This window comes from Serratia sp. CY76391, assembly GCF_052166695.1.
Classification (GTDB): domain Bacteria; phylum Pseudomonadota; class Gammaproteobacteria; order Enterobacterales; family Enterobacteriaceae; genus Serratia; species Serratia nematodiphila.
This window is the reverse complement of record NZ_JBJNOJ010000008.1, coordinates 1-114660: the sequence shown is the minus strand read 5'-3', so window position 1 is coordinate 114660 and position 114660 is coordinate 1. Positions and strand designations below refer to the sequence as shown.

Below are 114660 nucleotides of genomic sequence, written 5' to 3'. Positions count from 1 at the left end.
GAGTTTTCCCCGCACCACCACCTTGCCCGGCTTGATCTCGGGGTCGGCAATACGACGGATCGCCAGATTCAACGCTTGCCAGGCGATCTCTTGCAAGTCGTGTGACACGCACGGGAAATGAAAACCGTAGATCTCGGCATGTGAAACCTCATCGATGCTGAACAACGACACGTCCTGCATCAACGGCAGCCGATGTTCGATGCAGGCTTTGATAATGCCCAGGGAGATCTGGTTATTGCAGCCAACGAAAAAGTCCGGGGCGCGGTGATTGGCCAGCCAACGGCTCGTCTCTTGCCAGGCGACATCCATAAAGAAATCGGCATACAGCACTTCAAACGACGCCACTTTCCCTTGCAGCGCCGCCTGCAGCCCTGTGACCCTGTCCCGTGCAACGTTGGAGTTCTCCGGCCCGGACACCACCACCACCCGCTGCGCTTTCTGTTCCAGCAGCCAGCGCCCCGCCTGAAGACCGCAGTCCAGGTTATCGATATACACCCCGCTGCAGTGGCGATTGTCCAGCTCACGGTCGATCAATACCACCGGGATATTCAATGTTTCCAACCGCTTTAGATAGGAAGGCTGGTACAGATGATCGTTGGAAATGACCGAGAGAATGATCGCATCGACGTTGTAGCCAATCAGTTTGTCGATGATTCTGTCTTCGCTTTCCTGAGACTCATAGGAATCGAACACCAGGGTGTCATATCCCATTTTTTGCGCTTCAAGCGTCATCAACCGCGTCAGGCCGCCAAAGAATGGGTTGGCCATATCAGGGTTGACGATGCCGATGGTTCTGCTGCTTTTCGCCCGCAGGTTGCGCGCCGCAGCATTGACCACATAACCGAGTTCGGCAGCGGTCTCCCGAATGCGGCGCAGCGTTTCCGGATGAACCTTGTCCGGCTGTGAAAATGCCCGCGACGCGGTGATTTTACTGACGTTTGCCTGTGCGGCCACGCTAGCCAGCGTCGCTTTCCGTCCTCGCCCCACCGCCAAATGCAGCTCCTTAGCTTAAAGTTATCATTTTGTACCATTAACAACATCATGACAGAACTTTCATCGTGGCGCTAATGGTTTACGCCTGCCAGCCGGTTAATCCGGGGATCGGTAAAGATATCCAGCTCGTCACGGCTCTCGGAAGAGAACTCGGACACCACCGCTCCCCGCTTTCCAGCCTGAAACCAGTGCCGGGTATTGGGCGCGATAGTGTATTGTTCGCCCGGCCGCAAGAGGATATAGCGATTGCAGGTATACCACTGCTCCGCGCCTTCCGGCACCCGGCATACCGGTTCACCGCCGGCGTCATTAAGCGTCAGGTTTTCATCGTCGACAAACAGAAACACCTCGCCCCAACGGCAGCGAAACGTCTCTTGCTTGCCGGGCGTGCCGGCAAAAGGAGGATGCAAATGCTCTGGGCAAGTCTGCTCAGGAAACAGCACCAACTCTTTCGCACAATACCGAGGTGAGTTGACATAGGTCAGCAGCTGCAGCCCTGAGACAGGATAGTCGGCCAAGCCAAACGTCGCAATTTCAATACGTTGCTGCTCTTCTTCGGTCAGAACGATGTCCGCCTCGCGCAAATATTCCAGCGTAGCGGCTATGGCACGTTGTTGTTTGTTCATCATTTCCCCTGCAAGGTAACGGTATCGATATCAGAATGCTGATATTAAAACCGTCATTACATCGGCGATTTTGTGATCTTCATCCCCATATTGAATAACAACCCACCAGCAAAATTAACTCCCATCGAGTAATTCCAACATCGATCACAGTTTAACCACCCGCTTTAGCCCACTATCGCCGCATTGAAATGATATCGTTACCATAAAAATGATTCACCAGGAGGCAATATGAAAGCATTAGTGTTGGCCAAGGCGGGGGAAATCGCTATCGAGGACGTCCAGCTTGCCGAAACGCTGGGGCCCGATGATGTGCAGATAAAAATTCATTCCGTGGGCATCTGCGGCAGTGATGTGCACTATTACCAACATGGCCGCATTGGCCCGTTCGTGGTTAACGCCCCGATGGTGCTCGGCCATGAAGCTTCTGGCGTGGTGCTCGCGACAGGTAAAAACGTCACTCACCTCAGTATCGGCGATCGCGTTTGCATGGAACCCGGTATTCCGGATCTCAACTCGGCGCAGACGCGCGCCGGCATTTACAACCTTGACCCGGCAGTGCGCTTCTGGGCGACGCCGCCGGTGCACGGCTGCCTGCGCGAAACCGTTATCCACCCTGCCGCCTTCACGTTCAAATTGCCGGACAACGTCAGTTTCGCCGAAGGCGCCATGGTGGAACCCTTAGCCATCGGCATGCAAGCAGCCACCAAAGCCGGGATCAAACCCGGCGATATCGCGCTGGTGATCGGCGCCGGGCCGATCGGCGTGGTCACCGCTCTCGCGGCGCTGGCGGGCGGCTGCTCGGACGTCATTATTTGCGACCTGTTTGACGAAAAACTCGCCGTTGCGGCCAGTTATGAGGGGCTGCACGCCGTCAATATCAAAACCGGCGACCTGGCGGGGAAAGTGGCCGCGCTCACCAGCGGCAATGGCGCCGATGTCGTGTTCGAATGCAGCGGCGCAAAACCGGCCATCGCTACGCTGGCCGAACATGCGGCGCCAGGAGCGACCGCCGTGCTGGTCGGCATGCCGATCGATGCCGCACCGATGGATATCGTCGCCGCGCAGGCCAAGGAAATCACCTTCAAGACCATTTTCCGCTACGCCAACATGTACCCGCGCACGCTGCGGCTGTTGAGCAGCGGCAAATTGCGCGTCCAGCCGTTGATAAGCCAAACCTACAAGTTCTCCGACAGCGTGGCCGCCTTCGAGCGCGCGGCGGCGGGACATGCCTCGGACATCAAAATCATGCTGGAAATGGAGTGATCCTATGGCGCTCTATGCTGGCATAGACTGCGGTACGCAAGGCACGAAAGTCGTGATTGTCGACAGCACACAGGGCGTGATCCTCGGTGAGGGCAACGCCCCTCACCGTCTCATCAGCCAAGCCAATGGCCGGCGCGAACAGGAGGCCGACTGGTGGATCGAGGCGCTGGTCATCGCTTTTCGCCAAGCCGTGACTAACGCCGGTATTGATGCCGGGGAAATTCATGCTCTGGGGGTCTCGGGCCAACAACATGGATTTGTACCGCTGGACGCAGACGGCAACGTGCTGCACAGCGTCAAGCTGTGGTGCGATACCGAAACCGCAGAGGAAAACGAACGGCTCCTGCAGCAGCTCGGCGGTGCCAACGGCTCGCTGGAAACACTCGGCCTGCGGATCGCCACCGGTTATACCGCGTCAAAAATCCTTTGGTTCAAGACACACCATCCGGCGTTGTGGGCAAAACTGCACACCGTATTGTTGCCTCATGATTATTTGAACTTCTGGCTGACCGGAGAGCGCGTAGCGGAATACGGTGACGCTTCCGGCACCGGGTTGTTCGATGTGCGCACCCGTAGCTGGAGCAAAACCGCCGTCGATCTCATCGACGACAGCGGCCGTCTGTGGCAAGCCCTGCCGCCGCTCAAAAACGCGGAGTGCTGCATCGGCACGGTGCGCCCCGCCGCGGCGGAAAAACTCGGCCTCGGCCCAACGGTGCGGGTATCGACCGGCGGCGGCGACAACATGATGGCGGCCATCGGTTCCGGCAACATCGAGGCCGGCACCCTCACCCTGAGCCTGGGCACCTCCGGCACGCTATTCGCCTGGTCTGCCGCCCCCGTCGCGGCGGAATCAGACATGATTGCCGGCTTCTGCTCCAGCACCAACGGGTGGCTGCCATTGATTTGCACCATGAATGTCACCTCGGCCACCACCGCGGTACAAACGCTGCTGGACGAAGACCTTGCCGGCTTTAACGGTTTATTGGCGCAGGCCTCACCCGGCGCAGGCGGTGTCGAGATGCTGCCGTTCTTCAATGGCGAACGCGTTCCGCCGTTGCCTCACGCGCGCGCCAGTCTGCATAACCTCGATAGCGACAATTTTACCCGCGCCAATCTCTGCCTGGCGGTGGTCGAAAGCGCCACCTATGGCCTGCGCTATGGCATCGAGCTGTTTCGCCGTCAGGGCATTGAAGCGCGCGAGATCCGCCTCACCGGCGGCGGCGCTCGCAGCGCCGCCTGGCGACAAATCGTCGCGGACGTGATGGGGTGCCCGGTGGTCTGTCTGAAAGCCAAAGAGACCGCTGCGCTGGGCGGCGCCATTCAGGCGATGTGGGCGACGACGTTGGCCGACGATCCGCTGCGGAATGCCGGCGCGTTGCTGTCCGAACTGTGCCAACGTTTCGTTGCGCTGGATGAGGCCACACGCGCACGGCCACATGCCGGCAGACGGGCGCAATACGAGACGCTTTATCAACGGTACCTGCAACGCTTGCAGCAGACTTACCCGGAGGTGCAACTGTGACGCGAGATCCCCATACGCAAGCGCCCGCCTACCTGCTGGAGGTCAGCGGCGTCAGAAAAGCCTTTGGCCCGGTCGTGGCGCTCAAGAATGCGGAGTTTTGCCTGCGGCGTGGTTCCATCCATGCCCTGTGCGGCGGCAACGGCGCGGGTAAATCCACCTTTCTCAGCATTCTGATGGGCTTTATTCAACCCGATGGCGGCGACATTTTTATCAATGGCCAACGCTGTGAATTTCATCATCCCCGGGAAGCCCTCAACGCCGGCATCGCCATCGTGCAGCAGGAACTGAGCGCGATCCCGGATCTGACGGTGGCCGAAAACATTTGGCTGGGCCGTGAGCCGAGACGCCTGGGGTTCGTCGATTTCGCCACGCTCAATCAACGCACCACCAGCCTGCTCAAGGAACTCGATTTCAAGATCGACGCCCGAGAGAAAATGCGCAACCTGAGCGTCGCCGAGCAGCAGCTGGTCGAGATCGCCAAAGCGCTGTCGCATGCCAATGCCGACATCATCATCATGGATGAACCCACCTCGGCGATTGGCGAGGAGGATGCGCAAAAAATCTTTCAGACGCTTCAGCAACTGGCGGCGAAAGGTAAAGGCATTATTTACGTCTCTCACCGTTTGTCAGAGATATTTCAAATTGCGGACAGCTACACCATTTTCCGCGACGGCGCCTATATCCATGAAGGCTATATCGCCGACATTACCCGTGAGCAGTTGATCGAACACATTATCGGCGGCGAGTACGACAGCGAGTTCGCCAAATTCAATCAGCCCGGCGAAGAGGTCTTGCTGGAGGTCAACAGCCTGTGCTGGCGCAGCAAGATAAAGGACATCAGCCTGCAGCTTAAGCACGGTGAGATCCTGGGCATCTACGGGCTGGTGGGGTCGGGCCGCAGCGAATTTCTCGATCTTATCTTCGGCATTCAGCATGCCGACAGCGGCACGATCCGCTTGGGCGACAAGACGCTTAACCGCCATTCCCCGCGAGAGGCCATCGACAGCGGCATTGCCTACGTGACGGAAGATCGCAAGGAAACCGGCCTGGTGCTGTGCCGTTCCGTCAGTGAAAACATCAATATCGCCTCTTTTGCCGGCATCAGCCGAATGGGGTTCGTCAGCGAGAAACGGGAGCAGGCGCGAACCCGCGACATGATCCAGCGCTTTAACGTTAAAACCCACGATGGCGAACAGCCCGTGGGCAACCTGAGCGGCGGCAACCAGCAAAAAGTGGTGCTGGGCCGCTGGGCGCTGCTGGATCCGGAGGTGTTGTTGCTCGACGAGCCGACGCGCGGTATCGACGTCGGCGCCAAGAAAGAGATCTATCGATTTATGTCGGAGTTCGCCTTGCAAAACAAAGGGATCATCATGGTTTCCTCCGAGCTTTCGGAAATTATCGGCATGAGCGATCGCATATTGGTGTTTCGTGACGGGCAGTTGGCCGGCGAGCTTTCGGCGGCCGATGCGACTCAGGCAGCACTGATGAAACTTGCGGTTTAACAGAGAGAGAAAAACAAATGAGCAGCGCCCACTCCTTATCACCAGGAATGTCATTTTTCACCCGCAATAAGCGCCGTATGCACAAATACGGCATTATCATCGCCTTTTTCGCGCTGTGCCTGATCGTGGCGCTGATTGGCGAATATCAGGTCGCCCAGGGGGCCTGGAGCAGCAATTATTTTCTCAGCAATGAAAACACCCTGATCGTCCTGCGCCAAGTCTCGATCAACGGCATTCTGGCGATCGGCATGACCTTCGTCATCATTACGGCCGGCGTCGATCTCTCCGTGGGCTCGGTGCTGGCGCTAAGCGGGATCGTCGCCGCCCGCTTCGCCACCAACAACAGCGGATTGGCTATCGGCGACACCGCGACCGCCGTCATGGCGCCGCTGATCGTGGCGCTGGGCATCGGGATCGTCTGCGGCCTGGTGAACGGCACCGTGTTGGCTCGCTACCGGCTGCAACCCTTTATCGTCACCATGGGCATGCTCTCTGCGGCGCGCGGTTTAACCATGTTGACCACCAACGGCAATCCGGTTTCGCAATTGAACAGCGATTTCCGCTGGTTGGGCAATGGTTATGTCGGCGGCGTTCCGGTGCCGGTCATCATCTTCATCGTGCTGTTCGCCCTCGCCTGGCTGGTGCTGAATAAAACCCTCTTCGGGCGCTACATCTACGCCGTCGGCGGCAACCCGAAAAGCGCGCGCACCTCGGGGATTAACGTCACGCGCATCAAAATACTGGTGTATACGCTGTGCGGCGCGCTGGCCGGCATCGCCGGCCTGATCCTCACCGCACGCACCGGTTCGGCGCAGACCAACGCCGGCGCAGGGTATGAGCTGGACGCCATCGCAGCGGTGGTGATCGGTGGCACCAGCATGGCCGGCGGCGTCGGTACGCTGGTCGGCACCTTCTTCGGCGTGCTGATTATCGGGGTGATGAATAACGGCCTCGATCTGCTCGGCGTGCAATCGTATTACCAACAAATTATCAAAGGCGCATTGATCGTTCTTGCCGTATTGCTCGACCCATCGCGTAAGCAACAGCGCGATTAATAACATCAGACCCAACTCTACCAGGAGAAAACCATGAATAAGACCAAGATAGCGTTGTTTGCCTCTGCCATGATGCTCGGTAGCCTGTCGGCAGCTCAGGCCGCCCCGGTAAAAATCGCGGTATTGATGTACGGCAACAAAGCCGAGTTCGTGCAATTGATGGAAAGGTTCGGCAAGGAGCACCCGGTGGTGAAAAGCGGCGAGGCCGTGCTGACCTTCTACGATGGGCGTTATGATGCCTCGGTGCAAAACGATCAGGCCGCCACCGCTATCCAGACGCGCGCCGATGCCATTATCGTCAACCCGATGGATTTTGAGGCCAATATCGATATCGTCACTAATGCCAACGAAGCCAAAATTCCGGTGGTGGTCACCAACGCGCGCCTGAACACGGACGCGATGACGTCTGAAGTAGTGTCTAATGACGAGTTGGGGGGATACCTGGAAGCCAAAGCCGTCCTGGACAAACTCGACTGCAAGAACCGAAAGGTGAACGTGGTGATTATCGAAGGCCCGAAAGGCGGCAGCGGCGAGATCCAGCGCGGCAAGGGCAATGATAAAGCGATTGCCGAGTGCGGCGCCGGTCAAGTCACGGTATTGGAGCGTAAAACGGCCAACTGGTCACGCGCGGAAGCGCAGCCGCTGATGGAAAACTGGCTGCAGAAACACCGGGGCAAAATCAACGGCGTGATTGGCCAAAACGACGAGATGGCGCTGGGCGCTATCGAGGCGATCAAAGGCGCCGGCCTGAATGTGAAGGACTTCGCGATTGCCGGCGTTGACGGCGTCTCCGACGCGATTCATGCGGTGCAGGCCGGTGAAATGGTCTCTATTCTGCAAGATGCCAAAGGCCAGATGCAGGGTTCCATCGACGTCGCGCTGCGCGCCGTGAAAGGGGAAAGCTATCAACCGCAGTCGGAGATCTGGAAGCAGTACGCCAAGGATCTGAAATGGGAGGGCGGCACGCAAAAGCATTACTACATTCCGTGGACCGTCGTTACCGCAGAGAACGCCCAGTCGCTGTTGGACGCCCGTAAATAATTTCCCCCGCCCCCTGCCTTCAGGGGGCCCCGCTGGGGCGCTTGCCTGCAAACAAAAAAAAAGCCAGCACGGAGGGGCTGGCTAAAAAGTTCTTCGAGGGAATATCTTGTGCGATAAACATACGCCTTTCGCCACACGCTTTACTAGCTATCAGTGCGATAGGCGCTGCCCGTGAAAATCAACGCCTGCATATCGGCGAACATCGTTTCCCATTCCGCCTGGCCGATATCCATCAAACCGAAATAACGCAGCATAAAAGCGCCTTCGGTGGCGAGAAACGCCAGCCGCGCGCGCTTACCCTCTTCGGTAGTCAGATCCAGCCCGGCGATGCGGCTGCGATACCATTCGCGCGTGCTTGCCAGATGCTCCGGCGTTTGAATCAGCGTCGCCATCAACCCGGCGGCCTTGGCGCTGGAGGTCTGATCCGAACTTTGGGTCGCCAGCATATGCGCCCGCACGCCGGTCTGCGGCGAAGGATCGTCGCCGGCGATCTCCGCGAACAGCGTTTCATAGGCGCTGCCCCAGCGATCGAACATGGCGTCGATCAGGGCGTCTTTGCTGCCGAAGCAATACTGCACCCCGCCCTTGGAGATCCCCATCGCTTTGGCGACGGCATCGATGGTCAAACCGGCTGCGCCCTGGGTGGCGACGATCTCTTCGGCGGTGTCCAAAACCTTGTCGCGATCGATGCTGCGTTGACGTCCCATTAAGAAACCCTTCTTTTCAATACGAACGTATGGATATATATTGTCACCAGTATACCACCCGGCGCCACCGGTGGGTTACCGGAATGGCGGCGCCTTCACGCCGCCCAATTTAACTGGATTATGACTTATGTACGCCAAGAACCGCTGGTTGATCCTGACGATGGTCGCCAGCGCCCTGTTCCTGATTGTTATCGATATGACGGTGCTCTATACCGCTCTGCCACGTTTAACCCAGGCGCTGGACGCCAGCGCCTCGCAGAAACTCTGGATCGTCAACGCTTACCCGCTGGTGGTGGCTGGCCTGCTGCCCGGTGCCGGCATGCTGAGCGACCGCATCGGCCATAAACGGCTGTTTCTCGCCGGGCTGCCGGTGTTTGCCGTCGCTTCACTGTGCGCCGCCTTCTCGCCTACCGCCGAGTGGCTGATCGCCGCGCGGGTATTCCTCGCCGTTGGCGCGGCAATGATGATGCCCGCCACGCTGTCCATCGTACGCCACGTCTTTACCGACGAACGCGAACGCGCGCTGGCGATCGGCATCTGGGCCTCGGTAGCCTCGGGTGGCGCGGCCATCGGCCCGGTGGTCGGCGGCCTGCTGCTGGAGTATTTCTGGTGGGGCTCGGTGTTCCTGATCAATGTGCCGGTGGTGTTGCTGGTTTGGCCGCTGGCGTGGAAACTGATCCCGCGCTGCGGCGGCGATAACCCGCGCCCCGCCGATATCGTCGGCTCGATACAGATCATGATAGGCCTGGTCGGCGCTATCTATGCGCTGAAAGAATTGAGCAAGCCGGCGCCTGACGTCAGCGCCTTGCTCGCGGCGACTGCGATCGGCGTGTTGTTCCTGGTGCTGTTCGTTCGTCGTCAGCAGCGCAGCGCCCACCCGATGATCGATTTCTCTCTGTTCCGCAACCGGCTGTTCGCCGGCGGCATCGGCGTGGCATTGCTGTCGATGGTGGCGCTGATCGGCGTCGAGCTGGTGCTCAGCCAACGCTTGCAGCTGGTGCTTGGCCTCAGTCCGCTGCAGGCGGCGCTGTTCATCTTGCCGATCCCGCTGGCCTCGGCGTTGGCGGGGCCGATGGCCGGTTTGCTGCTGCCGCGCTACGGCGAACGCAGCATCATCCTCGGCGGTTTCGCCCTGACCGCCTTCGGCATTGCCGCCCTCGCCCTGCTGTCTCAGAGCGGCATAGCGCCACAGCTGGTGAGCCTGGCGTTGGTGGGCTTTGGCCTCGGCGGCGTGATCACCGCCGCTTCCACCGCCATCATGCTGAACGCGCCGGAGGAGAAATCCGGCATGGCGGCATCTATCGAAGACGTCTCCTACGAGCTGGGCGGCGTGCTGGGCGTGACGTTGCTCGGCGGGCTGATGACGGCGGTTTACAGCCACACTCTGGCGCTGCCGGCGGAGCTGCCGGTCAGCGATTTAGCCTACGACAGCATCGACGAAGCGTTGCGCCTGGCGGCCGGAATGGCGGCCGATCGCGCGCAGCAGTTGACGCAGCTGGCGCGTCTGGCCTTTGATCGCGCCTTTATTTCGGTACTGATCGCCGCCGCACTGTTAATGGCGCTGGGCGCAGGTGTGGTAAAACTGGCGCTGCGCAAGTAACCGAGAAAAGCGGCTTTTTTCGCCTGCGGAACCTGCGTAAACTGATTAGGCAATTTGCTCGACGGATTTATCGTCATCGGTTTGAGCGATGGCAATGATGCCTGTTATCGTGTTTAACCCTGCGATAAATCCGGTTACTGTAACAGCTATGGAAATTGATTCTGTCTACTATCGGAACAAATAATCAGGAGAAGATTATTATGGCAACGGCAAAGAAAGCAGCGAAAACCCATATCGGCCTTGACAGTAAACAATCGGCAAAACTCGCCGAAGCGCTCAATGCGCTGTTGGCAAACTATCAGGTGCTGTATATGAACGTGCGCGGCTATCATTGGAACATTACCGGCCCGCAGTTCTTTGAACTGCACGCGAAATTCGAAGAGACATATAACGATCTGCTGACCAAGGTAGATGAGCTGGCGGAACGTATTCTGACGTTGGGCTCGCAGCCGCGTCACGCTTTCAGCGACTATCTGAAAACCGCCGACATCAAGGAACACACCAACGTGACCGATGATAAGGGCACGCTGCGCGGCCTGTTGGAAGGGTATTCAATCTTGCTGCAACAGCAGCGTGAGCTGCTGACGGTGGCGGCAGACGCCGGCGACGAAGGCACCGCGTCGTTGATGAGCGATTACATCAAAGAGCAGGAAAAACAGGTCTGGATGCTCAACGCCTATTTGGGCAAATAACTCAGACGCCATAACAAAACAGTCCCTTACGGGACTGTTTTCGTTTTACCACTCGCAGGATACCGCAAACAGCAGCGCGCGCCGATGCTGATCGTCCAGGCGGCGCCGCACCCGGATAATATGGCGATTGCTGCACGACTGGCGTTCCAGCCAGCGATGCCGCCGACGTTGGCTCTGCCGCAACATGCGCCAGCGGCCCACTTCATTTCTACTGCGTCTCATAATTCCGTCACTCGTTCGTGTAATGCCAACCGCGGGCATTATAGCCCTTTCCGCCCGCGATCCAAGCCGCCGTTATCGGCGGCACCGCGGACGCCACGCGGGCAAAAGCCGCCCTTTCAATTTCGGCAAGTGCCTTAACTTCATCATATTTATGTAACATAAGCGCCGATAAAAGGTTTCGCCTTGCCCGATCTGTGCGTACACTCATCATTGGTGGTTTGCGAACGGGATTTTTCGCCTTTATGACAACATTTTATACCGTAATCAGTTGGCTCATGGTGTTCGGCTACTGGCTGCTGATCGCCGGCGTGACGATGCGCATTTTAATGAAACGCCGTGCGGTTCCCTCTGCCATGGCCTGGCTGCTGGTTATCTATATTCTGCCGCTGTTCGGCATCGTCGCCTATTTATCGTTCGGCGAACTGCACCTGGGCAAGCGCCGTGCCGAACGCGCCAAGGCCATGTGGCCGTCGACCGCGCGCTGGCTGAAGGAATTGAAAGAGAGCCGCCGCATCTTCGCCACCGAATACAGTGAAGTCGCCGAACCGCTGTTCCAGCTGTGCAACCGCCGCCAGGGCATCGACGGCGTCAAGGGCAACCAGCTGCAGCTGCTCACCACTACCGACGACACGTTGAAAGCGCTGATCCGCGACATCGAGCTGGCGCGCCACAACATCGAAATGGTGTTCTATATCTGGCAGCCCGGCGGCCTGGTCGATCAGGTGGCCGAATCGCTGATGGCCGCCGCGCGGCGCGGCGTACACTGCCGCCTGATGCTGGACTCCGCCGGCAGCCTGCCATTTTTCCGCAGCCCCTACCCGGCGATGATGCGCAACGCAGGCATCGAAGTGGTCGAAGCGCTGAAGGTCAACCTGCTGCGCGTATTCCTGCGCCGCATGGATCTGCGCCAGCACCGCAAGGTGGTGCTGATCGACAACTACATCGCCTATACCGGCAGTATGAACATGGTCGACCCGCGCTATTTCAAGCAGGATGCGGGCGTCGGCCAATGGATCGATCTGATGGCGCGCATGGAAGGCCCGGTGGCCACTACGATGGGCATCGTCTATGCCTGCGACTGGGAGATTGAAACCGGCAAGCGCATTCTGCCGCCGCCGCCGGACGTCAACATCATGCCGTTCGAGCAGGAAAGCGGCCATACCATTCAAGTGATCGCCTCCGGCCCCGGCTTCCCCGAGGAGATGATCCACCAGGCGCTGCTGACCGCGGTTTATTCCGCGCGCGAACAGCTGATCATGACCACGCCGTACTTCGTGCCGAGCGACGATCTGCTGCACGCCATCTGCACCGCCGCTCTGCGCGGCGTTGAGGTCAGCATCATCGTGCCGCGCGACAACGATTCGATGATGGTGCGCTGGGCCAGCCGGGCGTTCTTCTCCGAGCTGCTGGAAGCCGGCGTGAAAATCTATCAGTTCGAAGGCGGCCTGTTGCACACCAAGAGCGTGCTGGTCGACGGCCAGCTCAGCCTGGTCGGCACCGTCAATCTCGATATGCGCAGCCTGTGGCTCAACTTCGAGATCACCCTGGTGATCGATGACGACGGCTTCGGCAGCGATCTGGCCTGCGTGCAGGAAGATTACATCGCCCGCTCCAAGCTGCTGAACGCCAAAGAGTGGTTGAAGCGACCATTCTGGCATCGCCTGGTCGAGCGCCTGTTCTACTTTTTCAGCCCGTTGCTGTAAAAGCCGCGGCGAGCGTGCTTTAATAGCGCCAAATCATTTGTTATCAGGATTTTTTTATGGATTTGAATAACCGCCTTACCGAAGACGAAACGCTGGAACAGGCCTACGATATCTTCCTCGAATTGGCCGGCGACAATCTGGATCCGGCGGATATTCTGCTGTTCAATCTGCAGTTTGAAGAGCGCGGTGGCGCAGAACTGTACGACCCCTCCGAAGACTGGAGCGAGCACGTGGATTACGACCTGAATCCGGACTTCTTCGCCGAAGTGGTGATCGGTCTGGCGGACAGCGACGGCGAGCCGATCAACGACGTGTTCGCCCGCGTGCTGATCTGCCGCGAGAAAGACCACAAGCTATGCCACATTCTGTGGAAAGAGTGATTCGCCGCTCATATTTCGGATAAAAAAAGCCCCGCTGAGTCAGCGGGGCTTTTTGTTGCCGGCTAGCGGCGCATTACAGCGGATCGACCTTCAGACATGAAACCGCATGACGGAAACTGCCCTCCAGCAGCGGACGCGTCTTGGCGCACTCCGGCCCGGCGATCGGGCAGCGGGTGCGGAACACGCAGCCGGACGGCGGGTTGATCGGCGAAGGCAGCTCCCCTTCCAACAGCTGGATCTGCTTTTCCTTCTCCTTGTCCGGATCCGGAATAGGCACCGCCGACATCAGCGCCTTGGTGTAAGGGTGCTGCGGATTGTGGTACACCTCGTCATAGGTGCCCAGCTCCACCGCATGGCCCAGATACATCACCAGCACGCGATCGGAAATGTGCTTCACCACCGCCAAATCGTGAGCAATAAAGATCAATGACAGCCCCATTTCACGCTGCAGCTGCTGCAACAGGTTTACCACCTGCGCCTGAATCGACACGTCCAACGCGGAAACCGGCTCGTCGCAGATCACCAGCTTCGGTTCGAGGATCAGCGCACGCGCGATGCCGATACGCTGGCATTGGCCGCCGGAGAACTCGTGCGGATAACGGTTGATCAGGTTAGGCAGCAGGCCGACCTTCAGCATCATCGCCTTGACCTTGTCCTTCACTTCCTGACGCGGCATTTTCGGGTAGTAAGTGCGCAGCGGCTCGGCGATGATTTCGCCGATGGTCATGCGCGGGTTGAGCGAAGCCAGCGGATCCTGGAAGATCATCTGGATATCGCTGCGGGTTTTGCGCCAGTCGGCGTCGTTCATGCCCAGCAGATCTTTACCCAGCCAGGCGACGCGCCCGCTGGTGGCCTTCACCAGGCCGATGATGGCGCGCGCGAAGGTGGATTTGCCGCAGCCGGATTCGCCGACCACGCCCAGGGTTTCCCCCTCGAACAGCCGCAGCGTAACGCCATCGACCGCCTTTAGGGTTTTCGGCGGCTGCCAGAACCACTGCTTGTCGTCATGAATGTCGAAGTGCACTTTCAGATCGGCCACTTCGAGCAGCACTTTCTTGTCGGTTACCGCTGTCATACCAACGCCTCCACCGGTTTAAAGCAGGCGCGCAGGCGCCCTTCCCCAAATTGCTCCAATGGCGGAGCGCTCGCGCACTGCTCCATGGCGTACGGGCAGCGCGGCTGGAACGGGCAACCTTTCGGCAGCCGCAGCAGGTTCGGCGGGTTGCCGGGAATGGTCAGCAACGCTTCGCCTTCGGCGTCGAGGCGCGGCACCGCGTTCAACAACCCGATGGAGTACGGGTGGCTCGGCTGGTAGAACACCTCGCGCGCGCTGCCGTATTCCATGGTGCGACCGGCGTACATCACCAGCACCTTGTTGCAGATGCCGGCCACCACGCCCAGATCGTGGGTGATCATGATGATGGCAGTGTTGAACTCGCGCTTGAGCTCGTTGAGCAGCGTCATGATCTGCGCCTGGACGGTCACGTCCAGCGCGGTGGTCGGTTCATCGGCGATCAGCAGCTTCGGCCGGCACAGCAGCGCCATGGCGATCATCACGCGCTGGCGCATGCCGCCGGAAAACTCATGCGGATACATGCGCATGCGCTTGCGCGCTTCCGGCATTTTCACCGCGTCGAGCATACGCACCGACTCTTCGAAGGCTTCGCTTTTGCTCATTTTCTTATGCAGCATCAGCACTTCCATCAGCTGTTCGCCAACGCGCATATACGGGTTGAGCGAGGTCATCGGGTCCTGGAAGATCATCGAGATCTCTTCGGCCCGCAGCTTGTTGAGCTGGTTTTCCGGCAGGTTGAGGATTTCGCGGCCGTTGAATTTGGCCGAGCCGCCGATGCGGCCATTGCTGGCCAGCAACCCCATCAGGGCGAACGCGGTCTGCGATTTGCCGGAGCCGGATTCACCGACGATGCCCAGCGTTTCACCGGCGCGCAGATCGAAGTTCAGATCGTTCACCGCCGTCACGTCGCCGTCCGGGGTGGAAAACGTGACGCGCAGGTCTTTCACGTCCAGCAGCGGCGACGCTTTAACGCCGACGGCGGTTTGCAGCTCAGGATGTTCAATGGTGCTCATGGTGGCACTCCTTAACGATCTTTCGGGTCGAGGGCGTCACGCAGGCCATCGCCGATGAAGTTGAAACAGAACAGAGTGACAACCAGGAAACCCGCCGGGAACAGCAGCAACCACGGTGAAACTTCCATTGAGTTGGCGCCGTCGCTGAGCAATGCGCCCCAGCTGCTCAGCGGCTCCTGCGTACCCAGCCCCAGGAAGCTGAGGAAGGATTCGAACAGGATCATGCTCGGCACCAGCAACGAGGCATACACCACCACCACGCCGAGCACGTTCGGCACGATATGCCGCAGCACGATGTTGCGCGTGGAGACGCCGCACACCAGCGCCGCTTCGATGAACTCCTTGCGCTTCAGACCGAGGGTTTGGCCGCGCACGATACGCGCCATGTCCAACCACGACACCATGCCGATCGCCACGAAGATCAGCAGGATATTCTGGCCGAAGAAAGTCACCAGCAGGATCACGAAGAACATGAACGGGAAGGAGTTGAGGATCTCCAGCAGGCGCATCATCACTGAGTCGATCTTGCCGCCCAGATAGCCGGACATCGCGCCGTACAGGGTGCCGACGATCACCGCCACCAGCGCCGCCGCCACGCCGACCATCAGCGAGATGCGCCCGCCGATCGCCACGCGCACCAGCAGATCGCGCCCGGAGGAGTCGGTGCCGAAATAGTGCCCCGATTCAACGCTGGGTGCGGCGGACATCATCGCCCAATCGGTATCGTCGTAGGCGAATTGCGACAGCATCGGTGCCAGCACCACAAACAGTGTGATCAGCGCCAGTATGAACAGGCTGCTGACCGCCGCGCGGTTGTGCATAAAACGCCGACGCGCGTCTTGCCACAGGCTGCGCCCTTCCACTTCCAGCTTCTCGCTGAAGTGTTCCAGAGCTTCGCTGTTCTTTTTAGTCAACATCATTCGCGTGCTCCAGATTAATAACGGATTTTCGGATCGATGACCGCATACAGCACATCGACGATCGCGTTGAACAGAATGGTCAGAGCGCCCACCAGAATGGTCAGGCTCAACACCAGGGAATAGTCACGGTTCAGCGCGCCGTTAACGAACAGCTGGCCGATCCCCGGCAGACCATAGATGGTTTCGATCACCATTGAACCGGTGATGATCCCGACGAACGCCGGGCCCATGTAGGACAGCACCGGCAACAGCGCCGGCTTCAGCGCGTGGCGGAAAATGATGCGACGCATCGGCAAGCCTTTGGCGCGCGCGGTGCGGATGAAGTTGGAGTGCAACACTTCAATCATCGAGCCGCGCGTGATACGGGCGATGCTGGCGATATAGGCCAGCGACAACGCCACCATCGGCAAGATGATGAACTTAGGCGCACCGCCGTTCCAGCCGCCGCCCGGCAGCCATTTCAACGTGATGGCGAAGATCAGCACCAACAGCGGCGCCACCACGAAACTGGGTATCACCACCCCGGTCATGGCGAACCCCATCACCGTATAGTCCCATTTGGTGTTCTGGTTCAGCGCGGCGATCACACCGGCGCTCACGCCCAGCACCACCGCCAGCAGAAACGCGGCCAGGCCGAGCTTGGCGGAGACCGGGAAAGAGCTGGCCACCAAATCGTTGACCGAATAATCCTTGTATTTAAAGGACGGGCCGAAGTCTCCCTGCGCAAGCTGCGCCAGATAATGACCGTACTGTTTCCAGATCGGGTCGTTCAAATGATATTTGGCTTCGATATTCGCCATGACTTCCGGCGGCAATGCGCGTTCCCCGGTAAATGGACTGCCGGGCGCCAGGCGCATCATGAAAAATGAGATGGTGATAAGGATAAATAGTGTCGGGATCGCTTCCAACAAGCGACGAAGTATAAATTTCAGCATTGCCCTAACCCTGTGCGACAGCCTGATAACGGCTTATTATTCTCAACATGGGCCGGCGGCCAGGCCGCCGGCTCTTACCGTATCAATGCTTGATGATGTACAGGTTTTTGTCGTACACGTTATCAAGCGGGTCTTTGCCGGTGTAGCCACCAACGTAAGGTTTCACCAGACGGGCGTTCACGTAGTAATACAGCGGAACGATGGCGGAATCTTTATCCAGCTGAACTTCCGCTTTCTGATACAGATCGGCGCGCTCGTCTTTGCTCTTCGCGGTCAACACGTTGGCCATCAGCTTATCGAACTCGGCGCTTTTGTAGTGCGGGGTGTTACTGCTGCTGTCGGACAGCATCATGTTCAGGAACGAACTCGGTTCGTTGTAGTCGGCGCACCAGCCGGCGCGCGCCACGTCATAGGTGCCCTGATGACGGGTATCCAGGAAGGTTTTCCACTCCTGGTTCACCAGCTTCACGTCCACGCCCAGATTTTTCTTCCAGATGGAGGCGGCGGCGATCGCCAGCTTCTTGTGCAGGTCTGACGTGTTGTACAACAGGGAGAAGGTCAGCGGTTTACCCGGGCCGTAGCCGGCTTCCGCCAGCAGTTTCTTCGCCACTTCGTTGCGTTTTTCCTGCGTCCAGCCGAACCACTCCGGCGGAGTCAGCTTGGCACCGTCGGTGTATGGCGGCGTAAAGCTGTAGGCCGGCAGATCGCCCTGGTTTTTCACCTTGTTGACGATGATGTCGCGATCCATACCCAGCTTCAGCGCTTCACGAACGCGCGCATCGGTGAACGGCGCCTTCTGGTTGTTGATTTCGTAGTAATAGGTGCACAGATAAGGATCGACGTGCACCTCTTTCGGGATCTCTTTCTTCAGCTTCTGGAACAGTTCGATCGGCATGTTGTTATAAGTCATGTCGATTTCGCCGGTGCGGTAGCGGTTAACGTCGGTCACTTCCGACGAAATAGGCAGGAACGTCACTTTATTGATGATGGTTTTGGCGTTATCCCAATATTCCGGGTTGCGTTCCAGTACGATGCGTTCGTTGACAATCCAGTCTTTCAGTTTGTAGGCGCCGTTGCTGACGTAGTTGGCCGGCAGCGTCCACTTCTCGCCGAATTTCTCCACCGCCTCTTTATAAACCGGCTTCATGGCGTAGTGCGGGGTCATTTCAACCAGATAAGGCACCGGCTCGCTCAGGGTCACCTGGAAAGTGTGGTCGTCGATAGCCTTCACGCCCAGCGTCGACTTGTCTTTTTTACCGGCGATGATGTCATCGACGTTTTCCACATGGGCGTACTGCAGGTAGCTGGCGTAAGGCGACGCGGTTTTCGGATCCACTACGCGCTGCCAGCTGTAGACGAAATCTTGCGCCGTCACCGGCTTGCCGTTGGACCATTTGGCGTCTTTGCGCAGGTGGAAGGTCCAGACTTTGAAATCCTTGTTATCCCAGCTTTCCGCGACGCCCGGCACGATGGAACCGTCCGGGCTGTTGTTCGCCAGGCCTTCCATCAGATCGCGGGTCACGTTGTTTTCCGGCACGCCCTCGATTTTATGCGGATCCAGCGACTGCACTTCGGAACCGTTGTTTTTGACGATTTCTTGCTTATCCGCCAGCTGCACCCCCGCAGGAACGTCGGCGGCGAAAGCGCCGGTGGTTGCTGTGATGCCGAGCGCGGCGATGACGCCGGCGGCAATGAGGGTTTTCTTCGTGATGTTGGTCATACTTATCGACTCCAGTTTTTATTATCACAGGCTCTTCGTGGAACCTGCGTTGCCCGTAAGCGGACTCTGTTTTCCCGCCGCCGCGGAACGAATGCGGCGGCCGGCCTTCCCTATATTCCCCAGCGCCTCGGCGTGAGGAATACCCCTTTACTGCTTGATAATGTAAAGATTTTTAACGTCGGTATAGTCCAGCGGATCTTTGCCGGTGAACCCGCCTACCGTCGGCTTAATCAACCGCGCGCTGACGCGGTAATACACCGGGATCAACGCGGAGTCTTTGTCCAGCTGCGCTTCTGCCTGCTGATAGAGCGCGGCGCGCGCGGCCTCATCCGGCGCCTTCAGGGTGGCGGCCATGATGGCGTCGAACGCCGGGCTCTTATAAAACACGGTATTGATGCTGCTGTTGGACAGCACCAGGTTCAGGAACGCGCTGGGCTCGTTGTAATCCCCGCACCAGGTGGCGCGCGCCACGTCGTATTGCCCCTGATGGCGGCTTTCCAGCGAGGTCTTCCACTCCTGATTGCGCAGCGTGACGTCGGCGCCGAGGTTCTTTTTCCACATCGACGCGGCGGCGATCGCCTGCTGTTTGTTTTGATCGGAGGTGTTGTACAGCAGCGAGAACTTCAGCGGCTTGGCGTCGCTGTAACCCGCTTCCATCAGCAGTTTCTTGGCTTCGGCGTTGCGCTGTTCCTGGCTCCAGCCGGCCCAGGCGGGCTGCGTGAAGTTGGCGCCTTCGGTGAAGGTTGGCGTGAAACTGTAGGCCGGGATCTGCCCCTGGCCCATGATCTTGTTGGCGATGATGTCGCGATCCAGCGTCATCTTCACCGCCGCACGCACCCGCGGATCGGTGAACGGTGCCCGCTGGTTATTGAGTTCGTAATAGAAAGTGCACAGATAAGGGTTAACGTGCAGTTGCTCGGGCACTTCGCGCTTCATTTTGACGTACAGGTACGGCGGAATGGCGCTGTTGGTGATGTCGATCTCGCCGCTGCGGAAGCGGTTGACGTCGCTGACTTCGGAAGCGATCGGCAGGAAGGTCGCCTGATTGATCACCGTCTGCTTGTTGTTCCAGTAGCTCGGGCTGCGCTCCAGCACAATGCGCTCGTTCACCACCCACTCTTTCAGACGGTAAGCGCCGTTGCCGACATAGTTGGCGGGCAGCGTCCATTTGTCGCCGAATTTCTCCACTACCGCGCGCTTCACCGGTTTGAGCGACGTGTGGCTCAGCATGCTGATGAAATACGGCACCGGTTCGCTCAGCGTCACCTGCAGCGTCTGGTCGTCCAGCGCCTTGACGCCGAGGGCCTGCGGAGGCTTCTTACCGGTCAGGATATCGTCGATATTGTCGACTTTGGTGTACTGCAGGTAGCTGGCATAGGGCGAGGCAATTTTCGGATCGGCCAGGCGCTGCCAGCTGTAGACGAAGTCTTGTGCGGTCACCGGGCTGCCGTCGCTCCACACCGCGCCGGGGCGCAGGTGGAAGGTCCATTGCTGATAATTCTGGTTTTCCCAGCTCGCCGCCGCTGCCGGCACCACATGTCCGTTGGCGTCGGTGCTCACCAGCCCTTCCAGCAGGTTAAGAATGATATTGCTTTCCGGTACGCCCTCGACCTTATGCGGATCCAATGAAGCCACTTCGCTGCCGTTGTTGATCACAATATTCTGCTGCTGCGCCAACTGAACGCCGGCCGGCACTTCCGCCGCCAAACTGCTATTTATGGCGCCGACGCTCAGCGCGCCGCTAATCAACAAGCTCAAAGAAGTGCACTTCAGGGTTTGCTGCATAATCGAGGCTCCTTTTCACCGACAAGCATCGCTTATCGAAGTTTGTGAAGTGTTTATAAGAATTCTAAATAAACGGATTCCAGCAAAAATCATTCCCGTTTTTATGGCGCATTTCAGTTAATTGACCACGGGAAAGTTGCTCGGAAATTAGCAGAAGCCAAATTCCATAGCCAATAAATTTTACGAAAATGTTAAGCAATTCTCTTTTATCGCACGAAGCCCGATCCGGCCCCCAAGATCGAGGACGCGTAGAAACAAAATCATCGCTATGATTTTAAAGAAAAAAAAGATGAAATCATTTCATTTGAAACCATCAACGCAATCTCATTACCGCACAAAGAAACATTCAGTTAACAATCCGGACATTCAAAGAACAAACACCTGCCTATGGTCGGTTAATCACTAATAACACCTGGATGAAAGTGAGACAAGCCCCACAGAATGATGTGATTAATTTAACAACAGCTTTACCGTTGAGCGGGGGCAAAACGCGCGGAAATGGGGGAAGAAAAGTGTCTGAAATAACGCTTAGCGTTTTTTTTGCACAGCAACATGAGATTTATGCAACATAAGAGTGCAACCGCATAAATTTCATTCATCCTGTGCACTATAATAATGCGAACCAATAAATAATTTAAACTTTAAAATTAATTTTAGCCGCGCCTAGGCGAAAGGTACGCGGCTAAACAAAGGGTATTACAACAGGCCGGGGAATATCGCCTTAATGCCGGTAACGATAAACTCGATCCCGAGCGCCATCAGCAACAGACCCATGATACGGGTGATCACGTTGATGCCGGTCTGCCCAAGCAAACGCACCAACAGCGGCGCGGCGCGGAACAACAACCAACAGCAAAAGGCGAACAAGGCGATCGCGACCGTAAAGCCGAGCAGGCTTTGCCAGTTGTGATAACGGGAACTCCACACGATGGTGGAACTGATCGCCCCCGGCCCTGCCATCAGCGGCAGTGCTAACGGCACTACGCCGATGCTCTCGCGGATTGCGCTCTCCGATTTTTCCTGTTTGTTCTGTTTGTCTTCTCCCAGCTTGCCGCTGATCATCGACATGGCGATGGTCACCACCAGAATACCGCCGGCGATGCGGAACGAATCGATGGAGATGCCGAACATCCGCAAGATCCCTTCGCCCAGGAACAGCGATGTCCACAGAATAATGGCGACCGACAGGTTGGCGGTCAGGTTGGTTTTATTGCGCCCTGCTTCCGCCTGGTAGCTGGTCATGCTGATAAACACCGGCAAGATGCCCACCGGGTTGACCAGCGCAAACAGACCGACAAAGAACTTGATAAAGCCGGAAAGATCCAACAGAGATTGGCCCACAGATGGCTCCGCGTTAAGTGCTATAAAAAGGTGTGCTGCCTATGCGCGCTAATGTAATGGAATTGCCGTGGGTAATCCATCCGGCCAGAGCAGCATTTTTGACTACCAGCAAGTTAGGCAACAAAACAAATGCCCTTTGTTAAAGTGATGTATGGCCTTTTGATTTTTTATGTTGAAAAAAGAGTCATCGATCACGGTTATTGATAACTACTCTCAACACCGTCAAGCTGAAAGGTGTCAGCTTGCACTTTTCATGATTTAGATCACAAATCAACTACCCAACAGTGGGTAAGCTCTTAGTCGTAGTCAGGGAGTAGAACAAAGTCGGTGGCAATCCAGCCGGTTCCGTTCTCTTCACTGCCTGCCCCTCCGGTTGGCGCAGGGTAAAGCTCTTTAAGCAAATCAGCAGCATGCGAAGAAATAACGCGGGAAACCCCCGGTATTCGAATCACCGTTTATTCCCGTTATGACTATACTAGTGGCTCGCACGGCTTATTTACTGAAAGAGTTTAACATTATCAGGAGAGCATTATGGCTGTAACGAATGTCGCTGAACTGAACGAGCTTGTCGCACGTGTCAAAAAAGCCCAGCGCGAATATGCCAACTTCACTCAAGAGCAAGTGGATAAAATCTTCCGCGCTGCCGCCCTCGCCGCTGCTGATGCCCGTATCCCGTTGGCCAAAATGGCCGTGGAAGAATCCGGAATGGGTATCGTCGAAGACAAAGTGATCAAAAACCACTTCGCTTCCGAGTACATATACAACGCCTATAAAGATGAAAAAACCTGTGGCATCCTGTCTGAAGATGACACTTTCGGTACCATCACCATCGCCGAACCTATCGGCCTGATTTGCGGTATCGTCCCTACCACCAACCCAACTTCTACCGCGATCTTCAAAGCGCTGATCAGCCTGAAAACCCGTAACGGCATCATATTCTCGCCGCACCCGCGTGCGAAGAATGCCACCAATAAAGCCGCCGATATCGTGCTGCAAGCCGCTATCGCCGCCGGCGCGCCAAAAGACATCATCGGTTGGATCGACCAACCTACCGTCGAGCTGTCCAACCAGCTGATGCACCACCCTGACATCAACCTGATCCTGGCCACCGGTGGCCCGGGCATGGTGAAAGCCGCCTACAGCTCCGGCAAACCGGCCATCGGCGTCGGCGCCGGTAATACGCCGGTCGTGGTAGACGAAACCGCAGACATCAAGCGCGTGGTCGCCTCTATCCTGATGTCCAAAACCTTCGACAGCGGCGTTATCTGCGCTTCCGAACAGTCGGTCATCGTCGTTGACGCTATCTATGATGCGGTACGCGAACGCTTCGCTTCCCACGGCGGCTATCTGCTGCAGGGTAAAGAACTGAAAGCGGTGCAGGACATCATCCTGAAAAACGGCGGTCTGAATGCGGCCATCGTCGGGCAATCCGCACCGAAAATCGCCGAAATGGCAGGCATCAAAGTGCCGGCCAACACCAAAGTGCTGATCGGTGAAGTGAAGCTGGTCGACGAGTCCGAACCTTTCGCACATGAAAAACTATCGCCTACCCTGGCGATGTACCGTGCCAAAGACTTCGAAGACGCCGTCGCAAAAGCCGAAAAACTGGTCGCCATGGGCGGTATCGGCCACACCTCCTGCCTGTACACCGACCAGGATAACCAAACGGCTCGCATCGCCTACTTCGGCGATAAAATGAAAACGGCTCGCATCCTGATCAACACCCCGGCTTCTCAGGGCGGTATCGGCGACCTGTACAACTTCAAACTCGCGCCTTCGCTGACGCTGGGTTGCGGTTCCTGGGGTGGCAACTCCATCTCTGAGAACGTCGGACCTAAACACCTGATCAACAAGAAAACTGTAGCGAAGCGAGCAGAAAACATGTTGTGGCACAAACTTCCGAAATCGATCTACTTCCGCCGTGGCTCGCTGCCTATCGCGCTGGAAGAAGTGGCGACCGACGGGGCGAAACGCGCCTTCATCGTGACCGACCGTTTCCTGTTCAACAACGGCTATGCTGACCAGATCACCAAGGTTCTGAAGTCTCACGGCATCGAAACCGAAGTGTTCTTCGAAGTGGAAGCCGATCCGACGCTGAGCATCGTGCGCAAAGGCGCCGAGCAGATGAACTCCTTCAAACCGGACGTCATCATCGCGCTGGGCGGCGGTTCGCCGATGGACGCCGCGAAAATCATGTGGGTGCTGTACGAACATCCTGAAACCCACTTCGAGGATCTGGCGCTGCGCTTCATGGACATCCGCAAGCGTATCTACAAATTCCCGAAAATGGGCGTGAAAGCGAAAATGATCGCCATCACCACAACTTCAGGCACCGGTTCGGAAGTCACGCCGTTCGCCGTCGTGACCGACGACGCCACCGGGCAGAAATACCCGCTGGCCGACTATGCGCTGACCCCGGACATGGCGATTGTCGACGCCAACCTGGTGATGAACATGCCGAAATCCCTGTGCGCCTTCGGTGGCCTGGATGCGGTGACCCACGCGCTGGAAGCCTACGTCTCGGTGCTGGCGAACGAATACTCCGACGGCCAGGCGCTGCAGGCGCTGAAACTGTTGAAAGAGTATCTGCCGGCCAGCTACAAAGAAGGCGCGAAAAACCCGGTTGCCCGTGAACGCGTGCACAACGCCGCCACCATCGCCGGTATCGCTTTCGCCAACGCCTTCCTCGGGGTTTGTCACTCCATGGCGCACAAACTGGGTTCGGAGTTCCACATTCCGCACGGCCTGGCCAACGCGATGCTGATTTCCAACGTCATTCGCTACAACGCGAACGACAACCCGACCAAGCAGACGGCCTTCAGCCAGTACGACCGCCCTCAGGCGCGCCGCCGCTACGCTGAAATCGCCGACCACCTCGGCCTGAGCGTACCGGGCGACCGCACCGCACAGAAAATTGAGAAACTGCTGGCCTGGCTGGACGAGCTGAAAACCGAGCTGGGCATCCCAACCTCCATCCGTGAGGCGGGTGTGCAGGAGGCGGACTTCCTGGCGAAAGTCGACAAGCTGTCGGAAGACGCGTTCGACGACCAATGCACCGGCGCCAACCCGCGCTATCCGCTGATTGCCGAACTGAAGCAAATCATGCTGGATACCTTCTACGGCCGCGAATTCAGCGAAGCAGTCGAAGAGGAAGCGGCAGCTCCGGCTGCAGCCAAAGCCGCGGTAAAGAAGCCCAAGAAATAACGGTTTCGTGAACCGATAAAAAAACCCGCCAAACGGCGGGTTTTTTATTGCGCCGGAGGCGCTGCATTTCGACTCACGCCGCCAAAACGCCTCAGCGGGCTTTGGCGGCGTTTTCTCCCCTACTCCAGGGAGTGAATCGCCTCTTTATAATGCTTACGGCAGACGGAGACATAGCTCTCGTTACCGCCAATCACCACCTGCTCACCGGCGTGCATCGCCTGGCCGTTTTCATCCAACCGCAACACCATATTGGCTTTGCGCCCGCAGTGACAGATGGTTTTCAATTCCACCAGCTTATCGGCCCAGGCCAGCAAATATTGGCTGCCGGTAAACAGCTCACCGAGAAAATCGGTACGCAGGCCGTAGCACAATACGGGAATGTCCAGTTGGTCCACCACATCGCACAATTGCTCAACCTGCGCCTTGGTCAGGAACTGGCTTTCATCCAGCAGTACACAATGCACCGGCTGCTGTTGATGCTCTTGCTGAATCATGGCGTACAGCATCGAGTCGTTGTTATAGAGCTGGGCCTGCGAGGATAAACCGATGCGCGAGCTGACCTTACCTACGCCAAAACGGTGATCGATCTCCGCAGTGAACACCAGCGTGCGCATACCACGTTCTTGATAGTTATATGAAGACTGTAGCAGCGCGGTGGACTTGCCGGCATTCATCGCAGAGTAATAAAAATAAAGTTGAGCCATGGCCCCGCAACTCCGATGGTATAAGAAATATTCAAATGTCGATTAGGACGGTAAGTGTACCATAAGCCGCCCCCCAGGCTCAGCCCAAAGCGAACGAATATTGCGTTCGCCGTAATAATGCGCTTTCAAGCGAAACATATCGTTCTGTCGGCCCGTTCTTTTTACAGCTATTTACAGGATAATGTATGCCTGTCATCACTATTAATTCTTGCTAATGGTTAACCGCGATCATTTGCCCATTAATGCATAATCACCCTTTCGCCGCGGCGGGTGCCGCAACCGCAACGGCGCGCCAGCCTATTATACACGGGGCCAATACAGGGCATTTAATCACCTCCGCTGTCCCCGACGTTTCCTGACGCAATCTTTACCTATATACCCCTATTGTTTACAATGTCTGCCTTGCCATGACGTGATTAAGCCCACAGAACCCATTGTAATATTGATATAAATTACGGCGATAACTTATCGATGAAAGCCTTGCGACACACGCCTTTTAAAGCATGCCTGCTGAAATTTTGACTTAAGTGCGACAAGGGTAATAGTTAACAGCCCTTCCTATATTAGTCGGACAGATCCGATTAACGGTTTTTTAAAAGGTAAATTTGAGTATTCAAGTCAATTTGGCTATTGCAGAAAAGAAAATAGCGCTCTATTATTATCGAGACGCCCCCCACCAATATAATTTGAGACTAGGACAATGAGCGAAGCATTAAAGATTTTGAACAACATCCGCACTCTGCGCGCCCAGGCAAGAGAATGCACACTGGAAACGCTGGAAGAAATGCTCGAGAAACTGGAAGTTGTTGTGAACGAACGTCGCGAAGAAGACAGCCAGGCTCAAGCAGAAATCGAAGAACGCACCCGTAAACTGCAGCAATACCGCGAAATGCTGATTGCTGACGGTATCGATCCGAATGAACTGCTGCAAACCATGGCTGCCAACAAGGCTGCCGGTAAAGCAAAACGCGCAGCACGTCCTGCTAAATACCAATATAAAGACGAAAACGGCGAATTGAAAACCTGGACCGGCCAAGGCCGTACTCCAGCGGTGATTAAGAAAGCTATCGAAGAGCAAGGTAAATCTCTGGACGATTTCCTGCTGTAATAGCGATTCGGCCCGTATCTGAAAGGCTCCCTGCGGGGGGCCTTTTCATTTTAAAGCTTATCGCCGCGATCCTGCCTCATCCCTTTCCTTTTAGTAAATATCCTAATTCGCATTTTGTTCCTTGCATGAGGTTCCAGCGAAAAAAAAGGGCCCTAAGGCCCCTTTGTCGCATATACCCTCGTTCAATTATTGAACCTGGTAGAATGCCTTATACCAATCAACAAAGCGCTTCACACCCTCTTCAACGCTGGTTTCCGGCTTAAAACCAATGTCACGATAAAGCTCCGCGGTATCCGCGCTGGTATCCATCACGTCGCCAGGTTGCATTGGCAGCATATTCTTGCGGGCAGTTAGCCCCAAAGCCTGCTCCAACGCCGTGATATATTCCATCAGTTTAACGGGGGTGTTATTGCCGATATTATAAACATGATACGGCGCGGAACTGGTCGCCGGCGATCCCTGTTCAACGGTCCATGACGGATCTGCCTGCGGAATAACCGCCTGCAGCCGCACAATCGCCTCGGTGATATCATCAATGTAAGTAAAGTCACGGTGCATTTCACCGTGGTTATATACATCGATACTCTCCCCCGCCAATATGGCCTTGGTAAACTTGAACAGCGCCATATCCGGACGCCCCCAGGGACCATATACGGTAAAGAAGCGTAGCCCCGTCGTCGGCAGACCGTATAAATGAGCGTAACTGTGTGACATCAGCTCATTGGCTTTTTTGGTTGCCGCATACAGTGACACAGGGTGGTCGACAGAATCTTCGGTAGCAAACGGCAACTTGCGATTGAGGCCATAAACAGAGCTGGAGGAAGCGTAAAGTAAATGCTCGACCTTATTATGACGGCAGCCTTCCAGAACGTTCAAATGACCGATCAGGTTAGCGTCCGCATAAGCCAACGGGTTGACCAGCGAATAACGCACGCCGGCTTGGGCACCCAAATGAATGACTCGTTGGAACTGATGCTCGGCGAACAATGTCGCCATGCCTTCACGATCGGCCAAATCCAACTTGATGAAGCGGAATCCCGGCTTATCCGCCAGTCTGTCCAGACGGGCCATTTTCAGGCCCACGTCATAATAGTCATTCAGGTTATCGATGCCGACAACCTGATGCCCGGCGGTCAACAAACGCTCTGCAACGTGATAACCAATAAACCCTGCGGCGCCTGTAACCAGGAATTTCATGCCCACTCCTTAAATAACCGGTTTAATCGAGGCACCGCGGCCAATCGCATAGTAGGTAAAGCCGCGATTCGCCAAACGCTCAGGATCGTACAGGTTACGTCCATCGAAGATCACCGGCTGCTTCAACGCGCCCTTGATCACATCAAAGTCCGGCGCGCGGAAATTCTGCCATTCGGTGCAGATCACCAGAGCATCGGCGCCGTGCAACGCAGCCTCTTTGGTACCCATCAGCTTCAAATCGTCGCGCTGGCCATAGATGCGCTGAACTTCGTTCATCGCTTCCGGATCGTAGGCCTGAACGGTGGCGCCGGCAGCCCACAGCTGCTCCATCAGCACACGGCTGGACGCTTCACGCATATCATCGGTATTCGGCTTGAACGCCAGCCCCCACAGTGCGAAGGTTTTGCCCTTCAAATCGCTGCCGAAATAGTCTTTGATAAAGCTGTTCAGCTTGTCTTTTTGTTGGTAGTTGACCTGCTCTACCGCCTGCAACAGCTTCGGTTGGTAACCGATCTGCTCCGCCGTGCGGATCAGCGCCTGAACATCTTTCGGGAAGCAAGAACCACCGTAGCCACAGCCAGGATAGATGAAGTGATAACCAATGCGTGAATCGGAACCGATGCCCTGACGCACTTTCTCGATGTCCGCGCCCAACATTTCCGCCAGGTTGGACATTTCGTTCATAAAGCTGATTTTGGTCGCCAGCATGCAGTTGGCGGCATATTTGGTCAGTTCCGCGCTGCGGATATCCATCATGATCATACGATCGTGATTGCGGTTAAACGGCTCGTACAGCTCGCGAATAGGCTCGATCACCTCTTTATTATCGGTGCCGATCACGATGCGCTCAGGGCGCATGCAGTCAGCCACCGCAGCGCCTTCCTTCAGGAATTCAGGGTTGGACACCACGTCGAACGGCACGTTGCTGCCGCGTTTTGCCAACGTTTCCGCCATCACCTGACGCACTTTGTCCGCCGTACCGACCGGCACGGTAGATTTGTCGATCACCACTTTGCGATCGGTCATATGCTCGGCGATGGTGCGCGCCACCGCGGTGACATATTTTAGATCGGCGGAACCGTCTTCATCCGGCGGCGTACCGACGGCGATAAACTGGATATTCCCGTGCGCCACACCCGCTTTGGCATCGGTGGTGAAATGCAGGCGCCCAGCCTCATAGTTTTGCTGTACCAGCGGCGTCAGGCCCGGTTCAAAAATCGGGATATTCCCTTTTTTCAGGTTCTCGACTTTTCGTTCGTCAACATCGATGCACATAACGTCATGGCCAACTTCAGCCAGCACGGCGGCCTGTACCAGCCCCACATAACCAATACCAAAAACTGTTACTTTCATGTGAAAATCCTAGTTTTTCAAATTAAGACGAAAGATCAAATTACTTCTTGTCAGCGGCAACAACCTGTTGCAGCCACTGAGAAAACTCTTTGCCCAGGCTGGCATGACGCATGCCGTACTCCACGAAGGCCTGCATGTAACCCAGTTTGTTACCGCAGTCATGGCTCACGCCTTTCAGGTGATACGCTTCCACCGTTTCCTGCTGCATCAGCATTTCGATGCTGTCAGTCAGCTGAATTTCATCGCCGGCGCCTGGAGGCGTTTTCGCCAACAGCGGCCAAATATCGGCGGACAACACATAACGACCGACAATCGCCAGGTTGGAAGGGGCTTTATCCGGTGATGGTTTCTCAACCACGCTGACCATCGGCGCGCTTTCGCCCGGTTGCAAATCAACGCCCTTACAGTCGGCTACGCCGTAGTTTCCGACATCCTTATGCGGCACGGGTTCAACCATGATCTGGCTGACGCCGGTGGTTTCGAAGCGCTGCAGCATTTCGTGCAGGTTGTCTTTTTTCGGATCGGCGCTGTATTCGTCGAGGATCACGTCCGGAAGCACCACCGCGACCGGTTCATCGCCCACCATCGGGTAGGCACACATAATCGCGTGCCCCAGGCCTTTGGCATTACCCTGACGAACCTGCATCACGGTAACGCCTTTCGGGCAGATCGACTGCACTTCGTCCAGCAATTGGCGCTTGACGCGTTTTTCCAGCATCGCTTCGAGTTCGAAACTGGTATCAAAATGGTTTTCGATCGAGTTCTTGGAGGAGTGGGTGACCAGCACAATCTCGTTAATCCCCGCCGCAATGCACTCATTGACGACGTATTGGATCAGAGGTTTATCAACCAGCGGCAGCATTTCTTTCGGAATGGCTTTGGTGGCCGGCAACATCCGCGTACCCAAGCCTGCAACCGGGATCACGGCTTTTCTGACTTTGCGATTTACAGCAGGCATTATTTCCTCTCTTAAAGCTAAAGCGCTCATTTTATGAGCTTGGGATCGATATAAAAAAACCTTCGGAGTATACCAGCTTATGCGCGCCGAGCATTAACCAGAACACAAATAGAAAACATTTAGGACTATTACCCGTTCGGATAATCCGGAGAATAAATAAACGGTTTAATTACAGATAAGTAAATAGCTTAAGATCGCGCCGATCGCTGCCTGCTATTCAGCGCTGAGCATCAGTCGCAATCGGCCACCGCTGCCCCATACCTGACATTGCCAGGCGGTACAACGCTGGCTGATCTGATTCATGTAGGTAGCCCCCAGCGTCCCCAGCGGCACGCCGTTGCTCAGCTGGATTTGATTGTCACCGGTATTGACGTTGGCATGCAGCCCGGCGGAAACCAGAATCAGGTTTTTATTTTCGGCGTGATAATATCCCAACAACAGAGGGAATTGACCGTCTAATTTCCCCTGCCGCAATAATTGATTAACCTGCTTTAACAATGCCGACATTTGCGGCAAACGATGCTGTTGATTAGCCAGATGGTCCTGCAGCAGCCCATTAAATAATGCGCGCAACAGCAGTGCCGCCAATACGCCATTATCGCCGGCGCGCGTGACGTCCAGGCAATAGAATGCCAGATCCTTTTCTGACAAGGCGGCGATATCCAGCACCAGACCGGGATTTTCGCCGGTGGTTAACTGCCTATAGTTGATCCGGCAATGCGCAATGGTCTGCTGTACCGGCGGCTGCAGTTGCTTAAGCAGTTTGACGGCTTCGGAAGGATTTTTGCTCAACGCATCCCAATCCTGAAACAGTTCAACCTCTTCAATCGCCTGGGAGGTGAACATATTGGGGTATAAGCACGCCAGCACCGCTTCACGCAGGCGATTGAGATCGGTCAGCGGCTTGAGCAGCACATCCTGCACGCCCAACCGCAGCACCTTGGCGATGTCCGCCATCTTGTCGGTGGCCGAGATCACCAGCACCGGGATTTGCAGCCCCTGCAAACGCAGGTGTTCAACGAATTCGATACCGCCCATTTCCGGCATCGCGAGATCGCACAGAATCAGATCCGGCTTGAAGTCATCGACGGCACTCAGCGCCTGTAAACCGTTGGTCGCCTCGCCGGTTTCAGCGCCCAGCGAGGTCAGATAACCGACCAGCACGGAACGAAAAACCTGTTCGTCCTCAACGATCAAGATGCGCTTGTGAGTGAGTGGTAATGCCATCAGCCGAGCCTCGTCCCTTTCCATAGTGTAATAGTGGCTCAAAAAGGTCACTTATGCTCGTCTGAAACAGACCAACTGCGCATTGCCAACCAAGAACCGAGAATTATCTATTTTTTATCAACGGCAACAACCGATCCAGTTGTTTTTCAACCGCCAGCAACCCCGCCTCGATCGCTTCATCGGCGCGGTGGAAATCCAGCGTCGAGATTTGCGGGCAAAAAGGCTGGATCAAGACATCCGGCGGATCGCTCGCCATTCGGTTGCGCTTCAGGCGATTCTCCAGCATTTGAATCGATGTGCTCATAATCTCCATCGCCGTCGGCGCCGTCGCCGGTTTGCGCTTGCGCATTCTGCCGACGCGTTCCCGCAGACGCCCGCGCCAGGTAGCCGCAGGCGCATCGTCCGGGCTTTCTTCCTCGATACGTATCGAGAACAGATCCTGCTGCATCAGGTGCGCGTCATGCTGCAGATCGACCGCAATGACGATATCGGCGCCCATGGCGCGGCAAAGCGACACCGGCACCGGATTGACCACCGCGCCATCCACCAGCCAATAGCCGTCGGCCCATACCGGAGCCAACAGGCCGGGCATGCTGCAGGAGGCGCGTATCGCCTGATGAATATCGCCTTCGGTCAGCCAAAGCTCACGCCCGGTACTGAGATTGGTCGTCACGGCACCGAACTTCAACGCACAATCGGCGATATCATTGATCTTCAGCAGTTGTCCGACGGCGTTAAACACCCGCTCGCCGCGCAACAGGCCGCCGCGCTGCCAGGAAAAATCCATCAGGCGAATCACGTCCCAATAGCTGAACGATCGCACCCACTGCTCCATCGCCGGCAGGCGATGGCTGGCGAACGCGGCGCCCACCAACGCGCCGACAGAGCAGCCGGCAACGATATCGACCTCAATCCCCAGCTTCTTTAACGCATTGATCACGCCGATGTGCGCCCAGCCTTTAGCCGAGCCCGCTCCCAGCGCCAGTCCGATCTTGATTTGCCGCATCGCGTCATCCTCTCGGTAAACGGTGTTCTCTGCTTTCAGGGTAGATTGTCACTGACGAATATTGTTAGGTAACATATGCGCTAAATTCATTTTCAGCCTCGTTTTCTCAGGAGTTATTTTGCCCGAATCATGCCCATGCGGCAGCGGACTGGCGTATAACGCGTGCTGCGCCCCTTTTATCAGCGGCAGTCAGCCGGCGCCGACGCCCGGCCAACTGATGCGTTCACGCTTCACCGCCTACGTGAATCATAACGTCGACTATCTGATCGCCACCTGGCACCCCGACTGCGGCGCCGAAGCGTGGCGCAATGCCATCGTCGACAGTTTTAAGAATACCGAATGGCTGGGCCTGACGATCGTGGAAGAGAAAGCCGGTCATGAGCCGGATGAAGGCTTCGTCGAATTCATCGCCCGTTTCACCGATGGCGAAAGCGGCGAGCCGCAGGCGATGCATGAGCGCTCGCGCTTCCTTCGTCGCGATCAACGTTGGTATTATATCGACGGCACCAAACCCCAGCCCGGCCGAAATGCGATGTGTCCCTGTGGCTCAGGGAAAAAATACAAGAAGTGCTGCGGGCGCTAGCCGGCCGGCGCTTCACGTTTACGCCTGCGCAGACAGGCCGTTCAGTATCAGACAGGATCCTCAAACCCATGCCACACCAAAATGTACAACGGAAAGTGTTACGCACCATCTGCCCGGACGCCAAAGGGCTGATCGCCAAGATCACCAACATCTGTTACAAGCACGAACTCAATATCGTCCAGAACAATGAGTTCGTCGATCACCGCACCGGGCGTTTCTTCATGCGCACCGAGCTGGAAGGCATTTTCAACGACAACACGCTGCTGGCCGATCTGGACAGCGCCCTGCCGGAAGGTTCGCTGCGTGAACTGCACAGCACCGGGCGCCGGCGCATCGTGGTGCTGGTCACCAAAGAGGCGCACTGCCTGGGCGATCTGTTGATGAAAAGCGCCTATGGCGGCCTCGACGTTGAGATCGCCGCCGTAATCGGCAACCACGACACGCTGCAATCGCTGGTGGAGCGTTTCGATATTCCTTTCCATCTGGTGAGCCACGAAGGCTTGACGCGCGAACAGCACGACCGCGAAATGACGGCCAAGATCGATCAATATCAGCCGGATTACGTGGTGCTGGCCAAATATATGCGCGTGCTGACCCCAGCCTTCGTGCAACATTATCCGAATCAGGTAATCAACATTCACCATTCGTTCTTGCCGGCGTTTATCGGCGCACGGCCTTATCACCAGGCCTACGAGCGCGGAGTAAAAATCATCGGCGCCACCGCCCACTACGTTAACGACAATCTCGACGAAGGCCCGATCATCATGCAGGACGTGATCCACGTCGATCACACCTATTCTGCCGAGGATATGATGCGCGCCGGCCGCGACGTGGAGAAAAACGTGCTCAGCCGCGCCCTGTATCAGGTGCTGGCGCAGCGCGTCTTCGTCTACGGCAACCGCACCGTTATTCTGTAATCGTTCAATAAATCGGTGCATTTCGTTCAGGGATGCACCGCCAAGAATAAAAAAACGGCAAACGATTCATTTTCTGCATTTCAATACTTTACACATCCGCTTCATTTGATATGATGCGCCCCGCTTACCGAGACAGCGCTCTCGCAAGCAAGGCCAGTTAAATAGCCATGTATATGGTGGGGTTCCCGAGCGGCCAAAGGGAGCAGACTGTAAATCTGCCGTCACTGACTTCGAAGGTTCGAATCCTTCCCCCACCACCATCTTCTCTTTGTTGATGAACCTGAAGCGAAAGCTGAAATATCATTAAACGCCGAGGGGGAGGATGAGAAGCTTCGACAAGGTTCGAGCCGAGCGCAGCGAGACAACGCGCTTTAGCGCGGTAATCCTAAGAAGTGCACAATAGGAATTTAGCCGATTCCTTAAAAAATCAGCAAATCCATGAATACCATGGTGGGGTTCCCGAGCGGCCAAAGGGAGCAGACTGTAAATCTGCCGTCACTGACTTCGAAGGTTCGAATCCTTCCCCCACCACCATCCCTTGCAGAAAATCCCCGAACCTAATTAAAGCACATCACTTCCATAATGCTCCGTATTGGGGAAGGATGAGAAGCTTCGACCAAGGTTCGAGTCTCACGCAGTGAGACAACGCGCTTCAGCGCGGCCCGCAGGGTGAGTCGCGCAGCGACGAATCATCCTTCCCCCACCACCATACCTTGCAAAAAATCCCCGAACCTAATTAAATAGCCCTCGTATCAATAAACTCAATTTATCGCCGCTTTCACCTTGATGTTTTATCTCCTCACTCCCAGCAGTAACTTGAACTCCGGCCGACAATTCGCTATACCACAGGCTTCTTTAGTGCAGTAAGGAACAGGTGGATGCGAAACAATATTTGCGTTTTTTGTGGCGCCAGCGAAGGCGTCAATCCCGCTTATGCCGAGCAGGCTCGTCAACTGGGACAATTGCTGGCCGCACAGGGGCGCCGTTTAATCTACGGCGGCGGCAAAAAAGGACTGATGGGGATTGTGGCGGACGCGGTGTTGGCGGCGGGCGGTGAAGCGGTCGGCATTATCCCCGAGCGCCTGGTTGAAGCGGAAACGGCGCATCGCGGCCTGACTGAATTGGAAGTGGTGCCAGACATGCATACGCGCAAAGCCCGTATGGCAGCGCTGGCGGACAGTTTTATCGCCCTGCCCGGCGGCATCGGCACGCTGGAAGAGCTGTTTGAAATCTGGACCTGGGGGCAAATCGGGTATCACAACAAACCGGTCGGCCTGCTGAACGTCAACGGATTCTACCGCCCGCTGAGCCAGTTCCTCGAGCACGTCGCCGATCAGGGCTTTATGCGTCACGACTATCTCGGCACCCTGCACATCAGCGAATCGGCACAGACGCTGCTGCAACAGTTTGACGACTATCAACCTAAAAATTACGACCGCTGGGCGAAATAAACCCGCTGCGCAGTCAGCGGTCCTGCCGCTGTCTGCGTTACATTTCCCGCCAAACTCTGCTACTATCACAGCACATTTTTCTCGTGAAAACGGCACCGCTCATGAAGTTTGTCTCTTTTAATATCAATGGACTGCGCGCGCGTCCGCATCAGCTGGCGGCAATTATCGAACAGCACCAGCCCGACGTGATCGGTCTGCAGGAAACCAAAGTTCACGATGACATGTTCCCATTGGAAGAAGTCAGCCAGCACGGCTATCACGTGTTCTATCACGGGCAAAAAGGCCATTACGGCGTGGCGCTGCTGACCAAAGCGGAGCCCCTGGCCGTGCGCCGCGGTTTCCCAACCGATGAAGAAGACGCGCAGCGTCGCATCATCATGGCCGATCTGGCTACACCACAGGGCACGCTGACGGTGATCAACGGCTACTTCCCGCAAGGTGAAAGCCGCGACCATCCGATCAAATTCCCGGCTAAAACACGCTTTTATCAGGATCTGCAAAACTACCTGGAGCAGCAGCTGTCGGCGGAATCCCCGGTGCTGATCATGGGCGACATGAATATCAGCCCGAGTGATTACGATATCGGCATCGGCGAAGACAACCGCAAACGCTGGCTGCGCACCGGCAAGTGCTCCTTCCTGCCGGAAGAGCGCGAATGGATGGATCGCCTGCTGAACTGGGGCCTGGTGGATACCTATCGCCACGCCAACCCGGGGCGCAACGACGAGTTTTCATGGTTCGACTACCGCTCCAAAGGGTTCGACGACAACCGCGGCCTGCGTATCGATCTGCTGCTGGCCAGCACCCCGCTGGCTTCGCGCTGCATCGCCACCGGCATTGATTACCAAACCCGCGGCATGGAGAAACCTTCCGACCATGCGCCGGTCTGGGCGGAATTCACGCTGTAATCCCATCCCCCCGGCGCTCGCCGGGGTTTTATTCTGTGAAGCCAATGAAAATTATCGACGTAGTAGCCGCCATTCTGGAACAAAATGGGCGTATTTTGCTGGCCCAGCGCGGCGCAGGCAGCGATCAAGCCGGCCTGTGGGAGTTTCCCGGCGGCAAGGTTGAAACCGGCGAAAGCCAGCCGGAGGCGCTGACGCGCGAGCTGGATGAAGAATTGGGGATTAGCGCCCGTATCGGCAACTATGTGGGCAGCAATCAGTGGCGGCAAGGCGAACGCATCATCCGACTGCATGCCTGGCGAGTCGCGGAGTTCTCCGGTGAACTGCAACAGCGCTGCCATTCGGCGCTGGTCTGGGTCACGCCGCAACAGGCGCAGGAATACCCCCTGGCGCCCGCTGACGTTCCACTGCTGGCGGATTATCTCGCCACGCAAGGCGAGGCGCGCTGAGTGCGGTAATAGGTTACATCGTCACTTCTTTAATCGTACCCAAATCAAGGGGTTGGTGCCGATAGTATTAGGCTCACGCACGCACTGCAGCACTTCCCCTTCGACTTTAAGCACCGCCCCCTCGGAATAGTTCTGATTCTGGTAGACGCAACAACGGCTGCAGGGCTGCGCCGGCGGCAGATTGTCGCCGCTTTTGGCCGCGCCCCAGATCTCCGGCGAAACCGGTAGCACCACGTCCACATCGCCGCGATTGGCGGCGGCCAGGCCGGAAAATATCAGGGCCGCGGCAGCCAATACACCAGTGAGTCCACGCTTCATTCACTCTTCTCCTGCGCCCTGCCGGCGCTTTTCCTGCGTTTTTTGCCTCCGCTGGAGGGCGGCGGCGGCAATCCACGAAACGCCATGCTCGCCCGGCTCTGCTTGGCCTGATAAATCAGCTCTTGCAGCGTGCCGACCAACGGCTGCATAAAGTCCTGATAGCGGCAGGATTTCTCGCTGATTTGCGTCAGCGTGGCTTCCCAGTTGGCCGTCATATCAGGGCGTGCAGCAAGATCCGGCAGCGAGTGAATCAATGCGCGCCCGGTTTCGCTGGAGTGAATATAGCGTCCCTTCTTGTACAGAAACGCCCGCTTGAACAGCAATTCGATGATCCCCGCTCGCGTCGCTTCCGTACCTAAACCATCGGTCGCCCGCAGGATTTTCTTTAGCGCTTTATCTTGTACGAACCGCGCGATGCCGGTCATGGCCGACAACAGGCTGGCGTCAGTAAACGGCCGCGGCGGCTGCGTCTGGCGCTCCACCACTTCACCGCGCTCGCACAACAGCTCATCATCTTTAGCCACCACCGGCAGCGGCGCACCTTCATTCTCCTCGTCGCGCTCCTTGCTGCCCAGCAGCGTACGCCAGCCGGCTTCCGCCAGGAATCGCGCCTTGGCGATAAATTTGCCGCCGGCGATATCCAGCTCGATCACACATTTGCGGAATACCGCATCCGGACAGAACTGCATCAGATACTGGCGCGCCACCAGCCCATACACGTTCCGCTCATCCTGCGTCAGATTAATCTTGCCGGCGCGGGCGCTGGGAATGATGGCGTGGTGCGCGTCGACCTTTTTATCGTCCCAGCAACGGTTGCGGCGATCGCTGTCGATCACCGGCTGCGGATACAGCTCGGGTTGGTGCACGCTGATGGCGTTCAGCACCGCGTGGCGGCCGGCGAAATGCTCTTCCGGCAGGTAGCGACAGTCGGAACGCGGATAGGTAATCAACTTGTGGGTTTCGTACAGCCGCTGGCAAACGTCCAGCACCTGTTGCGCGCTGAGGTTATAACGCCGGGCCGCTTCGATTTGCAGCGTGGAGAGCGAAAACGGCAGCGGCGCGGTATCCGATTCCCGTTTATCGTTATAAGACGTGACCAGCGCCGGCTGGCCCTCGATGCGCTTGACCACATGCTCCGCCAACGGCCGGTGCAGCAAACGCCCCTCTTCGTCCTGATAAGGCTCACAGGACTCACTGGGCTGCCACAGCGCCACGAAGCGTTCTTCTTTCGGCGTGACGATGTGCGCCTTGACCTCAAAGAAGTCTTTTGGCACAAAGTTTTCGATCTCTTCATCACGCCGTACCACCAATCCGAGCACCGGCGTCTGCACCCTGCCTACCGACAGCACGCCGTCGTAACCGGCGTTGCGGCCCAGCAGCGTGTAGGCGCGGGTCATATTGATGCCGTACAGCCAGTCGGCGCGCGAACGCGCCAGCGCAGACACGCACAGCGGGATGAAGTCACGGTTGTCGCGCAGGCGTTCAACCGCGCGCTCCACCGCCTGCGGGTTGAGATCGTTGATCAGACAGCGGCGCACGTTCTGGCGCTTTTCCGCCGTCAAATCCAGGTAGTCCAGCACCTCATCCACCAGCAGTTGCCCTTCGCGATCCGGGTCGCCGGCGTGAACCACTTCATCGGCTTCGAGCAGCAACTTTTTAATGGCGTTGAGCTGTTTGCTGACCGAAGGCCGCGGCTGCAACCGCCATTTTTCGGGAATTATCGGCAGGTCTGCCAACGACCAGCGCGCATAGCGGCTGTCATAGGCGTCAGGCTGGGCCTGCTCCAACAGGTGGCCGACGCACCAGGTCACCACGTCGTTGTTGCCACAGGCGATATAACCGTCGCCGCGGCGATGCGGCTTGGGCAAGACGTCGGCAATGGCGCGCGCCAAACTCGGTTTCTCGGCTATGAACAGTCGCATTAATCACCGTTTTTCTGGCTGAACGTCATCAAGAATTCTCTTACTTCTGCATAGTTCCCACGGAAGACGATCCGCTGGGCTTTCTTTTCCAACTGATAGCAATACATCGGATCGTAGTACTGCTGCAACAAGGGCGCCAACCACTCGCGGTGCGCGTCACCCTGGCCGCTGAGACGCTGTGCCCGCAACGCCGCTTCCAGCCGCTGCGTCAGCTGCTGGAAGCGCTCCAGGCCCAACCGGCGGCGAATGGCGAACAGGCCGTGATGCAGATAGTCGTCGTACTGCCGCCAGCCTTCTTCCACGCCATAGGCCTGTTCGAACTGTTCGCGCATCCCGTCGATATATTCGGCCTGCAGGCGTGCCAGGCGAATATCAAACGGATCGTCGATCACCGCCACCGGCGCCTGCTGCATGCCGTTGAACAACGGCAACGGCAGATTGTTGCTGCCGATGATCCGCCCTTCGTCTTCCAGCACCCAACGGCGGCTGCCACCATGCTGTTTTTTCAGCAATAACACAGCCAGACGATTCTCAAAATCGATCTGTGAGCTTTGCCCCGCCAGCGTTCGGCCAAAAGATGAACCGCGATGGCGCGCCGCGCCTTCCAGATCGACGCCGTCGGCCAGTTCGTTGACCAGCAACGTCTTGCCGCTGCCGGTATTGCCGCCCACCAGGGCCATCGGCAATGCCGCGCTTTGCGCCAACACGCCGAGCAGATAATTGCGCAACGCCTTATAACCGCCAGTGATACGCGGGTACTCGACGCCGGCCTCATGCAGCCATTGCTGCACCAGCTGTGAGCGCAGCCCGCCACGGAAACAGTAAATATAACCTTCGGGTCGCTGCGCACAGGCCGCCAGCCAGGCGGCGGTGCGCTGTTCGCGCAGTTTGCCGTTCACCAGGCTGTGGCCGAGCGCAATCGCCGCTTGCTGACCATGCTGCTTATAACAAGTGCCCACCGCCTGCCGCTCGCTGTCGACCATCAGCGGCAGGTTCAACGCCTGAGCGAAGGCGCCTTGCTGAAACTCGATCGGCGCACGCACGTCAATCAGCGGCACGTCCTGCAGAAAAATGTGTTGATAATCGGCGCTGTCCGGCCTGCCTTGCATCTTGGACACTACACAACCTCGATCAGCGGTTTACCTGCCTGTGCGGCATGCAGCTCACCGATAGGATTGAGCGTGATGCCGTGCTGCTCGGCAATCGCCAGCACCTGCGCCTGCGCCTCCGGCAATACCGCCAACAGCAAACCGCCGGAGGTTTGCGGATCGCACAGCAGTTGGCGCTGCAAATCGCTCATCTCGCCCACCAGATGGCCGTAGCTGTCGAAGTTGCGCCCGGTGCCGCCAGGCACACAGCCCTCGGCGATGTACGCCTCGACATCCGGCAGTTTCGGCACCCGATCGAACCAGACCGTCGCCTGCAGACCGGAGCCCTGACAAACCTCGCTCAGGTGGCCCAACAGGCCAAAGCCGGTGATGTCGGTCATCGCCGTGACGCCCGCCACTTCGGCAAAGTCGGCGCCCGGCTTGTTAAGACGGCACATCACGTCCGTCGCCAGCCCTTGATGTTCAGAGCGCAGCTTGCTTTGCTTCTCGGCGGTCGTCAGCACGCCAATGCCCAGCGGCTTGGTCAGATAGAGTTGCGCCCCGGCCTGTGCGGCGCTGTTCTTTTTCACTCGCTCGGTATTGACCACGCCAGTGACCGCCAGGCCGAAGATAGGTTCCGGCGCATCGATGGAATGGCCGCCGGCCAGCGCGATCCCCGCCTGCTGGCAGGCGAAACGCCCGCCGTCGATCACCTGCTGCGCCACCTCCGGCGGCAGTTTGGCGATTGGCCAGCCGAGAATGGCGATCGCCATGATCGGTTTGCCGCCCATGGCGTACACGTCGCTGATGGCGTTAGCGGCGGCGATACGGCCGAAATCGAACGGATCGTCGACGATCGGCATGAAGAAGTCGGTAGTGCTGATGATGCCGACGCCGTTGCCTATGTCATACACCGCCGCGTCGTCGCGGGTTTCATTGCCGACCAACAGACGCGGATCGACAAATTTTTCCCGCTCGCTGTGCAGGATGGTTTCGAGAACTTTCGGTGAGATTTTGCAGCCGCAGCCAGCGCCATGGCTGTACTGGGTTAAACGGATCGCTGGCGATGTCATAGTCCACTCCCTTCGGTAACGGCACTCAAGATAACATAGGGTAGCGCTTGCCGAGGGGATTGATAAGAGCGCACCGCGGATAAGCGAGCGGCCTGCTCAGAAACCATGCAATTTTGCGGGGTTTGGCGCATTTTCGCCGCGCCCCGTTGGAAAAAACTTAGAAATAGCTGACGAAAGGCGTGCTGTCCGGCGGCGTCACTTTGGTGGCGGCCTTCAGCTGCGGCGTGCCCAGGTAGAGGAAACCGACGATCTCATCCTGCTCGCGGCAGCCGAAGGCTTCGCGCACCAGCGCATGCTCGGTCCAGGCGCCGGTGCGCCAGATGCCGTTAAAGCCCTGCGCCAGCGCCGCCATCTGCATCGCCTGCACGGCGCAACCGGCGGAAACCACCTGCTCCCAGCGCGGCACCTTGGTTTCCTCAGTGCAATGCGCGATGACGGTGATGATCAGCGGCGCGCGGAACGGCGCCTTGGTGGCTTTTTCAATCGCCGCTTCGTCCAGCTGATCCTGCTTCGCCGCCGCCTGCAGCAGCTGGCTGAAGCGCTCGAGACCCTGATTCTCGATCATCACGAAACGCCACGGCTGCAGCGCGCCGTGATCGGGCGCACGCAGGCCCGCGTTGATGATATTTTGGCGCACTTCCCCCGCCGGCGCCGGTTCCGCCAGACGCGAAGCCGAGCGGCGATTCAATAAAAGATCCAGAGCATCCATCGTAAACTCCTGATAACAATTTTCATTCCGGCCACGTTAACATAGCTAAACGACGAGTTACAGCCTCGGCGATAGCGTCTGTGAGTCGCGATTTAAAGCTGACATTTACCCGGCCGCTCATTAGGATAGCGGAACATTCTCGACTCTTGTTGGAGAGCACATGCGCACATTGTGGCAAATTTTTGCCGGCATTTTCCGGTGGACATGGCGTCTGCTGAATTTTATCAGGGAACTGATCCTTAACCTGTTCCTGGTCTTGCTGATCCTGGTTGGGGTTGGCATCTATCTGTCCTTCCAAAGTTCCTCCACCTCGACGGCCCCGGCGCGCGGTGCGCTGTTGGTCGATTTAAGCGGCGTGGTGGTCGATCAGCCTTCGGTAAACAACCGGGTGCGGCAATGGGGCCGCGAACTGTTGGGCGCCTCCAGTAGCCGCCTGCAGGAAAACTCGCTGTTCGATGTAGTCGACAGCATCCGCAAGGCCAAAGACGACAAAAACATTACCGGCATGGTGTTGCAGTTGAATGACTTCGCCGGCGCCGATCAGCCGTCGCTGCGCTATATCGGCAAAGCGCTGCGCGAGTTCCGCGACAGCGGCAAACCGATCTTCGCCATCGGCGACAGCTACAACCAAACGCAATACTACCTGGCCAGCTACGCCAACAAGGTCTTCCTGTCGCCGCAGGGCGCGGTCGATCTGCACGGTTTCGCCACCAACAACCTGTACTACAAGTCGTTGCTGGACATGCTCAAGGTCACCACCAATATCTTCCGCGTCGGCACCTATAAATCGGCGGTCGAACCGCTGATCCGCGACGATATGTCCCCGGCGGCGCGCGAAGCGGACAGCCGTTGGATCGGCGGCCTGTGGCAGAACTACCTGGAGACCGTGGCCGCCAACCGCCAACTGACGCCGCAGCAGCTGTTCCCGGGCGCAGCCGGCGTGCTGAGCGGCCTGCAGGCGGCCGGTGGCGACACCGCCCGCTATGCGCTGGACAATAAGCTGGTGGATGAGCTGGCGTCGCGCACCGCGATCGAAAATCAGCTGGTCAAGACCTTCGGCTGGGACAAGCAGGCGAACGATTTCAACGCCATCAGCATCTACGACTATCAGCCGAAGCCGGACGCCAACCAGGGCGGCAAGATCGCCGTGGTGTTCGCCAACGGCGCCATCATGGACGGCCAGCAGACGCCGGGCAACGTCGGGGGGGACACCACCGCCGCCGAGCTGCGCCAGGCGCGTCTGGATCCGGCCGTCAAGGCCGTGGTGTTCCGCGTCAACAGCCCAGGCGGCAGCGTCAGCGCGTCCGAAGTGATCCGCTCCGAGCTGGCCGCCGTGCGCGCCGCCGGCAAACCGGTGGTGGTGTCGATGGGCGGCATGGCCGCGTCGGGCGGCTACTGGGTCTCGACGCCGGCCGACTATATCATCGCCAGCCCGAGCACGCTGACCGGTTCTATCGGCATTTTCGGCATCATCAATACCTACGAGAAAACCCTGGATACGCTGGGTGTGCACACCGACGGCGTGGCGACCTCGCCGCTGGCCGATATCGCGGTCACCAAGGCGCTGCCGCAGGAGTTCTCGCAGATGATGCAGCTGAATATCGAAAACGGGTATAAGAACTTCCTCGATCTGGTCGCCAAATCACGCAAGATGACCCCGCAGCAGGTTGACCAAATCGCACAGGGCCACGTCTGGCTCGGCAGCGACGCCAAGGCCAACGGCCTGGTCGATCAACTGGGCGATTTCGACGACGCGGTGAAGAAAGCCGCCGAGCTGGCGAAACTGCAGCAGTGGCAGCTCGACTGGTTCGTCGATACCCCAAGCCTGAGCGATATGGTGCTCAGCCAGTTTGGCGTTTCCATTCACGCCATGCTGCCGGCCGCGATTCAGGCCATGCTGCCCGCCCCGCTGGCTTCGGTCGCCAACGCGGTGAAAGAACAACCGGGCTTGTTCAATAACCTGAACGATCCGCAAAACCGTTATGCGATCTGTCTCACCTGCGGAGAAGTCCGCTAACAAATAATTCTGCAGCCCGGCCACCGCCGGGCTTTTTTTCTGCCGCCATGTCCCTATAATTCAGCCCATCTTATCTTTGTTAAAATCATAACCATGCAAAAGAAATCCATTTACGTCGCCTACACCGGCGGCACCATCGGCATGCAGCGTTCCGATCACGGCTACATTCCGGTTTCCGGCCACCTGCAGCGCCAGCTGGCGCTGATGCCCGAATTCCATCGGCCGGAGATGCCGGATTTCACCATTCATGAATACGCGCCATTGATTGACTCTTCAGACATGACGCCGGAAGACTGGCAGCACATCGCCGACGACATCAAGCAGAACTACGATCGCTACGACGGCTTCGTGATCCTGCACGGCACCGACACCATGGCGTTCACCGCCTCTGCGCTTTCCTTCATGCTGGAAAACCTGGCCAAACCGGTGATCGTCACCGGCTCGCAGATCCCGCTGGCGGAGCTGCGCTCCGATGGCCAAACCAACCTGCTCAACGCGCTGTATCTGGCGGCCAACCATCCGGTGAACGAAGTCAGCTTGTTCTTCAACAACAAGCTGTTCCGCGGCAACCGCACCACCAAAGCGCACGCCGACGGCTTCGACGCCTTCGCCTCCCCGAATTTGCCGCCGCTGCTGGAAGCCGGCATCCACATTCGCCGCCAGCAAGGCATCGACAGCCCGGCTTGCAACGGCGCGTTGCAGGTGCATGACATCACGCCGCAGCCGATCGGCGTGGTCACCATCTATCCGGGCATTTCCGGCGCGGTGGTGCGTAATTTCCTGTTGCAGCCGGTCAAGGCGCTGATCCTGCGCTCCTACGGCGTCGGTAACGCGCCGCAAAAGGCCGAACTGATCGACGAGTTGCGTGCGGCCTCTGAACGCGGCATCGTGGTGGTCAACCTGACGCAGTGCATCTCCGGGCGCGTCAATATGGAAGGCTACGCCACCGGCAACGCGCTGGCGCATGCCGGGGTGATCAGCGGTTTCGACATGACGGTGGAAGCCGCCCTGACCAAGCTGCACTATCTGTTGAGCCAGCCGCTGACGCCGGAACAAATCCGCGCCCTGATGCAGCAAGATCTGCGCGGCGAGCTGAGCATCAACGGTTAACCTACTGAACTCTGGAGCGGCGATGAAAACGGCCCTGTTGTTGATCGATCTGCAAAACGATTTCTGCCCCGGCGGCGCGCTGGCGGTCACTGAGGGCGACGCCGTCATCCCGGTCGCCAATCAGGCGATCGCCGCCTGCCTGGCACGGGGCGAGCCGGTGGTGGCCAGCCAGGACTGGCATCCCGCCAATCACCGCAGCTTTGCGGTGAACTCCCATGCGCAGGTCGGCACCCTCGGCGAGCTGGAAGGCCTGCCGCAGGTGTGGTGGCCGGTGCACTGCGTGCAAGGCAGCCACGGCGCCGATTTTCATCCTCAATTGCAGCGGCAACACATCAATGCCGTTTTTCGCAAAGGGCAGGATATGAGCATCGACAGCTACAGCGCGTTCTTCGATAACGGCCACCGTGCGCAGACCGAACTGCACGGCTGGCTGCAATCGCAGGGCGTCCGGCGGCTGGCGATCATGGGCCTGGCGACCGACTACTGCGTGAAGTTCAGCGTGCTGGATGCACTGGCTGCCGGCTATCCGACGCAGGTGATCGTCGACGGCTGCCGCGGCGTGAATCTGCAGCCGGGCGACAGTGAGCAAGCGCTGCAGGACATGGCGCGCGCCGGTGCACAGCCAGTTACCCTGTCACAGTTTCTCGCCAACTAAATCCTCTCGGGCGCCACCGGCGCCCTCTCTACGCGGCGGCGAAATTATCGACGCCGCTCACAATACCACCTTTCTTCTTCCCCAACGGCTTGTGACCGGCAGGCGCTTTTGCTGTTATGGCTGCGACGCGTTTGGCGTCAATTGGTTATACGCATCCGGGGCCCACTGAGCCCGGCTTTATTGTGCCCGCCCCTGGCGGTACGGTCGGCCTTGCCGACCACAAGGAGACAGACATGAAAATAACCCGAAAACTGCTGCCGTTGCTGGCGGCGGTGCAATTGGCTATGGCCGGCGTAAGCACGGCCCAGGCGGCCTATCTCTCCGTCGGCTACTTCAACGGCGGCGGCGACGTTACCGCCGGCCCCGGCGGTGACATCGACAAGCTGGACGTGACGCAAATCACCCATCTCAACTATTCGTTTGGCCTGATCTACAACGACGAGAAAGACGAAACCAATGCGGCGCTGAAAGACCCCGCTCGCCGCCACCAGATCTACCTGTCGCCGAAAGTCACGGCCGATCTGCAACGTCTGCCGGTGCTGCGCAAACAGAACCCCGAGCTGAAAGTGCTGTTGTCGGTCGGCGGCTGGGGTGCACGCGGTTTCTCCGGCGCCGCCGCCACCGTGGAAAACCGGGCAATTTTCATTCGCTCCGCGTTGCAGGTGATCGCACAGTACCGGCTGGATGGGATCGATCTGGACTGGGAATACCCGGTAAACGGCGCCTGGGGTTTGGTGGAAAGCCAACCGGCAGACCGCGACAACTTCACCCTGCTGCTGAAAGAGCTTCATCAGGCGCTGGGTAAAGGCAAGCTGTTAACCATCGCCGTCGGGGCCAACGTCAAAAGCCCGCAGGAATGGGTCGATGTGAAAAGTATTGCCCCTTACCTCAACTACATCAATCTGATGACCTACGATATGGCTTACGGCACGCAGTACTTCAATGCCAACCTGTACGATTCAAAGCGCTGGCCAACCGTAGCCGCCGCCGACCGCTACAGCGCCGATTCCGTGGTAAAACATTATCTGGCCACCGGGCTGAAACCGGCACAGATGAACCTGGGTATCGGTTTCTACGGCCGGGTGCCGAAACGGGCTACCGAAGCGGGCATCGACTGGGACAAGCCGGACGCCGCCAAACATCCGGTGACGCAGCCTTATTTCAGTGCGCGAGAAACCGCTCTGTTCAATGCACTGGGGCTGGATCTCAGCAAAGACACTTACTTTAAATACCGCGATATCGTCAGCAAATTGCTCAACGATCCGCAGCAGCGTTTCCGCGAGCACTGGGATGACGACGCCAAAGTGCCATACCTGACGCTGCAATCCACCGAAGGCAAACCGCTGTTCGCCATCTCCTACGAGAACCCGCGTTCGGTGGCTATCAAAGCCGAGTACATCAAAAGCCAGGGATTGGGAGGAGCGATGTTCTGGGAGTACGGCGCGGACGACAATAACCGGCTGGCGCAACAGCTGGCGGAGTCGCTGGGAATAAAAGGCGAGAAACGGTAAATCGACGGGGCGATGGCGACATCGCCCCGCTTTAGGGACAGCTTACTGCGGTTTAAGTTTGACCAGCGGCTCGGCAACAAACTGCTGCTTCAGTTCTTGCTTGCTCTTCATCACGATCTGCCCGTCGGTGCCGATGCTCATGTGCTGCGGATCGACGTTGTTCATCGACTGCCACAGCATCACCGCCTGCAGGCTGTTTTCCTTCTGCTCAGGCGTCAGCGCCACGCCGTCCGGCCACTTGCCCAGCTCAACCGCCTGCACCAGGCGCTGGTATATCTCGGGCGTCATCGCCGCAATCAGATCTTTCACGTCCATCAGAGCCCTTCTCGCTTACAGATGAATAATTAGCTGAATCGATTTTGTTGATTAAATTACCACTTAACCGGCCGTTTGGTCGCCATTTTCGCCATCGGTGAAACTCAGCGAGGCGGAGTTGACGCAGTAGCGGTCGCCAGTCGGCTGCGGGCCATCAGGGAAAACGTGCCCCAGATGCGCATCGCAGTGGCCGCAGCGGATTTCAACACGATGCATATTATGTGAATTATCATCAAGATAACGGATTGCATCGGCGGAAACCGGCTCATAAAAGCTCGGCCAGCCGCAGCCGGAATCGTATTTGGTTTCGGAATAGAACAGCGGCTGGTTACAGCACAGGCAATGGTACACGCCCTCGCGCTTGTTGTGCAGCAATTTGCCGCTGAACGGCGCTTCGGTGCCACGCTGTTGCGTCACATAACGTTGGATTTCATTCAGTTCCGTGACCGGATGACCGGGGGTTGTCTCTTTAGCCATTTGTGCTTATCTCTGAATGTGGATAATGTCAACGAAAACAATGATTAATAATAACAAAAAATTAACACCGCTGCAGGGGTTTTTGGCCTAAACTGTAGCCCATAAAGGCCACGTCACGATGATATGTGATAACGATCACACATCTTGCGTATGCTGACTTTATACTTGGCGGCTTGTCCCCATATAACGGATGAGGCCGAGCGCAAATGGACTGTGCAATAAGCGTGCAAAACCACCCTTCCGGTTTGACTTGCCGCAAGTATTGACACGATTCCGCTTGACGCTGGGTAAGGTTTTTGTAATTTTACAACCAACCTTTTATTCACTAACAAATAGCTGGTGGAATATATGACTATCAAAGTAGGTATCAACGGTTTTGGCCGTATCGGTCGCATTGTTTTCCGTGCTGCTCAAGAGCGTTCTGACATCGAGATCGTTGCAATCAACGACCTGTTGGACGCAGAGTACATGGCTTACATGCTGAAGTATGACTCTACTCACGGCCGTTTCAACGGTACGGTAGAAGTTAAAGACGGCCACCTGGTTGTTAATGGCAAAACCATCCGTGTTACCGCAGAGAAAGACCCGGCTAACCTGAAGTGGAACGAAGTGGGTGTTGATGTGGTTGCTGAAGCGACCGGTATCTTCCTGACCGACGAAACCGCGCGTAAACACATCACCGCCGGCGCTAAAAAAGTGGTTCTGACTGGCCCATCCAAAGATGCGACCCCAATGTTCGTTCGCGGCGCCAACTTTGACAAATATGCCGGCCAGGACATCGTGTCCAACGCATCTTGCACCACCAACTGCCTGGCGCCACTGGCTAAAGTCATCAACGACAACTTCGGTATCGTTGAAGGCCTGATGACCACCGTTCACGCCACCACCGCTACTCAAAAAACCGTTGATGGCCCGTCTCACAAAGACTGGCGCGGCGGCCGCGGCGCATCCCAGAACATCATCCCTTCTTCTACCGGCGCAGCGAAAGCGGTTGGCGTGGTTCTGCCAGAGCTGAAAGGCAAACTGACCGGCATGGCGTTCCGCGTACCGACCCCTAACGTGTCCGTTGTTGACCTGACCGTGCGTCTGGAAAAACCGGCTACCTACGAAGAAATCAAGAAAGCCATCAAAGACGCCGCTGAAGGCTCTATGAAAGGCGTTCTGGGCTATGTTGAAGACGACGTGGTTTCCACCGATTTCAACGGCGAAGTGCTGACTTCCGTGTTCGATGCCAAAGCCGGTATCGCACTGAACGACAACTTCGTAAAACTGGTTTCCTGGTACGACAACGAAACCGGCTACTCCAACAAGGTTCTGGATCTGATCGCTCACATCTCCAAGTAATGGCATGATGTTAAGCTGATAATGAGGGCGACATTTTTGTCGCCCTTTTTTATTTGTCTCTCCGGCAAACAATAGGTCATGAAATGAACGAGAAAATTTTCACCCTGCCCGTTTCCGAACAAATTTCTCCTTATATCAGCCAGCGGCAACTCGATGAGCTGGGCGTGGTTGTGGTGTCGCACCCGAAAGTGCGCGCGGCCGTCGCGCTGCAAGGCGCGCATTTGCTGGCCTGGCAGCCCAGCGGTGAGCAGCCGGTGATTTGGCTCAGCAACAACACGCCTTTCGCCACAGGCAAGGCCATCCGCGGTGGCGTGCCGATCTGCTGGCCGTGGTTCGGCCCGGTGGCGCAACCCTCCCACGGCTTTGCCCGCAACCAGCCCTGGAGTCTGACGGCGCACGATGAAGATGAGAACGGCGTCATCCTGACCTTTACGCTGAAAGACAATGAGCAGACCCGCAAACTGTGGCCGCACGCCTTCACGCTGATTGCTCGCTTCAAGCTGGGTGAAGAGTGCGAGATTGAGCTGGAATCGCACGGCGATTATCAAGCCACGGCGGCGCTGCACAGTTACTTCCAGGTCGGCGACATCGATCGGGTCAGCGTGGCGGGCCTGGGCGAGCCTTATATCGACAAGGTGGCGGGCGGCGCAGAGGCGCATCAGACGGGCGAAGTGACATTCATCGGCCAAACCGACCGCGTCTACACCCGCCCGGAGGCCTTCAGCCAGATCCGCGATCCGGCGCTCGCACGCACCATCGAGGTTCACCACCATCATATGAGCGACGTCATCGCCTGGAACCCCGGTGTGGAACTCTCCTGCAGCATGGGGGATATGCCGAACGACGGTTACAAGACCATGGTCTGCATCGAGACCGGGCGCGTCAGCAAACCGCTGGTCGCTGCCGGCGAGCAACCCGCCCGTTTGGGTGTCACCTTCCGCAGTCGTAAGAAGGCCTGAGGAACCGTGCGCGGAAGCGCACTACAAATGTGCAAAAGGGGCGCCGGCGCCCCTTTTTGATGCACGACATGCACGATAATTGTGCAATGCGTGATTAGAAGGTGTAGCTCACACCCGTCATCAACAAACCGGTGTAAGATTTATCCACCATCGGGCTGTCTTTCACTTCATCCGACAATTTCACATAGCGGCCGACGAAGAAGGCGTTCCAGCTTTTGTTGATCTGATAATTGGCGCTCAGCTCGAGATACGGAGCCCAGCTATCGCCAGGGGTGTAGCTGTCCAGGCCGCTGCGGCGTGATTCATTGGCGCTGACGCCGTAGTAATATTTGTTCTGGTTCTTGCTGTTCCACATCACGCCCACGCCCGGGACCAGCGTCAGCGCGTCCAGATCAAACTTGTACAGATAAGCGACATCGCCCACCAGCCCGTTGCTGTTGTTCAGCGTGTCGCCGGTGAACGTGGTACGAAGGGTGCCCCATTCCGCGTTGTGCGAATAGGCCAGGCCGGCCATCAGCGTGCCGCGACGCTTGTCGAGGCGCTTCATGCGATCGTCGTCGCTGTCGCCCGGACGGTAGCCCCATGGCGTGTAGTAACCCATGATGCTCAGCTGGTTTTCTTGATCTTTCCACAGGTAGTAACCGGCGGTCAGAGTACGGAAGTAGAAGTCGTCACCTTCATAGTCGATGACGGGCACCGGATAAACGCGGTCCTGATAGCCGCGATACGCGTCCGGACTAACCAGCGCGGCAGCACCGAGTGACCAGGTCCCCGCCTGAGCACTTTGCGCACAAACCATTGCGGAAGCGATAATTGCTAGCGTTTTGAGTTTTGAAATCTTCACTGGTTCTTTTTCCATAAATTACAGGGTTAATAGCCGCGATAGTTTATGTGAAAATTTAGTTGCGCGCCTAATCTTTACAAAGGAAAACGACCAAGATCGAATAACTTATAGCGGAATTATGAATTAATCATGGCGGAACGATGACGTTTTATCCCGCAGGCCGCGCCAGACAAGGCATTTGGCTTCCACGGTAATAACTGAGTCATTGATATGACTTAAAAAAAGCTTTTTCTGCGGCAGGAAATTTTCCGGTAAGCAAACTAAGCTTAAATCAGAAGGTGAATTTATCCTGGGCCCAGTGGCATACAGCGCAACTCGCGATAATAAGCGCACCAAGTTGGCATACGGGTTGCTGTACTCAGGCGTATTCTCATCTTTCGGGAGCCAGAACACTATCACACGCTCTCTTTAACCTGTGCTAATAACGAAAGGACGGGCATCATGAACATATTTGACCACTATCGCCAGCGCTACGAAGCTGCCAAGGACGAAGAGTTCACACTGCAGGAATTTCTTACCATTTGCCGGCAAGATCGCAGTGCCTATGCCAACGCGGCCGAACGTCTGCTGATGGCTATCGGTGAACCTGTGATGGTCGACACTGCGCTAGAATCACGCCTGTCGCGCCTGTTCTCCAACCGCGTGATCGCACGCTATCCGGCCTTCGAAGAATTCTACGGCATGGAAGAGGCCATCGAACAGATCGTCTCTTACCTGAAACACGCCGCGCAGGGCCTGGAAGAGAAGAAACAGATCCTTTACCTGCTGGGCCCGGTGGGCGGCGGTAAATCCTCGCTGGCAGAACGCCTTAAAGCGTTGATGCAGCGCGTGCCCATCTACACCCTCAGCGCCAACGGCGAACGCAGCCCGGTCAACGATCATCCGCTGTGCCTGTTCAACCCTCAGGAAGATGCCTCAATCCTGGAAAAAGAGTTCAACATCCCAAGTCGCTATCTCGGCACCATCATGTCGCCGTGGGCGGCGAAGCGCCTGCACGAGTTCGGCGGCGATATTACCAAGTTTAAAGTCGTGAAGGTGCGCCCTTCCATCCTGGAGCAGATCGCCATCGCCAAAACCGAACCGGGCGATGAGAACAACCAGGATATCTCGGCGCTGGTCGGTAAAGTGGACATCCGTAAGCTTGAGAACCACGCGCAGAACGATCCGGACGCCTACGGCTATTCCGGCGCACTGTGCCGCGCCAACCAGGGGATTATGGAATTCGTCGAGATGTTCAAAGCGCCGATCAAGGTGCTGCATCCGCTGCTGACAGCAACTCAGGAAGGCAACTACAACGGCACCGAAGGCATCTCCGCCCTGCCGTTCAGCGGCATTATTCTGGCGCACTCCAACGAATCCGAGTGGGTGACCTTCCGTAACAACAAGAACAACGAAGCGTTCCTCGACCGCGTGTACATCGTCAAGGTGCCTTACTGCCTGCGCGTGTCGGAAGAGATCAAGATTTACGACAAGCTGCTGGATCACAGCGAGCTGACTCACGCGCCCTGCGCGCCGGGCACCCTCGAAACGCTGGCGCGCTTTAGCGTGCTGTCGCGGCTGAAAGAGCCGGAAAACTCGAGCATCTACTCGAAAATGCGCGTGTATGACGGCGAAAGCCTCAAGGATACCGATCCGAAAGCCAAGTCCTATCAGGAGTACCGCGACTACGCCGGGGTTGACGAAGGCATGAACGGCCTCTCCACCCGTTTCGCCTTTAAAATCCTCTCGCGGGTATTCAACTTCGATCACGCCGAGGTGGCAGCCAACCCGGTGCACCTGTTCTATGTGCTGGAGCAGCAGATCGAACGCGAACAGTTCCCGCAGGATTTGGCCGAGAAATACCTCGAACATCTGAAAGGCTATCTGATCCCGAAATACGCCGAGTTTATCGGCAAAGAGATCCAGACCGCCTATCTGGAATCCTACTCGGAATACGGACAGAACATTTTTGACCGTTACGTGACCTACGCGGACTTCTGGATCCAGGATCAGGAGTATCGCGACCCCGACACCGGTCAGCTGTTCGACCGCGAGTCTTTGAACGCCGAACTGGAGAAAATTGAAAAACCGGCCGGTATCAGCAACCCGAAAGATTTCCGCAACGAAATCGTGAACTTCGTGCTGCGCGCTCGCGCCAACAACAACGGCCGCAATCCGAACTGGACCAGCTACGAGAAGCTGCGCACCGTGATCGAGAAGAAAATGTTCTCCAATACCGAAGAGCTGTTGCCGGTGATTTCGTTTAACGCCAAAACGTCGACGGACGAGCAGAAAAAACACGACGACTTCGTCGACCGCATGATGGAGAAAGGCTATACCCGCAAGCAGGTGCGCCTGTTGTGTGAATGGTATCTGCGGGTCAGAAAATCCTCATAACGCCTCAGGTAAGCGGCATTATCAGGGCCATGTCCACAGTCATGGACGTTGCAGCGCAGCCCAAGGAGGGGCTTACACATTGCGCTGTCGCGACCGGGACATGAAGAGTTGGCAACGTCGTTTGGGGGAAGTATGGCCTATTTCATTGACCGACGGCTGAACGGCAAAAACAAGAGCATGGTGAACCGCCAGCGCTTCTTGCGCCGTTACAAGTCGCAAATCAAACAGTCGATTGCCGAAGCCATCAACAAGCGTTCGGTCACCGACGTAGACAGCGGGGAGTCGGTCTCCATCCCCACTGACGATATCAACGAACCGATGTTTCATCAGGGGCGCGGCGGTACACGCCATCGCGTTCACCCAGGCAATGACCACTTCGTGCAGAACGATCGCGTTGAGCGGCCTCAGGGCGGCGCAGGCGGTGGCGGCGGCCAGGGCAACGCCAGCCAGGACGGTGAAGGCCAGGATGAATTCGTCTTCCAGATCTCCAAAGACGAGTACCTCGATCTTTTGTTCGAGGATCTCGCCCTGCCCAATCTGAAAAAGAATCAGTACAAGCAGTTGACCGAGTTCAAAACCCATCGTGCCGGCTATACCGCCAATGGCGTGCCGGCCAACATCAGCGTCGTGCGTTCGCTGCAGAACTCGCTGGCGCGACGTACCGCCATGACCGCTGGTAAAAGGCGCGCGTTGCACGAACTGGAAGACGCGCTGACCCAGTTGGAAAATACCGAGCCGGTGCAACTGCTGGAAGAGGAGCGGCTGCGCAAGGAAATTGCCGAACTGCGCAAGAAAATCGAAAGCGTGCCGTTTATCGACACCTTCGACCTGCGCTACAAAAACTATGAGCGCCGGCCGGAGCCCTCCAGCCAGGCGGTGATGTTCTGCCTGATGGACGTGTCCGGCTCGATGGACCAGGCGACCAAAGACATGGCCAAGCGTTTTTACATTCTGCTCTATTTGTTCCTGAGCCGAACCTATAAAAACGTCGAGGTGGTCTACATTCGCCATCACACCCAGGCGAAAGAGGTGGACGAACAGGAGTTCTTCTATTCGCAGGAAACCGGTGGCACCATCGTTTCCAGCGCGCTGAAGTTAATGAATGACGTGGTCGAAGAGCGTTATGACCCGGCGCAATGGAATATCTATGCCGCGCAAGCGTCGGACGGCGACAACTGGGCCGACGATTCACCGCTGTGTCATGAGCTGTTGGCGAAAAAGATCCTGCCGATGGTGCGTTATTACAGCTACATAGAAATCACTCGCCGCGCTCACCAAACGCTGTGGCGAGAATACGAGGATCTGCAGGCGAAATTCGACAACTTCGCCATGCAGCATATCCGCGAACCGGACGATATCTATCCGGTATTCCGCGAACTGTTCCGTAAGCAGACCGTGTGAATAACGCCGCGTGAATGTCACCACAGCCGGAAAGCACCGTTTTCCGGCTGTTTCTTTTTCGCATTATATATTTGCAAAACCCATGTTTGCTTTTTAAACAATAACAATAATAAGTCAGATTCCCCAGAACGGTCCTCTCTATTATTTGTTCTTCTGAGGTTATTCCTAAACATCCGCCGCTCACCCCCGCACGGCTTGATAGGAATATTCCCATTCAGTTATCGTTACCCCATCGCTTAAGTCTCTTCCTAAGCGAAATTTGCCTCATTTTATTTTTCTATGGCTTCTCAGCCCGCTGCGGCGGGCATTTACCTGTCAGCAGGTTAGACATCATGATCGACTACACCCTCTATGGCCTCAACAAGCACGATGTTGATGAATACCATAAGCAAATATGTTGCCTGCTCGGCAAAAACGTGCTGCTGGTGTTGACCGCCAACAAGCCGATAACCAAACAGAACCTGCTCGCCAGCCTTATCCAGGAGATAGAAAAGCAGCCCGATGATTATTTTCAGCGGCTGCATCGCGCGGCAATAGAAATGATCGGCGTTAACGGGCGCTAAGGCGATATGCGTAAGGCAGACCTCTACGCCATTATTGCCGCCGCCGTCGCGTTGATGATGCTGTTATAGCGATATCAGCGAAGGGATAATCTGCCGCAGAATGTCGAACCTTCCTGCCCCTGCTTTATTTCAAACCGGCCGCTTCGTCAATCAAACCCGCCACCTCATCGGCATGGGAAACCAGCGAGGCATGGCTGGCATTCAGCACCATCACTTTCTTGGCCTGCAGCCGCTGCGCCATGCGCCGCTGATTCTCCGGCGCTATCATGCGATCGTCGCTGGAAAGTTGATACCATGACGGCTTATGTTTCCAGGCGGGCTCGCCGATGGTGTTGCCAAAGGTATCGGCCAGCGGGGCTTTCTGCGCCACCGCCATCACCAATGCCTCGTCGGCGGTCAGATCCTGGCAAAAGCTTTCGTGAAACTTGTCGGTTTTAATCCACAGATAACCGTCGCTGTCCGGGGCCAGATTCTCGACTGCCGCAGGAGGATGCGCTTGCGTAATACCGCCGGCACTTTCACCGGCATCCGGCGCAAACGCGGCGATGTAGACCAGGCCAACCACGTTAGGCTGGTTGCCCATTTCCGTGATCACGGCACCGCCGTAAGAGTGCCCGACCAACAATACCGGTCCCGCTTGCTGCGCGACCATCTTACGCGTACGCTCCGCATCCTCAGCCAGCGACGTCAACGGCATTTCCACCGCATGAATCGCCGTATATCCCCTGCGCGACAACTCGATGATGACCTTACTCCAGTGCGCGGCGCCGCCCCAGAATCCGTGTACCAGCACGATAGTTGGTTTTGTGCTCATTGCTGACTCCTTCATCTCATAGGAAAGCGCCGCAGGCAGATGAACGCCCCCGCAAGGGGCGAGCCTGGCTGCCTTCGACGCCACGCAGTCCCCCTTTTATATAGTCAGCCTCATGGCGTTCAGCAATAGCTACGACGAGTTAACGTCCCCGATTTTCCACCGCCGCCACGGCTTATCGAAGCGGCTTACGCCGCAAGGCCGGGAAAAAAAAGGATTAAAACTAGGATTTTTACCCATACCGATCTAAAATTTCGCGCAAAAACAAAGAGAAGTAAATTTGGCTCACCGGGAAAAGGAATGAAGTTGTGAAGGAAATGATCTCCATCGTTTTTATGGCATGCCTGCTGGCGCTGCTGTTTTCGTGGCTGTTCGTCTACGGTCTTAACATTCATTAAACCCGTAACGACAACCATCCCCCTCCCTGGCGGGCAAGCGGCGCATCGCGACTGATGCGCTAAAACCGGCGCCTGAAGGGTTCACGTACCGCCAAACCCGACGCCACCTCACCTTAGCCTTGCCGTCCGCAAATACATCATTAATTTTTATGAGTCATAACCCCACTGCGTTTCCCCCTTCACCGACTCTTTAACTGCTCAGCGGAGTTCACTCCAGAAGGATGGCTTGCCTGACGCAAAATGTTACCGGTAACTATGCTGTTGATTTCTTTTGGCAATAAACATAAAGCCGCTAATAACCCTACGTTCTTTATAGAAATAAATTATGCATACTTATGGATAAAGGTTTGAATAAAGGGCCTTTGGTCATTGATTATCACCCGCCAAGCTCCTAGAATTCGCGCGTAAAAATACAACTGGGATCGGGTTTCATGTCACCGCTGTGGGTTGCAACGCAATACTGTTATTTTATTGGTCTGTTAGTTTCTATGGTTTTCACCTACCTGGTTAGCCGGGACACCGTCAAAATTCGCTGTATCAGCGCACTGACCATCGGGTTAACCTGGCCGTTGAGCCTGCCGGTGGTGTTGCTGTTTTCGCTGTTCTAACGCCCCAATGCCGCGCGCTGGCTTTTAACAGTCATATTAATGAAAAGAGGCTGACCACCGACGTCATGGTTTTTGGCGTGGGATAAAAAAGTGCCAGCGCAAGGCTGGCATGAAAACGGGAAGCAATGTGAGCAATGTCGTGCCGGATCGGGGGGCACAGAAGGAGACAACCCTTTTCCCCTCACCGGCGAATAAAATGATAATACGTCTCATTATTGAATGCAAAGTCATTTCCCCAGGCAACTTTCCCCTTTGAGAAACTATCAGCCGCGCGGCGATCGCCAGCGCTGATACAATCGCCCCGCTCCCCACACCAGCAGCCAGAGCAAAGCATTCAACCCCAACCATAGCATCAGCAAGTAGAAGAAAGTCTGATAACCGGGTATGCCCCGATCGGCCAAAAACGGGTTGAAGTGAAAAAATTTGACGATCGCGAACGGATTAAGATTGAAACGGTTGAACACGACCGCCGTCAGCAACGGTGGCAACAGCGTATAAAACGCCAGGCTGAACAGCAGCAGGATTTTTGTGCCCGAAGTGTTTTTATAATCTTTCATATCAATAAATTATATCTGTCATCACAGTGCAAAAACCGCCAGGCATTCGTACGCCAATCGACCCCGCGGGCGCAAAAGAGTTCCAGGCCAACGCGGAAATAAAGCCAATCCCGCGTTTAATTGTCATTTAGCGCTCGGGTGATATATACCCTGTGGATGTTAAATTACGATGTCGCCGCGCCGTCTTCAAGCACAGCGTTTACATGGCATCATCAGGAGGCATTAATGAAACCGGACGCACTCTCCCTGCCGCCGACCCCGAAAAAGCTCAAGGTCATCTACGGCTGGTATATTTATGTGATCTATACCCTGCTGGTTTTCAACATTTATATGGCGGTCTACAACGTCTGCGTTCGGCACCCGATCGAGGCCCCGCTGTTGTCGCTGTTTCACAGCCTGTTTCTCGCGTTGATGCTGCAGCAGGTGCTCAAGAAGAACGTCGTTTTCGCCTGGATCTTGCTGAGCTATTTTATTCTGATGCGCCTGTATTACGCCAATGTGCTGCATGTTGAGTTCACGCTGGTGAGCCGTTGCCTGGTGCTGCTGATTCTGACGCTGCTGCTGACCGGCGCCGTAGCCGTCGGGCAACTGTCCACACCGCCGCAGCGGCATGACTGGCTGGCGCGGCTGGGCTGGCGGCAATGGGGGGCGCTCACGGCGCTGGCGGCCATCCTGACGCCGCTGATTACCACCGACTATCTGGGATAAACTGGGGGCTATTTGGGAATATGAGGTTCGGAAATGTCTACGACGCGGCATATTTTGGTGTAGTTACCCGCCTTCTCACAGATCTTGTCCGTGACGAACATGCTAAGGTAGCCCAGCAACAGCAAGTAGCCGGCCATGCACAGAATAAAGATAAGCGTTCTCACCGATAGCGACCAACCTGACAAGAGTATCACGAGCATCATAACCTGAACGAGGCGCTTTAAAAGGATTTCATGTGCGTACTGGCCGCATCGGCGCACGTTCTGTAGTAACATTAAGCCACCACGCCCACCACCGGAAACGCCGATGCACCATCTGATGTTAGACATTGAAACCCTGGATATAAAACCCAGCGCCGTCATTCTGGTGGTTGCGGCGGTGTTTTTCGATCCCCGGACCGGGGAACTCGGCGCCGAATTCGAGGCCGCCGTCAGCAGCCAGAAAGATCAGCCGGGGCGAACCATCAGTCTGGACACGGTCGCCTGGTGGGCGAAACAGTCCGATGAAGCGCGCAAGCTGGCCTTCGGCGGCACCGAGAGCCTCAAGCGCGTGCTGAGCAGTCTCAGCCGTTTTATCCATATGAACAGCACCGATACGGTAAAGGTCTGGGGGAACGGTAAAGAGTTCGACTGCGCGATCCTCGAACACGCCTTCCAGCAGTTGGAAATGCCCTGCCCGTGGAAGTTTTGGGATACTCAGGACGTGCGCACGGTGATCACGCTGGCGGAACTGCATGGCTTTAACCCGAAAAAGGCTCGCCCGTTCGAAGGTATGCCGCATCGTGCGCTGGATGATGCTCGCCACCAGGCCCGTTATGTGGCCGATACCGTCTCGGCGCTCTATTATCGTCAGGGGGCGCAGCGCTGACCCGCTTTGCCCCTTTTCATTTGCCGCCAGAGTCTCTACTCTAGCCCTCTTTGTCACTCGGACGTGCCTTTTCTGTTATGCAAAAGTTTCTGTTTATGCTTCTCAGCCTGGTGCTGCTCGGCCCATTAGGCATCGATCTTTATCTGCCGACGATTCCCGCTATTGCCGTCGGTCTGGGCAGCAGCGAAGCGCTGATCCAATCCACCATATCGCTATTTATTCTGGTACTTGGCCTCGGCCAGGTCGTCGCCGGCCCGCTGGTGGATAACTATGGCCGCAAACCGGTGGCGCTGGCCGGCATTATCCTCTACATGATCGGCGCCGCGATGGCGGCGCTGGCCACCAGCCCGACAATTTTCATCGCTTCGCGTCTGCTGCAAGGAGTGGCCGTTTGCTGTACCGCCGTCGTCGCCTTCAGCGGCGTGCGCGATCGCCTGAATGGTGACGACGCCGCCCGCGCTTTCGGCTTTCTTAACGGCACGCTGAACATCATCCCGGCGCTGGCGCCGCTGCTCGGCGGCCTGCTCGCCGAAGCCTTCGGCTGGCGCGCGCCCTTCTGGTTCCTGGTCGGCTACGCGCTGCTGGTGTTGGTGCTCATCGCGCTGCGCCTGCCGGAAACTCGCCCCGCCGACACCGTGCCGGTCAAGGGGTTGCCGGTGCGTCAATACGCGCGCATCCTCAGCGAACGGCGTTTTCTCTCTTTTGCGGTGGTGAACTCCGGGGCGATGGGCATGGCGCTGACCTACGTTTCTCTGGCACCGAACGTGCTGATGGGCACCGCCGGCCTGACGCCGCTGCAATTCTCGCTGGTGTTCGGCGCCAACGGTTTCTGGATCATGCTGGTCAGCTTCTTCGCCAACCGCATCATCCACAAGGTCGGCCGCCCGGTTTGTCTGGCGACCGGCGGCATGTTGATGGGGCTGGGCTGTCTGGGCCTGCTGCTGGGCGTCATGCTGCTGCCTGCGACGGCGCAAGCGCACTGGCTGGCGTATATGCTGCCCGTCGCCAGCGCCTGCGCCGGGTTGGCATTCGTGATGGGCCCGGCCACCAGCTACGCGTTGGAACCCTACTCCAATGAGGCCGGCGTCGCGTCCGCGCTGGTCGGTTTCGTGCAGATGGCGGGCGGCGCCGCGCTGGGGCTGCTGGCGATGGCGCTGCCGCTGCAACCGAAGCTGTCGCTGGCTCTGGTGATGCTGGCGGGCTGCCTGCTGGCGCTGCACGCGCGGCGGCTCAGCAAGCAGATTAAAGGGCAGATCAGAAAAGTCGCCTGAGCCGCGGCTCAGGCTTCGATGGCGACCGGCACTCGCGCCGCTAACGCCGACAGCAGTTCATAGCCTAACGTCCCTGCCGCCGTGGCCACCTCGTCCACCGGCAGGCGTTTGCCCCACAGCTCCACCTCGGCGCCCAGTTCAACGTGCGGACAGGGCGTCAGATCCACCGCCAGCATATCCATCGATACCGTTCCCAGGGTGCGCGTCAGCACGCCGCCAACCCATACCGGCGTACCGGTCGGCGCATGACGCGGATAGCCGTCGGCATAACCGCAGGCCACCACGCCGATACGCTGCGCACCGGCGGCGCTGTAACGGCCACCGTAGCCCACGCGATCGCCAGACTTCAGCTGCTGAATGCCGATGATTTCACTGCTCAGCGTCATCGCCGGCTGCAGCCCCGTCGCCGCAACGTCATTCCAGCAACCGCTCGGCGAAGCGCCATAGAGAACGATCCCAGGACGGATCCAACTGCCGTGGGTCGAAGGGTGCCACAGCGTGGCGGCCGAGTTGGCCAGGCAGCGCGGCAGCGGTATATCGGTAGCCGCCGCCTCGATGGTGGCCATCTGCTGCGTCACGCCTTCGGGGCCGTCGGCGGTGGCGAAATGGCTCATCAGCGTAAGCTCGGCAATGTTGGCTACTGCCTGCGCCCTGCGCCACACCTCATGCAGCCGCCCGGGTGCGAACCCCAGCCGATTCATGCCACTGTTCACTTTCAGATAGACATTGAGCGGCGCGTTCAGCGTGGCGTCGGCGATCGCCGCCAGTTGCCAGTCGCTGTGCACCGCCGTCGTCAGGCGATAACGGTCAAGCAACGCCAGATCCTGCGGCTGGAAGAAGCCTTCCAACAACAGGATAGGCCCTTGCCAACCCGACTCGCGCAGCAGCACCGCTTCGGCCAGATCCAGCATGGCGAAGCCGTCGGTTTGCGCCATGCTGCGCCAAACGTGTTTGATGCCGTGGCCATAGGCGTTAGCCTTGACCACCGCCCAGACTTTGGCGCCGGGGGCGAAACGGCGCACCACCTGCAGGTTATTTTCAATCGCGCCGAGATGCATCGTGGCAGTTATGGGACGGGGCATCGCTTCTCCTTGGGGCAGCGTACGGCGGCCACGCGCGCCTGCGCGTGGCCGGGAAAGTCTATGACAGAGTCAACGATTAACGTGCGGGATGCACGTCGTTCAGCGGAACCGCGTGTTGCTGACGAAACCCGGCGCTGTAACGCGCCACCGCCAGGTCATCGGAAGGGATCGCCGGCGTAATGCCGGACATCAGATCGGACAACAACTGCCCGGAGCCACAGGCCATCGTCCAGCCCAACGTGCCATGCCCGGTATTGAGATACAGGTTCTTCAGCGAGGTGCGGCCGACAATTGGCGTGCCGTCCGGCGTCATCGGCCGCAGGCCGGTCCAGAACGTCGCCTCTTCCACTCGGCCGCCGTTCGGGTAGAGATCGCGCACAACCATTTCCAGCGTTTCGCGCCGTTTTTGCTCCAGCTGCGTATTGAAACCGACGATCTCCGCCATGCCGCCAACGCGAATGCGCTGGTCGAAGCGTGTGATGGCGATTTTATACGTCTCATCCAATACCGTAGAGAACGGCGCCGCCGCTTCGTCGGTGATAGGAATGGTCAACGAATAGCCCTTCAGCGGGTAAACCGGAATGGACACCAGGCCGCGCAGCAGCGCCGTGGAGTACGAGCCGAACGCCACCACATAGCAGTCGGCCTTGAACACTTCCTCGCCGCACTGCACGCCGGCGATCTTGTCGCCCTCCACCAGCAGACGCTCGACGCTGCGGTTGAACAGGAAGGTGACGCCCGCCTGCTCTGCCATCTTCGCCAACTGTTGCGTAAACAGCTGGCAATCGCCGGTTTCGTCGTTCGGCAACTGCAGGCCACCGGTCAGCTTGTGCGCCACCTGCGCCAATGCTGGCTCGACGCTGCCGAGCTGGCCGGCTTCCAGCAATCTGTAAGGCACGCCGGCATCTTCCAATACCGCAATGTCTTTCGCGGCGTTTTCGAACTGTTGTTGAGTGCGAAACAGCTGCAGCGTGCCGCCCTGGCGACCTTCGTACTGGATGCCGGTTTCCTGACGCAGCGCCTTGATACAATCGCGGCTGTATTCCGCCAGGCGCACCATGCGGCCTTTGTTGGTCATGTAGTGTTCGGTGTTGCAGTTTTTCAACATCTGCCACATCCAGCTCAGCTGGAAGCTGCTGCCGTCGAGGCGGATGGCCAACGGCGCATGGCGCTGGAACATCCACTTGATGGCCTTCAGCGGCACGCCCGGCGCCGCCCAGGGGGCAGCATAACCCGGTGAAATCTGCCCGGCGTTCGCCGCGCTGGTTTCCAGTGCGGGGCCTGGCTGACGATCGATCACCGTTACCTCATGCCCCGCCTTCGCCAAATACCAGGCACTGGCTACGCCCACCACTCCACTACCTAAAATTACCACTCGCATCGCTGACTCCAGCCCAAGGCTTCACAAAGCATAATCTTCTGCTTACAGGAAATTAACTCAGTGAAAAAATCCGTCCAACAACTTCGTCATCAAACGTGACAATATTCACAATTAATTTATCGTCGATGGGCCATGTATTTGCAATAGCCGTCTGCAAATAGCGATAAGATGCGGTTTAGAGGGGATTATGGCGTCATACCGCCACTGAATTGATATCAACGCTATCAATGATAGCACTCAAAAAAGGCGTGATAAGCAACATTGATTTAACAGAATATAAAAATACCAGCCAACATTTAAGCAGAATAAAAATCCAATAAAATAAAAAATACCAACATAACAAACAAAGAGAGCCTCCTCCCTCCGCAGCAGAAAAATCGCGCAAAATTTCAGCTGCCGTTAACCTTGCTTTCACTACTGGAATAAAACACCCGAGCCCATAGCCCACCCGCTTATGTTGAACGCTGCAGCACGATATGAACGTTAAAGCCAGAAGCAGCGCCTAAAGTTCACACTGTCGCTATTGTGGAGAACGCCTCATGTTCATCGCCATTTACCAGTTTTCAGTCAAACCCGGACACGAACACGCCTTTCGCCAGGCTTGGCTAGCGTTGACCCAAGGCATCTATCTGCAGCGCGGCAGCCTCGGCTCGCGCCTGCATCGGGATGTGGGCGGGCAGTTTATCGGCTATGCGCAATGGCCAAGCCGAGTCGCATGGGAAAGCGCCGGTGATATTCAGTTGGATGAACGCTACCGGCAAGCCCGGGAACGAATGCGTGCGACCTTGTTGGCAGATAAAACGCTATTTGAAATGGAAGTGACGGACGATTACCTGCAAATCAGACCGTTTGACTGAGCACAAGCCCACACAGGCGGGCTTGTGGTTGCGGGAACGAGCAGCATCAATGATGCAGCATCTCGTCCACGACTTCTTTGGTTTGCAGTTGGAATGGGTAGTAAGTCGGCCAGTTATCCATCTCTTTCAGCAACGCTTCCTGCGACGTGTTGCCCATAAAGATATGGAAATGCGCCGATTTGCGCGGGCCGATAATGTGATCGCTGAACTGCACGAATTTCGGTGCCAGGCTGCCGGCATCCTGGCACTCGAACAGATAACGCACGCCCTTTTTACCGGAAACATACGTCAGGATCTTATGCCCGGCGTACTTATACTGACAGGCGCTGGATTGGTCACCGCGGTGAAATTCCATGACACCGTTTTCAATGCCGATGGTATCCACATCGGTGGCATACCCTTTGCGGTAATACGCCTTCACTTCGGCGAAGGTCTTGCGCTTGTCCTGTGCCGCTTTCTTCTTGAACACCGGGTCAAGATCCCCATTGAGCAGATAGGGATACACGGATTGCCACACGCCCTCCCAGTCGGCCAGGTCGCGATCTTTGACGTCCTTATCGTCGAACACCCCCGCCTCCGCCTTTTTTTCCGCCTCCGTCAGCGGCTTGCCATGTGAATGATGCCCGTGGGCGCATGCCTGCCCGCTGATAAACAACGCGGCCAGCGCCACCGCCAGTTTGCCAAAATGCCTCGCCAAAATGCGCTCCTTGTCCGTTATCGAGAAAAATTAAAAGTTACAATATAACATAACAATTTTCAATCCTTGTCGTGCAACAGGCATTGTGTTGCGCCCCCCTGCCGCAGGGTTATACTCGAAGAGGAAGTGCGGTGCCGCACCGCCTTCTGCCGGGACGGGCGCCGGATTGATCGCCGTTCGCTCCTTTGCGTACCGGCATTTTTATTTCACTGATTTGCAATGGTTAATTATGACTTGAACTATGCTTGTTACAGGGTCTGCCGTTTGAGCAAGACCCGTGAATAATGAGGGTGCGCTGATGACTACTTCAACACATGAAAAGGTTAAGGATGATAAACGTCTGAGCGATGGACCGGACTGGACGTTCGAACTGCTGCAGGTGTATTTGGAGCAGATCGACCGCGTCGCCAAGCATTACCGACTCGACACCTACCCCCATCAAATCGAGGTGATCACCTCCGAGCAGATGATGGACGCCTATTCGAGCGTCGGCATGCCGATCAACTATACCCATTGGTCCTTCGGCAAGAAGTTCATCGAAACCGAACAGCGCTACAAACAGGGCCAGCAAGGGCTGGCGTATGAAATCGTCATCAACTCCAATCCCTGCATCGCCTACCTGATGGAGGAGAACACCATCACCATGCAGGCGCTGGTGATGGCGCACGCCTGCTATGGCCACAACTCGTTCTTCAAGAATAACTATCTGTTCCGCAGCTGGACCGACGCCAGCTCCATCGTCGATTATCTGCTGTTCGCCCGCCACTACATCAGCCAGTGCGAAGAGCGCTACGGCGTCGATGAAGTGGAGCGGCTGCTGGACTCTTGCCATGCGCTGATGAACTATGGGGTCGACAGGTACAAGCGCCCGCAGAAAATCTCCCTGGTGGAAGAGAAAGCGCGCCAGAAAAGCCGCGAAGAGTATCTGCAAAGCCAGGTGAATACGTTATGGAAGACCTTGCCACGCGTCGAACGCGAAGAGTCGCCGGAGCAGGCGCGCCGGTATCCGAGCGAACCGCAGGAAAATATCCTCTATTTTATTGAAAAGAATGCACCGCTGCTGGAACCCTGGCAGCGTGAGGTGTTGCGCATCGTGCGCAAAGTCAGCCAGTATTTCTACCCGCAAAAGCAGACTCAGGTGATGAACGAGGGTTGGGCCACCTTCTGGCATTACACCATCCTCAACCATCTGTACGATGAGGGCCGAGTGACCGAGCGGTTTATGCTGGAGTTTTTGCACAGCCACACCAACGTGGTGTATCAGCCGCCATACAACAGCCCGTACTATAACGGCATCAACCCTTATGCGCTGGGCTTCGCCATGTTCCAGGACATCAAGCGCATCTGCCAATCGCCGACCGAAGAAGACCGCTACTGGTTCCCGGACATCGCCGGAAAAGACTGGCTGGAGACATTGCACTTCGCCATGCGCGACTTCAAGGACGAGAGCTTTATCAGCCAGTTCCTGTCACCCAAAGTGATGCGCGATTTCCGGTTGTTCACCGTGCTGGACGACGATCGCAACAACTATCTGGAGATTGCCGCGATCCATAACGAAGCCGGGTACCGGGCGATCCGCCAGGAGCTGTCAGCGCAATACAACTTGAGCAACCATGAGCCGAACATTCAGATCTGGAACGTGGATCTGCGCGGTGACCGCTCGCTGACATTGCGCTACATCCCGCAGGAACGCGCGCCACTGGATAAGAGCCGCCGCGACGTGTTGAAGCACCTGCATCGCCTGTGGGGCTTCGACGTGATCCTCGAGCAGCAAAATGAAGACTGCAGTGTAGAGCTGCTCGATCGCTGCCCGCCGCGGCCTACGCCGCTGTAACCGCCACAACGACAAAGGGCGCCGCATGGCGCCCTTTCTTATTTCATTGACTCGCGATTAACGACGCGCTTCGGTCAGATCGCTCGGCATGGTGCCCTGCATGCTCTGCCAAATCGCTCCGCTGTCTTTACCGTAGCTGCGCACGGTATCCATCACCTGGTCGTACAATTTCTCATGGCACAGCGTGGACAGCTTGCTGTAGAAGGCCAGCGCCAGCTTGCGCGCTTCCGGATTGGAGAAGTAGTAACGGCCCACGCGGGTGTACAGCCCTTTCAGACCGTTGAAGATAAGGCCGTAGATCGGGTTGCCGGAAGCGAACGCCAGACCGCGGAAGATCTCGTAATCGAGCAGATTGAAAGCGTCCGCCTGATCTTCTACCTCGGCGGCCTTCGCCAACACTTCCTGGGCCTGCTCCGGATGATTGCGCACCGCGGCGCGAATAAAGATCGACGCGATATTGGTACGCACGGACAGCAGGTTATCGATCAGCTGAGGGACGCTTTTGTGATCGAGACGGGCCACCGTCTCAAGGATATTGAGGCCGGACGTTTCCCAAAAATTGTTCACTTTGGTCGGTTTGCCATGCTGAATGGTCAACCAGCCATCGCGGGCCAGACGTTGCAACACTTCACGTAACGTGGTGCGCGTGACGCCAATCAACTCCGAAAGCTCACGCTCCGCGGGCAAAATAGAGCCAGGGGGGAAGCGATTATTCCAAATACTCTCAATAATGTACTCTTCCGCGAAACCGGCAGGACTCTGCGCCTTTATGACCATGTGTTTGACGTTCCGTTGCGACGATAAAATCAGTAAAAGTAATCAGCTCATCATACCAGATCGTGCTGACATGACATAGCGTGAGCGAAAAACAATAAACGAAAGTGTGCATAACGTGGCAAAAAACGAGCAAAAATACCGGTCGGAGGAATTTTCTCATCGTAAAACAAGCTCAGGTTGCGCACGCCCCCACCGCATTGTTAGGGTACGTGCTACGACTGATTGAAGGATGCATAGAGCACAATGGAAACAACCCTGCGTAGCGCCCTGCTCAAAAATTTTCTGGGGCAATCTCCCGACTGGTACAAACTGACTATTCTCATTTTTCTGGCGATCAACCCCCTGGTGTTCTTTTTCGCCAGCCCGTTTATCGCGGGTTGGCTGCTGGTAGTCGAGTTCATCTTTACCCTGGCGATGGCGCTGAAATGCTACCCGCTGCTGCCGGGCGGCCTGCTGGCGCTCGAGGCCGTGGCCATCGGCATGACCAGCCCGGCGCAGGTCTCGCAGGAAATCGAACATAATCTGGACGTGTTGCTGCTGCTGATCTTTATGGTGGCCGGCATCTACTTTATGAAGCAACTGCTGCTGTTCGTGTTCACCAAGCTGCTGCTCAACATCCGCTCGAAAACGCTGCTGTCGCTGGCGTTCTGCCTGGCCGCTGCCTTTCTTTCCGCCTTCCTCGACGCGCTGACGGTCGTGGCGGTGGTGATCAGCGTGGCCACCGGCTTCTATTCCATCTATCACAACGTGACGTCGAATCGCCCCGACGGCGACATCGGCGATGACAGCGATTTTACCGGCGAAGAGCGCAAACAGACGCTGGAGCAATTCCGCGCCTTTCTGCGCAGCCTGCTGATGCACGCCGGCGTCGGCACCGCGCTCGGCGGGGTCATGACCATGGTGGGCGAGCCGCAAAACCTGATCATCGCCAAAAACGCGGGCTGGGGTTTTATCGATTTCTTCCTGCGAATGTCACCGGTCACGCTGCCGGTGTTGGTGTGCGGCCTGCTGGTTTGTTGGCTGGTAGAACGTTTTCGCCTGTTTGGCTACGGCGCGCAGCTACCGGAAGCGGTACGCGACGTGCTGAAAGAGTATGACCGCAAGGCCACTGCGGGCCGTAGCAAACAAGAACGGCTCAAACTGGTGATGCAAGCGCTGATCGGCGTTTGGCTGGTGCTGGCGCTGGCCTTCCACCTGGCTGAAGTGGGGCTGATTGGCCTGTCGGTCATCGTTCTCGCCACCTCCCTGTGCGGCGTGAACGACGAACACGCCATCGGCAAAGCGTTCCAGGAAGCGCTGCCGTTCACCGCGCTGCTGACGGTGTTTTTCACCGTGGTCGCGGTCATCATCGAGCAGCACCTGTTCAGCCCGGTGATCCAGTTTGTGCTGCGCGCCGAGCCCGCCTCTCAGCTTTCGCTGTTCTACCTGTTCAACGGCCTGCTGTCGTCGGTTTCCGACAACGTGTTCGTCGGCACGGTTTACATCAACGAGGCGCGCACCGCGCTGGAAACCGGCGCTATCGGGCTGAAGCAGTTCGAGCTGCTGGCGGTCGCCATCAATACCGGCACCAACCTGCCCTCGGTCGCTACCCCTAACGGGCAGGCGGCGTTTCTGTTTCTGCTGACGTCTGCGCTGGCGCCGCTGGTGCGTTTGTCGTATGGCCGCATGGTATGGATGGCCCTGCCTTATACGGTGGTGCTGACGGTGGTTGGCCTGCTGTGCGTCCAGTTCACCTTGGAACCGGCGACCGAGCTGTTGACGCAGTGGCATTGGCTGACGCTGCCGTCCATCGACGCCGTCGGCCACTGAGACGGCGCCGGCAGGGTGAACCGACTATTTTTACGCTGAATCCGGCCCAGGTGGCTGGCAGCGAAGAGGAATTGGTTTACACTGCCGGTTCAATTGCTTACTGCATGGAAGAATCTAGATATGTTGCAATTCTTTAACCGCTGTTCACAAGGACGCGGCGCCTGGCTGCTGATGGCCCTGACAGCGTTGGTGTTGGAACTGGTCGCGCTCTATTTCCAGCACGTTATGCTGCTGCAGCCGTGCGTGATGTGCATTTACGAGCGTTGCGCGCTGTTCGGTATCCTTGGCGCCTCGCTGGTGGGCGCCATCGCGCCGAAAACGCCGCTGCGCTACGCGGCGATCTTGCTGTGGATCTACAGCGCCTGGGAAGGCGTACAGCTGGCGTGGAAGCACACCATGATCCAGTTGCATCCTTCGCCATTCAATACCTGCGATTTCTTCGTCAGCTTCCCGTCCTGGCTGCCGCTGGACAAATGGCTGCCGGCGGTGTTTCACGCTTCCGGTGACTGCTCCGTGCGTCAATGGCAATTCCTGACGTTGGAAATGCCGCAATGGTTGGTCGGCATCTTCGGCGCCTATCTGCTGGTGGCGCTGATTGTGCTGATCGCGCAGTTTGTTCGCCCACGCCGCCGCGACCTGTTCGGCCGCTGATCGGCAGACAAACAAAAAACGGCGCCGGAAGGCGCCGTTTTTTTTAGGTATTGCTGCCACATTCCGAGATAAAGCCACCTCAGGTATGTGTAAGGAAGTAAACGAGCACGATCAGCGCTCCAGCTACGGCAAACAGGCGGATCATTTTCATTGTTATACTCTCGAACTTGCGGGAGAGTGGCCAAATTACCCAACTTATCGTTTAAAAAGAAGCATCCTGGCACAATTAAGCGCGTAATTTACATAACATTAAACTTCTGCGATATCGGCGACTAAAAACTGGCTGTTCTGGCTCATTCCTTTCAGCCTTCGAGCATCAATAAATTACCGTTACTTATGAACGACTGCACCTTTGTCACATTCAGAGCACAATATTTTGGTGAAGTTTACCCATAAAATCCTTATAGTATCGGCAAAGTGAGTACTACCGATTTCCCTGGTGTTGTTGTGTGTCTTGCCCCTCATCTTTGCAGGGGCTTTTTTCCCCTTCCTCCCCCACACAAGCCCTTACCATCCTTAAATAAATTGTTGGAATTTGCCTCTATCCGGCAGCAAGCATCAACGCCATTCGCGCACTAAAGATTAAAATCGTTCGCGATGCTTTCCCTATGCTAAATGACGTGTTGACTTTCACCCTTTCTTCCTGTGAGCCAGGTTTTGGCTGACTACAGCACATCATATGACATCAAGGAAACGATACTATGCCGGATACCACATTGCCCCCTTCGTCTCAGCGCCCCTTCCTGCGGCGCATGCTGCTCAAAGCCGGGAAAAAATTCCTGCGCTGGAACGGCGAATTTCAGACTCGCCATTCGCTCATCTCCACCACGCCGCGGATCGGTAATCATGAATTTCATTGGGTGACGGCGCTGGAAGCTCGTTGGCCGGCCATTCGCGAGGAGTTGGATCGGTTGCTGGAGCACCCGGAGGATATCCCAGCGTTCCACCAAATATCGCCGGATCAGAAACGCATCTCTAAAGGAGATAACTGGAAAACCTTCGGGCTGTTTGTCTACGGGCAACGGGTTGATGAAAACTGCGCCGTCTGCCCGCGCACGGCAGAGGCGGTCAGCGAGATCCCGGGCATGCGCACCGCCATGTTTTCAATCCTCAAACCGCACTATCACATCGTGCCCCACAAGGGCCCGACTCGAGCCGTCGTGCGCGCGCATCTGGGATTGATCGTGCCAAAGGATCGGGACAAGCTCTGGATCCGCGTTGACGACCAAATTCTGCACTGGGATGAAGGCAAGGTGATTTTGTTTGATGATTCTTATGAACACGAGGTCCGCAATGATACCGACGAGCTGCGTGCGGTGCTGTTTCTCGATATCGACCGGCCAATGGACAAAGTGGGCACGGCGGTGAATAAACTGCTGTTCAGCCTGATCAAAGCCAGCCCGTATGTGAAGCAGCCGCTGAAAAATCTGGCCAACTGGCATCGCCGAGATAAAAAAGCGTGAAGCAAGAGTCTCACGCGCGTAAGCTCAATAGCCAAGAGGGCGGAATGTCTTAACACGCCGCCCTCTGGCATTAAAACTCGTGTTGCCGAGCAACATCTGTCAAGGTATCCGCGTTATCTGGCCCAGTCAGGCTTATTGAGGATATGATCCTGCCAGTCCACTACTTCACTCTCGCGCACCGCAATATGCCGCACCGTGATGCGCTCGCCGTGCATCGCCGCTTTGGAGCCGCTGATCAGCGGGTGCCAGGGAAACAGCGGCTTGCCTTCGCCGATCAGGCGATAGGCGCAGGTCGGCGGCAGCCAATCGAAGGTAGTGAGGTTCTCGCGCGTCAGTTTGATGCAGTCTTCTTCCAGCTCGAAGCGCCGCTCATAGTTACGGCATTGGCAGGATTTGATGTTGAGCTGGTTGCAGGCTACGTTGGTAAAATAAATCTCGTCGGTATCTTCGTCGATCAGCTTATTCAAACAGCATTGCCCGCACCCGTCGCACAGCGATTCCCACTCTTGTTCTGACATTTCCGCCAGCGTTTTCTGTTGCCAAAAAGCGAGTTGTGACATGTTAGCGTCCGGTTTCGGTAAATGGATAAGTCACCTGCGCGCAGGTTCGAGGGGGGACTATATAGACATTTTAGCCACAAGATGCAAGCTTTGCCGCCGACGATGCCGGCGGCAAGGAGAAATCAGATCACCCGGGTGCTGAGCGTTTTGCCGTTCAGGCTGATTTTCAGCATGTCGCCGGAAGCCATCGGGCCCACGCCCTGCGGCGTGCCGGTCAGAATGATGTCGCCGGCGCGCAGCGTGAAGAAGCGGCTCATGTAGCTGATAAGCGGCAGGATTGGCGTGATCATGTCGCGCGTATTGCCCTGCTGGCGCAATTGATCGTTGACGGTCAACGACAGCTCGGCGTTTTGCGGATCGCCGAATTCCGCCACCGGGATAAATCCCGACATCGGGCAGGAACCGTCGAAGGCCTTGGCCTTTTCCCACGGCTGACCGGCCTTTTTAAAGCCCGCTTGCAGATCGCGCAGCGTCAGATCGAGCGCCACACCGTAACCGGCGATCGCCCGCGCAACGCGATCTTCGTTGGCCTGTTTCAACGGCGTGCCGATCAATACCGCCAGCTCCACCTCATGATGCACCGCACCGAACTCTTTGGGGATGGCCACCGGCTGGCGAATATCACACAACGCCGTTTCCGGTTTGATAAACACCACCGGTTCGACGGACACCGCGCTGCCCATTTCCTTGATGTGATCGGCGTAGTTGCTGCCGACGCAGACCACCTTGTTCACTGGGAAATCGAGCAGCGAACCCTGCCAGTCTCTATGTTGATACATACCGCTTCTCCCAAACTGTAGAGGCTTGGCGCGCCAAGCCGATTATTGGTGTGCCGGATCAATGCCCGATCGCGTCTGCCATCATACCCACGGCGAGAGCGAAATAGTAAGAGCGATTCCAGTGCATGAGGGTGCGGAAATTATCATAGACCAGGAACGTCCGCCCCTGCAGATCATCCGGCGCGATAATCCAACCGCGCTGCACGGCATGCGGCAACGCACTGCCATCCGCGCGGCGCACCCCGCGTTTTTGCCAGTCGTTGACGCTGCGCGCCTGCGCGTCTTTCAGACCCAGTTCGGCCCGGTTGAAACCGGCGGGCAATTTGACCTCGCGCCCCCAACCGATGCCGGGCTGCCAACCCTCTTTGGACAAATAGCTGGCTGTAGACGCGAAAACGTCGTCAATGTTATTCCAGATATCAATGCGCCCATCGCCGTCGCCATCCGCCGCATAGCGCAAGAAGGAGCTCGGCATAAACTGGCATTGCCCCATCGCGCCGGCCCAGGAGCCTTTCAGCGGCGTATCGCCGACATGCCCCTGCTCGACTATCTGCAGCGCCGCCATCAGTTCCTGGCTGAAAAAAGCTTCACGGCGCCCTTCAAACGCCAAGGTCGCCAGCGCAGACACCACGTCTTCCCGCCCCTGAATCTTGCCGTAGGCGCTCTCCATCCCCCACAGCGCGATGATATAACGCCCTGGCACCCGATAGCGCTCGCTGGCCCGCAACCATTGCGCATGGCGCAGCCGATACAGTTCGCGCCCCTGGCGCACCTTGGCGGGCGACATCACCCGCCGTAGATAGTCGTCCAGGGTTACCTTCTGCTCCGGCTGATTGCGATCGGCCTTGATCACCCGATCGACGAAATGGATTTGCGCAAACGCGCGATCAAGGGTGGCCTGACTGATGCCCTGTTCCCGCGCCCGGCGCTTAAGTTGATCGACATACGCCGGGAACTGCGCCGGATCGCGGCCGCTCGCCGCCAGCGTCGTCTCCTGCGCCGCCTGCGATGCGCCGGGCATCAGCACCCCGCCCAGCGCCAACCAGGCGGCCAATACGGTCTTTCTCGCCGAACGTGTCATCGCGCCTCCCCTGGCCGTGGCGACTGTCTCAGGCCTTATCGCCCGCCAGATGCTGATTGAGCAGGTTTTCAACCGGCGGCGGGAACTGCAGATAATAGCCTTCGTCTTTCAACGCCTGCTTCACCTTTTCGATATCTGCCGAGGCCAATTTCTTGCGCTCATCGAGCGACAGCATCATGGCGAATTGCGGCACGCCGAAACTTTTCATCAGCTCTTCCGGCACACGAGAGAAATCGTCTTTTTTTTCGACATAAAGATAAGTTTGATCGCGTTTCGGGCTTCTATAGATCACACAAAGCATTTTTTTAACTCTATTTAATTGAGGGAGCGTCTTGCCTGGATATAACTCTGACTATAACATGCTTATAGTACATCGGAATATCGCACCCCGAGTGGTATTCCGGGGATTTAAAGTTGCTGAGACTGAGTCAGGATAGATGTCACAATCGCCAATTGAGCTAAAAGGCAGCAGTTTTACCCTATCGGTTGTTCATTTGCATAATTCGCAGCCCGAGGTAATACGCCAGGCGTTACAGGAAAAAGTTGAGCAAGCGCCCGCTTTTCTGAAAAACGCCCCTGTTGTTATCAACGTCGCAACGCTGGAAGGCGATGCGAACTGGAAAGAACTTCAACAGGCTGTCGCGGCAGCAGGTCTGCGCGTTGTGGGTATCAGCGGTTGCAGAGATGAGCGTCAAAAGCGCGCGATAGCCCGCGCCGGGCTGCCGCTGCTGAGCGAAGGCAAAGGCCAGAAAATGGCGGCACCGGAGCCTGCGCCAGCGCCCGTGGTGGCGGATAACGCCCCCGCCAAAACGCGCATCATCAGTACGCCTGTCCGCTCCGGCCAACAGATTTACGCCCGCAACAGCGATCTTATCGTGACCAGCAGCGTCAGCGCCGGCGCCGAATTGATTGCCGACGGCAATATTCATGTCTACGGCATGATGCGCGGTCGCGCACTGGCAGGCGCGTCAGGCGACACGCAATGTCAGATTTTTTGCACCCACCTGGCGGCTGAGCTAGTCTCTATCGCAGGGCAGTACTGGTTGAGCGACCAAATCCCGTCCGATTACGTCGGGCAGGCCGTACGACTCAGCCTGTTGGATAACGCTTTAACCATACAACCTTTAAATTAAGCCCTTTTGACAAGGAATCCATTTCATGGCACGCATTATTGTTGTTACATCGGGTAAAGGGGGCGTTGGCAAGACCACTTCGAGCGCGGCCATCGCTACCGGCCTGGCCCAAAAAGGCAAGAAAACCGTCGTGATCGATTTCGATATCGGTCTGCGTAATCTTGACCTGATCATGGGCTGCGAACGTCGGGTAGTTTATGATTTCGTGAACGTGATTCAGGGCGATGCCACGCTGAATCAGGCGTTGATCAAAGACAAACGCACTGAAAACCTCTATATCCTGCCGGCTTCGCAGACACGCGACAAAGACGCGTTAACCCGTGAAGGCGTTGAAAAAGTCCTCAACGATCTCGGCGAGATGGATTTTGACTTCGTGGTCTGCGACTCACCGGCCGGTATCGAAACCGGTGCGCTGATGGCGCTGTATTTCGCCGACGAAGCTATCATCACCACCAACCCGGAAGTCTCTTCGGTACGCGACTCCGACCGTATCCTGGGCATTCTCTCTTCCAAATCACGCCGCGCTGAGAAAGGCGAATCGCCTATCAAGGAACACCTGCTGCTGACCCGTTACAACCCGGGCCGCGTCAGCCGTGGCGACATGCTGAGCATGGAAGACGTGCTGGAAATCCTGCGCATTCCGCTGGTGGGCGTGATCCCGGAAGACCAGTCCGTACTACGCGCTTCCAACCAGGGTGAGCCTGTCATTCTGGATGCCGAGTCAGACGCCGGTAAGGCGTATGATGATACCGTTTGCCGCTTGTTGGGGGAAGAACGCCCATTCCGCTTCATTGAAGAAGAGAAGAAGGGTTTCCTGAAACGCCTTTTTGGGGGATAAACCATGGCCTTATTAGACTTCTTTCTGTCCCGCAAAAAACAGACAGCCAATATAGCCAAGGAACGGCTGCAGATTATCGTCGCAGAGCGTCGCCGCGGGGACAGTGAGCCCCCGTATCTGCCTGATTTGAAACGCGATATTCTGGCGGTTATTTGCAAATACATTCAGATCGATCCTGAAATGCTGCATGTGCAGTTCGAGCAGAAAGGGGACGATATTTCGGTACTTGAACTTAACGTGACATTACCGGAATCGGAAGAAGCAGCTAAATGATTGCGACGCATTAATTACCCCCTGTATATTTTATGCAGGGGGTAACTGTATGTACATCCAGTTATTAAGCATTATCGGCAGCAAAAAATCGATTTTTCCCTTTGGGACAATTCCCAATTAACTTTGCCGCCACCTCGTTTAAAGTAAATTCTGGCCAGATTTACCTTCAACGCATTATTTCCTGCCTATATTCACCCGAGCAGAGTTTCCCTACCCTGCCCTGGTGATAACCAGCGATTAATAATCTTTCAGGATGTCCTGCAACGGCGCCATTAATAAATCGCCGCGCCAGCCGCTGATTAATTCAGGGCGACTTTCGCCGTCTTTCAGTTTCCAATGCCAGTTCAGCAATTGGTTAATTTGGCGACGTGATGCCAGCAGCTCGCTGCTCAACCCGCTTTGCTCGCTGACGGTAGCGATCGCCGCCTTGATGTCTTTGAACACCTTCTTGTAGCCCGGCTGATCGATAAGGTTGGCCAACGGCGCCGGCAACCCGGACTCGTCCAGCGCTTCGGCCTCCGCCACCAGCGCCAGCAGCGTTTTACCGTGATAACGGATCTCCGGCCCGCTCAGACCCAGCGAATCCAGTTCTCCCAGCGAAGACGGCATATAGCGCGCCACCTGCCACAGGTTCTCCTCACGCACCACAAAGTTCACCGCCAGATCGCGCTCACGCGCCTGGCGCAGCCGCCATTCCGCCAACTTCTGCAGACAACCGAGCTGACGCGGGCGCAGCTGCCAGGCGTTGCTGATTTCGCGGTAGGCCAATGCCGGCGCCAGCGTCTCGCTACGGCGCTGGCACAGCAACAGGCACTCGTTATTGGCCGCCGCGGTCCAACCGGCCTCTTCGGTCTCCTGCACCAACTGTTTAGCCATCGGCAGCAGATAGAACACGTCGGCGGCCGCGTACACGCATTGCCTTTCGGTCAGCGGGCGCGCCAGCCAGTCGGTGCGCGACTCGCTCTTGTCCAGCTCAACCTTCATGTACTCCGCCACCAGCGTCGCGAAGCCACAGGACAGCGGCCGGCCGGTAAAGGCCGCCAGGATCTGGGTATCGACCATCGGCGTCGGCAGCGTTTTAAAGGCGTTGAGAAACACTTCGAGATCTTCACTGCCGGCATGCAGGAACTTCACCACGGCGGTGTCGGCCAGCAGGTCGACAAACGGCTGCCATTGCTTGATCGGCAGAGGATCGATAAGGGAGAGTTGTTCACCGTCGTAGAGCTGGATCAGGCCCAGCTGCGGATAGTAGGTGCGCGTTCTGACAAACTCGGTGTCCAGCGCAATCTGGGCATGCTTTCTCGCCTGCTCGCAGACCTGCTGCAATCCGGCATCGGTAGTGATCAACTGATAATTCAAAACATCATTCTCTTGTAGGATTCAAACACAACAACGCCGGCATTCACCGGCGTTGTTGATAGTCAGGCGCGAGAGCGACACCTAGGCGGCATCGGCCGGCTTCGGCGTTTTTAGCTCATCGCGCAGTTCTCGCCGCAAAATCTTGCCGACGTTAGACTTCGGCAGTTCATCGCGGAACTCAACAATTTTAGGCACTTTATACCCGGTCAGGTGCCGACGGCAATGGGTCAACAGCTCTTCCTTGGTCAGCGAGGCGTCTTTCTTCACCACGCAGATCTTCACCGTTTCGCCGGAGGCCTCGCTCGGCACGCCGATCGCCGCACATTCCAGCACTTTCGGATGCTGGCTGACCACGTCCTCGATCTCGTTCGGGTAAACGTTGAAACCGGAGACCAGGATCATGTCTTTCTTGCGGTCGACGATGCGCACGAACCCCTGCTCGTCTACGGTCACCACATCGCCGGTCGCCAACCAGCCATCTTTCAGCACTTCGTCGGTGGCGTCCGGGCGCTGCCAATAGCCTAACATAACTTGCGGCCCTTTGACCCACAGTTCGCCCGGTTCGCCCGGCGGTACATCCTGGCCATTGTCGTCCACCAGACGAATGTCCGTCGACGGCACCGGCAGGCCGATGCTGCCGCTGTAGTGTTTCAGATCGTAAGGGTTACCGGCCACCAACGGCGCGCACTCCGTCAGGCCATAACCTTCCAGCAGGTGTTTACCGGTGGTTTTCTCCCACTTCTCGGCCACCGCTTTTTGCACCGACATGCCGCCGCCGACCGAGAAACGCAGCGTAGAGAAATCGAGCTTGTGGAACTCTTCGTTGTTCAGCAACGCGTTGAACAGCGTATTCACCCCGCTCATGGCGGTGAACGGATATTTGCCCAGTTCTTTCACCAGCCCTGGAATGTCGCGTGGGTTGGTGATCAGCAAATTGCGCCCGCCCAGATCGATAAACAGCAGGCAGTTCACCGTCAGCGCGAAAATGTGATACAGCGGCAACGCCGTCACCACCAGTTCCTGCCCTTCGCGGAACAGCGGCGAATAGGCGGCCTTGGCCTGCTCGAGGTTGGCCTGCATGTTGCGGTGCGTCAGCATCGCGCCCTTCGCCACCCCGGTGGTGCCGCCCGTATATTGCAGGAAGGCCAGATCGGCATTAATGATGTCCGGTTTTACATACTGCAGGCGGCGACCGCGCTGCAGCGCGCTGCGGAATGAAATGGCATCCGGCAGGTTGTATTTCGGCACCAGACGCTTGACGTACTTGACCACGAAGTTGACCAGCGTACCTTTGGCGGCCGACAGCTGATCGCCCATGCGCGTCAGGATCACGTGCTTGACCTGAGTGTTGAACACCACTTTTTCCAGCGTATGGGCAAAGTTGGAAACGATGACAATGGCGCTGGCGCCGCTGTCGTTCAACTGGTGCTCCAGCTCACGCGGGGTATACAGCGGGTTGACGTTGACCACCACCATGCCGGCGCGCAGAATGCCGAACAGGGCGATGGGGTATTGCAACAGGTTAGGCATCATCAGTGCGACGCGGTCGCCCTTCTTCAGGCCCAGTTCATTTTGCAGGTAAGCCGCGAAAGCCCGGCTGCGTTCTTCCAGTTTGCGGAAGGTCATCACCTCGCCCATATTGATAAAGGCGGGCTGATCGGCATAGCGCTGCACGGCATGCTCAAACATTTCGATCAACGACGAATAGCGATCGGCATCAATCTCTGCGGGCACATCTGCCGGATACCGTTTTAACCAGACCTTATCCAAGGTATTACTCCTGAAATCATTACTAATTATCATCGCAGCCCTCAAACTCGCAGCCTAACCATAACAATATTTTAACTCAGCAGACCAGTTCGGGTTTTAAACATTATTCAGGTTGCGATGTACGTCACTAATTGTCGGATATTCCTTATCCCAAAAAACAAAAGGGCGGCCTGAGCCGCCCTGTCAAATTTGTTCACATCAAGCGTATGTTACTCGGTTACGATGGTTTGCACCTGTGCCGGGCCAGGGTTGTACCAGCCATAGCCTGCGCCCCAACCGGGTCCCCACGGACCTCCGCGCCAGCCCCAAGGGCCCATCGGCGCAGGCGGCATCACCACCTGCTGCACCAGATGCCAACGTTTGAAACCGGTCACGTTCATCGTCACGAAGCGATACGGCGTCATGCCGATTCGCCCCTCTTTCAGACCGGTAATGGCGCCGACGACGGTCACCAACTGGCCTTTGAAATCGACCGGTTCGAGGAAGCCGTTTACCGTGGCCAGCAAGCGGCCGCGCGACGGTTCGCCCAGTATCGGCCGCGCACCGCTGTCGAGCGGCACCGCCGCAATCTCCAGCACCGTGCGCCCTTGTTCGTTGGCGACGTTTACCACGGTGCCGCCGAAACGGGCTTCCGCGCCGGTAAACAGGTTGGGTGCATTTTGTACCGAGGACAGCTGAGTCACCGGCGTAGGGCTGGAGCCTTTGATCGCATCCGGTACGGTGACGCACCCGGATAAAACCAGCGCGCCGCAGGCGACGGCCAGCAGCGACAGCTTTTTACTTGCAGTGCGGATTAACATGGTCGCAATCTCCTGAAATGGCTGTAACTTTGACCGCGTTTCATCGTTCAAGTTGCAGGCCTTCATCGCCCGGCATCAACATCAGCACAATACGCCGCGATCAGTCGCGGCCAGGCAGTTTTTTCCAGGTGACTTCATTGCGCAGATAGGTCGGCTCGGCGTTTTCCACCGCTACCGCCAGCCCTTCTTGCCAGGCCTGCAGCGCCAGCGGCAGCATGTCTTCCGCCTGCGGCAACAGCATCTGGCCGTCGCGCACGCTCAGCGTGGAACCGTTGACCAGATCGGGATAGGTTTGCCACCCGGTGCCAACGTGGGCCCATTCGCCCTGCAAGCGCTGTGCACGCTCGAGCGCCTGCGCCGGCGACAGCACCGCCTCGCCTTCGCTTTCCAACCAACGGCCGTCGGCCTGACGTTCGAACTGCCCCCAGTAGACCTCGCCCATGCGCGCATCGATCGCCGCCAGCACACGCTCCGCGCCGCTGACGCGCCAGGCGCCCTGCGCCATGGTTTGCAGCGTAGAAACGCCGATCATCGGCAGATCGGCGCCCAGCGCCAGGCCTTGAGCGATGCCGATGCCGATGCGCACCCCGGTAAAACTGCCGGGGCCGCGGCCGAAGGCCAGCGCATCGAGCCGGTTGAGCGCCAGACCGGATTCCGCCAGCACCTGCTGCACCATAGGTAAAATACGTTGCGTATGCTCGCGTGGGCACAGCTCAAACAGGGCGTGGATTTCGCCTTGATTCCAGACGGCGACGGAACAGGCTTCCGTCGCGGTATCGATCGCTAAAATTCGCGTGGACATGCCAACCTCTGGCGGGAATAAAACTGGGTTTTTCATACAGGGCGCGCATTGTAGCACAGCCCCGTAAGCCCTTCATCTTTCACGTGGCCGACGTGTCGGCGGCCTGCAGGAAGGCGATTGCCTGCTTCAGATCGCGGGTGCGCGGCGTGGGCGGCAGGCTATTGAGGAACACCTCGCCGTAAGGGCGCATCACCAAACGGTTATCGCAAATCACCAGCACGCCGCGATCGTCGGTGTCGCGAATCAAACGGCCGACGCCCTGTTTCAGGGTGATGACCGCATCCGGCAACTGCACATCATTGAACGGATCGCCGCCACGCAGGCGGCAATCTTCAATACGCGCCTTCAGCAACGGATCGTCCGGTGACGTGAACGGCAGTTTATCGATGATGACGCAGGACAGCGCATCGCCGCGCACGTCCACCCCTTCCCAGAAGCTGCTGGTCGCCACCAGCAGCGCGTTACCGGCGGCGACGAACTGCGCCAACAGCTGGCCTTTACTGGTTTCCCCCTGCAACAGCACCGGCAGCGTCATCGTGGCGCGAAACTCTTCCGCCAGCTCACGCATCATCTGGTGCGAGGTGCACAAGAAGAAGCAACGGCCGTTGTTGGCTTCGATTAATGGGCGCAGCATGCGCGCCAGCTGGCGCGCCCCGCCGGGCTGATTCGGCGAAGGCAAAAAGCGCGGCACGCACAGCAACGCCTGTTTGGCATAGTCGAACGGGCTCGGCAGCAGCAGCGTTTTGGCCTTGGTCAGCCCCAAGCGTTCGGTGAAGTGGCCCAGCTGATCGTTGACCGACAGCGTGGCCGAGGTAAAGATCCAGCTGCCCGGCTTCTCGTCCAGCATTTCGCGGAACCGGTCGGCCACCGTCAGCGGCGTCAACGCCAGCACGAAGTGGCGCGAATTGCACTCATACCAATAGCTGTAGCCCGGCTCCGTCACCGCCTTGAGGCGTTTGAGGCGCGCGCGGTACAGCGTGGCGCGCTCAAAGGCGGCGTCCAGCAGCGCCGAACGCCCCAGAGACAGCTTCATGACGTCGTAACACAGCTCCAGCGCGTCATCGAGCAGCAACAAAGCGCGCTGCACGTTCGGCTCTCCGAGCACGTCCCGCAGGTTGCCGCGAAAACCCGGCTCCCCCAGATTCAGACGGAAATCCTGCGTGCTCAGGCTGAGACGGTCGGCGCTTTTTTGCAGTTGGGCGGCATCGCGCACCTCGGTGCGGTAGGCGATGGTGATGTCCTTCGCCAGATCCAGCAGTTGGCGGCTGGTGAGCTGCTGACCGAAATACTGGCTGGCGATGTCGGGAATTTGGTGCGCCTCATCGAAAATCATCACCTCGGCTTCCGGGATCAGCTCGGCGAAGCCGCCCTCTTTCACCACCATATCCGCCAGGAACAGGTGATGGTTCACCACCACCACATCCGCATCCATCGCGCGGCGGCGCGCTTTGACCACGAAGCAATCCTGATACAGCGGGCAGTCGCTGCCCAGACAGTTGTCATTGGTGCTGGTCACCAATGGCCAGACGAAGCTGTCTTCCGCCACTTCGCTGCAGGTGCTGATATCACCCTCTTTGGTTTGCGACGACCACTTGCGCAGCTGCACCAGATCGATCAACGTCTGCCCCGCCAGTTCGCCGCCCGCCATCGACTGCTGCTCCAGCCGCTCCAGGCACAGGTAGTTGGAACGCCCCTTCAGCAGCGCCAGCTTGCCTTTGTACTTCAGCGCCTTGGCGACGGTGGGCAGATCGCGCGCATACAGCTGATCCTGCAACGCTTTCGAACCGGTCGAGATGATCACTTTGCGATCGGCGCGCAGCGCCGGCGCCAGATAAGCGAAGGTTTTGCCGGTGCCGGTGCCGGCTTCCACCACCAGCTCCTGCTTGAAATTGATCGCCTCGGTGACGGCCTGCGCCATCTGCCGCTGCGGCTCACGCGGTTTGAATCCCTTGATAGCCTGCGCCAATGCGCCGTCTGTTGCAAAATCGTCTGTCACGCTGTCTCTCTGCCGGTGTCATTCAGCGGTGATTATGCCAAGCCTGCCGCCCGGCTACCACCCACTTTATCGCCGCGCTTTTTCATCACCGGCTGTGCTACCCTTAGCGGGACTATGATATGGAGATAAGCAAATGAATATCGAAAGAATTGATCCCGATCAGCGCTGGTCCGAAGCCGTGGTGCACAACGAGACCGTTTACTATACCAGCGTGCCGGAGAACCTGGATGATGACGCGACCGCGCAGACCGCCAACGCCCTTGCAGCCATCGACGTGCTGCTGGCGCGCGTAGGCTCGGATAAAAGCCGCATTTTGGACGCCACCATCTTCCTGGCCAATACCGCCGACTTCGCCGCGATGAACGCCGCCTGGGACGCCTGGGTGGTTGCCGGCAGCGCGCCGGTACGCTGCACCGTGCAGGCGCAGCTGATGAATCCGAAATATAAAGTGGAAATCAAAATCATCGCCGCGCTGTAAGCCTGAGCGCAGACGAAAAAAAACCGCAGACGGCAACGCCTGCGGTTTTTTATTGCCCGCTATCAGGACAGTTTAAGGATCACCATCCCCGCCAGCAACAACGCCAGGCCAATCCAGCCTTTGGCGTTCAACCGCTGGCCGAACATGATCCAGCCTGCGGCGATGGTGGCGGCGATACCGAAACCGCCCCACAACGCGTAAGCGATCGACAGATCGATGCCCTTCACCGCCTGCGCCAGGGCGCTGAACGCGCCGAGCACCGACAGCAGCGACAACAGCCCCAGCCAAATTTTACGGAAGCCGTCCGACATCTTCAGGAAGATATTGGCGATGATTTCCAGCACGATGGCCAGCCCCAGGAACCCAATGTGGTACAACTCAAACTGTTGCATGGTTGTCACCTCGCGGGCTGACCTGTTTTCGCTCTTTGCGGGTACCGGATTTCACCAGCATGATGCCGGCGATCAGCGTAGCCAGGCCCAGTACTTTCAGCGCCGAAATGGGCTCGTCGAACCACAGCACGCTGAACAGGGTGATGAACAGAATGCCGATACCTTCCCACAGCGCATAAGCCACGCCCAACGCCACGCGTTTTACCGCTACTGACAACAACACATAAGACGCGGTGATCATCACGTACATCACGATATGCCCAATCATGCCGCCATTGACGCTGGCGTATTTCATCGACAAGGTACCGATGATTTCGGTCATGATGGCCAAACCTAAAAAGATCCAATAAATCATAATTTTTCTCCCAAACGGCGAATAACGCGCGCCAAGGCATATTTATCCCGATTTATCTCGTCGAACGGCCGCAGTACGGCGCGCAAGACGCAGAGATCCCTGGGGATAAACTGACCCAAACGCAAAAAGAATGTTTGCCCGGCTGAACGGTAGAACGAAGGCCTAAGCCCGCTACCCGCACCGGTTAAGGGAGAAAGACGCTATAGCTCGCTGCACCAGTGATGCTCACTGGCAAGGATCGCAGACAGGAAGAGTTGGCACGTAGAGGTTCTGAGGGTAGTTCCGTTAATAGTCATCATAATAGTTCTCTATTATCAGCCGCACACCGTGCGATTTGCCCAATATCCTCATAAAAGTAAAATTTTTAACTGAGATATTTTTACCACAGCCAAAATAAGAAAGCAAACTGCCGTTTTCATCAAAAAGCAGAAAAAAACGGGTTAAAAATAAGAAAGTTAATCACGATAAAAATTAAAAAAGGCTCAACGGAGCGTTGAGCCTTGCGGTATTCGCGGGCGCGCAAATAAGCGCCAACCCCAGGCCTGGCGCGGGTTACAACGCGGCGCCGCTGACGGCGCTGCGCGCCAGTTCAGTGATGCGCGCATAGTCGCCTTTTTCGAGCGCGTCCGCCGGCACCAGCCAGGAACCGCCGATGCAAAGCACGCTTTTCAGCGCCAGATAATCGCGGTAATTGTTTGGCGTAATGCCGCCGGTCGGGCAAAAACGCACCTGCGGGAACGGGCCGCCGATCGCCTGCAGCGCCTTCACGCCGCCGTTGGCTTCCGCCGGGAAGAATTTGAATTCCCGCAGACCGTGATCCATGCCCTGCATCAGTTCAGACACGGTGCTGATGCCCGGGATCAGCGGGATGGGTCCCGCCGTCGCCGCCTGCAGCAAGGCCTCGGTCAGCCCTGGGCTGATGGCGAACTGCGCCCCGGCTTCGGTCACCTGCCGCAGCTGCTGCGGGTTGATCACCGTACCGGCGCCGATGATCGCCTCCGGCACCTCTTCGGCGATAGCGCGGATAGACTCCAGCCCGCAGGCGGTGCGCAGCGTCACCTCCAATACCCGCACGCCGCCGGCAACCAACGCTTTCGCCAAGGGCACCGCCTGCTCCAGCTTGTTGATCACGATAACAGGCACCACCGGCCCCGCCGTCAGGATCTGCTCGGCGCTGGTTTTCCAGTTTTTCATCGTTATTCCTCCATTACTCGCGGTTAACAATGGCACGCCCCTGCCACAGGGCTCCGCACAAATGCGCGGACGTCCGGCCGTACCGTAAGTGATGTGGCCCACGCGCAGATCGCAGGCAAAAAAAAGCCGGCAGACAGGCTGCCGGCATTACGCATTATTCGAACTCGTTCCAGGAGCGGCCGTCACGGGTGATCATCGCCACCGAGGCCACCGGCCCCCAGGTGCCCGCCTGGTAAGGCTTAGGCGCCTCGTTGTCGGCTTTCCATGCGTCCATGATGGAGTCGACCCACTTCCAGGCTTCTTCCACTTCATCGCGGCGCACGAACAGCGCCTGAATGCCGCGCATGGTCTCCAGCAGCAGGCGCTCATAGGCGTCCGCCACGTGCTCCTGGTTGAAGGTTTCCGAGAAGCTCAGGTCCAGCTTGGTGGTCTGCAGACGGTGCTTGTGATCCAGCCCCGGCACCTTGTTCAGCACCTGAATTTCGATGCCTTCGTCCGGCTGCAGGCGGATGGTCAGCTTGTTCTGCGGCAACTGCTGGTAAGAATCGCTGAACAGGTTAAGCGGCGGGTTTTTGAAGTACACCACCACTTCCGAACATTTGGTCGGCAGACGTTTACCGGTACGCAGGTAGAACGGCACGCCGGCCCACTGCCAGTTGTCGATATCCACGCGGATAGAGACGAAGGTTTCGGTGCTGCTGCTCTTGTTCGCCCCTTCCTCTTCCAGATAACCCGGCACTTTCTTGCCCTGGACGAAGCCGGCGGTGTACTGACCACGCACGGTGGTTTCCCGGACATTGGTCTGATCGATGCGGCGCAGCGAGCGCAGCACCTTCACCTTCTCGTCGCGGATGCGGTCGGTGGTCAGATCCGCCGGCGGCGACATGGCGATCATGGTCAGGATCTGCAGCAGGTGGTTCTGGATCATGTCGCGCATCTGGCCGGCCTGGTCGAAGTAACCCCAACGCCCTTCGATGCCCACCTCTTCCGCTACGGTGATCTGCACCGAATCGATGGTGCGGTTATCCCAGTTGGAGGCGAACAGCGAGTTGGCGAAACGCAGCGCCAACAGGTTCAGCACTGTCTCTTTGCCGAGATAGTGGTCGATACGGTAAACCTGGGATTCGTTGAAGTACTCCGCCACCTGATCGTTGATCACGCGTGAGGACGCCAAATCGGTACCCAGCGGTTTCTCCATCACCACGCGCGCCGGCTCATGGTTCAGCTTGGCTTCGCCCAGCCCTTTGCAGATGGCGCCGAAGGTGCTTGGCGGCATGGCAAAGTAGTTGATGGTGGTGCGGTGCTTCTGATCCAGCATTTTACCCAGTTTGGTAAAGTTCTTGCTGTCGTTGACGTCCAGGTTGCAGAAGTCCAGGCGCGCACTCAGCGTGGCCCAGAGTTCGTCATCCAGTTTTTCCTTCATGAAGGTGCCAAGCGCTTCCTTGACCACTTCGGTATAGGCTTTTTTATCCCACTCCGCGCGGCCGACGCCGATGATCCGCGTATCCGGGTGGATGTGTCCGGCTTTCTCTAACTGGTACAGGGAAGGCAGCAGCTTACGGCGCGCCAAATCACCTTTCGCGCCGAAAATAACCAGGTCACACGCCTGGGCTGTAGAGGTTACCGCCATGTTCATCTCCTCGTTGCAGGATATTTGTAATTTTCTTACATTACTAATGTACTCTGTTTGACTACGGCCAGCAAACCCGGTGCAAAAGCAGAAGAAAAGCCCCAAAGATTCCAGTGGTAAGCGCCACTGCGCGGCAGAGCCGTTGCAGGTGGGCAAAACTGTAACTTTTCGTCTTTTTTGACGCTCTGTTACCATTATGAAAGTTAGACACAGGTCATATTCTGGTGAAAAAAGCCTGCATACACCCTGTCGAGACTGCCAACGGTTACCAGCACGTAGTATATTTTCACTAAACCGGCATTGATTTCTCCTTTGTTTGAAATCGACATACCCTATCGATTCCAGGTTACAGCCGCTCGTTTGGCGTCTGCTCGCACGGCGAACACGGGCGAAATTCGACGCTGTTGCTTGAAAGCCACAGGGATAAAACCATGAGTGACTCTCGTTATATGAATACGCTGGACAAAATCCAGAGCCATCTGGAACGCCTGAGCAAATCTGAAAGGAAAGTCGCCGAGGTGATCCTGGCCTCCCCGCAGACCGCCATTCACTCCAGCATCGCCACGCTGGCGCGCATGGCCGACGTCAGCGAACCTACCGTCAACCGTTTTTGCCGCCGCCTTGATACCAAAGGCTTTCCCGATTTCAAACTGCATCTCGCCCAAAGCCTGGCTAACGGCACGCCCTACGTAAACCGTAACGTTGAGGAAGATGACAACGTCGATTCCTATACCAGCAAGATCTTCGAATCGGTAATGGCCAGCCTGGATACAGTAAAGGCAAATTTGGATATTGCCGCAATCAATCGTGCGGTTGACCTGCTCACCCAGGCAAAAAAGATCTCTTTCTTCGGGCTGGGTGCCTCCGCGGCGGTGGCGCACGATGCGATGAACAAATTTTTCCGCTTCAACATTCCGGTGGTCTATTTTGATGACATCGTCATGCAGCGCATGAGCTGCATGAACTCCAGCGAAGGCGACGTGGTGGTGCTGATCTCACACACCGGCCGCACCAAGAATCTGGTGGAGATGGCCCACCTGGCGCGGGAGAACGACGCCACGGTACTGGCTATCACCTCGCGCGACACCCCGCTCGCCCAGGCGGCGACCCTGGCCCTGCTGCTCGACGTGCCCGAAGACACCGACGTTTACATGCCGATGGTGTCGCGGATCGCGCAATTAACGCTCATTGACGTGCTCGCCACCGGATTTACCTTGCGCCGAGGGGCTAAATTCAGAGATAACTTGAAGCGGGTCAAAGAAGCGCTCAAAGAATCGCGCTTTGATAAAGGCGTGGTCATTCCCAACAGTTTTGATTCGTGACCCGACGAAGAAAAAATCGCCGTTCAACAGACATTTGAATGACGGCATCAGAGGCGGTACCCTGTTAACATGCTCATACGGGTAACCCGGGTGAAATATCAGTGTTGTAAAATTACATTTCACGCCTGGTTTCGTTATCCGACGTTATCGCAACACCAATATTTGCTTCACCAGTCAACGGAGTAATACATGTCCAGACGGCTCAGAAGAACCAAAATCGTTACCACCCTGGGTCCGGCTACAGACCGCGACAATAATCTGGAAAAGATCATTGCCGCCGGCGCCAACGTAGTTCGGCTTAACTTCTCCCACGGCAGCCCGGAAGATCACCAGGCTCGCGCTGACAAAGTACGCGAAATCGCTGCCAAGCTGGGGCGTCACGTCGCTATCCTCGGCGATCTGCAAGGGCCGAAAATTCGTGTTTCCACCTTCAAGGAAGGCAAAATCTTCCTCAACGTGGGCGATAAATTCCTGCTGGACGCCAACCTGTCAAAAGGCGAAGGCGATAAAGAAAAAGTCGGTATCGACTATAAAGGCCTGCCAGCCGATGTGGTGCCGGGCGACGTCCTGCTGCTCGATGACGGCCGCGTTCAGCTGAAAGTGCTCGAAGTTCAGGGCATGAAAGTGTTTACCGAAGTGACCGTCGGCGGCCCGCTGTCCAACAACAAGGGCATCAACAAACTCGGCGGTGGCCTGTCGGCCGAAGCCCTGACCGAAAAAGACAAGGCGGACATCGTGACCGCCGCCAAGATTGGCGTCGACTACCTGGCGGTCTCCTTCCCGCGTACCGGTGAAGACCTGAACTATGCCCGCCGCCTGGCGCGCGATGCCGGCTGCAACGCCAAGATCGTGTCCAAGGTTGAGCGCGCCGAAGCGGTTTGCACCGACGAAGCGATGGACGACATTATTCTGGCCTCCGACGTGGTGATGGTGGCCCGTGGCGACCTGGGCGTCGAAATCGGCGATCCGGAACTGGTCGGCATTCAGAAGAAACTGATCCGCCGCGCCCGCACCCTGAACCGCGCGGTGATCACCGCGACCCAGATGATGGAGTCGATGATCACCAACCCGATGCCGACCCGCGCCGAAGTCATGGACGTAGCCAACGCCGTGCTGGACGGCACCGACGCCGTCATGCTGTCGGCGGAAACCGCCGCTGGCCAATACCCGGCGGAAACCGTGGCGGCGATGGCGCGCGTTTGTCTGGGTGCCGAGAAGATCCCGAGCATCAACGTTTCCAAACACCGCCTGGACGTACAGTTCGACAACATCGAAGAGGCGATCGCCATGTCTTCGATGTATGCCGCCAACCACCTGAAAGGCGTCACCGCGCTGATCGCCATGACCGAATCCGGCCGCACTGCGCTGATGATGTCGCGCATCAGCTCCGGCCTGCCGATCTTCGCCATGTCGCGTCATGAGCACACGCTGAACCTGACCGCGCTGTATCGCGGCGTGACGCCGGTGTATTTCGACAGCCACAAAGACGGCGTGATCGCCGCCAATGAAGCCGTCAATCGCCTGCGTGACAAAGGCTTCCTGGTCTCCGGCGATCTGGTGATCGTCACCCAAGGCGACGTGATGGAAACCGTCGGCACCACCAATACCAGCCGTATCCTGCGCGTCGAGTAATCCACGCCGCAGACGACATGCCGGCCGGCTCACGTTGGCCGGCATTTTTTTTGCCCTGACACCGCCATAAACGACGGAGAACGCCATGCTCCACCAACGCAATCCAGCCTCGACCGGTGATGCGCTCGATCTCGATGGGCGCGGTCTGACGCAGCTCGACGAATCGCAGCTAACCGGCCACGCGCTGCGCAAAATCAGCCTGTACGACAATCAGCTGACGGCCTTCCCTACTTCCCTATTCCGGCATCGCAACCTGCAGGTGCTGAACATCTCTTGCAATCAGCTCGAGCATCTGCCCCCGGAGATAGGTCAGTTGCAACAGCTCGAGATGTTCGACTTCGGTCACAACCGCGCAAGCGAACTGCCTGAAACATTGGGGCAACTGCACCGGCTGAAATACCTCTACCTAAGCGATAACGGCTTTAGCGATCTGCCGCGCTCGCTGGCGCAACTGCAGCAGTTGGTTTACCTCAACGCGACCGATAACCAACTGACCACCTTGCCGCAGGCAATACCGAGTCTGGCGGCGTTGCAGGAGCTGCGTTTATACAACAATCGCATCCGCAGCCTGCCCGCCGAAATCGGGCAGCTGCGCGCGCTGCGCGAGTTGCATATCATGAAAAATGCCCTGACCACGCTGCCGGCGGAAATGGCTCTGCTCGGCGAGCTTGAGATACTCGATGCGGCCAACAACGCCATCGCCGAACTGCCGGAAACCTTCTGCCGGCTGCCGCGGTTGAGCGAGTTGAACCTGCGTTTCAACCAGCTGACGCGCCTGCCGGAAAATATCGGTGAGCTGACGTCGCTGAGAAGCCTGGATCTGCGCGCCAACCGCCTGAGCGATCTGCCGGAAAGCCTCGGCGAACTGAGCCGACTGCACAAGCTGGATCTGCGCTGGAATGATTTCACCCACATACCTAAAATCGTCGACATCCTGCGGGCTCGCGGCTGTAGGGTGCACATCTGAAGAGACGCCGGCCAGGCTGTGTCCCTGCCGGCGTTAGCGGTAGAAAGGATTAACGATACAGATCGTCGCGCGAGTAGGGTTCAATCTCCCCTTCTTTGCGCGTCTTCAACAGTTTGAGGATCCAGGTGTACTGCTCCGGGTTCGGGCCCACCAGATTCTCCACCTCTTCGTTCATGCGGCGGGCAATTCGTGGGTCATCGGCTTCGGCCAGATCGTCCATCGGCTCGCGAATATAAATATCCAGCATGCTGGTTTTGCCGTCGTACACCGGGAACAACGGCACGATCGCCGCACGACACACTTTCATCAACCGCCCGACCGCCGGCAAGGTCGCCTTATAGGTGGCAAAGAAGTCGACAAACTCGCTGTGCTCAGCGCCGTGATCCTGATCGGGCAGATAATAACCCCAATACCCCTGGCGAACTGAACTGATAAACGGTTTGATGCCGTCATTGCGCGCGTGCATGCGGCCGCCGAATTTACGACGCACGGCGTTCCACAGGTAGTCGATCAGCTGATTGCGCTGGTTGTGGAACATCGCCGCCATCGGTTGGCCGCGCGCGGCCATCAACATCGCCGGCACATCCACCGCCCAGCCGTGAGGCACCAGGAAAATCACGTTGCGCCCTTCCGCCCGGATCTTGTCCAACACCTCTTCACCGTGCCAACGCACGCGCTTGAGCACTTTCTCGGGCTTGGTGCAGGCCAGCTCCGCCATCAGCACCATTGACTGCGGCGCGCAGGCAAACATCTGGTCGATAATGTGCTCACGGTCGCTTTCCGGCAATTCCGGCAAGCAATACAGCAGGTTGATGCGGGCACGACGGCGCGCGCCCTTCGCCAGCTTGCCGGCCAGTTTGCCGACCGCACCCAGCACCGGATCGCGCAGGCGCGCAGGCACCAGCGAAATGCCGGCCATCAGACCGGTTCCCAACCACACGCCCCAGTAGCGCGGATATAAAAAGGCTTTTTGAAACTGCGGAATGAACTCTACGTTCGATTTCTTCTCGTTTTGCATGCACATGCTCTTGGCTTAGCGATTCGGCTAATCATAATTGCCAGCACCGATTTTGCAATTAACAACCGCAAACCGCCCAGATAAAACAGCATCGGCCCGCAATCAGGCCGATGAAATTAACGGCGCCGGAGCGCCGGAAAAAGGGGGCGTTAATCCAACTGCAGCTGAGGAACCACTTCCTTCACCTGCGCCAGATAATCGCTGCGGTCTTTGCCGCTCAGGCCTTCGGAACGCGGCAGTTTGGCCGTCAGCGGGTTCACCGCCTGTTGACCGGTCCACAGTTCAAAGTGCAGATGCGGCCCGGTGGAGCGGCCGGTGTTGCCGGAGAGCGCAATGCGATCGCCGCGTTTCACCTTCTGGCCTGGTTTCACCAGCAGTTTTTTCAGGTGCATATAGCGCGTGGTGTACTGACGACCGTGGCGGATCGCCACATAGTTGCCCGCTGCGCCGCTGCGTTTGGCGATCACCACCTCACCGTCACCGACCGCCAGCACCGGCGTGCCGACCGGCATGGCGAAATCGACGCCCTTGTGCGGCGCCACGCGGCCGGTCACCGGGTTCACGCGGCGCGGGTTGAAGTTGGAGGAGATGCGGAACTGTTTCATGGTCGGGAAACGCATGAAGCCGCGCGCCAGGCCAGAGCCTTGACGATCGTAGAATTTGCCGTCTTCGGCGCGGATCGCATAGTAATCCTTGCCGCCGGTGCGCAAACGCACGCCCAACAGCTGGCTTTGCGATTTCTTACCGTCGAAATGCTCACGCGACATCAGCACGGAGAACTGATCGCCTTTGCGCAACTTGCGGAAATCGAGCTGCCACTGCAACGCCTTGATCACCGAGTTGATTTCGTTACGGCTCAGCCCGGCGTCGCCGGCGCTGCTGACGAAGCTGCCGTTGACCCGGCCGCTGATCACGTTGTTGCGCCATTCGCCCTGCTGCGCTTCTTTTGACTCCTTGAAGCTGTTGCCGACGCGATCGTAGGTGCGAGTTTCGCGGCGGGAAACCTCCCAGGTCAACTGCTGCAAATCGCCCGCTTCGTTCACGGTCCACGACAGCTGTTGGCCGATCTTCAGGTTGCGCAGATCGCGGTTTTGCGAAGCCAGCAGCGTGACATCCGACATATCGATGCCGTACTGCGTCAGAATGCTGCCGAGGGTGTCGCCGGTGGAAACCACATATTCATGCACGCCATCATCGCCGGCATCCTTCTGGTCCAGCTCATCCTGCGGGATTTCGTCATCGGGGGTGGGTTGGTCGGCATCTATCGGTTCACTGGCTTCAGGGAGCAATGACCGCATCTGGCTGGATTCTAACTCGACGCTCTTGGCGATGGGGTTGTGTTCTGGGTGGTAAACAAAAGGCCGCCAAACAGCGACGGCCAATGTGACGACTGTCAGCGACCCCAGCATGACGCGGTGGGGCCGTGGCAGGTTGTTATACGCCAGAGCGATAGTTCGGACTATCTGCTGCACTCGATATTATCCTCATAAGCTTTACTTCAGGCAGCTCACGTACTGGTTTGACAGCTGAGTCAGGAATTTCCCGTAGCTGTCCTTCTCCAGCGCGATGCCGATGCCCAGCGGGTCCAGCGTTCCGGAACGCACTTTGGTACCCTTGGCGACGGCATTGATTACGGCCGGCCTGAATTGTGGCTCAGCAAAAACGCATACCGCTTTCTGCTCAACCAACTGTGTTCGAATTTGGTGTAGGCGCTGTGCTCCAGGCTGAATTTCGGGATTGACGGTGAAATGGCCCAGCGGACTCAAACCGTAGTGTTTTTCAAAGTAGCCATAAGCATCATGAAAAACAAAATAACCCTTACCTTGCACAGGCGTAAGCATGTTACCAACATTTTTGTCAGTTTGCGTCAGCAGATTCTCGAACTGGCGCAGGTTTGCGTCTAATTTGTCCTTATTTTGCGGCATAAGTTCCAATAATCTGTCGTGAATCGCGATCGCGGTCACTTTTGCTATCTCCGGCGACAGCCAAACGTGCATATTGTACTCGCCGTGATGATGCCCATGATCGTCATCGGCATGGTTATGCGCTTCGCCTGCATGTTCATGATCGTCGTCCTCTTCGCCTTTCATCAGCAGCGGCTTCACCGCCGGCAGTTCACTGATAGCCAGCTTTCGCGTCGCCGAGATCGGCACCAGCGCCTTGTTCAAGAACGCTTCCATGTCCGGCCCGACCCACAACACCAGGTCAGCGGAACGCAAGCGTTGGATATCGGAAGGACGCAACGCAAAATCGTGTGGCGAAGCGCCGTCCGGCAGCAACACCTCGGTCGGCGTCACGCCGTCGGCGATCGCCGAAGCGATAAAGCCTAAGGGGCGAATCGAGGTCACCACCGCAGCGGAAGCGCTGCTCAGCGGGCCGGCCATCAACAGTGCGCTGGCCAGCAGCGTGCGCTGCAGCCATTTATTTTTCTTTGCCATCATCAGTAATCCCATCGTTTTCATCAACAAGGCGTGATATTATAACATCCGCTTCGTTCTGCAACCTGTAATCTCGAGATGTCTACACTGATAACGCTAAAAAATATCTCCGTCGCCTTCGGCAGCCGCAAGGTGCTGTCGAACATTTCCCTCAGCCTGCAACCCGGCCGTATTCTCACGCTGCTTGGCCCGAACGGCGCGGGCAAATCCACACTGGTACGCGTGGTGCTGGGATTGGTCAAACCAACCGCCGGCACGCTGGAGCGTGAACCCGATCTGCGCATCGGTTACGTGCCGCAAAAGCTGCACCTCGACGCCACCCTGCCGCTGACCGTCAGCCGCTTTATGCGTCTCAAGCCCGGCGTAAAGAAAGCCGACATTCTGCCGGCGCTCAAGCGCGTGCACGCCGCCCATCTGCTCGACCAGCCGATGCAGAAGCTCTCCGGCGGTGAAAATCAGCGCGTACTGCTGGCGCGAGCGCTGCTGAATAAACCGCAGTTGCTGGTGCTGGACGAACCCACGCAAGGGGTGGACGTCAACGGTCAACTGGCGCTGTACGACCTGATCGATCAGCTGCGCAAGGAGCTGGGGTGCGCCGTGCTGATGGTCTCGCACGATCTGCATCTGGTGATGGCGAAAACCGACGAGGTGTTGTGCCTCAATCAGCACATCTGCTGCTCCGGCGCGCCGGAGGTGGTCTCGATGCATCCCGAATTCATCGCCATGTTCGGCAACCGCGGCGCAGAGCAGCTGGCGGTGTATCGCCACCATCACAACCACCGCCACGACCTGCAGGGAAGAATTGTCTTGAAGAAAACCGGGAGCCGCGAAGCATGATCGAATTGTTACTTCCCGGCTGGCTGGCCGGGGTGTTGCTGGCTAGCGCCGCCGGGCCGCTGGGCTCCTTTGTGGTTTGGCGCCGCATGTCCTACTTCGGTGATACCCTGGCGCACGCCTCGCTGCTCGGCGTCGCCTTTGGTCTGCTGCTGGACATCAATCCTTTCTATGCGGTGATCGCCATTACGCTGCTGCTGGCCCTGGCCCTGGTGTGGCTGGAACGCCGCCCGCAGCTTTCGGTAGATACCCTGCTCGGCATTCTGGCCCACAGCGCCCTGTCGCTGGGTCTGGTGGTGGTGGCGTTGATGTCCAACGTGCGGGTCGATCTGATGGCCTACCTGTTCGGCGATCTGCTGTCGGTCACGCTGAGCGACATCGTGATGATCGCCGGCGGCGTCGCCGTGGTGCTGTTGGTGCTGTGGTGGCAATGGCGCGATCTGCTGTCGATGACCATCAGCCCGGAGCTGGCGCACGTCGACGGCGTCAATTTGGCGCGGGCGCGTACCGTGCTGATGCTGGTCACCGCGTTGACCATCGGCCTGGCGATGAAATTCGTCGGCGCGCTGATCATCACCTCGCTGCTGATCATTCCGGCGGCCACCGCTCGCCGCTTCGCGCGCACGCCGGAGCAGATGGCGGGTGTCGCGGTACTGCTCGGCATGGTGGCGGTTACCGGCGGCCTGGCCTTCTCGGCATTTTACGATACGCCGGCCGGCCCTTCGGTGGTGCTCTGCGCTGCCGTGCTGTTCACGCTGAGCCTGTTCAAAAAACAACAGGCTTGATTAAAGCCGGGATATGACAAGGGCCGCATCTGCGGCCCTTTCTTATTGGCGGATTAAAAATTTACTCTTCGCGTTCGAGACCAAAGTGCCGGTAGGCGTGCTGCGTCGCCAGACGGCCGCGCGGCGTGCGCTGGATAAAGCCCTGCTGGATCAGAAACGGTTCAATCACGTCTTCGATGGTTTCGCGCTCTTCACCGATCGCCGCCGCCAGGTTATCCAACCCGACCGGGCCACCGGTAAACTTGTCGATAATCGCCAACAGCAGTTTGCGATCCATATAGTCGAAGCCTTCGGCATCGACGTTGAGCATATCAAGCGCCTGCGCCGCCACTGAACCGCTGATCACGCCGTTGGCGCGCACTTCAGCAAAATCGCGCACCCGGCGCAACAGGCGGTTGGCGATACGCGGCGTGCCGCGCGCGCGGCGGGCCACTTCATGGGCACCCTCGTCGGACAGCTCCAGCCCCAGGCACCCGGCGCTGCGCGAGACGATGTGCTGCAGATCCGCCACCTGATAAAACTCCAGCCGCTGGACAATGCCGAAGCGATCGCGCAGCGGCGAGGTCAGCGAACCGGCGCGGGTGGTGGCTCCCACCAAGGTAAACGGCGGCAGATCGAGCTTAATCGAACGCGCCGCCGGCCCTTCGCCGATCATGATATCCAACTGGTAGTCTTCCATCGCCGGATACAATACTTCTTCCACCACCGGTGACAAACGGTGAATTTCGTCGATGAACAACACGTCGTGCGGTTCGAGGTTGGTCAGCATCGCCGCCAAATCGCCCGCCTTCTCCAGCACCGGGCCGGAAGTGGTGCGCAAATTTACGCCCATTTCGTTGGCCACGATGTTGGCCAGGGTGGTTTTCCCCAGCCCCGGCGGGCCGAAGATCAATAAATGGTCGAGCGCGTCGCCGCGCTGCTTGGCCGCCTGAATGAAGATCTCCATCTGCTCGCGCACGTGCGGCTGGCCGACGTATTCAGTCAGCAGCTTGGGACGAATGGCGCGATCGAGGATCTCCTCTTCGTTGATCGGTTCGGCGGAAATCAGGCGATCGGCTTCAATCATTATCTACCCCTTTTCGGCCTTACAGGGCGGCGCGCAGCGCGTCGCGGATCAGGGTTTCGCAGTCGGCGCCCGGCTTGGCAATCTTGCTGACCATGCGGCTGGCTTCCTGCGGCTTATAGCCCAGCGCCACCAGCGCCGAGACAGCTTCGGCTTCTGCGTCCGCTTCCGGCGTTTTGTCGGCGGCGGCCGGCAGGCTGATCTCGCTGCTGTTGTTGAACAGATCGCCGTTCAGCCCTTTGAAGCGGTCTTTCATCTCGACCACCAGGCGCTCGGCGGTTTTTTTGCCCACGCCCGGCAGCTTGACCAGTGCGGTGATCTCTTCGCGCTCCACCGCGCTGACGAACTGCTGCGCGGACATGCCCGACAGGATGGCGAGCGCCAGTTTCGGCCCGACGCCGTTGACCTTAATCAGCTCGCGGAACAGCGCGCGCTCCTGCTTGTCGTTGAAACCGTACAGCAGCTGCGCGTCTTCACGCACCACGAAGTGGGTAAACACGATGGCCTCTTGCCCCAGGTCCGGCAGCTCGTAAAAGCAGGTCATCGGCATGTGCACTTCATAACCCACGCCGTTCGCCTCCAGTAACACCAGCGGCGGCTGCTTTTCCAGAATATTTCCTCTGAGACGACCTATCATTTACCCTCCTGCAGAATTACCGGGCATGGCGCCCTGCCATGCCGTTGCTGGTAAAGCTTATAACATAAAAAAGGCTGGATGAATATCCAGCCTGAGCAATCATCGTTTTGCGTCAGCGCAAACGCCCGCGCGCCAGGTTCAGCCGCCCTTCGCTCATTCGCAGCACGTTCTGGCTGAGGTGGCAGTGGGTGATGGCGATGGCCAGGGCATCCGCGGCATCCGCCTGCGGGTTGGCCGAGAGTTTGAGCAGCGAGCGCACCATGTGCTGTACCTGCGCCTTTTCGGCCGCGCCGGTGCCGACCACGGTTTGTTTGACCTGCCGCGCCGCATACTCGAACACTTCCAGGTTCTGATTAACCGCCGCCACGATCGCGACGCCGCGCGCCTGGCCGAGCTTGAGCGCCGAATCCGGGTTCTTGGCCATAAACACCTGTTCGATGGCGAAGAAATCGGGCTGAAACTGGGTGATGATCTCGCTGACGCCGGCGTAAATCAGCTTCAGCCGCGTCGGCATGTCGTCCACCACCGTGCGGATGCAGCCGCTGGCGATATAGCTCAACTGGCGCCCCTGCTGGCGGATAAGGCCATAGCCGGTGACGCGCGAGCCGGGATCGATACCGAGTATGATCGCCATATCTACATCCACCTTGCATGCACGGCGCCGCCGAACGGCGGCGCCCGTTTTACCGAATTACAGCGTCGCCGCCACTTCGTCGGAGATTTCACCGTTATGGTAAACTTCCTGCACGTCGTCGCAGTCTTCCAGCATATCGATCAGGCGCAACAGCTTAGGTGCGGTTTCCGCGTCCATGTCGGCCTTGGTCGATGGGATCATCGACACTTCCGCCGCTTCGGCTTCGAAGCCCGCCGCGGTCAGCGCGTCTTTCACCGCGCCCAGGCTTTCCCAGGCGGTGAACACGTCGATGGCGCCATCGTCATAGGTCACGATGTCTTCCGCACCGGCTTCCAACGCTGCTTCCATTACGCTGTCTTCATCCAGGCCCGGTGCGAAGGTGATCACGCCCTTCTTGGTGAACAGATAAGCCACGGAACCGTCGGTGCCGAGGTTGCCGCCGCATTTGGTGAAGGCGTGACGCACTTCCGCCACGGTGCGGTTGCGGTTGTCGCTCAGGCATTCGATCATGACGGCGGTGCCGCCAGGGCCGTAGCCTTCATAGATGATGGTTTCCATATTGGTATCATCATCGCCGCCCACGCCACGCGCGATCGCACGGTTCATGGTGTCGCGCGTCATGTTGTTCGACAGCGCCTTGTCCATCGCCGCGCGCAGACGCGGGTTGGAATCCGGATCGCCGCCGCCCAGCTTCGCGGCGGTGACCAGCTCACGAATAATCTTGGTGAAAATTTTACCGCGCTTGGCGTCCTGCGCCGCTTTACGGTGCTTTGTGTTGGCCCACTTACTATGACCTGCCATAAAAAATCTCCGAAAAAAACTACTGGACTGAATTGATCACGAACTCTTCAATCGCCTGCTGATTGCTCCACGACTTGGTCAACTTCACGGCATCGGCCGCCTCAAGCCATTGGTAAGCGTGATGCTCGGTAATCACCGGATCGCGCTCCTCGGGCAACGCCAGACAGAACCAATGCTCTTTATTGCGCGTGGTTCCCGGCGCATAGCGATGTCGCAAATGGACAAAGAGTTCAAACTCCACGCAGCGCTGGCAATCGAACAACGGCAGGTGCTCTGCTTCGATATCGATGCCCACTTCTTCCATGACCTCACGCCGCGCGGCATGCGGCGGCGACTCATCCTGTTCCAGGCTGCCGGTGACCGACTGCCAGAACTCGGTATCGTCGCGCCGCTGTAACATCAGCACCCGACCACTGGATTTCGCGTAAATCACTACCAGGATAGATTCAGGGCGCTTGTAACTCATCACTCGCTCTCTTGTTCCGCACCGGCTTTCTTTACCACGCTGATCGCCAGCTCCTGCAGCGCCGCCGGGTTGGCGAAGCTCGGTGCGTCGGTCATCAGACAGGCCGCCGCGGTGGTTTTCGGGAAGGCGATAACGTCGCGGATGTTGTCGGTGCCGGTCAGCAGCATCACCAAACGGTCCAGGCCGAAGGCCAGGCCGGCGTGCGGCGGCGTGCCGTACTTCAGCGCGTCCAGCAGGAAGCCGAACTTCTCGCGCTGTTCGTGTTCGTCGATGCCCAGAATGTTGAATACCGTCTGCTGCATTTCGCTGCGGTGAATACGCACCGAACCGCCGCCCACTTCGTAACCGTTGATCACCATGTCATAAGCGTTGGCGATGGCGTTGACCGGCGCGGCGGCCAGCTCTTCCGGGCTCATGTCGCGCGGCGATGTGAACGGGTGGTGCATCGCCGCCAGGCCGCCCTCTTCGTCTTCTTCGAACATCGGGAAGTCAACCACCCACAGCGGCGCCCAGCTGTCGAGTTGGGTCAGCCCCAGATCGCGCCCCAGCTTCAGGCGCAGCGCGCCCATCGCATCGGTGACAATCTTGAAGCTGTCGGCGCCGAAGAACAGGATGTCGCCGGTCTGCGCGTCGGTGCGCGCCAGGACGGCTTCCAGCACTTCCGCGCTGAGGAATTTGGCGATCGGGCTCTGCACGCCTTCCATGCCGGCGGCGCGGTCGTTGACCTTCAGCCACGCCAGGCCTTTGGCGCCGTAGATGTTGACGAAAGCGCCGTACTCGTCGATCTGCTTGCGGGTCAGCAGTGCGCCGCCCGGTACGCGGATCGCCGCCACGCGGCCTTTGGCGTCGTTGGCCGGGCCGGAGAACACTTTGAACTCGACGTCCTTGACCAGGTCGGCCACGTCCACCAGCTCCAGCGGGTTACGCAGGTCCGGCTTGTCGGAACCAAAGCGACGCATCGCTTCGGCGAAGGTCATGACCGGGAAATCGCCCAGATCCACGCCCTTCACGTCCAGCCACAGTTCGCGCGCCAGCTTCTCCATCACTTCACGCACCTGCTCGGCGGTCATGAAAGAGGTTTCGACGTCGATCTGGGTGAATTCTGGCTGACGGTCCGCACGCAGGTCTTCGTCACGGAAGCATTTGACGATCTGGTAGTAACGATCGAAGCCGGACATCATCAGCAGCTGTTTAAACAGCTGCGGAGACTGCGGCAGCGCGTAGAATTTGCCCTTGTGCACGCGGCTCGGCACCAGGTAATCGCGGGCGCCTTCCGGCGTCGCCTTGGTCAGCATCGGCGTTTCGATGTCGAGGAAACCGTGGCTGTCCATAAAGCGGCGTACGAAGCTGGTGATTTTGGCGCGAGTCTTCAGACGCTCGGCCATTTCCGGGCGGCGCAGATCCAGGTAGCGATATTTCAGGCGCGCTTCTTCGCTGTTGACCTGGTTGGAGTCCAGCGGCAGCGGCTCGGAGCGGTTGATGATCTCGAGCGCGTGAGCGAACACTTCCACTTCGCCGGTGGCCATATCTTTATTGATCTGGCTGTCCGGACGCGCACGCACGGTGCCGACGATCTGGATGCAGAACTCATTGCGCAGGTCATAGGCCTTGTCGAACGCCACTTTCTCGTCCGGATCGAAGAACACCTGCACGATGCCTTCGCGGTCGCGCATATCAATAAAGATCAGGCCGCCCAGATCGCGACGACGATTGACCCAACCACACAGAGTGACTTCCTGGCCCACGTGGGACAGATTCAACTGCCCGCAATATTCAGTACGCATACGCTATCCTTTTACACAGCCGATGCCGCGCCGGGCTACTGCGCCCCTGTCGCGCGGCTGTTATCTGATAAATTCTACTTGTTGCCCGGTTTAAAATCCGTCGCATACCAGCCGGTGCCCTTAAGCTGGAAACCGGAAGATGAGATCAACTTGGTCAACGCGGGCTGCCCACACGCCGGGCAGTCTGCCAGCGGCGCATCGGAAAATTTTTGCAATTTCTCTAACCGATGGTTGCAAGCACCACATGCATATTCATAAATCGGCATAGGTCGTTGGATTAAAGAGTGTTGAAAAAAGGGAGTCATTATAAAGGAAATTCATCCGCCCGATAAGTGCGAACACAGCATTGTTACTGCACTAAATGGCGCGTTTTTGTCCGAATCAACACATCGATTAACAAATTTCCCATTAACCTGCGACAGTTTTTTCACGTAGCCTGATTCTCCCCCGGTTCTGCGCCGTATGTTGTTCGCCCGGCGCGCCGAACAGTTTTTATCCACTTCGCAACGAGATGAAATCCATGTTGAAACTTGACGCCCAAACCACCGCTCTGGTGCTGATCGATTTGCAAAACGGCATTCTGCCTTACGCCGGCGGCCCGCACAGCGCCGGCCAGGTGGTGGCGAACGCCGCCCTGCTGGCCGCCCGTTTTCGTCTGCTGGGCGCGCCGGTGCTGTTGGTGCGCGTCGGTTGGTCAGACTCCTTCGCCGAAGCGCTGAAACAACCGGTGGACAAGCCGGCTCCCGCGCCCGCCGGCGGCTTGCCGGCCAGCTGGTGGGAATTCCCAGCGGCGCTGGCGGTCAATGACAGCGACATTCTGATCACCAAGCGCCAATGGGGCGCCTTCTACGGCACCGACCTGGATTTGCAGCTGCGCCGCCGCGGCATCAAGTCCGTGGTGTTGGGCGGCATTTCCACCAATATCGGCGTGGAGTCCACCGCCCGCGCCGCCTGGGAGCACGGCTATGAACTGGTGATCGCCGAAGACGTCTGCAGTGCGCAGAACGCGGAAATGCACCGCTTCGCGTTCGAGCACATTTTCCCGCGTCTGGCGCGGGTGCGCGACACCGGCGAAATTCTTGCCGCGCTCGAGCGGTAACGTTAAGTTGTAGGCTGATGATCTCAGTAAAGGAAGACGACGCCGTGATCTACATCGGACTGCCGCAGTGGCAACATTCAGCCTGGAACCGTATCGGGCTGCGTGATTTGGCGGATTACAGCCGCTACTTCAACTGCGTGGAAGGCAACACTACCTTCTACGCGCTGCCGAAGCTGGAAATCGTGCAGCGCTGGCGCGACATGACCGGCGACGATTTTCGCTTCTGCTTCAAATTCCCGTCGGACATCAGCCATAAGGCCGCCCTGCGCAACTGCGCCGCCGAGCTACAGGCGTTTTACCACTGCCTGAGCCCGGTGCATCAGCGCATCGGCCAGTTGTGGCTGCAGTTGCCCGCCGCCTTCGGCCCCGATGAGCTGCCGCGCATGTGGCAGTTCTTCGAAAGCCTGCCGCAGGAATTCGCTTACGGTGTAGAAGTGCGCCATCCGGCGTTTTTCGCCAAGGGCGAGGAAGAGCGCGCGTTGAATCAGGGGTTACACCAGCGCGGCATCAATCGGGTGATCCTCGACAGCCGCCCGGTGCATCACGCCGCCCCCAATACCGCCGCCGTGCGCGATGCCCAGCAGAAAAAACCGAAGCTGCCGGTACACGCGCTGGTCACCGCCGACCAACCGTTGGTGCGCTTTATCGGCGGTGACCAACTGGCCGATAACCTGCGCTGGTTCGAAGCCTGGCAACAAAAACTGCCGCTGTGGCAGCAACAGCATCAGCCCTATCTGTTTATTCATACGCCGGACAACGGCGATTCGCCCCAGCAGGCGCAAAAAATTTGGCAGCAGTTGCGCCTGGCAATCCCTGATTTGCCTGCGCCGCCAGACTGGCCAGAACAAGATGCACTGTTTTGACCTATTAATCTGACCAATAACATCAAATATTTCCCCGCGACAGTGAATACAATGACGGCTATGATGCTGGCTGCCAGTTTTGGTTAGGGAACGGAGTTAAAAATGGTAAGCGCGCTTTATGTGGTGCTCGGCGCATTGTTGTTGATCAAACTCTCTTATGACGTAGTCAGGTTAAGGATGCAGTACCGCGTAGCCTACGGCGACGGCGGTTTCTACGAATTGCAGACCGCCATACGCGTGCATGGCAACGCCGTTGAATACATTCCTATCGCTGCCGTATTGCTGGTGATCATGGAAATGAACGGCGCGGAAATCTGGATGATTCACCTCTGCGGCCTGATGCTGATGGCCGGGCGGTTGGTGCATTACTACGGTTTGCGCAACCGCGAGGTTCGCTGGCGCCGTTCAGGCATGGCCGCGACCTATATCTCTTTGTTGTTGATGGTTCTGGCAAATATCTTCTATCTGCCTTGGGATCTGATTTTCAGCCTGCACTGATCCCGTTTTATCATCAGGCGGCCGCGCCGCCTGCTTCCGCTCCGCTTTTTTGCGCTTTTCTGTTAGACTACGCAGCTTCGAATTCTGAACTGATTTGCCGCTATGCCAAACCGCGATACTCTTTTCTCCGCCCCCATCGCCAAACTGGGCGACTGGACCTTCGACGAACGCGTCGCCGAAGTGTTCCCCGACATGATCCAACGCTCCGTTCCCGGCTATTCCAACATCATCTCGATGATCGGCATGCTGGCCGAACGTTTTGTGCAACCCGACAGCCGGGTGTATGACCTCGGCTGCTCGCTGGGCGCGGCGACGCTGTCAATGAGGCGGAATATCAAGGTGCCCGGCTGCAATATCATCGCCGTCGACAATTCGCCGGCGATGGTGGAACGTTGCCGCCGCCATATTGACGCCTTCCGCGCCGACACGCCGGTTGATGTCATCGAAGCCGACATTCGCGACATCGACATCGAAGACGCCTCGATGGTGGTACTGAACTTTACGCTGCAGTTCCTCGAGCCGGCCGATCGCCTGCGCCTGCTGGAGAAAATCTATCGTGGCCTGCGCCCGGGCGGCGCGCTGGTGCTGTCGGAAAAATTCAGCTTTGAAGACGCCGAAGTCGGCGAGCTGCTGTTCAACATGCACCACGATTTCAAACGCGCCAACGGATACAGCGAGCTGGAGATCAGCCAAAAACGCAGCATGCTGGAAAACGTGATGCTGACCGATTCGGTGGAGGCGCACAAGGCGCGTCTGCAACAGGCCGGATTCGAACATGCCGAAGTGTGGTTCCAGTGCTTTAACTTCGGCTCGCTGATCGCCCTGAAAGCGGGGGATGCGCAATGATCGAATTCGGTGATTTCTATCAGCGCATTGCCAAGAGCCCCCTCAGCCACTGGCTGGATACGCTGCCCGCGCAGCTGAGCGCCTGGCAACGCGAATCGCTGCACGGCAAATTCAAGCAGTGGTTCAACTCGGTGGAGCATTTGCCGACGCTGACCCCCACCCGTCTCGATCTGCTGCACGGCGTGTGCGCTGAGATGGAGCCTGGCCTGTCGCCGGGCCAGCGTGAAGGCGTCGAGAAAATGCTGCGCACCCTGATGCCGTGGCGTAAAGGGCCGTTCTCGCTGTATGGCATCGATATCGATACCGAATGGCATTCCGACTGGAAGTGGGATCGCGTGCTGCCGCACATCTCCCCGCTGGCCGGCCGTACTATTCTCGACGTCGGCTGCGGCAGCGGTTATCACCTGTGGCGCATGATCGGTGCCGGCGCACACCTCGCCGTAGGCATCGATCCGATGCAGCTGTTCCTGTGCCAGTTCGAAGCGGTGCGCAAGCTGTTGGGCGGCGATCAGCGCGCCCATCTGCTGCCGCTCGGCATCGAGCAATTGCCGGATTTGGCGGCATTCGACACCGTGTTCTCAATGGGGGTGCTGTATCACCGCCGCTCGCCGCTCGATCATCTGTATCAGTTGAAAAATCAGCTGGTAGCTGAAGGCGAACTGGTGCTGGAAACGCTGGTGGTGGAAGGCGATCGCCATCAGGTGCTGGTGCCGGGCGACCGTTATGCGCAGATGCGCAACGTGTATTTCATCCCTTCCGCCGAAGCGCTGAAATGCTGGCTGGAGAAATGCGGCTTCGTTGACGTGAAAATCGCCGATATGTGCGTCACCAGCCTCGAAGAACAGCGCCGTACAGACTGGATGACCAGCGAGTCGCTGGCTGAATTCCTCGACCCGAACGACCGCAGCAAAACGGTTGAAGGCTATCCTGCGCCGCTGCGCGCCGTGTTGACCGCCAAAAAGCCCTAGCGCTTGCTAATCGGGCCGGCCTGCGCCGGCCTCCACTTACCCGTTGCCGGCATCGACAATCCGCAGCTCATACACCATCGTCGCGTTCGGCGGGATCTGCGGCGCATAGCCCGTTTCACCGTACGCCAACGCCGGCGGCACCACCATCGTCAGCGAACCGTGATTTTTCAGATGGCCGATCGCCTCGCGGAACAACGGCGGATAGGCGGAGAGCGGCTGTGACATCACCTTTCCACTGCGATCCATATCCTGGATCACGCTGCCGTCGGTTAAGCTCTCTTTCACCACGATATCCACCCGCGCGTTTTCCGCAATGGTTTCATCCCCCATATAATCGATGCGATACCAGAAGCCGGAAGGCGATTTCTGCGTGCCCTTCTTCTTTTTGAACTCGGCAACGAACGCTTCGCCTTTGCTGGTTTGCGTTTTCGCCGCCTGGCTTCTGGCGTCGTTCACCGCTTTTTCCGACTCCGCCAATGCGCTGGCCAGCTGCGCATCGCTCAACTGGTAATGGCCGTTGAAGGTATCAATTACGCCTGCCAGCAGCACAGTTTTATCGGGTGTGATGCCCCAATTTTTACGCTCCGCCAGCATCGTTTGAATGTCGCGCCCCAGGGCGACGCCGGCAGCATAGCTCTGTTGCTCCGGCTTTTTCTTCAGCGTTTTCACCTCCGGCAACCATTTGGCCCGCGATCTCAGCCCGCTCAGTTCGTCTTGCAAAGCTTGCTGAGCCTGATGGGCGGCAGCCAGCTCCGCCGCCTTTTTATCCGCCCGTTGCGTCGCCTCATCCCTCTTCTGCGCTGCCTGCGCGCTTTCCGCCGTCACCGCCGCCAGACGTTGTTCCAGCGTTTTGGCCTGCACGGTTTGCGTTTTGTTTTTTTCCTGCAGTTGCGCCAACTGCCGCTGCAGTTCCTCCGTCGCTTTGGCGGCTTCTATCGCCTGCTTTGCCAGCGCCGCCTTCAGGCTGTTCTCTTGCTGCTCGGCCTGCTGGCGTTGGCCATCACGCTCTTTTTGCAGCGCTGCCAGTTGCTGCTGAAGTTCCCCCGTCGCTTTGGCGGTCTCGGTCTTTTGCTGCTCCAGCGCCATCTTCAGGTTTTTCTCCTGTTGTTCGGCCTGTTGGCGTTGGACACCCTGTTCTTTCTGCAGTTGTGCCAGCTGCCGCTGCAGTTCCCCCGTCAACTTGGCGGCTTCGGCCTGTTGCTGCGCCAGCGCCGTCTTCAGGTTTTTCTCTTGTTGCCCCGCCTGCTGTCGTTGGACACCCTGTTCTTTCTGCAGTTGTGCCAGCTGCCGCTGCAGTTCCCCTGTCAACTTGGCGGCTTCGGCCTTCTGTCGTTCCAGCTCAGCGGCGGCTGCTTTTTTGTCCTGCTCATAACGCTGACGCGCTTTATCGTTGGCGGTTTGCGCCGCCGCCAGCTTCTCCTCCCAAACCTGCTGCTGAACGTTTTCCGCCGGTTTAGGCAAGGCCGCCAGCCGTTGTTCCAGCAAGGCAATGCGCCGATCTCGCTCCGCGGTTTGTTGCTTTTGCCGCGCTAACGCGGCTTGCGCTTCGGCGATCTGCGCCTGAGCCTTGCGCTCCTGCGGCGTCAGATTCAGCGCCTGTCGCACGCCGCTGGCGAAGTCGCTCAAGGCGCTCAGATCGGGAGCAGGTGCCGGTTTATCGGCAGCCGTCAGGGATGACGCAACGCGCAGCGCGGTCAGCTCCTGCTGCAGTGATTGAATAGCGGCTTGCTGTTGTTCCAATTGAGTCTCTTTCTCACGCAGCGCCTTTTGCAACTGCGTCAGTTGCTTTCTCTGCGCAGCCGTTTCACGAATCTGAACCTGCCGGGACGCCGGCTTTTGGGTTTCCTGGGATGGGGTAACCACGGTATCAGCCGCCGGTGCGTCCTGCCGCTGATAACGCTCGGCAAACTGCAATAACGCCGGCACATCGTCATCCGCCGCGGCCACCGCCGGCGCAAACGCCAGCGGTATCATCAGGCTCAGTAATGCCTTTCTTGCACGAGGGGTCATTGGGCGCGTTCTCCGCGCTCAGCCAGGCCGGTCATCATGGCAGAACTGATGTCTGCGCAGAGACGGCTGGTGCGATAACGATACAGCGCGTCGACGGTTTCCTGCGTGCCCGTATTGACCCGCTGACGTACCCCGGCATACTGCGCTGCGCCGCTCATCAAGGTATCGAACTCGCGTTTGAATTTCTGATATTTCTCGTTATCCATGCCGCGCATGGCATCCAGTTCGCGCTGGCACTGTTGCATGCGCTCGGCCTCACGCTGCCGCTTATCTTGCTCCGCAACTTCTTCTGCGCTGGGCGGCTTACTCAATGTAGAAACGGGCCGCTTGGCGGTCTGGCAGCCGGTCAGGGCCAACGTCAGTAAAAGCGCCGCGATCCAACAGTGTGCCGTTCGGGTCATTATCATTATCTCCTTGTTAAATCCGCCGCCAACGCGCTCTGTAGTCGAGCTGACGGCTCTCCTCATTGATGCTGTGATGTTCCGGCCATCAGCCAAGCTGTGTTCGGACATGAAAATGCAGACGCGGCATTGAGAGGCATGGCGCCAATCATTTACTGCATCAATACATATCAAAAAATCATTTAATATTATGATATTTAAAGGATTTTAACTCACAAACTTATCAGTAGGACATGACGATCGCAAGAAGAGATGTGGGGGGTCGACCGAGATACCGCGTTGAAACGGACGAATGGTCTTTACAAAACATAAAAAAAGCCCCGGCAAAACGCCGGTTCACGATGGAAACACACCATAAAAACACAACGTAAAATCAATAAATTACAAAACAAACTGTTTTTATGAACAGTATTTTATGGTGCATTTTTTATTTATTTGGGTTAAATTTTCCCGCTCAGTACCCCACCCAGCCCCCCAAGGGGTGCCATGTAATAGGAGTTGGCATGGCCTTTTATACCGTTGAAAAGAGGATGCGAGCGGATGGCACTCCCCGCTATAGATGTACTGTAGGGGTAAAGCAATCTGGCAAGTACGTATACCGGGAAAATAAGACCTTCGGCAAGCTCTCGCAGGCTAAGTCGTGGGGGATGGGTAGGGTCGCCCATATCGAAGCCAATGGCACTCCTAATGATGAACGGTCTACTCACATTACCTTGGCGCACTTGATCCATAAATATACCAGTCATCCCAATATAAAATATGGGCGCTCTAAAGCAGATGTGCTCAAACTTCTATCCCGTTCGGAAATATCATCCCGCTCAATCACTGAGCTCACTGCCGCGGTCTTTATCGAGCACTGCGAACAACGACGCAGCAACGGCGCAGGGCCAGCGACAGTAGCTCAGGATTTGGCTTATCTCGGCTCAGTTCTCAAAGCTGCTAAGCCGATATTTAACATAGATGTAGATCTGCAGGCCTACGAGCTGGCAAGGAAAAACCTCTCACAGATGCGTGTAGTTGGCCCTTCTCAAAAAAGAAGCCGCCGCCCAACTCGCATCGAAACTGAGCTACTCCTTTCTGGCCTTAAAGCCAAGGAGCCCGGGTCATACAATAAGACCCCTTTCGCAGATATATTTCTTTTTTCTATATTGACCTGTATGCGTATCGGAGAGGTTTGCAAGATCACATGGGACGATGTGAATGAAAAGCAAAAATCGGTTTTGGTTAGAGACAGGAAAGACCCGCGGAAGAAAATAGGCAATCACATGTCCGTTCCGCTACTTGGTGATGCATGGGTTATCCTTCACCGCCAGCCGAAAAACGATGCTCGCGTGTTTCCCTTTAACAGCAGGAGCGTTACTCAGACTTACCGACAGGTTAGAGACGGGCTTGGCATTGATGACCTTCGCTATCACGATTTACGTCGTGAAGGGGCTAGCAGGCTTTTTGAGGCGGGATTTAGTATTGAAGAAGTGGCTCAGGTCACAGGGCATCGCTCGCTGAATCTGCTTTGGCAGGTGTACACCGAGCTCTACCCGAAATCGCTGCATGACAAATTTGAGCAGTTGAATAAATCGAAGTTGACCGAAGAATAACATGGCTGTACAAATAACCAGTAAATACCTAGCGGACTCAAATTATGAAATCTCAAGACGAAATTATCGGCATGCGGCAGCTGACCAACTTTCAGGCAGACCATAGCGCCTTTGGCGGTTTCGTTCTGCTGCGTTCATCCTTCGTGGATACGATGTCATATGTGTGCGCTGAAAAGTCCACCTCCTTTGCCGATCAGGATGTGATGATTCGGCTGGACGTTGCCAAGGCGCTGATCCGCGAGCTGCAGAAGCGCGTCGATTACATCGAAGCCGGCATCGAAAACAACGCCGTGCACCTGGTTGATTAAACAAAGACTGCGGGTGATATCGGTCACCACCATCCCGCCAGCGTAACTATTTGATAATCTCGCCAAAGATCAGCAATAACTATCCATTTTACGCCAGGCGGTCAGCACCATCAAAGATGCTGCCCCTGCCGATGTTCAACCTAACTGAACACTACGAGGCCGGGGCTGGGACGGCAAATGTTAGGCGGAGTCGACGTTCGGAACCCCAAGCTCCGCTATGTTTCATTCCAACATGGCTACTATTGTGGCTCACGCTGCAACATCAAAATAATCAACGTCAATACACAAGGAAGCGTATACATCATAGCCCCCATTTGCGTTGCAAGCGGATTTTCTTTAGCTTGCCACGCCATAAACCAATCCCCCGCAACTACCATAAAACCAATACCCCAGACCAAAATAGCGAATGAAGCACCCAGCATAACCCAGGCTTTGCCTTTGGCGAAGTCATGGTAGGAATTGCGAAAATTTTTCAACATTACCAACACCCCGATAGTGGCAAATATTCCCGCAAGTGTTTCCATGGTCGTAATTACAGCCATTCCAACAAACGGCGCCCAACTGATGTTTATGGCTCGCCACATTTGTCCTGAGACGTTATAGGTATCCTGCATTGATAACAAAGGAGCCACTGCATGCTGTGCCGTATCGGAAAAATCCGTGGTGTTATTCATGAAGCTAAAAATGCCCCAAAGGGCTGGGAACAGAGACATAACCAAGCAAATGAAGCGAGATATCTTTATTTCGTTCATAAAAAAAACCAAAATTGGCGAGTGGAGATGGAAGAGCCACCTGGTGGCCCCTTACCCGTTGAAGTCAACATGCAATTACAGGGAGCTCATCTATGTCAATCCGCACTAGCTACGGTGCGGGAGCTACTCATGATAAATTGTCGACAGCGTCACGATTAACGGCTTTTGCCACCAACGATCGCTCGCGACGATTGATTCCGGCAAATCGATCTACCATATCAAATTGGACGCCCATTAATCGCCGTAGCGAGGATGTCCATCTCGCGGGAGTATGGCTCTGTAATTTAAAAAATCGATAAACATCGCCCAGGAGCGCATGATTTATCAGGCGGTTATAATCGACAAAGTTTGAAGTTAACGGAGTTCACCGAGCTTTATCGATTATTTTCGCCCCATGGATACCCCATAACCGCCACAATCATCTTACCGTGCTACATAGGCAATCATCACCACACCGAAGCATTCCTCCCCCCCCTATTGACGTCAATCAAGCCCCGTTTATATATTCCCTCCGTTCGTCCACCAGCGAACACGGCGCGGCCATTTCCCTCCAGGATTTTCAGGCCGCGCCACCCAATGGCAGCCAAGGCCAAAATTATTGTCCGCTCCGCAGGCGTTCACTTTAGGGGCTTTGGTTGCCACCCAATGGCGGCACACGCATGATGAACCCTTTGGCAGTCCGAAGATTCAGTGAAAACATGCAGTGTGCCGCAACCCTACCGTTGACAATCAAATTCTCCCTTTTTTAACGTTCAGTTGCTCGAGCGCACCCGAGCACGGCGCGCCACAGACCTCCCTGTAGCAAGTGGCGCGCCACCCAATGGCTTCTCATTTCAACCAGAAGGGCGAGGGTTATCTTTCATCATCTTTACCGACGTGCGGATACCCACGCATTGAAATGAGCGGCCCCCCCAAATAATGATGACCTTCAGCTTAACCAGCTAACGGGCGTTGGCACATTTCGTGAGCCGAAAGCTGACGCCATCGCAATCACTGTATCGCTCCTGGCTTGGTTCATGATCGGCGGGTATACAATGGCAGCGAGGCGATGGGCTGTACTCTCTGCTAATGCGCTCAGTTAGAGACAAGGATAAGACTGGTTTAATCCAGTGAATAATGCGCTTGGGTTACAAACATATAATTAATGGAATAAGACATGAAAACAGGTTTTTATGCTGCTTATCACAGCAAAGACAAAGGTAGGCATAAATCGTCGTTAGGGTTGCAGGATTTCATTCAAACATTGATGGATGGGAATAACTTCTTAAGCATGGGGAATAATTATCTATTTATTCATGAAATTGATGAAAAAACGTTCCTCTTTACGAAGACAAACGATAAGAGTCTAGTCCAGAAGATAAACAAATCTAATGCATCAATTGAAGATATAAAAAGTAGTCTTGCAGAAGATGAATCTTTGGGGTTTCCATCTTTCATTTTCATTGATGGGGATGTTGTTGGTTTCGCCAGAACAATCTACGGACCAACAACCTCTGATCTTACTGATTTTTTGATGGGAAGGGGAATGCTAGCCGATGGCGATACGAGGCTTCATTTCGAGCCATTGATGCAAGGCACGACGAAAGATGATGTTATGAAGATGCATTTTATCGGCAGAACAACCGTTAAAGTTGAAGCAAATTCGTTCGCTTTTGGTGATATACTAAAAACGCTTGGTGCCAAGGATATTGAGAGTGAGCTTTTCGATTCTCTTGAAATTGTAATCAAGCCAAAATTCAAGAGAAACATCAAAGAGTTGACAAAAGAAATCGTATCAAATCCCAACCCTCAGTATTCAGATGTAAGCTTGAGGGCAAGGGATGAGGCGGGAGACATACTCGCAGATCATTACCTTTCTGAAAAGGGTCATCTATCGGCATCACTGGACAAAGTAACTAACGCAGAAATTGCGGAAGAGATTGCCTATTGTTTCATTAGAATGAAACCCGCTATACTTGAGAGTTTCAATAGGCAAGTTGGCAAGCTTAAGGATTAACCAAAGGGGTTATCATGCGGAACAAGGTAATGCCTGGAATCTATATTGTCGTCATTCCGTATGTGCTTGTTATTGCTAGCCACTTCGCGTTTAGTCACTTTATCCCTGGAGTGTCATTCTCAGCACATAGAGACGGCTTGGGCGCTGCTTTGGCTTCATATTCTGGGACGATGATTGCCATCCTCATAGCCGCCATGACATTCCTTATTGGCAGTCAGACCAGGCGATTAGATAAAATCAGAGAATATGGATACATGACCTCTGTTGTTATCGTATACGCACTTAGCTTTGTTGAACTTGGCATACTGTTTTTTTCAGGGATACTTCTAATCTCCAGCATGAATGGTTACATGCTACCCACTATAGCAATCACCGTAGCTGCAGCATCATTCATCCATATTTGCGTATTAGTATTCCAGTTATATAACCTGACTCATGATTAACCCAGTCATTGCGCTGGGTTTTCTTTACTAGTTACACCTTGAAACCACTTACACAATTGACATCCTAACTTCCCCGTCCGTAGATTCGCCCTGCTCTTCAAGGGAGTAACGGTGCGGCATCGCTTTGTGATGGTTTGTCGATGTCGCACCACCCAATCAATGGTGATGCTCGGTTTAACTTTTCCCAAGGCTTGGGTGGTTGTGTTTCACTGCCGGGCATCACCACCAAACAATGGGAGTGCCGTGAGTGGGATATCAGGCCCCGAACACCCTCGCGGTTCACTGCCACCCAAAAAAGGCAGCTCCAGATGCAGGGAAGCAGCAGAAATGAAGGCTGGGGCTGCCATCCCCACACATAAATGCATAGTTATGGTTTGGGATGTTCTTGTATACATGTGGATGATATGTTGCCTAGTTTTCTTTTTAGCAGCACTAAGCGCATGGATTGCAGATTACATAAAGTGGGACGATGACGACAAAAAGTAACCTCATCACCACTTTGCCGCATACATCACCACCGCCAATACCACGCCCTCCTGATTTCATGGCAATGCATAAATAATCACCGCAATAGCCCCCCCACCGAAGCAATCAACATAGAAATAGCAACGCTGGCTGCCAAAATAAAACGTGCCATGTTCGCACCTTTCTCGCTCATCTTTCCAATTATGTGTAACAATCACCACCACCTTATTGATTGACACCCCGCCCCAGTCGTGCATATTTTTGGGTAAATTTTAAAGCATCATTTATGGACTGGAAATGAAAATGCACGAAAAAATAATGATTCTCACAGCGCTGGCATTGCTCAACTTATCGATTTTCTCGTTTTACAAACATTTTCAACAGAAAATTAAAAGGCGAATTATTGTCAAGCGCCGAAAGAAGTAATATATGGAAAAAGGAGTTTTCCTGCATGATTTGGAAAGTAATTCTCTTCTTCTGGCTAGGTTTTAATGTTGTTTTTATTATTGCAATTTGCATTGGCTACCACCGTTCAGTTCGCAAGCTCAATAAGTAGTCACTGTATTTCTGATACAAAGCATCTTGCTGCATATAAAACAAGAATATACAGCGACATATTTCCTTCATGAGCGACGCATGAATTCCCCGACCATTTACTATCATCAGTTCAGGTGAAATTCGCTTTTAACTCATCGATGAAATCCTGCTGTATCAGTATTGCAGAAAAAAGGAAAAGCCGACCGCTGCAATCAGTTTGGAGCATTTTCGAGTACAAAACACACCTTATGGCAGACTATCACTTATCAATGGAATTACTCTGCTGTATCCGGCCACACCGGATTATCGACATCAACCCGGCTCAATTCCACGCTGTAGCGCTCCCAGGCGTCCAGCTTGGCCTTTTCTGCGTCCGTGGCCATGTCGAGTTTCACGGCGCGTTCAAGTGGCCTTATCACGTCTTCCGCTTCGCTCAGTAACCGCGATT

Annotated in this window: 111 protein-coding genes, 2 tRNA genes and 1 other RNA gene (1 of these 114 only partly in view); 55 read left to right on the top strand and 59 right to left on the bottom strand. The window is 56.9% G+C overall.

Annotated features, from left to right (window positions below; translation table 11 throughout):
- On the bottom strand, positions 1–993 hold the 5' portion of the coding sequence (locus tag ACJ8PN_RS15830) for a LacI family DNA-binding transcriptional regulator (protein WP_025303060.1). It extends 9 nt beyond the left edge of the window; 993 of the gene's 1002 nt are visible here — the first part of the coding sequence; it begins with the start codon at positions 991–993; its stop codon lies beyond the left edge, outside the window.
- Between the two features lie 71 nt (positions 994–1064).
- Complete coding sequence (locus ACJ8PN_RS15825; RefSeq protein ID WP_021503837.1) at positions 1065–1619, bottom strand: D-lyxose/D-mannose family sugar isomerase; 555 nt, start codon at positions 1617–1619, stop codon at positions 1065–1067.
- A gap of 228 nt (positions 1620–1847) precedes the next feature.
- On the opposite strand from ACJ8PN_RS15825, the gene ACJ8PN_RS15820 reads away from it, so the two are divergent.
- Genes ACJ8PN_RS15820 through ACJ8PN_RS15800 form a run of 5 tightly spaced genes read left to right on the top strand, consistent with a single transcriptional unit; the run spans position 1848 to position 8002 of the window.
- The gene (locus ACJ8PN_RS15820) at positions 1848–2882 is read left to right on the top strand and encodes an NAD(P)-dependent alcohol dehydrogenase (RefSeq protein ID WP_004932112.1); all 1035 of its coding nucleotides are present in this window, start codon (positions 1848–1850) and stop codon (positions 2880–2882) included.
- 4 nt (positions 2883–2886) lie between these two features.
- Positions 2887–4404: a xylulokinase gene (gene xylB / locus ACJ8PN_RS15815; RefSeq protein WP_442535059.1), complete on the top strand. Its 1518-nt coding sequence runs from the start codon at positions 2887–2889 to the stop codon at positions 4402–4404.
- On the top strand, positions 4401–5906 hold the full coding sequence (locus tag ACJ8PN_RS15810) for a sugar ABC transporter ATP-binding protein (RefSeq protein ID WP_437188779.1): 1506 nt from the start codon (positions 4401–4403) through the stop codon (positions 5904–5906). The genes xylB and ACJ8PN_RS15810 overlap by 4 nt, the downstream gene beginning before the upstream one ends.
- Before the next feature lie 17 nt (positions 5907–5923).
- Positions 5924–6961: an ABC transporter permease gene (locus ACJ8PN_RS15805; protein WP_033643291.1), complete on the top strand. Its 1038-nt coding sequence runs from the start codon at positions 5924–5926 to the stop codon at positions 6959–6961.
- Positions 6962–6994: 33 nt separating this feature from the next.
- The gene (locus ACJ8PN_RS15800) at positions 6995–8002 is read left to right on the top strand and encodes a substrate-binding domain-containing protein (RefSeq protein WP_442535058.1); all 1008 of its coding nucleotides are present in this window, start codon (positions 6995–6997) and stop codon (positions 8000–8002) included.
- A 143-nt stretch (positions 8003–8145) separates the two neighbouring features.
- Here ACJ8PN_RS15800 and ACJ8PN_RS15795 read toward each other — a convergent pair whose 3' ends face one another.
- Positions 8146–8709: a TetR family transcriptional regulator gene (locus tag ACJ8PN_RS15795; protein ID WP_442535057.1), complete on the bottom strand. Its 564-nt coding sequence runs from the start codon at positions 8707–8709 to the stop codon at positions 8146–8148.
- 127 nt (positions 8710–8836) lie between these two features.
- Here ACJ8PN_RS15795 and smfY point away from each other — a divergent pair, with 127 nt between their 5' ends.
- Together smfY and ACJ8PN_RS15785 are read left to right on the top strand one after the other, a co-directional pair.
- Positions 8837–10309, top strand: a complete 1473-nt coding sequence (gene smfY, locus ACJ8PN_RS15790) for a multidrug efflux MFS transporter SmfY (protein ID WP_171454158.1) — start codon at positions 8837–8839, stop codon at positions 10307–10309.
- Between the two features lie 200 nt (positions 10310–10509).
- On the top strand, positions 10510–11001 hold the full coding sequence (locus ACJ8PN_RS15785) for a Dps family protein (protein ID WP_004932132.1): 492 nt from the start codon (positions 10510–10512) through the stop codon (positions 10999–11001).
- Between the two features lie 45 nt (positions 11002–11046).
- Here ACJ8PN_RS15785 and ACJ8PN_RS15780 read toward each other — a convergent pair whose 3' ends face one another.
- Complete coding sequence (locus ACJ8PN_RS15780) at positions 11047–11223, bottom strand: YciY family protein (RefSeq protein WP_025159792.1); 177 nt, start codon at positions 11221–11223, stop codon at positions 11047–11049.
- 242 nt (positions 11224–11465) lie between these two features.
- On the opposite strand from ACJ8PN_RS15780, the gene cls reads away from it, so the two are divergent.
- Positions 11466–12926: a cardiolipin synthase gene (cls, locus tag ACJ8PN_RS15775; protein WP_004932137.1), complete on the top strand. Its 1461-nt coding sequence runs from the start codon at positions 11466–11468 to the stop codon at positions 12924–12926.
- Positions 12927–12982: 56 nt separating this feature from the next.
- Positions 12983–13306: an HI1450 family dsDNA-mimic protein gene (locus tag ACJ8PN_RS15770; RefSeq protein WP_004932139.1), complete on the top strand. Its 324-nt coding sequence runs from the start codon at positions 12983–12985 to the stop codon at positions 13304–13306.
- 73 nt (positions 13307–13379) lie between these two features.
- Here ACJ8PN_RS15770 and oppF read toward each other — a convergent pair whose 3' ends face one another.
- The 7 genes from oppF to ACJ8PN_RS15735 form a co-directional block, all read right to left on the bottom strand.
- Complete coding sequence (gene oppF, locus ACJ8PN_RS15765; protein ID WP_004932143.1) at positions 13380–14381, bottom strand: murein tripeptide/oligopeptide ABC transporter ATP binding protein OppF; 1002 nt, start codon at positions 14379–14381, stop codon at positions 13380–13382.
- Entirely contained in the window at positions 14378–15394 is a 1017-nt protein-coding gene (locus ACJ8PN_RS15760) for an ABC transporter ATP-binding protein (protein ID WP_044031106.1), read from the bottom strand. Before ACJ8PN_RS15760 ends, oppF begins: the two co-directional genes overlap by 4 nt.
- 11 nt (positions 15395–15405) lie before the next feature.
- A complete protein-coding gene (gene oppC / locus ACJ8PN_RS15755) occupies positions 15406–16314 on the bottom strand; it encodes an oligopeptide ABC transporter permease OppC (protein ID WP_004932149.1) in 909 nt (302 codons plus the stop codon).
- A 14-nt stretch (positions 16315–16328) separates the two neighbouring features.
- Complete coding sequence (oppB, locus tag ACJ8PN_RS15750) at positions 16329–17249, bottom strand: oligopeptide ABC transporter permease OppB (RefSeq protein ID WP_004932150.1); 921 nt, start codon at positions 17247–17249, stop codon at positions 16329–16331.
- Positions 17250–17331: 82 nt separating this feature from the next.
- A complete protein-coding gene (oppA, locus tag ACJ8PN_RS15745; protein WP_004932153.1) occupies positions 17332–18969 on the bottom strand; it encodes an oligopeptide ABC transporter substrate-binding protein OppA in 1638 nt (545 codons plus the stop codon).
- 147 nt (positions 18970–19116) lie between these two features.
- On the bottom strand, positions 19117–20754 hold the full coding sequence (locus ACJ8PN_RS15740) for an ABC transporter substrate-binding protein (protein ID WP_411260823.1): 1638 nt from the start codon (positions 20752–20754) through the stop codon (positions 19117–19119).
- Positions 20755–21450: 696 nt separating this feature from the next.
- The gene (locus ACJ8PN_RS15735; protein ID WP_015378089.1) at positions 21451–22095 is read right to left on the bottom strand and encodes a YchE family NAAT transporter; all 645 of its coding nucleotides are present in this window, start codon (positions 22093–22095) and stop codon (positions 21451–21453) included.
- Between the two features lie 531 nt (positions 22096–22626).
- Between ACJ8PN_RS15735 and adhE the strand changes: the two genes are divergently transcribed.
- The gene (gene adhE, locus ACJ8PN_RS15730) at positions 22627–25299 is read left to right on the top strand and encodes a bifunctional acetaldehyde-CoA/alcohol dehydrogenase (protein ID WP_171454160.1); all 2673 of its coding nucleotides are present in this window, start codon (positions 22627–22629) and stop codon (positions 25297–25299) included.
- Positions 25300–25418: 119 nt separating this feature from the next.
- Here the strand turns inward: adhE and ACJ8PN_RS15725 are convergent, their stop codons facing one another.
- Positions 25419–26003: a thymidine kinase gene (locus tag ACJ8PN_RS15725; protein WP_015378091.1), complete on the bottom strand. Its 585-nt coding sequence runs from the start codon at positions 26001–26003 to the stop codon at positions 25419–25421.
- A gap of 700 nt (positions 26004–26703) precedes the next feature.
- On the opposite strand from ACJ8PN_RS15725, the gene hns reads away from it, so the two are divergent.
- Positions 26704–27111 (top strand): histone-like nucleoid-structuring protein H-NS, encoded by a 408-nt coding sequence (gene hns / locus ACJ8PN_RS15720; RefSeq protein WP_004932170.1) that lies wholly within the window; start codon positions 26704–26706, stop codon positions 27109–27111.
- 186 nt (positions 27112–27297) lie between these two features.
- Here the strand turns inward: hns and ACJ8PN_RS15715 are convergent, their stop codons facing one another.
- The 5 genes from ACJ8PN_RS15715 to rssA all read right to left on the bottom strand — a co-directional run bounded on the left by ACJ8PN_RS15715 (position 27298) and on the right by rssA (position 32852).
- Entirely contained in the window at positions 27298–28308 is a 1011-nt protein-coding gene (locus ACJ8PN_RS15715) for an NAD-dependent epimerase (protein WP_015378092.1), read from the bottom strand.
- A 9-nt stretch (positions 28309–28317) separates the two neighbouring features.
- Entirely contained in the window at positions 28318–29661 is a 1344-nt protein-coding gene (locus ACJ8PN_RS15710) for a UDP-glucose dehydrogenase family protein (protein WP_004932175.1), read from the bottom strand.
- Between the two features lie 40 nt (positions 29662–29701).
- Positions 29702–30619, bottom strand: coding sequence for a UTP--glucose-1-phosphate uridylyltransferase GalU (gene galU / locus ACJ8PN_RS15705; RefSeq protein ID WP_033634792.1), 918 nt, complete (start codon positions 30617–30619; stop codon positions 29702–29704).
- Between the two features lie 213 nt (positions 30620–30832).
- Positions 30833–31846 (bottom strand): two-component system response regulator RssB, encoded by a 1014-nt coding sequence (gene rssB / locus ACJ8PN_RS15700; protein ID WP_004932178.1) that lies wholly within the window; start codon positions 31844–31846, stop codon positions 30833–30835.
- A gap of 103 nt (positions 31847–31949) precedes the next feature.
- Positions 31950–32852 (bottom strand): patatin-like phospholipase RssA, encoded by a 903-nt coding sequence (rssA, locus tag ACJ8PN_RS15695; RefSeq protein WP_015378095.1) that lies wholly within the window; start codon positions 32850–32852, stop codon positions 31950–31952.
- 118 nt (positions 32853–32970) lie between these two features.
- Here rssA and ACJ8PN_RS15690 point away from each other — a divergent pair, with 118 nt between their 5' ends.
- The 8 genes from ACJ8PN_RS15690 (at position 32971) to ACJ8PN_RS15655 (ending at position 37157) form a co-directional block, all read left to right on the top strand.
- Complete coding sequence (locus tag ACJ8PN_RS15690) at positions 32971–33435, top strand: YchJ family protein (protein ID WP_016927486.1); 465 nt, start codon at positions 32971–32973, stop codon at positions 33433–33435.
- Positions 33436–33503: 68 nt separating this feature from the next.
- Entirely contained in the window at positions 33504–34352 is an 849-nt protein-coding gene (gene purU / locus ACJ8PN_RS15685) for a formyltetrahydrofolate deformylase (RefSeq protein WP_016927485.1), read from the top strand.
- 175 nt (positions 34353–34527) lie between these two features.
- Positions 34528–34612, top strand: a tRNA-Tyr gene (locus ACJ8PN_RS15680).
- A 189-nt stretch (positions 34613–34801) separates the two neighbouring features.
- Positions 34802–34886, top strand: a tRNA-Tyr gene (locus ACJ8PN_RS15675).
- Between the two features lie 47 nt (positions 34887–34933).
- Positions 34934–35061: non-coding RNA, RtT sRNA (locus tag ACJ8PN_RS15670), on the top strand.
- Positions 35062–35230: 169 nt separating this feature from the next.
- Positions 35231–35803, top strand: a complete 573-nt coding sequence (locus ACJ8PN_RS15665) for a TIGR00730 family Rossman fold protein (RefSeq protein ID WP_004932190.1) — start codon at positions 35231–35233, stop codon at positions 35801–35803.
- A 101-nt stretch (positions 35804–35904) separates the two neighbouring features.
- On the top strand, positions 35905–36711 hold the full coding sequence (gene xthA, locus ACJ8PN_RS15660) for an exodeoxyribonuclease III (RefSeq protein WP_004932192.1): 807 nt from the start codon (positions 35905–35907) through the stop codon (positions 36709–36711).
- Positions 36712–36755: 44 nt separating this feature from the next.
- Positions 36756–37157 carry a pyrimidine (deoxy)nucleoside triphosphate diphosphatase gene (locus tag ACJ8PN_RS15655; protein ID WP_437189778.1) on the top strand — a complete coding sequence of 134 codons (402 nt, stop codon included), beginning with the start codon at positions 36756–36758 and terminating at the stop codon, positions 37155–37157.
- A gap of 21 nt (positions 37158–37178) precedes the next feature.
- Here the strand turns inward: ACJ8PN_RS15655 and ACJ8PN_RS15650 are convergent, their stop codons facing one another.
- The 5 genes from ACJ8PN_RS15650 to ACJ8PN_RS15630 form a co-directional block, all read right to left on the bottom strand.
- On the bottom strand, positions 37179–37475 hold the full coding sequence (locus tag ACJ8PN_RS15650; RefSeq protein WP_171454163.1) for a YnjH family protein: 297 nt from the start codon (positions 37473–37475) through the stop codon (positions 37179–37181).
- On the bottom strand, positions 37472–39397 hold the full coding sequence (locus ACJ8PN_RS15645; RefSeq protein WP_442535056.1) for a DNA topoisomerase III: 1926 nt from the start codon (positions 39395–39397) through the stop codon (positions 37472–37474). The genes ACJ8PN_RS15650 and ACJ8PN_RS15645 overlap by 4 nt, the downstream gene beginning before the upstream one ends.
- Positions 39397–40506 carry a tRNA 2-selenouridine(34) synthase MnmH gene (gene mnmH, locus ACJ8PN_RS15640; protein ID WP_411261020.1) on the bottom strand — a complete coding sequence of 370 codons (1110 nt, stop codon included), beginning with the start codon at positions 40504–40506 and terminating at the stop codon, positions 39397–39399. The genes ACJ8PN_RS15645 and mnmH overlap by 1 nt, the downstream gene beginning before the upstream one ends.
- A gap of 8 nt (positions 40507–40514) precedes the next feature.
- Complete coding sequence (gene selD / locus ACJ8PN_RS15635; protein WP_286093353.1) at positions 40515–41558, bottom strand: selenide, water dikinase SelD; 1044 nt, start codon at positions 41556–41558, stop codon at positions 40515–40517.
- A gap of 157 nt (positions 41559–41715) precedes the next feature.
- Positions 41716–42267, bottom strand: a complete 552-nt coding sequence (locus ACJ8PN_RS15630; RefSeq protein WP_004932204.1) for an NAD(P)H nitroreductase — start codon at positions 42265–42267, stop codon at positions 41716–41718.
- 160 nt (positions 42268–42427) lie between these two features.
- On the opposite strand from ACJ8PN_RS15630, the gene sppA reads away from it, so the two are divergent.
- From sppA to ACJ8PN_RS15610, 4 genes are all read left to right on the top strand, one after another.
- On the top strand, positions 42428–44284 hold the full coding sequence (sppA, locus tag ACJ8PN_RS15625) for a signal peptide peptidase SppA (protein ID WP_049186407.1): 1857 nt from the start codon (positions 42428–42430) through the stop codon (positions 44282–44284).
- A gap of 93 nt (positions 44285–44377) precedes the next feature.
- Positions 44378–45394: an asparaginase gene (gene ansA, locus ACJ8PN_RS15620; RefSeq protein WP_016927477.1), complete on the top strand. Its 1017-nt coding sequence runs from the start codon at positions 44378–44380 to the stop codon at positions 45392–45394.
- Positions 45395–45416: 22 nt separating this feature from the next.
- On the top strand, positions 45417–46049 hold the full coding sequence (gene pncA, locus ACJ8PN_RS15615) for a bifunctional nicotinamidase/pyrazinamidase (protein ID WP_442535055.1): 633 nt from the start codon (positions 45417–45419) through the stop codon (positions 46047–46049).
- A gap of 233 nt (positions 46050–46282) precedes the next feature.
- Positions 46283–47560 carry a glycoside hydrolase family 18 protein gene (locus ACJ8PN_RS15610; RefSeq protein ID WP_442535054.1) on the top strand — a complete coding sequence of 426 codons (1278 nt, stop codon included), beginning with the start codon at positions 46283–46285 and terminating at the stop codon, positions 47558–47560.
- Positions 47561–47602: 42 nt separating this feature from the next.
- Here ACJ8PN_RS15610 and ACJ8PN_RS15605 read toward each other — a convergent pair whose 3' ends face one another.
- Together ACJ8PN_RS15605 and msrB are read right to left on the bottom strand one after the other, a co-directional pair.
- On the bottom strand, positions 47603–47875 hold the full coding sequence (locus ACJ8PN_RS15605; RefSeq protein ID WP_004932218.1) for a YeaC family protein: 273 nt from the start codon (positions 47873–47875) through the stop codon (positions 47603–47605).
- A gap of 63 nt (positions 47876–47938) precedes the next feature.
- The gene (msrB, locus tag ACJ8PN_RS15600; protein ID WP_004932219.1) at positions 47939–48352 is read right to left on the bottom strand and encodes a peptide-methionine (R)-S-oxide reductase MsrB; all 414 of its coding nucleotides are present in this window, start codon (positions 48350–48352) and stop codon (positions 47939–47941) included.
- A gap of 348 nt (positions 48353–48700) precedes the next feature.
- On the opposite strand from msrB, the gene gapA reads away from it, so the two are divergent.
- Both gapA and ACJ8PN_RS15590 read left to right on the top strand, forming a co-directional pair.
- Entirely contained in the window at positions 48701–49696 is a 996-nt protein-coding gene (gene gapA, locus ACJ8PN_RS15595) for a glyceraldehyde-3-phosphate dehydrogenase (protein ID WP_016927474.1), read from the top strand.
- Positions 49697–49779: 83 nt separating this feature from the next.
- Complete coding sequence (locus ACJ8PN_RS15590; protein ID WP_021503854.1) at positions 49780–50655, top strand: D-hexose-6-phosphate mutarotase; 876 nt, start codon at positions 49780–49782, stop codon at positions 50653–50655.
- A 94-nt stretch (positions 50656–50749) separates the two neighbouring features.
- Here ACJ8PN_RS15590 and ACJ8PN_RS15585 read toward each other — a convergent pair whose 3' ends face one another.
- Positions 50750–51514 (bottom strand): MipA/OmpV family protein, encoded by a 765-nt coding sequence (locus ACJ8PN_RS15585; RefSeq protein WP_015378103.1) that lies wholly within the window; start codon positions 51512–51514, stop codon positions 50750–50752.
- Between the two features lie 108 nt (positions 51515–51622).
- Positions 51623–51898 carry a hypothetical protein gene (locus ACJ8PN_RS15580; protein ID WP_153297016.1) on the bottom strand — a complete coding sequence of 92 codons (276 nt, stop codon included), beginning with the start codon at positions 51896–51898 and terminating at the stop codon, positions 51623–51625.
- Between the two features lie 42 nt (positions 51899–51940).
- On the opposite strand from ACJ8PN_RS15580, the gene yeaG reads away from it, so the two are divergent.
- The 3 genes from yeaG (at position 51941) to ACJ8PN_RS15565 (ending at position 55839) form a co-directional block, all read left to right on the top strand.
- A complete protein-coding gene (yeaG, locus tag ACJ8PN_RS15575; RefSeq protein WP_025303096.1) occupies positions 51941–53875 on the top strand; it encodes a protein kinase YeaG in 1935 nt (644 codons plus the stop codon).
- Positions 53876–54007: 132 nt separating this feature from the next.
- The gene (locus ACJ8PN_RS15570; protein WP_004932234.1) at positions 54008–55276 is read left to right on the top strand and encodes a YeaH/YhbH family protein; all 1269 of its coding nucleotides are present in this window, start codon (positions 54008–54010) and stop codon (positions 55274–55276) included.
- Between the two features lie 332 nt (positions 55277–55608).
- The gene (locus ACJ8PN_RS15565; RefSeq protein ID WP_004932237.1) at positions 55609–55839 is read left to right on the top strand and encodes a hypothetical protein; all 231 of its coding nucleotides are present in this window, start codon (positions 55609–55611) and stop codon (positions 55837–55839) included.
- Between the two features lie 124 nt (positions 55840–55963).
- Here ACJ8PN_RS15565 and ACJ8PN_RS15560 read toward each other — a convergent pair whose 3' ends face one another.
- On the bottom strand, positions 55964–56653 hold the full coding sequence (locus ACJ8PN_RS15560; protein ID WP_004932239.1) for an alpha/beta hydrolase: 690 nt from the start codon (positions 56651–56653) through the stop codon (positions 55964–55966).
- Positions 56654–57479: 826 nt separating this feature from the next.
- Between ACJ8PN_RS15560 and ACJ8PN_RS15555 the strand changes: the two genes are divergently transcribed.
- Entirely contained in the window at positions 57480–57656 is a 177-nt protein-coding gene (locus ACJ8PN_RS15555; RefSeq protein ID WP_015378105.1) for a GhoT/OrtT family toxin, read from the top strand.
- 263 nt (positions 57657–57919) lie between these two features.
- Here ACJ8PN_RS15555 and ACJ8PN_RS15550 read toward each other — a convergent pair whose 3' ends face one another.
- Positions 57920–58213 (bottom strand): hypothetical protein, encoded by a 294-nt coding sequence (locus ACJ8PN_RS15550; RefSeq protein WP_015378107.1) that lies wholly within the window; start codon positions 58211–58213, stop codon positions 57920–57922.
- Positions 58214–58438: 225 nt separating this feature from the next.
- Here ACJ8PN_RS15550 and ACJ8PN_RS15545 point away from each other — a divergent pair, with 225 nt between their 5' ends.
- From ACJ8PN_RS15545 to ACJ8PN_RS15535, 3 genes are all read left to right on the top strand, one after another.
- Positions 58439–58921: a hypothetical protein gene (locus tag ACJ8PN_RS15545; protein ID WP_442535053.1), complete on the top strand. Its 483-nt coding sequence runs from the start codon at positions 58439–58441 to the stop codon at positions 58919–58921.
- A 306-nt stretch (positions 58922–59227) separates the two neighbouring features.
- Positions 59228–59788 carry a 3'-5' exonuclease gene (locus ACJ8PN_RS15540; RefSeq protein ID WP_049186401.1) on the top strand — a complete coding sequence of 187 codons (561 nt, stop codon included), beginning with the start codon at positions 59228–59230 and terminating at the stop codon, positions 59786–59788.
- Between the two features lie 77 nt (positions 59789–59865).
- On the top strand, positions 59866–61059 hold the full coding sequence (locus tag ACJ8PN_RS15535; protein WP_351109615.1) for a Bcr/CflA family efflux MFS transporter: 1194 nt from the start codon (positions 59866–59868) through the stop codon (positions 61057–61059).
- An 8-nt stretch (positions 61060–61067) separates the two neighbouring features.
- Here ACJ8PN_RS15535 and dadX read toward each other — a convergent pair whose 3' ends face one another.
- The gene (gene dadX, locus ACJ8PN_RS15530; protein WP_411260828.1) at positions 61068–62141 is read right to left on the bottom strand and encodes a catabolic alanine racemase DadX; all 1074 of its coding nucleotides are present in this window, start codon (positions 62139–62141) and stop codon (positions 61068–61070) included.
- A gap of 76 nt (positions 62142–62217) precedes the next feature.
- Positions 62218–63522, bottom strand: a complete 1305-nt coding sequence (locus tag ACJ8PN_RS15525; RefSeq protein ID WP_437188773.1) for a D-amino acid dehydrogenase — start codon at positions 63520–63522, stop codon at positions 62218–62220.
- A gap of 539 nt (positions 63523–64061) precedes the next feature.
- On the opposite strand from ACJ8PN_RS15525, the gene ACJ8PN_RS15520 reads away from it, so the two are divergent.
- Positions 64062–64379 (top strand): antibiotic biosynthesis monooxygenase family protein, encoded by a 318-nt coding sequence (locus ACJ8PN_RS15520; RefSeq protein WP_033632861.1) that lies wholly within the window; start codon positions 64062–64064, stop codon positions 64377–64379.
- A gap of 46 nt (positions 64380–64425) precedes the next feature.
- Here the strand turns inward: ACJ8PN_RS15520 and zinT are convergent, their stop codons facing one another.
- Positions 64426–65076: a metal-binding protein ZinT gene (gene zinT, locus ACJ8PN_RS15515; protein ID WP_004932265.1), complete on the bottom strand. Its 651-nt coding sequence runs from the start codon at positions 65074–65076 to the stop codon at positions 64426–64428.
- A 298-nt stretch (positions 65077–65374) separates the two neighbouring features.
- On the opposite strand from zinT, the gene ACJ8PN_RS15510 reads away from it, so the two are divergent.
- Positions 65375–66910: a SpoVR family protein gene (locus ACJ8PN_RS15510; RefSeq protein WP_442535052.1), complete on the top strand. Its 1536-nt coding sequence runs from the start codon at positions 65375–65377 to the stop codon at positions 66908–66910.
- Positions 66911–66967: 57 nt separating this feature from the next.
- Here ACJ8PN_RS15510 and fadR read toward each other — a convergent pair whose 3' ends face one another.
- Positions 66968–67687, bottom strand: a complete 720-nt coding sequence (gene fadR / locus ACJ8PN_RS15505; RefSeq protein ID WP_004932271.1) for a fatty acid metabolism transcriptional regulator FadR — start codon at positions 67685–67687, stop codon at positions 66968–66970.
- 243 nt (positions 67688–67930) lie between these two features.
- Here fadR and nhaB point away from each other — a divergent pair, with 243 nt between their 5' ends.
- From nhaB to ACJ8PN_RS15490, 3 genes are all read left to right on the top strand, one after another.
- Complete coding sequence (gene nhaB / locus ACJ8PN_RS15500; RefSeq protein WP_171454174.1) at positions 67931–69496, top strand: sodium/proton antiporter NhaB; 1566 nt, start codon at positions 67931–67933, stop codon at positions 69494–69496.
- 120 nt (positions 69497–69616) lie between these two features.
- Complete coding sequence (gene dsbB, locus ACJ8PN_RS15495) at positions 69617–70147, top strand: disulfide bond formation protein DsbB (protein WP_004932277.1); 531 nt, start codon at positions 69617–69619, stop codon at positions 70145–70147.
- Between the two features lie 701 nt (positions 70148–70848).
- Positions 70849–71610 (top strand): aspartyl/asparaginyl beta-hydroxylase domain-containing protein, encoded by a 762-nt coding sequence (locus tag ACJ8PN_RS15490; protein ID WP_351105949.1) that lies wholly within the window; start codon positions 70849–70851, stop codon positions 71608–71610.
- A gap of 113 nt (positions 71611–71723) precedes the next feature.
- On the opposite strand, the gene ACJ8PN_RS15485 is transcribed toward ACJ8PN_RS15490, so the two are convergent.
- The 4 genes from ACJ8PN_RS15485 to ACJ8PN_RS15470 form a co-directional block, all read right to left on the bottom strand.
- A complete protein-coding gene (locus ACJ8PN_RS15485; RefSeq protein WP_004932284.1) occupies positions 71724–72170 on the bottom strand; it encodes a YcgN family cysteine cluster protein in 447 nt (148 codons plus the stop codon).
- A gap of 122 nt (positions 72171–72292) precedes the next feature.
- A complete protein-coding gene (locus tag ACJ8PN_RS15480; protein ID WP_004932286.1) occupies positions 72293–72949 on the bottom strand; it encodes a fumarylacetoacetate hydrolase family protein in 657 nt (218 codons plus the stop codon).
- Positions 72950–73007: 58 nt separating this feature from the next.
- On the bottom strand, positions 73008–73970 hold the full coding sequence (locus ACJ8PN_RS15475) for a lytic murein transglycosylase (protein ID WP_230858006.1): 963 nt from the start codon (positions 73968–73970) through the stop codon (positions 73008–73010).
- An 88-nt stretch (positions 73971–74058) separates the two neighbouring features.
- The gene (locus tag ACJ8PN_RS15470) at positions 74059–74331 is read right to left on the bottom strand and encodes a YcgL domain-containing protein (RefSeq protein WP_004932294.1); all 273 of its coding nucleotides are present in this window, start codon (positions 74329–74331) and stop codon (positions 74059–74061) included.
- A gap of 136 nt (positions 74332–74467) precedes the next feature.
- Here ACJ8PN_RS15470 and minC point away from each other — a divergent pair, with 136 nt between their 5' ends.
- From minC to minE, 3 genes are read left to right on the top strand one after another with little or no spacing between them, the layout of a single operon-like run.
- Positions 74468–75163 (top strand): septum site-determining protein MinC, encoded by a 696-nt coding sequence (minC, locus tag ACJ8PN_RS15465; RefSeq protein ID WP_004932297.1) that lies wholly within the window; start codon positions 74468–74470, stop codon positions 75161–75163.
- Between the two features lie 25 nt (positions 75164–75188).
- Complete coding sequence (minD, locus tag ACJ8PN_RS15460) at positions 75189–76001, top strand: septum site-determining protein MinD (RefSeq protein WP_004932300.1); 813 nt, start codon at positions 75189–75191, stop codon at positions 75999–76001.
- A 3-nt stretch (positions 76002–76004) separates the two neighbouring features.
- On the top strand, positions 76005–76274 hold the full coding sequence (gene minE / locus ACJ8PN_RS15455; RefSeq protein ID WP_004932303.1) for a cell division topological specificity factor MinE: 270 nt from the start codon (positions 76005–76007) through the stop codon (positions 76272–76274).
- A gap of 237 nt (positions 76275–76511) precedes the next feature.
- Here minE and rnd read toward each other — a convergent pair whose 3' ends face one another.
- The 5 genes from rnd to ACJ8PN_RS15430 form a co-directional block, all read right to left on the bottom strand.
- Positions 76512–77633, bottom strand: coding sequence for a ribonuclease D (rnd, locus tag ACJ8PN_RS15450; RefSeq protein ID WP_171454175.1), 1122 nt, complete (start codon positions 77631–77633; stop codon positions 76512–76514).
- Between the two features lie 81 nt (positions 77634–77714).
- A complete protein-coding gene (gene fadD, locus ACJ8PN_RS15445) occupies positions 77715–79403 on the bottom strand; it encodes a long-chain-fatty-acid--CoA ligase FadD (RefSeq protein WP_085336654.1) in 1689 nt (562 codons plus the stop codon).
- 209 nt (positions 79404–79612) lie between these two features.
- Positions 79613–80203, bottom strand: coding sequence for a Slp family lipoprotein (locus ACJ8PN_RS15440; RefSeq protein ID WP_004932312.1), 591 nt, complete (start codon positions 80201–80203; stop codon positions 79613–79615).
- Positions 80204–80303: 100 nt separating this feature from the next.
- Positions 80304–81005 (bottom strand): tRNA (adenosine(37)-N6)-threonylcarbamoyltransferase complex dimerization subunit type 1 TsaB, encoded by a 702-nt coding sequence (gene tsaB / locus ACJ8PN_RS15435; protein ID WP_171454176.1) that lies wholly within the window; start codon positions 81003–81005, stop codon positions 80304–80306.
- 79 nt (positions 81006–81084) lie between these two features.
- A complete protein-coding gene (locus ACJ8PN_RS15430; protein WP_004932318.1) occupies positions 81085–83001 on the bottom strand; it encodes an ATP-dependent DNA helicase in 1917 nt (638 codons plus the stop codon).
- 133 nt (positions 83002–83134) lie between these two features.
- Here ACJ8PN_RS15430 and ACJ8PN_RS15425 point away from each other — a divergent pair, with 133 nt between their 5' ends.
- The gene (locus tag ACJ8PN_RS15425) at positions 83135–83479 is read left to right on the top strand and encodes a RidA family protein (protein WP_015378124.1); all 345 of its coding nucleotides are present in this window, start codon (positions 83135–83137) and stop codon (positions 83477–83479) included.
- 62 nt (positions 83480–83541) lie between these two features.
- Here the strand turns inward: ACJ8PN_RS15425 and mdtI are convergent, their stop codons facing one another.
- The 4 genes from mdtI to zwf all read right to left on the bottom strand — a co-directional run bounded on the left by mdtI (position 83542) and on the right by zwf (position 87050).
- Complete coding sequence (gene mdtI / locus ACJ8PN_RS15420) at positions 83542–83871, bottom strand: multidrug/spermidine efflux SMR transporter subunit MdtI (RefSeq protein WP_004932324.1); 330 nt, start codon at positions 83869–83871, stop codon at positions 83542–83544.
- Positions 83858–84226, bottom strand: a complete 369-nt coding sequence (mdtJ, locus tag ACJ8PN_RS15415; RefSeq protein WP_004932327.1) for a multidrug/spermidine efflux SMR transporter subunit MdtJ — start codon at positions 84224–84226, stop codon at positions 83858–83860. The genes mdtI and mdtJ overlap by 14 nt, the downstream gene beginning before the upstream one ends.
- 552 nt (positions 84227–84778) lie before the next feature.
- Complete coding sequence (locus ACJ8PN_RS15410; RefSeq protein WP_004932329.1) at positions 84779–85420, bottom strand: bifunctional 4-hydroxy-2-oxoglutarate aldolase/2-dehydro-3-deoxy-phosphogluconate aldolase; 642 nt, start codon at positions 85418–85420, stop codon at positions 84779–84781.
- Positions 85421–85574: 154 nt separating this feature from the next.
- A complete protein-coding gene (gene zwf / locus ACJ8PN_RS15405) occupies positions 85575–87050 on the bottom strand; it encodes a glucose-6-phosphate dehydrogenase (RefSeq protein WP_019452799.1) in 1476 nt (491 codons plus the stop codon).
- Between the two features lie 449 nt (positions 87051–87499).
- Between zwf and ACJ8PN_RS15400 the strand changes: the two genes are divergently transcribed.
- The 3 genes from ACJ8PN_RS15400 (at position 87500) to ACJ8PN_RS15390 (ending at position 90971) form a co-directional block, all read left to right on the top strand.
- Positions 87500–88372, top strand: coding sequence for a MurR/RpiR family transcriptional regulator (locus ACJ8PN_RS15400; RefSeq protein WP_442535051.1), 873 nt, complete (start codon positions 87500–87502; stop codon positions 88370–88372).
- Between the two features lie 189 nt (positions 88373–88561).
- Entirely contained in the window at positions 88562–90004 is a 1443-nt protein-coding gene (pyk, locus tag ACJ8PN_RS15395; RefSeq protein WP_004932339.1) for a pyruvate kinase, read from the top strand.
- An 85-nt stretch (positions 90005–90089) separates the two neighbouring features.
- Positions 90090–90971: a leucine-rich repeat domain-containing protein gene (locus ACJ8PN_RS15390; protein ID WP_351105959.1), complete on the top strand. Its 882-nt coding sequence runs from the start codon at positions 90090–90092 to the stop codon at positions 90969–90971.
- Positions 90972–91020: 49 nt separating this feature from the next.
- Here ACJ8PN_RS15390 and lpxM read toward each other — a convergent pair whose 3' ends face one another.
- From lpxM to znuA, 3 genes are all read right to left on the bottom strand, one after another.
- Complete coding sequence (lpxM, locus tag ACJ8PN_RS15385) at positions 91021–91989, bottom strand: lauroyl-Kdo(2)-lipid IV(A) myristoyltransferase (protein WP_004932345.1); 969 nt, start codon at positions 91987–91989, stop codon at positions 91021–91023.
- Positions 91990–92138: 149 nt separating this feature from the next.
- The gene (gene mepM / locus ACJ8PN_RS15380) at positions 92139–93461 is read right to left on the bottom strand and encodes a murein DD-endopeptidase MepM (protein WP_351105963.1); all 1323 of its coding nucleotides are present in this window, start codon (positions 93459–93461) and stop codon (positions 92139–92141) included.
- 21 nt (positions 93462–93482) lie between these two features.
- Entirely contained in the window at positions 93483–94427 is a 945-nt protein-coding gene (gene znuA / locus ACJ8PN_RS15375) for a zinc ABC transporter substrate-binding protein ZnuA (RefSeq protein ID WP_351106401.1), read from the bottom strand.
- A gap of 78 nt (positions 94428–94505) precedes the next feature.
- Between znuA and znuC the strand changes: the two genes are divergently transcribed.
- Together znuC and znuB are read left to right on the top strand one after the other, a co-directional pair.
- Positions 94506–95264 (top strand): zinc ABC transporter ATP-binding protein ZnuC, encoded by a 759-nt coding sequence (gene znuC, locus ACJ8PN_RS15370; RefSeq protein ID WP_004932357.1) that lies wholly within the window; start codon positions 94506–94508, stop codon positions 95262–95264.
- The gene (gene znuB / locus ACJ8PN_RS15365; protein ID WP_015378131.1) at positions 95261–96046 is read left to right on the top strand and encodes a zinc ABC transporter permease subunit ZnuB; all 786 of its coding nucleotides are present in this window, start codon (positions 95261–95263) and stop codon (positions 96044–96046) included. Before znuC ends, znuB begins: the two co-directional genes overlap by 4 nt.
- 61 nt (positions 96047–96107) lie before the next feature.
- Here the strand turns inward: znuB and ruvB are convergent, their stop codons facing one another.
- The 7 genes from ruvB to ACJ8PN_RS15330 all read right to left on the bottom strand — a co-directional run bounded on the left by ruvB (position 96108) and on the right by ACJ8PN_RS15330 (position 101697).
- Positions 96108–97112, bottom strand: a complete 1005-nt coding sequence (ruvB, locus tag ACJ8PN_RS15360; protein WP_004932364.1) for a Holliday junction branch migration DNA helicase RuvB — start codon at positions 97110–97112, stop codon at positions 96108–96110.
- A gap of 19 nt (positions 97113–97131) precedes the next feature.
- Positions 97132–97746, bottom strand: a complete 615-nt coding sequence (gene ruvA / locus ACJ8PN_RS15355; protein ID WP_171454180.1) for a Holliday junction branch migration protein RuvA — start codon at positions 97744–97746, stop codon at positions 97132–97134.
- Between the two features lie 112 nt (positions 97747–97858).
- Positions 97859–98380, bottom strand: coding sequence for a crossover junction endodeoxyribonuclease RuvC (ruvC, locus tag ACJ8PN_RS15350; RefSeq protein WP_004932367.1), 522 nt, complete (start codon positions 98378–98380; stop codon positions 97859–97861).
- A gap of 57 nt (positions 98381–98437) precedes the next feature.
- Positions 98438–99181: a YebC/PmpR family DNA-binding transcriptional regulator gene (locus tag ACJ8PN_RS15345; RefSeq protein WP_442535050.1), complete on the bottom strand. Its 744-nt coding sequence runs from the start codon at positions 99179–99181 to the stop codon at positions 98438–98440.
- 19 nt (positions 99182–99200) lie between these two features.
- Positions 99201–99647: a dihydroneopterin triphosphate diphosphatase gene (gene nudB, locus ACJ8PN_RS15340; RefSeq protein WP_171454181.1), complete on the bottom strand. Its 447-nt coding sequence runs from the start codon at positions 99645–99647 to the stop codon at positions 99201–99203.
- Positions 99647–101431 (bottom strand): aspartate--tRNA ligase, encoded by a 1785-nt coding sequence (aspS, locus tag ACJ8PN_RS15335; protein WP_442535049.1) that lies wholly within the window; start codon positions 101429–101431, stop codon positions 99647–99649. The genes nudB and aspS overlap by 1 nt, the downstream gene beginning before the upstream one ends.
- Before the next feature lie 74 nt (positions 101432–101505).
- Complete coding sequence (locus ACJ8PN_RS15330; RefSeq protein ID WP_033632845.1) at positions 101506–101697, bottom strand: FmdB family zinc ribbon protein; 192 nt, start codon at positions 101695–101697, stop codon at positions 101506–101508.
- Positions 101698–101951: 254 nt separating this feature from the next.
- On the opposite strand from ACJ8PN_RS15330, the gene ACJ8PN_RS15325 reads away from it, so the two are divergent.
- The 5 genes from ACJ8PN_RS15325 to cmoB all read left to right on the top strand — a co-directional run bounded on the left by ACJ8PN_RS15325 (position 101952) and on the right by cmoB (position 105705).
- Positions 101952–102530, top strand: a complete 579-nt coding sequence (locus tag ACJ8PN_RS15325; protein WP_171454183.1) for a hydrolase — start codon at positions 101952–101954, stop codon at positions 102528–102530.
- A 47-nt stretch (positions 102531–102577) separates the two neighbouring features.
- Positions 102578–103393 (top strand): DUF72 domain-containing protein, encoded by an 816-nt coding sequence (locus tag ACJ8PN_RS15320; protein ID WP_442535112.1) that lies wholly within the window; start codon positions 102578–102580, stop codon positions 103391–103393.
- A 102-nt stretch (positions 103394–103495) separates the two neighbouring features.
- Entirely contained in the window at positions 103496–103891 is a 396-nt protein-coding gene (locus ACJ8PN_RS15315; RefSeq protein ID WP_004932387.1) for an MAPEG family protein, read from the top strand.
- A gap of 102 nt (positions 103892–103993) precedes the next feature.
- Complete coding sequence (gene cmoA, locus ACJ8PN_RS15310; protein ID WP_033632842.1) at positions 103994–104737, top strand: carboxy-S-adenosyl-L-methionine synthase CmoA; 744 nt, start codon at positions 103994–103996, stop codon at positions 104735–104737.
- The gene (gene cmoB, locus ACJ8PN_RS15305) at positions 104734–105705 is read left to right on the top strand and encodes a tRNA 5-methoxyuridine(34)/uridine 5-oxyacetic acid(34) synthase CmoB (protein WP_351105971.1); all 972 of its coding nucleotides are present in this window, start codon (positions 104734–104736) and stop codon (positions 105703–105705) included. Before cmoA ends, cmoB begins: the two co-directional genes overlap by 4 nt.
- Positions 105706–105741: 36 nt before the next feature.
- Here the strand turns inward: cmoB and ACJ8PN_RS15300 are convergent, their stop codons facing one another.
- Together ACJ8PN_RS15300 and ACJ8PN_RS15295 are read right to left on the bottom strand one after the other, a co-directional pair.
- The gene (locus ACJ8PN_RS15300; protein ID WP_442535048.1) at positions 105742–107715 is read right to left on the bottom strand and encodes an FKBP-type peptidyl-prolyl cis-trans isomerase N-terminal domain-containing protein; all 1974 of its coding nucleotides are present in this window, start codon (positions 107713–107715) and stop codon (positions 105742–105744) included.
- The gene (locus ACJ8PN_RS15295) at positions 107712–108116 is read right to left on the bottom strand and encodes a hypothetical protein (protein WP_049240302.1); all 405 of its coding nucleotides are present in this window, start codon (positions 108114–108116) and stop codon (positions 107712–107714) included. Before ACJ8PN_RS15295 ends, ACJ8PN_RS15300 begins: the two co-directional genes overlap by 4 nt.
- A gap of 503 nt (positions 108117–108619) precedes the next feature.
- On the opposite strand from ACJ8PN_RS15295, the gene ACJ8PN_RS15290 reads away from it, so the two are divergent.
- Positions 108620–109711 (top strand): tyrosine-type recombinase/integrase, encoded by a 1092-nt coding sequence (locus tag ACJ8PN_RS15290; protein WP_442535047.1) that lies wholly within the window; start codon positions 108620–108622, stop codon positions 109709–109711.
- Between the two features lie 44 nt (positions 109712–109755).
- Positions 109756–110019 carry a hypothetical protein gene (locus tag ACJ8PN_RS15285; RefSeq protein WP_442535046.1) on the top strand — a complete coding sequence of 88 codons (264 nt, stop codon included), beginning with the start codon at positions 109756–109758 and terminating at the stop codon, positions 110017–110019.
- Positions 110020–110258: 239 nt separating this feature from the next.
- Here the strand turns inward: ACJ8PN_RS15285 and ACJ8PN_RS15280 are convergent, their stop codons facing one another.
- Complete coding sequence (locus ACJ8PN_RS15280; protein ID WP_442535045.1) at positions 110259–110771, bottom strand: DUF2165 family protein; 513 nt, start codon at positions 110769–110771, stop codon at positions 110259–110261.
- Positions 110772–111927: 1156 nt separating this feature from the next.
- On the opposite strand from ACJ8PN_RS15280, the gene ACJ8PN_RS15275 reads away from it, so the two are divergent.
- Both ACJ8PN_RS15275 and ACJ8PN_RS15270 read left to right on the top strand, forming a co-directional pair.
- Positions 111928–112767 (top strand): protein rexA, encoded by an 840-nt coding sequence (locus ACJ8PN_RS15275; RefSeq protein WP_442535044.1) that lies wholly within the window; start codon positions 111928–111930, stop codon positions 112765–112767.
- A gap of 14 nt (positions 112768–112781) precedes the next feature.
- The gene (locus tag ACJ8PN_RS15270) at positions 112782–113210 is read left to right on the top strand and encodes a hypothetical protein (RefSeq protein ID WP_442535043.1); all 429 of its coding nucleotides are present in this window, start codon (positions 112782–112784) and stop codon (positions 113208–113210) included.
- Between the two features lie 1277 nt (positions 113211–114487).
- Here the strand turns inward: ACJ8PN_RS15270 and ACJ8PN_RS15265 are convergent.
- The coding region (locus tag ACJ8PN_RS15265) for a tail fiber assembly protein (protein WP_442535111.1) at positions 114488–114660 on the bottom strand (173 nt) is incomplete at its 5' end.

Coding starts and splice junctions, on each gene's coding strand:
- ACJ8PN_RS15825 (WP_021503837.1), bottom strand. CDS start 1,619: ATGAACAAACAACAACGTGCCATAGCCGCTACGCTGGAATATTTGCGC.
- ACJ8PN_RS15820 (WP_004932112.1), top strand. CDS start 1,848: ATGAAAGCATTAGTGTTGGCCAAGGCGGGGGAAATCGCTATCGAGGAC.
- xylB (WP_442535059.1), top strand. CDS start 2,887: ATGGCGCTCTATGCTGGCATAGACTGCGGTACGCAAGGCACGAAAGTC.
- ACJ8PN_RS15805 (WP_033643291.1), top strand. CDS start 5,924: ATGAGCAGCGCCCACTCCTTATCACCAGGAATGTCATTTTTCACCCGC.
- ACJ8PN_RS15800 (WP_442535058.1), top strand. CDS start 6,995: ATGAATAAGACCAAGATAGCGTTGTTTGCCTCTGCCATGATGCTCGGT.
- ACJ8PN_RS15795 (WP_442535057.1), bottom strand. CDS start 8,709: ATGGGACGTCAACGCAGCATCGATCGCGACAAGGTTTTGGACACCGCC.
- smfY (WP_171454158.1), top strand. CDS start 8,837: ATGTACGCCAAGAACCGCTGGTTGATCCTGACGATGGTCGCCAGCGCC.
- ACJ8PN_RS15785 (WP_004932132.1), top strand. CDS start 10,510: ATGGCAACGGCAAAGAAAGCAGCGAAAACCCATATCGGCCTTGACAGT.
- ACJ8PN_RS15780 (WP_025159792.1), bottom strand. CDS start 11,223: ATGAGACGCAGTAGAAATGAAGTGGGCCGCTGGCGCATGTTGCGGCAG.
- cls (WP_004932137.1), top strand. CDS start 11,466: ATGACAACATTTTATACCGTAATCAGTTGGCTCATGGTGTTCGGCTAC.
- ACJ8PN_RS15770 (WP_004932139.1), top strand. CDS start 12,983: ATGGATTTGAATAACCGCCTTACCGAAGACGAAACGCTGGAACAGGCC.
- oppF (WP_004932143.1), bottom strand. CDS start 14,381: ATGACAGCGGTAACCGACAAGAAAGTGCTGCTCGAAGTGGCCGATCTG.
- ACJ8PN_RS15760 (WP_044031106.1), bottom strand. CDS start 15,394: ATGAGCACCATTGAACATCCTGAGCTGCAAACCGCCGTCGGCGTTAAA.
- oppC (WP_004932149.1), bottom strand. CDS start 16,314: ATGATGTTGACTAAAAAGAACAGCGAAGCTCTGGAACACTTCAGCGAG.
- oppB (WP_004932150.1), bottom strand. CDS start 17,249: ATGCTGAAATTTATACTTCGTCGCTTGTTGGAAGCGATCCCGACACTA.
- oppA (WP_004932153.1), bottom strand. CDS start 18,969: ATGACCAACATCACGAAGAAAACCCTCATTGCCGCCGGCGTCATCGCC.
- ACJ8PN_RS15740 (WP_411260823.1), bottom strand. CDS start 20,754: ATGCAGCAAACCCTGAAGTGCACTTCTTTGAGCTTGTTGATTAGCGGC.
- adhE (WP_171454160.1), top strand. CDS start 22,627: ATGGCTGTAACGAATGTCGCTGAACTGAACGAGCTTGTCGCACGTGTC.
- ACJ8PN_RS15725 (WP_015378091.1), bottom strand. CDS start 26,003: ATGGCTCAACTTTATTTTTATTACTCTGCGATGAATGCCGGCAAGTCC.
- hns (WP_004932170.1), top strand. CDS start 26,704: ATGAGCGAAGCATTAAAGATTTTGAACAACATCCGCACTCTGCGCGCC.
- ACJ8PN_RS15715 (WP_015378092.1), bottom strand. CDS start 28,308: ATGAAATTCCTGGTTACAGGCGCCGCAGGGTTTATTGGTTATCACGTT.
- ACJ8PN_RS15710 (WP_004932175.1), bottom strand. CDS start 29,661: ATGAAAGTAACAGTTTTTGGTATTGGTTATGTGGGGCTGGTACAGGCC.
- galU (WP_033634792.1), bottom strand. CDS start 30,619: ATGCCTGCTGTAAATCGCAAAGTCAGAAAAGCCGTGATCCCGGTTGCA.
- rssB (WP_004932178.1), bottom strand. CDS start 31,846: ATGGCATTACCACTCACTCACAAGCGCATCTTGATCGTTGAGGACGAA.
- rssA (WP_015378095.1), bottom strand. CDS start 32,852: ATGCGGCAAATCAAGATCGGACTGGCGCTGGGAGCGGGCTCGGCTAAA.
- purU (WP_016927485.1), top strand. CDS start 33,504: ATGCCACACCAAAATGTACAACGGAAAGTGTTACGCACCATCTGCCCG.
- ACJ8PN_RS15665 (WP_004932190.1), top strand. CDS start 35,231: ATGCGAAACAATATTTGCGTTTTTTGTGGCGCCAGCGAAGGCGTCAAT.
- xthA (WP_004932192.1), top strand. CDS start 35,905: ATGAAGTTTGTCTCTTTTAATATCAATGGACTGCGCGCGCGTCCGCAT.
- ACJ8PN_RS15655 (WP_437189778.1), top strand. CDS start 36,756: ATGAAAATTATCGACGTAGTAGCCGCCATTCTGGAACAAAATGGGCGT.
- ACJ8PN_RS15650 (WP_171454163.1), bottom strand. CDS start 37,475: ATGAAGCGTGGACTCACTGGTGTATTGGCTGCCGCGGCCCTGATATTT.
- ACJ8PN_RS15645 (WP_442535056.1), bottom strand. CDS start 39,397: ATGCGACTGTTCATAGCCGAGAAACCGAGTTTGGCGCGCGCCATTGCC.
- mnmH (WP_411261020.1), bottom strand. CDS start 40,506: ATGCAAGGCAGGCCGGACAGCGCCGATTATCAACACATTTTTCTGCAG.
- selD (WP_286093353.1), bottom strand. CDS start 41,558: ATGACATCGCCAGCGATCCGTTTAACCCAGTACAGCCATGGCGCTGGC.
- ACJ8PN_RS15630 (WP_004932204.1), bottom strand. CDS start 42,267: ATGGATGCTCTGGATCTTTTATTGAATCGCCGCTCGGCTTCGCGTCTG.
- sppA (WP_049186407.1), top strand. CDS start 42,428: ATGCGCACATTGTGGCAAATTTTTGCCGGCATTTTCCGGTGGACATGG.
- ansA (WP_016927477.1), top strand. CDS start 44,378: ATGCAAAAGAAATCCATTTACGTCGCCTACACCGGCGGCACCATCGGC.
- pncA (WP_442535055.1), top strand. CDS start 45,417: ATGAAAACGGCCCTGTTGTTGATCGATCTGCAAAACGATTTCTGCCCC.
- ACJ8PN_RS15610 (WP_442535054.1), top strand. CDS start 46,283: ATGAAAATAACCCGAAAACTGCTGCCGTTGCTGGCGGCGGTGCAATTG.
- ACJ8PN_RS15605 (WP_004932218.1), bottom strand. CDS start 47,875: ATGGACGTGAAAGATCTGATTGCGGCGATGACGCCCGAGATATACCAG.
- msrB (WP_004932219.1), bottom strand. CDS start 48,352: ATGGCTAAAGAGACAACCCCCGGTCATCCGGTCACGGAACTGAATGAA.
- gapA (WP_016927474.1), top strand. CDS start 48,701: ATGACTATCAAAGTAGGTATCAACGGTTTTGGCCGTATCGGTCGCATT.
- ACJ8PN_RS15590 (WP_021503854.1), top strand. CDS start 49,780: ATGAACGAGAAAATTTTCACCCTGCCCGTTTCCGAACAAATTTCTCCT.
- ACJ8PN_RS15585 (WP_015378103.1), bottom strand. CDS start 51,514: ATGGAAAAAGAACCAGTGAAGATTTCAAAACTCAAAACGCTAGCAATT.
- yeaG (WP_025303096.1), top strand. CDS start 51,941: ATGAACATATTTGACCACTATCGCCAGCGCTACGAAGCTGCCAAGGAC.
- ACJ8PN_RS15570 (WP_004932234.1), top strand. CDS start 54,008: ATGGCCTATTTCATTGACCGACGGCTGAACGGCAAAAACAAGAGCATG.
- ACJ8PN_RS15565 (WP_004932237.1), top strand. CDS start 55,609: ATGATCGACTACACCCTCTATGGCCTCAACAAGCACGATGTTGATGAA.
- ACJ8PN_RS15560 (WP_004932239.1), bottom strand. CDS start 56,653: ATGAGCACAAAACCAACTATCGTGCTGGTACACGGATTCTGGGGCGGC.
- ACJ8PN_RS15555 (WP_015378105.1), top strand. CDS start 57,480: ATGTCACCGCTGTGGGTTGCAACGCAATACTGTTATTTTATTGGTCTG.
- ACJ8PN_RS15550 (WP_015378107.1), bottom strand. CDS start 58,213: ATGAAAGATTATAAAAACACTTCGGGCACAAAAATCCTGCTGCTGTTC.
- ACJ8PN_RS15545 (WP_442535053.1), top strand. CDS start 58,439: ATGAAACCGGACGCACTCTCCCTGCCGCCGACCCCGAAAAAGCTCAAG.
- ACJ8PN_RS15540 (WP_049186401.1), top strand. CDS start 59,228: ATGCACCATCTGATGTTAGACATTGAAACCCTGGATATAAAACCCAGC.
- ACJ8PN_RS15535 (WP_351109615.1), top strand. CDS start 59,866: ATGCAAAAGTTTCTGTTTATGCTTCTCAGCCTGGTGCTGCTCGGCCCA.
- dadX (WP_411260828.1), bottom strand. CDS start 62,141: ATGCCCCGTCCCATAACTGCCACGATGCATCTCGGCGCGATTGAAAAT.
- ACJ8PN_RS15525 (WP_437188773.1), bottom strand. CDS start 63,522: ATGCGAGTGGTAATTTTAGGTAGTGGAGTGGTGGGCGTAGCCAGTGCC.
- ACJ8PN_RS15520 (WP_033632861.1), top strand. CDS start 64,062: ATGTTCATCGCCATTTACCAGTTTTCAGTCAAACCCGGACACGAACAC.
- ACJ8PN_RS15510 (WP_442535052.1), top strand. CDS start 65,375: ATGACTACTTCAACACATGAAAAGGTTAAGGATGATAAACGTCTGAGC.
- fadR (WP_004932271.1), bottom strand. CDS start 67,687: ATGGTCATAAAGGCGCAGAGTCCTGCCGGTTTCGCGGAAGAGTACATT.
- nhaB (WP_171454174.1), top strand. CDS start 67,931: ATGGAAACAACCCTGCGTAGCGCCCTGCTCAAAAATTTTCTGGGGCAA.
- dsbB (WP_004932277.1), top strand. CDS start 69,617: ATGTTGCAATTCTTTAACCGCTGTTCACAAGGACGCGGCGCCTGGCTG.
- ACJ8PN_RS15490 (WP_351105949.1), top strand. CDS start 70,849: ATGCCGGATACCACATTGCCCCCTTCGTCTCAGCGCCCCTTCCTGCGG.
- ACJ8PN_RS15485 (WP_004932284.1), bottom strand. CDS start 72,170: ATGTCACAACTCGCTTTTTGGCAACAGAAAACGCTGGCGGAAATGTCA.
- ACJ8PN_RS15480 (WP_004932286.1), bottom strand. CDS start 72,949: ATGTATCAACATAGAGACTGGCAGGGTTCGCTGCTCGATTTCCCAGTG.
- ACJ8PN_RS15475 (WP_230858006.1), bottom strand. CDS start 73,970: ATGCCCGGCGCATCGCAGGCGGCGCAGGAGACGACGCTGGCGGCGAGC.
- ACJ8PN_RS15470 (WP_004932294.1), bottom strand. CDS start 74,331: ATGCTTTGTGTGATCTATAGAAGCCCGAAACGCGATCAAACTTATCTT.
- minC (WP_004932297.1), top strand. CDS start 74,468: ATGTCACAATCGCCAATTGAGCTAAAAGGCAGCAGTTTTACCCTATCG.
- minD (WP_004932300.1), top strand. CDS start 75,189: ATGGCACGCATTATTGTTGTTACATCGGGTAAAGGGGGCGTTGGCAAG.
- minE (WP_004932303.1), top strand. CDS start 76,005: ATGGCCTTATTAGACTTCTTTCTGTCCCGCAAAAAACAGACAGCCAAT.
- ACJ8PN_RS15440 (WP_004932312.1), bottom strand. CDS start 80,203: ATGTTAATCCGCACTGCAAGTAAAAAGCTGTCGCTGCTGGCCGTCGCC.
- tsaB (WP_171454176.1), bottom strand. CDS start 81,005: ATGTCCACGCGAATTTTAGCGATCGATACCGCGACGGAAGCCTGTTCC.
- ACJ8PN_RS15425 (WP_015378124.1), top strand. CDS start 83,135: ATGAATATCGAAAGAATTGATCCCGATCAGCGCTGGTCCGAAGCCGTG.
- mdtI (WP_004932324.1), bottom strand. CDS start 83,871: ATGCAACAGTTTGAGTTGTACCACATTGGGTTCCTGGGGCTGGCCATC.
- mdtJ (WP_004932327.1), bottom strand. CDS start 84,226: ATGATTTATTGGATCTTTTTAGGTTTGGCCATCATGACCGAAATCATC.
- ACJ8PN_RS15410 (WP_004932329.1), bottom strand. CDS start 85,420: ATGAAAAACTGGAAAACCAGCGCCGAGCAGATCCTGACGGCGGGGCCG.
- zwf (WP_019452799.1), bottom strand. CDS start 87,050: ATGGCGGTAACCTCTACAGCCCAGGCGTGTGACCTGGTTATTTTCGGC.
- ACJ8PN_RS15400 (WP_442535051.1), top strand. CDS start 87,500: ATGAATACGCTGGACAAAATCCAGAGCCATCTGGAACGCCTGAGCAAA.
- pyk (WP_004932339.1), top strand. CDS start 88,562: ATGTCCAGACGGCTCAGAAGAACCAAAATCGTTACCACCCTGGGTCCG.
- ACJ8PN_RS15390 (WP_351105959.1), top strand. CDS start 90,090: ATGCTCCACCAACGCAATCCAGCCTCGACCGGTGATGCGCTCGATCTC.
- lpxM (WP_004932345.1), bottom strand. CDS start 91,989: ATGCAAAACGAGAAGAAATCGAACGTAGAGTTCATTCCGCAGTTTCAA.
- znuA (WP_351106401.1), bottom strand. CDS start 94,427: ATGGCAAAGAAAAATAAATGGCTGCAGCGCACGCTGCTGGCCAGCGCA.
- znuC (WP_004932357.1), top strand. CDS start 94,506: ATGTCTACACTGATAACGCTAAAAAATATCTCCGTCGCCTTCGGCAGC.
- znuB (WP_015378131.1), top strand. CDS start 95,261: ATGATCGAATTGTTACTTCCCGGCTGGCTGGCCGGGGTGTTGCTGGCT.
- ruvB (WP_004932364.1), bottom strand. CDS start 97,112: ATGATTGAAGCCGATCGCCTGATTTCCGCCGAACCGATCAACGAAGAG.
- ruvA (WP_171454180.1), bottom strand. CDS start 97,746: ATGATAGGTCGTCTCAGAGGAAATATTCTGGAAAAGCAGCCGCCGCTG.
- ruvC (WP_004932367.1), bottom strand. CDS start 98,380: ATGGCGATCATACTCGGTATCGATCCCGGCTCGCGCGTCACCGGCTAT.
- ACJ8PN_RS15345 (WP_442535050.1), bottom strand. CDS start 99,181: ATGGCAGGTCATAGTAAGTGGGCCAACACAAAGCACCGTAAAGCGGCG.
- nudB (WP_171454181.1), bottom strand. CDS start 99,647: ATGAGTTACAAGCGCCCTGAATCTATCCTGGTAGTGATTTACGCGAAA.
- aspS (WP_442535049.1), bottom strand. CDS start 101,431: ATGCGTACTGAATATTGCGGGCAGTTGAATCTGTCCCACGTGGGCCAG.
- ACJ8PN_RS15330 (WP_033632845.1), bottom strand. CDS start 101,697: ATGCCGATTTATGAATATGCATGTGGTGCTTGCAACCATCGGTTAGAG.
- ACJ8PN_RS15325 (WP_171454183.1), top strand. CDS start 101,952: ATGTTGAAACTTGACGCCCAAACCACCGCTCTGGTGCTGATCGATTTG.
- ACJ8PN_RS15315 (WP_004932387.1), top strand. CDS start 103,496: ATGGTAAGCGCGCTTTATGTGGTGCTCGGCGCATTGTTGTTGATCAAA.
- cmoA (WP_033632842.1), top strand. CDS start 103,994: ATGCCAAACCGCGATACTCTTTTCTCCGCCCCCATCGCCAAACTGGGC.
- cmoB (WP_351105971.1), top strand. CDS start 104,734: ATGATCGAATTCGGTGATTTCTATCAGCGCATTGCCAAGAGCCCCCTC.
- ACJ8PN_RS15300 (WP_442535048.1), bottom strand. CDS start 107,715: ATGACCCCTCGTGCAAGAAAGGCATTACTGAGCCTGATGATACCGCTG.
- ACJ8PN_RS15295 (WP_049240302.1), bottom strand. CDS start 108,116: ATGACCCGAACGGCACACTGTTGGATCGCGGCGCTTTTACTGACGTTG.
- ACJ8PN_RS15290 (WP_442535047.1), top strand. CDS start 108,620: ATGGCCTTTTATACCGTTGAAAAGAGGATGCGAGCGGATGGCACTCCC.
- ACJ8PN_RS15285 (WP_442535046.1), top strand. CDS start 109,756: ATGAAATCTCAAGACGAAATTATCGGCATGCGGCAGCTGACCAACTTT.
- ACJ8PN_RS15280 (WP_442535045.1), bottom strand. CDS start 110,771: ATGAACGAAATAAAGATATCTCGCTTCATTTGCTTGGTTATGTCTCTG.
- ACJ8PN_RS15275 (WP_442535044.1), top strand. CDS start 111,928: ATGAAAACAGGTTTTTATGCTGCTTATCACAGCAAAGACAAAGGTAGG.
- ACJ8PN_RS15270 (WP_442535043.1), top strand. CDS start 112,782: ATGCGGAACAAGGTAATGCCTGGAATCTATATTGTCGTCATTCCGTAT.